Origin of the sequence: Actinospineispora eucalypti (assembly GCF_039543365.1) — a bacterium.
Classification (GTDB): Bacteria; Actinomycetota; Actinomycetes; order Mycobacteriales; family Pseudonocardiaceae; genus Pseudonocardia; species Pseudonocardia eucalypti.
In genome coordinates, this window is sequence record NZ_BAABJP010000015.1 from 57,408 (window position 1) to 167,538 (window position 110,131).

General features: G+C 71.9%; 119 protein-coding genes and 1 tRNA gene (2 of these 120 only partly in view). 56 read left to right on the forward strand and 64 right to left on the reverse strand.

The window, feature by feature from the left end; translation table 11 throughout:
- Together ABEB12_RS16325 and ABEB12_RS16330 are read left to right on the forward strand one after the other, a co-directional pair.
- Positions 1–63: the end of an Hsp20 family protein gene (locus tag ABEB12_RS16325; protein WP_185059649.1), read on the forward strand. Its footprint begins 432 nt before the window's first position; the window shows 63 of its 495 coding nt (coding positions 433–495); the start codon falls outside the window, past its left edge; its stop codon occupies positions 61–63.
- Between the two features lie 272 nt (positions 64–335).
- Entirely contained in the window at positions 336–575 is a 240-nt protein-coding gene (locus ABEB12_RS16330; RefSeq protein ID WP_185059647.1) for an excisionase family DNA-binding protein, read from the forward strand.
- 109 nt (positions 576–684) lie between these two features.
- On the opposite strand, the gene ABEB12_RS16335 is transcribed toward ABEB12_RS16330, so the two are convergent.
- Positions 685–1,167 carry a hypothetical protein gene (locus tag ABEB12_RS16335; RefSeq protein WP_185059645.1) on the reverse strand — a complete coding sequence of 161 codons (483 nt, stop codon included), beginning with the start codon at positions 1,165–1,167 and terminating at the stop codon, positions 685–687.
- Between the two features lie 325 nt (positions 1,168–1,492).
- Here ABEB12_RS16335 and ABEB12_RS16340 point away from each other — a divergent pair, with 325 nt between their 5' ends.
- The 6 genes from ABEB12_RS16340 to ABEB12_RS16365 all read left to right on the forward strand — a co-directional run bounded on the left by ABEB12_RS16340 (position 1,493) and on the right by ABEB12_RS16365 (position 6,682).
- Complete coding sequence (locus tag ABEB12_RS16340) at positions 1,493–2,005, forward strand: SRPBCC family protein (protein ID WP_185059643.1); 513 nt, start codon at positions 1,493–1,495, stop codon at positions 2,003–2,005.
- The gene (locus ABEB12_RS16345; RefSeq protein WP_185059641.1) at positions 2,005–3,042 is read left to right on the forward strand and encodes an LLM class flavin-dependent oxidoreductase; all 1,038 of its coding nucleotides are present in this window, start codon (positions 2,005–2,007) and stop codon (positions 3,040–3,042) included. Before ABEB12_RS16340 ends, ABEB12_RS16345 begins: the two co-directional genes overlap by 1 nt.
- Before the next feature lie 76 nt (positions 3,043–3,118).
- Positions 3,119–5,434: a molybdopterin-dependent oxidoreductase gene (locus tag ABEB12_RS16350; protein ID WP_185059639.1), complete on the forward strand. Its 2,316-nt coding sequence runs from the start codon at positions 3,119–3,121 to the stop codon at positions 5,432–5,434.
- 194 nt (positions 5,435–5,628) lie between these two features.
- Positions 5,629–6,075 (forward strand): MerR family transcriptional regulator, encoded by a 447-nt coding sequence (locus ABEB12_RS16355; protein WP_185059636.1) that lies wholly within the window; start codon positions 5,629–5,631, stop codon positions 6,073–6,075.
- A complete protein-coding gene (locus ABEB12_RS16360; protein WP_185059634.1) occupies positions 6,072–6,398 on the forward strand; it encodes a hypothetical protein in 327 nt (108 codons plus the stop codon). Before ABEB12_RS16355 ends, ABEB12_RS16360 begins: the two co-directional genes overlap by 4 nt.
- On the forward strand, positions 6,398–6,682 hold the full coding sequence (locus ABEB12_RS16365) for a GNAT family N-acetyltransferase (RefSeq protein WP_185059632.1): 285 nt from the start codon (positions 6,398–6,400) through the stop codon (positions 6,680–6,682). The genes ABEB12_RS16360 and ABEB12_RS16365 overlap by 1 nt, the downstream gene beginning before the upstream one ends.
- Here ABEB12_RS16365 and ABEB12_RS16370 read toward each other — a convergent pair.
- A complete protein-coding gene (locus ABEB12_RS16370; protein ID WP_185059631.1) occupies positions 6,679–7,293 on the reverse strand; it encodes a TetR/AcrR family transcriptional regulator C-terminal domain-containing protein in 615 nt (204 codons plus the stop codon). The two genes, ABEB12_RS16365 and ABEB12_RS16370, sit on opposite strands and share 4 nt — an antisense overlap.
- 70 nt (positions 7,294–7,363) lie before the next feature.
- On the opposite strand from ABEB12_RS16370, the gene ABEB12_RS16375 reads away from it, so the two are divergent.
- Positions 7,364–7,909, forward strand: coding sequence for a redoxin domain-containing protein (locus ABEB12_RS16375; protein ID WP_185059629.1), 546 nt, complete (start codon positions 7,364–7,366; stop codon positions 7,907–7,909).
- 46 nt (positions 7,910–7,955) lie between these two features.
- Here ABEB12_RS16375 and ABEB12_RS16380 read toward each other — a convergent pair whose 3' ends face one another.
- Positions 7,956–8,978 carry a nitronate monooxygenase gene (locus ABEB12_RS16380; RefSeq protein ID WP_185059627.1) on the reverse strand — a complete coding sequence of 341 codons (1,023 nt, stop codon included), beginning with the start codon at positions 8,976–8,978 and terminating at the stop codon, positions 7,956–7,958.
- Positions 8,979–9,031: 53 nt separating this feature from the next.
- Between ABEB12_RS16380 and ABEB12_RS16385 the strand changes: the two genes are divergently transcribed.
- The 3 genes from ABEB12_RS16385 to ABEB12_RS16395 are packed head-to-tail and all read left to right on the forward strand — an operon-like array spanning position 9,032 to position 11,499.
- Positions 9,032–10,222 (forward strand): Tm-1-like ATP-binding domain-containing protein, encoded by a 1,191-nt coding sequence (locus ABEB12_RS16385; protein WP_185059625.1) that lies wholly within the window; start codon positions 9,032–9,034, stop codon positions 10,220–10,222.
- The gene (locus ABEB12_RS16390) at positions 10,219–11,037 is read left to right on the forward strand and encodes a phosphoenolpyruvate hydrolase family protein (RefSeq protein WP_185059624.1); all 819 of its coding nucleotides are present in this window, start codon (positions 10,219–10,221) and stop codon (positions 11,035–11,037) included. The genes ABEB12_RS16385 and ABEB12_RS16390 overlap by 4 nt, the downstream gene beginning before the upstream one ends.
- Before the next feature lie 21 nt (positions 11,038–11,058).
- The gene (locus ABEB12_RS16395) at positions 11,059–11,499 is read left to right on the forward strand and encodes an SRPBCC family protein (RefSeq protein ID WP_185059622.1); all 441 of its coding nucleotides are present in this window, start codon (positions 11,059–11,061) and stop codon (positions 11,497–11,499) included.
- A gap of 33 nt (positions 11,500–11,532) precedes the next feature.
- Here the strand turns inward: ABEB12_RS16395 and ABEB12_RS16400 are convergent, their stop codons facing one another.
- Positions 11,533–11,958: a nuclear transport factor 2 family protein gene (locus tag ABEB12_RS16400; RefSeq protein ID WP_185059620.1), complete on the reverse strand. Its 426-nt coding sequence runs from the start codon at positions 11,956–11,958 to the stop codon at positions 11,533–11,535.
- A gap of 99 nt (positions 11,959–12,057) precedes the next feature.
- Between ABEB12_RS16400 and ABEB12_RS16405 the strand changes: the two genes are divergently transcribed.
- Entirely contained in the window at positions 12,058–12,693 is a 636-nt protein-coding gene (locus ABEB12_RS16405; protein ID WP_185059618.1) for a hypothetical protein, read from the forward strand.
- Positions 12,694–12,780: 87 nt separating this feature from the next.
- On the opposite strand, the gene ABEB12_RS16410 is transcribed toward ABEB12_RS16405, so the two are convergent.
- The 7 genes from ABEB12_RS16410 to ABEB12_RS16440 all read right to left on the reverse strand — a co-directional run bounded on the left by ABEB12_RS16410 (position 12,781) and on the right by ABEB12_RS16440 (position 20,258).
- Positions 12,781–14,109 (reverse strand): NtaA/DmoA family FMN-dependent monooxygenase, encoded by a 1,329-nt coding sequence (locus ABEB12_RS16410; protein ID WP_185059616.1) that lies wholly within the window; start codon positions 14,107–14,109, stop codon positions 12,781–12,783.
- Entirely contained in the window at positions 14,106–15,029 is a 924-nt protein-coding gene (locus ABEB12_RS16415) for an HpcH/HpaI aldolase/citrate lyase family protein (RefSeq protein ID WP_345702872.1), read from the reverse strand. The genes ABEB12_RS16410 and ABEB12_RS16415 overlap by 4 nt, the downstream gene beginning before the upstream one ends.
- A gap of 70 nt (positions 15,030–15,099) precedes the next feature.
- The gene (locus tag ABEB12_RS16420; protein ID WP_345702873.1) at positions 15,100–16,293 is read right to left on the reverse strand and encodes a CaiB/BaiF CoA transferase family protein; all 1,194 of its coding nucleotides are present in this window, start codon (positions 16,291–16,293) and stop codon (positions 15,100–15,102) included.
- On the reverse strand, positions 16,290–17,558 hold the full coding sequence (locus tag ABEB12_RS16425; RefSeq protein ID WP_185059600.1) for an MFS transporter: 1,269 nt from the start codon (positions 17,556–17,558) through the stop codon (positions 16,290–16,292). Before ABEB12_RS16425 ends, ABEB12_RS16420 begins: the two co-directional genes overlap by 4 nt.
- Positions 17,559–17,596: 38 nt before the next feature.
- Positions 17,597–18,625, reverse strand: coding sequence for a substrate-binding domain-containing protein (locus tag ABEB12_RS16430; RefSeq protein ID WP_185059599.1), 1,029 nt, complete (start codon positions 18,623–18,625; stop codon positions 17,597–17,599).
- A 209-nt stretch (positions 18,626–18,834) separates the two neighbouring features.
- On the reverse strand, positions 18,835–19,530 hold the full coding sequence (locus ABEB12_RS16435; protein ID WP_185059598.1) for a sugar transferase: 696 nt from the start codon (positions 19,528–19,530) through the stop codon (positions 18,835–18,837).
- Positions 19,531–19,589: 59 nt separating this feature from the next.
- A complete protein-coding gene (locus ABEB12_RS16440; protein ID WP_221497583.1) occupies positions 19,590–20,258 on the reverse strand; it encodes a cytidylate kinase family protein in 669 nt (222 codons plus the stop codon).
- Between the two features lie 59 nt (positions 20,259–20,317).
- On the opposite strand from ABEB12_RS16440, the gene ABEB12_RS16445 reads away from it, so the two are divergent.
- The gene (locus tag ABEB12_RS16445; protein WP_185059595.1) at positions 20,318–21,085 is read left to right on the forward strand and encodes a helix-turn-helix domain-containing protein; all 768 of its coding nucleotides are present in this window, start codon (positions 20,318–20,320) and stop codon (positions 21,083–21,085) included.
- A gap of 56 nt (positions 21,086–21,141) precedes the next feature.
- The gene (locus tag ABEB12_RS16450) at positions 21,142–21,564 is read left to right on the forward strand and encodes a thioesterase family protein (protein WP_185059593.1); all 423 of its coding nucleotides are present in this window, start codon (positions 21,142–21,144) and stop codon (positions 21,562–21,564) included.
- A 547-nt stretch (positions 21,565–22,111) separates the two neighbouring features.
- Here the strand turns inward: ABEB12_RS16450 and ABEB12_RS16455 are convergent.
- The 5 genes from ABEB12_RS16455 to ABEB12_RS16475 all read right to left on the reverse strand — a co-directional run bounded on the left by ABEB12_RS16455 (position 22,112) and on the right by ABEB12_RS16475 (position 27,650).
- Entirely contained in the window at positions 22,112–23,206 is a 1,095-nt protein-coding gene (locus tag ABEB12_RS16455) for an ATP-binding cassette domain-containing protein (protein ID WP_185059591.1), read from the reverse strand.
- Positions 23,203–24,339: an ATP-binding cassette domain-containing protein gene (locus ABEB12_RS16460; protein ID WP_185059589.1), complete on the reverse strand. Its 1,137-nt coding sequence runs from the start codon at positions 24,337–24,339 to the stop codon at positions 23,203–23,205. The genes ABEB12_RS16455 and ABEB12_RS16460 overlap by 4 nt, the downstream gene beginning before the upstream one ends.
- 2 nt (positions 24,340–24,341) lie before the next feature.
- The gene (locus tag ABEB12_RS16465; RefSeq protein ID WP_185059587.1) at positions 24,342–25,208 is read right to left on the reverse strand and encodes an ABC transporter permease subunit; all 867 of its coding nucleotides are present in this window, start codon (positions 25,206–25,208) and stop codon (positions 24,342–24,344) included.
- Positions 25,205–26,146 carry a carbohydrate ABC transporter permease gene (locus ABEB12_RS16470; RefSeq protein WP_345702874.1) on the reverse strand — a complete coding sequence of 314 codons (942 nt, stop codon included), beginning with the start codon at positions 26,144–26,146 and terminating at the stop codon, positions 25,205–25,207. The genes ABEB12_RS16465 and ABEB12_RS16470 overlap by 4 nt, the downstream gene beginning before the upstream one ends.
- Before the next feature lie 97 nt (positions 26,147–26,243).
- On the reverse strand, positions 26,244–27,650 hold the full coding sequence (locus ABEB12_RS16475) for an extracellular solute-binding protein (RefSeq protein ID WP_185059585.1): 1,407 nt from the start codon (positions 27,648–27,650) through the stop codon (positions 26,244–26,246).
- Positions 27,651–27,951: 301 nt separating this feature from the next.
- Between ABEB12_RS16475 and ABEB12_RS16480 the strand changes: the two genes are divergently transcribed.
- The 6 genes from ABEB12_RS16480 to ABEB12_RS16505 are packed head-to-tail and all read left to right on the forward strand — an operon-like array spanning position 27,952 to position 33,905.
- A complete protein-coding gene (locus ABEB12_RS16480; RefSeq protein WP_221497582.1) occupies positions 27,952–28,731 on the forward strand; it encodes a DeoR family transcriptional regulator in 780 nt (259 codons plus the stop codon).
- Between the two features lie 16 nt (positions 28,732–28,747).
- On the forward strand, positions 28,748–29,392 hold the full coding sequence (locus tag ABEB12_RS16485; RefSeq protein WP_185059583.1) for a class II aldolase/adducin family protein: 645 nt from the start codon (positions 28,748–28,750) through the stop codon (positions 29,390–29,392).
- The gene (locus ABEB12_RS16490; protein WP_185061413.1) at positions 29,389–30,873 is read left to right on the forward strand and encodes an FGGY family carbohydrate kinase; all 1,485 of its coding nucleotides are present in this window, start codon (positions 29,389–29,391) and stop codon (positions 30,871–30,873) included. The genes ABEB12_RS16485 and ABEB12_RS16490 overlap by 4 nt, the downstream gene beginning before the upstream one ends.
- A complete protein-coding gene (locus ABEB12_RS16495) occupies positions 30,873–31,646 on the forward strand; it encodes a class II aldolase/adducin family protein (protein ID WP_185059581.1) in 774 nt (257 codons plus the stop codon). Before ABEB12_RS16490 ends, ABEB12_RS16495 begins: the two co-directional genes overlap by 1 nt.
- Before the next feature lie 5 nt (positions 31,647–31,651).
- A complete protein-coding gene (locus ABEB12_RS16500; protein ID WP_221497581.1) occupies positions 31,652–33,310 on the forward strand; it encodes an FAD-dependent oxidoreductase in 1,659 nt (552 codons plus the stop codon).
- Positions 33,311–33,341: 31 nt separating this feature from the next.
- A complete protein-coding gene (locus ABEB12_RS16505; protein WP_185059576.1) occupies positions 33,342–33,905 on the forward strand; it encodes a DUF305 domain-containing protein in 564 nt (187 codons plus the stop codon).
- A 4-nt stretch (positions 33,906–33,909) separates the two neighbouring features.
- On the opposite strand, the gene ABEB12_RS16510 is transcribed toward ABEB12_RS16505, so the two are convergent.
- The gene (locus ABEB12_RS16510) at positions 33,910–35,145 is read right to left on the reverse strand and encodes a helix-turn-helix domain-containing protein (RefSeq protein WP_185059573.1); all 1,236 of its coding nucleotides are present in this window, start codon (positions 35,143–35,145) and stop codon (positions 33,910–33,912) included.
- A 97-nt stretch (positions 35,146–35,242) separates the two neighbouring features.
- Here ABEB12_RS16510 and ABEB12_RS16515 point away from each other — a divergent pair, with 97 nt between their 5' ends.
- Complete coding sequence (locus ABEB12_RS16515; RefSeq protein ID WP_185059571.1) at positions 35,243–36,442, forward strand: cytochrome P450; 1,200 nt, start codon at positions 35,243–35,245, stop codon at positions 36,440–36,442.
- Here ABEB12_RS16515 and ABEB12_RS16520 read toward each other — a convergent pair.
- Together ABEB12_RS16520 and ABEB12_RS16525 are read right to left on the reverse strand one after the other, a co-directional pair.
- A complete protein-coding gene (locus ABEB12_RS16520) occupies positions 36,423–37,226 on the reverse strand; it encodes a GNAT family N-acetyltransferase (protein ID WP_221497580.1) in 804 nt (267 codons plus the stop codon). The two genes, ABEB12_RS16515 and ABEB12_RS16520, sit on opposite strands and share 20 nt — an antisense overlap.
- A gap of 5 nt (positions 37,227–37,231) precedes the next feature.
- On the reverse strand, positions 37,232–37,771 hold the full coding sequence (locus tag ABEB12_RS16525) for a MarR family transcriptional regulator (RefSeq protein WP_185059570.1): 540 nt from the start codon (positions 37,769–37,771) through the stop codon (positions 37,232–37,234).
- 90 nt (positions 37,772–37,861) lie between these two features.
- Here ABEB12_RS16525 and ABEB12_RS16530 point away from each other — a divergent pair, with 90 nt between their 5' ends.
- On the forward strand, positions 37,862–38,596 hold the full coding sequence (locus tag ABEB12_RS16530; protein WP_185059568.1) for an SDR family oxidoreductase: 735 nt from the start codon (positions 37,862–37,864) through the stop codon (positions 38,594–38,596).
- Here ABEB12_RS16530 and ABEB12_RS16535 read toward each other — a convergent pair.
- Positions 38,593–39,375 (reverse strand): IclR family transcriptional regulator domain-containing protein, encoded by a 783-nt coding sequence (locus ABEB12_RS16535; protein WP_185059566.1) that lies wholly within the window; start codon positions 39,373–39,375, stop codon positions 38,593–38,595. The genes ABEB12_RS16530 and ABEB12_RS16535 overlap by 4 nt on opposite strands.
- Positions 39,376–39,430: 55 nt before the next feature.
- Positions 39,431–39,874 (reverse strand): carboxymuconolactone decarboxylase family protein, encoded by a 444-nt coding sequence (locus ABEB12_RS16540; protein WP_185059564.1) that lies wholly within the window; start codon positions 39,872–39,874, stop codon positions 39,431–39,433.
- 113 nt (positions 39,875–39,987) lie between these two features.
- Between ABEB12_RS16540 and ABEB12_RS16545 the strand changes: the two genes are divergently transcribed.
- Positions 39,988–40,923 (forward strand): aldo/keto reductase, encoded by a 936-nt coding sequence (locus tag ABEB12_RS16545; RefSeq protein ID WP_185059563.1) that lies wholly within the window; start codon positions 39,988–39,990, stop codon positions 40,921–40,923.
- 621 nt (positions 40,924–41,544) lie between these two features.
- A complete protein-coding gene (locus ABEB12_RS16550) occupies positions 41,545–43,200 on the forward strand; it encodes a DUF7800 domain-containing protein (RefSeq protein WP_185059562.1) in 1,656 nt (551 codons plus the stop codon).
- Here ABEB12_RS16550 and ABEB12_RS16555 read toward each other — a convergent pair.
- Positions 43,173–43,964 carry a maleylpyruvate isomerase family mycothiol-dependent enzyme gene (locus tag ABEB12_RS16555; protein WP_185059560.1) on the reverse strand — a complete coding sequence of 264 codons (792 nt, stop codon included), beginning with the start codon at positions 43,962–43,964 and terminating at the stop codon, positions 43,173–43,175. The genes ABEB12_RS16550 and ABEB12_RS16555 overlap by 28 nt on opposite strands.
- Positions 43,965–44,208: 244 nt before the next feature.
- On the opposite strand from ABEB12_RS16555, the gene ABEB12_RS16560 reads away from it, so the two are divergent.
- The gene (locus ABEB12_RS16560) at positions 44,209–44,634 is read left to right on the forward strand and encodes an SsgA family sporulation/cell division regulator (protein ID WP_185059558.1); all 426 of its coding nucleotides are present in this window, start codon (positions 44,209–44,211) and stop codon (positions 44,632–44,634) included.
- Positions 44,635–44,668: 34 nt separating this feature from the next.
- On the opposite strand, the gene ABEB12_RS16565 is transcribed toward ABEB12_RS16560, so the two are convergent.
- Together ABEB12_RS16565 and ABEB12_RS16570 are read right to left on the reverse strand one after the other, a co-directional pair.
- Entirely contained in the window at positions 44,669–46,273 is a 1,605-nt protein-coding gene (locus ABEB12_RS16565) for a long-chain-fatty-acid--CoA ligase (RefSeq protein WP_185059556.1), read from the reverse strand.
- A gap of 447 nt (positions 46,274–46,720) precedes the next feature.
- Positions 46,721–47,545 (reverse strand): alpha/beta fold hydrolase, encoded by an 825-nt coding sequence (locus ABEB12_RS16570; protein ID WP_185059554.1) that lies wholly within the window; start codon positions 47,543–47,545, stop codon positions 46,721–46,723.
- 93 nt (positions 47,546–47,638) lie between these two features.
- Between ABEB12_RS16570 and ABEB12_RS16575 the strand changes: the two genes are divergently transcribed.
- The 6 genes from ABEB12_RS16575 (at position 47,639) to ABEB12_RS16600 (ending at position 52,496) form a co-directional block, all read left to right on the forward strand.
- Positions 47,639–48,085: a nitroreductase/quinone reductase family protein gene (locus ABEB12_RS16575; RefSeq protein WP_185059552.1), complete on the forward strand. Its 447-nt coding sequence runs from the start codon at positions 47,639–47,641 to the stop codon at positions 48,083–48,085.
- Positions 48,082–48,468 (forward strand): nuclear transport factor 2 family protein, encoded by a 387-nt coding sequence (locus tag ABEB12_RS16580; protein ID WP_185059550.1) that lies wholly within the window; start codon positions 48,082–48,084, stop codon positions 48,466–48,468. The genes ABEB12_RS16575 and ABEB12_RS16580 overlap by 4 nt, the downstream gene beginning before the upstream one ends.
- Before the next feature lie 14 nt (positions 48,469–48,482).
- Positions 48,483–49,118 (forward strand): TRIC cation channel family protein, encoded by a 636-nt coding sequence (locus ABEB12_RS16585; RefSeq protein ID WP_185059548.1) that lies wholly within the window; start codon positions 48,483–48,485, stop codon positions 49,116–49,118.
- Between the two features lie 317 nt (positions 49,119–49,435).
- The gene (locus ABEB12_RS16590) at positions 49,436–50,284 is read left to right on the forward strand and encodes a transglycosylase SLT domain-containing protein (RefSeq protein ID WP_185059546.1); all 849 of its coding nucleotides are present in this window, start codon (positions 49,436–49,438) and stop codon (positions 50,282–50,284) included.
- 58 nt (positions 50,285–50,342) lie between these two features.
- The gene (locus tag ABEB12_RS16595; protein ID WP_185059544.1) at positions 50,343–51,491 is read left to right on the forward strand and encodes an acyl-CoA dehydrogenase family protein; all 1,149 of its coding nucleotides are present in this window, start codon (positions 50,343–50,345) and stop codon (positions 51,489–51,491) included.
- A 183-nt stretch (positions 51,492–51,674) separates the two neighbouring features.
- Positions 51,675–52,496, forward strand: a complete 822-nt coding sequence (locus ABEB12_RS16600; protein WP_185059542.1) for a DUF559 domain-containing protein — start codon at positions 51,675–51,677, stop codon at positions 52,494–52,496.
- Between the two features lie 53 nt (positions 52,497–52,549).
- Here the strand turns inward: ABEB12_RS16600 and ABEB12_RS16605 are convergent, their stop codons facing one another.
- From ABEB12_RS16605 to ABEB12_RS16625, 5 genes are all read right to left on the reverse strand, one after another.
- Positions 52,550–53,773 carry an FAD-dependent oxidoreductase gene (locus ABEB12_RS16605; RefSeq protein WP_185059540.1) on the reverse strand — a complete coding sequence of 408 codons (1,224 nt, stop codon included), beginning with the start codon at positions 53,771–53,773 and terminating at the stop codon, positions 52,550–52,552.
- A gap of 18 nt (positions 53,774–53,791) precedes the next feature.
- The gene (locus ABEB12_RS16610; protein WP_185059537.1) at positions 53,792–53,986 is read right to left on the reverse strand and encodes a ferredoxin; all 195 of its coding nucleotides are present in this window, start codon (positions 53,984–53,986) and stop codon (positions 53,792–53,794) included.
- A 62-nt stretch (positions 53,987–54,048) separates the two neighbouring features.
- On the reverse strand, positions 54,049–55,344 hold the full coding sequence (locus ABEB12_RS16615; protein WP_345702875.1) for a cytochrome P450: 1,296 nt from the start codon (positions 55,342–55,344) through the stop codon (positions 54,049–54,051).
- A 100-nt stretch (positions 55,345–55,444) separates the two neighbouring features.
- The gene (locus ABEB12_RS16620; RefSeq protein ID WP_345702876.1) at positions 55,445–56,869 is read right to left on the reverse strand and encodes a wax ester/triacylglycerol synthase family O-acyltransferase; all 1,425 of its coding nucleotides are present in this window, start codon (positions 56,867–56,869) and stop codon (positions 55,445–55,447) included.
- Positions 56,866–58,311: an HAD-IB family hydrolase gene (locus ABEB12_RS16625; RefSeq protein ID WP_185059534.1), complete on the reverse strand. Its 1,446-nt coding sequence runs from the start codon at positions 58,309–58,311 to the stop codon at positions 56,866–56,868. Before ABEB12_RS16625 ends, ABEB12_RS16620 begins: the two co-directional genes overlap by 4 nt.
- A 131-nt stretch (positions 58,312–58,442) precedes the next feature.
- Between ABEB12_RS16625 and ABEB12_RS16630 the strand changes: the two genes are divergently transcribed.
- Both ABEB12_RS16630 and ABEB12_RS16635 read left to right on the forward strand, forming a co-directional pair.
- The gene (locus tag ABEB12_RS16630) at positions 58,443–60,230 is read left to right on the forward strand and encodes a PEP-utilizing enzyme (RefSeq protein WP_185059532.1); all 1,788 of its coding nucleotides are present in this window, start codon (positions 58,443–58,445) and stop codon (positions 60,228–60,230) included.
- 7 nt (positions 60,231–60,237) lie between these two features.
- Positions 60,238–60,891, forward strand: coding sequence for a TetR family transcriptional regulator (locus tag ABEB12_RS16635; RefSeq protein WP_185059530.1), 654 nt, complete (start codon positions 60,238–60,240; stop codon positions 60,889–60,891).
- 343 nt (positions 60,892–61,234) lie between these two features.
- Here the strand turns inward: ABEB12_RS16635 and ABEB12_RS16640 are convergent, their stop codons facing one another.
- The 5 genes from ABEB12_RS16640 to ABEB12_RS16660 form a co-directional block, all read right to left on the reverse strand.
- Positions 61,235–62,191: an ATP-binding cassette domain-containing protein gene (locus ABEB12_RS16640; protein WP_185059528.1), complete on the reverse strand. Its 957-nt coding sequence runs from the start codon at positions 62,189–62,191 to the stop codon at positions 61,235–61,237.
- A gap of 11 nt (positions 62,192–62,202) precedes the next feature.
- The gene (locus tag ABEB12_RS16645) at positions 62,203–62,409 is read right to left on the reverse strand and encodes a hypothetical protein (RefSeq protein WP_185059526.1); all 207 of its coding nucleotides are present in this window, start codon (positions 62,407–62,409) and stop codon (positions 62,203–62,205) included.
- Between the two features lie 95 nt (positions 62,410–62,504).
- The gene (locus ABEB12_RS16650; protein WP_185059524.1) at positions 62,505–63,773 is read right to left on the reverse strand and encodes a LuxR C-terminal-related transcriptional regulator; all 1,269 of its coding nucleotides are present in this window, start codon (positions 63,771–63,773) and stop codon (positions 62,505–62,507) included.
- 177 nt (positions 63,774–63,950) lie between these two features.
- Positions 63,951–64,808, reverse strand: a complete 858-nt coding sequence (locus ABEB12_RS16655) for a polysaccharide deacetylase family protein (RefSeq protein WP_345702877.1) — start codon at positions 64,806–64,808, stop codon at positions 63,951–63,953.
- 7 nt (positions 64,809–64,815) lie between these two features.
- On the reverse strand, positions 64,816–65,364 hold the full coding sequence (locus ABEB12_RS16660; RefSeq protein ID WP_185059522.1) for a MarR family transcriptional regulator: 549 nt from the start codon (positions 65,362–65,364) through the stop codon (positions 64,816–64,818).
- 640 nt (positions 65,365–66,004) lie between these two features.
- Here ABEB12_RS16660 and ABEB12_RS16665 point away from each other — a divergent pair.
- Positions 66,005–67,297, forward strand: coding sequence for an amidohydrolase family protein (locus ABEB12_RS16665; RefSeq protein ID WP_185059520.1), 1,293 nt, complete (start codon positions 66,005–66,007; stop codon positions 67,295–67,297).
- A gap of 24 nt (positions 67,298–67,321) precedes the next feature.
- Complete coding sequence (locus tag ABEB12_RS16670) at positions 67,322–69,115, forward strand: glycosyl transferase (protein ID WP_345702878.1); 1,794 nt, start codon at positions 67,322–67,324, stop codon at positions 69,113–69,115.
- Here the strand turns inward: ABEB12_RS16670 and ABEB12_RS16675 are convergent.
- The 9 genes from ABEB12_RS16675 to ABEB12_RS16715 form a co-directional block, all read right to left on the reverse strand.
- A complete protein-coding gene (locus ABEB12_RS16675; protein WP_185059516.1) occupies positions 69,064–69,861 on the reverse strand; it encodes a phosphatase PAP2 family protein in 798 nt (265 codons plus the stop codon). The genes ABEB12_RS16670 and ABEB12_RS16675 overlap by 52 nt on opposite strands.
- A gap of 53 nt (positions 69,862–69,914) precedes the next feature.
- Positions 69,915–70,670 (reverse strand): L,D-transpeptidase family protein, encoded by a 756-nt coding sequence (locus ABEB12_RS16680; protein ID WP_345702879.1) that lies wholly within the window; start codon positions 70,668–70,670, stop codon positions 69,915–69,917.
- A complete protein-coding gene (locus ABEB12_RS16685; RefSeq protein ID WP_185059514.1) occupies positions 70,652–71,845 on the reverse strand; it encodes a right-handed parallel beta-helix repeat-containing protein in 1,194 nt (397 codons plus the stop codon). Before ABEB12_RS16685 ends, ABEB12_RS16680 begins: the two co-directional genes overlap by 19 nt.
- Before the next feature lie 13 nt (positions 71,846–71,858).
- A complete protein-coding gene (locus ABEB12_RS16690) occupies positions 71,859–73,772 on the reverse strand; it encodes a right-handed parallel beta-helix repeat-containing protein (RefSeq protein ID WP_185059511.1) in 1,914 nt (637 codons plus the stop codon).
- Between the two features lie 337 nt (positions 73,773–74,109).
- Positions 74,110–74,448, reverse strand: coding sequence for a DUF3817 domain-containing protein (locus ABEB12_RS16695; protein ID WP_185059509.1), 339 nt, complete (start codon positions 74,446–74,448; stop codon positions 74,110–74,112).
- A gap of 75 nt (positions 74,449–74,523) precedes the next feature.
- The gene (locus ABEB12_RS16700; RefSeq protein ID WP_185059507.1) at positions 74,524–75,288 is read right to left on the reverse strand and encodes an SDR family oxidoreductase; all 765 of its coding nucleotides are present in this window, start codon (positions 75,286–75,288) and stop codon (positions 74,524–74,526) included.
- Between the two features lie 464 nt (positions 75,289–75,752).
- Positions 75,753–77,075: an LLM class flavin-dependent oxidoreductase gene (locus tag ABEB12_RS16705; protein WP_185059505.1), complete on the reverse strand. Its 1,323-nt coding sequence runs from the start codon at positions 77,073–77,075 to the stop codon at positions 75,753–75,755.
- The gene (locus tag ABEB12_RS16710; protein ID WP_185059503.1) at positions 77,072–78,193 is read right to left on the reverse strand and encodes an LLM class flavin-dependent oxidoreductase; all 1,122 of its coding nucleotides are present in this window, start codon (positions 78,191–78,193) and stop codon (positions 77,072–77,074) included. Before ABEB12_RS16710 ends, ABEB12_RS16705 begins: the two co-directional genes overlap by 4 nt.
- Positions 78,190–79,392, reverse strand: a complete 1,203-nt coding sequence (locus ABEB12_RS16715; RefSeq protein WP_185059501.1) for an LLM class flavin-dependent oxidoreductase — start codon at positions 79,390–79,392, stop codon at positions 78,190–78,192. The genes ABEB12_RS16710 and ABEB12_RS16715 overlap by 4 nt, the downstream gene beginning before the upstream one ends.
- 197 nt (positions 79,393–79,589) lie before the next feature.
- Between ABEB12_RS16715 and ABEB12_RS16720 the strand changes: the two genes are divergently transcribed.
- Positions 79,590–79,787, forward strand: coding sequence for a hypothetical protein (locus ABEB12_RS16720; protein WP_185059500.1), 198 nt, complete (start codon positions 79,590–79,592; stop codon positions 79,785–79,787).
- Positions 79,788–79,803: 16 nt separating this feature from the next.
- Here the strand turns inward: ABEB12_RS16720 and ABEB12_RS16725 are convergent, their stop codons facing one another.
- Both ABEB12_RS16725 and ABEB12_RS16730 read right to left on the reverse strand, forming a co-directional pair.
- Entirely contained in the window at positions 79,804–81,315 is a 1,512-nt protein-coding gene (locus ABEB12_RS16725) for an ATP-binding protein (protein WP_221497577.1), read from the reverse strand.
- On the reverse strand, positions 81,312–82,061 hold the full coding sequence (locus ABEB12_RS16730; protein WP_185059498.1) for a response regulator: 750 nt from the start codon (positions 82,059–82,061) through the stop codon (positions 81,312–81,314). Before ABEB12_RS16730 ends, ABEB12_RS16725 begins: the two co-directional genes overlap by 4 nt.
- A gap of 102 nt (positions 82,062–82,163) precedes the next feature.
- Between ABEB12_RS16730 and ABEB12_RS16735 the strand changes: the two genes are divergently transcribed.
- Positions 82,164–82,952, forward strand: a complete 789-nt coding sequence (locus tag ABEB12_RS16735) for an MmyB family transcriptional regulator (protein WP_185059496.1) — start codon at positions 82,164–82,166, stop codon at positions 82,950–82,952.
- A 1-nt stretch (position 82,953) separates the two neighbouring features.
- Here ABEB12_RS16735 and ABEB12_RS16740 read toward each other — a convergent pair whose 3' ends face one another.
- Genes ABEB12_RS16740 through ABEB12_RS16755 form a run of 4 tightly spaced genes read right to left on the reverse strand, consistent with a single transcriptional unit; the run spans position 82,954 to position 85,304 of the window.
- Positions 82,954–83,238, reverse strand: a complete 285-nt coding sequence (locus ABEB12_RS16740) for a HigA family addiction module antitoxin (protein ID WP_185061171.1) — start codon at positions 83,236–83,238, stop codon at positions 82,954–82,956.
- Positions 83,239–83,257: 19 nt separating this feature from the next.
- Positions 83,258–83,539, reverse strand: coding sequence for a type II toxin-antitoxin system RelE/ParE family toxin (locus ABEB12_RS16745; RefSeq protein ID WP_185059495.1), 282 nt, complete (start codon positions 83,537–83,539; stop codon positions 83,258–83,260).
- A 39-nt stretch (positions 83,540–83,578) separates the two neighbouring features.
- The gene (locus ABEB12_RS16750) at positions 83,579–84,862 is read right to left on the reverse strand and encodes a competence/damage-inducible protein A (protein WP_345702880.1); all 1,284 of its coding nucleotides are present in this window, start codon (positions 84,860–84,862) and stop codon (positions 83,579–83,581) included.
- A gap of 10 nt (positions 84,863–84,872) precedes the next feature.
- Positions 84,873–85,304, reverse strand: a complete 432-nt coding sequence (locus tag ABEB12_RS16755) for a thioesterase family protein (RefSeq protein WP_185059493.1) — start codon at positions 85,302–85,304, stop codon at positions 84,873–84,875.
- Positions 85,305–85,348: 44 nt separating this feature from the next.
- Here ABEB12_RS16755 and ABEB12_RS16760 point away from each other — a divergent pair, with 44 nt between their 5' ends.
- Together ABEB12_RS16760 and ABEB12_RS16765 are read left to right on the forward strand one after the other, a co-directional pair.
- Positions 85,349–85,762: an anti-sigma factor antagonist gene (locus tag ABEB12_RS16760; protein WP_345702881.1), complete on the forward strand. Its 414-nt coding sequence runs from the start codon at positions 85,349–85,351 to the stop codon at positions 85,760–85,762.
- 24 nt (positions 85,763–85,786) lie between these two features.
- Positions 85,787–85,882 (forward strand) — tRNA-Sec (locus ABEB12_RS16765).
- Between the two features lie 5 nt (positions 85,883–85,887).
- On the opposite strand, the gene ABEB12_RS16770 is transcribed toward ABEB12_RS16765, so the two are convergent.
- The 3 genes from ABEB12_RS16770 to ABEB12_RS16780 all read right to left on the reverse strand — a co-directional run bounded on the left by ABEB12_RS16770 (position 85,888) and on the right by ABEB12_RS16780 (position 88,466).
- Entirely contained in the window at positions 85,888–87,072 is a 1,185-nt protein-coding gene (locus ABEB12_RS16770; RefSeq protein WP_185059491.1) for an LCP family glycopolymer transferase, read from the reverse strand.
- A 183-nt stretch (positions 87,073–87,255) separates the two neighbouring features.
- Complete coding sequence (locus ABEB12_RS16775; RefSeq protein ID WP_185059489.1) at positions 87,256–87,663, reverse strand: hypothetical protein; 408 nt, start codon at positions 87,661–87,663, stop codon at positions 87,256–87,258.
- Positions 87,660–88,466, reverse strand: coding sequence for an SDR family oxidoreductase (locus ABEB12_RS16780; RefSeq protein WP_345702882.1), 807 nt, complete (start codon positions 88,464–88,466; stop codon positions 87,660–87,662). The genes ABEB12_RS16775 and ABEB12_RS16780 overlap by 4 nt, the downstream gene beginning before the upstream one ends.
- Before the next feature lie 123 nt (positions 88,467–88,589).
- On the opposite strand from ABEB12_RS16780, the gene ABEB12_RS16785 reads away from it, so the two are divergent.
- Positions 88,590–89,531, forward strand: coding sequence for an alpha/beta fold hydrolase (locus ABEB12_RS16785; RefSeq protein ID WP_185059486.1), 942 nt, complete (start codon positions 88,590–88,592; stop codon positions 89,529–89,531).
- Here the strand turns inward: ABEB12_RS16785 and ABEB12_RS16790 are convergent.
- Positions 89,526–90,116, reverse strand: a complete 591-nt coding sequence (locus ABEB12_RS16790) for a TetR family transcriptional regulator (RefSeq protein ID WP_185059485.1) — start codon at positions 90,114–90,116, stop codon at positions 89,526–89,528. The genes ABEB12_RS16785 and ABEB12_RS16790 overlap by 6 nt on opposite strands.
- Positions 90,117–90,188: 72 nt before the next feature.
- On the opposite strand from ABEB12_RS16790, the gene ABEB12_RS16795 reads away from it, so the two are divergent.
- Positions 90,189–90,860, forward strand: a complete 672-nt coding sequence (locus ABEB12_RS16795; protein ID WP_185059484.1) for a TIGR00266 family protein — start codon at positions 90,189–90,191, stop codon at positions 90,858–90,860.
- Here the strand turns inward: ABEB12_RS16795 and ABEB12_RS16800 are convergent.
- The 4 genes from ABEB12_RS16800 to ABEB12_RS16815 form a co-directional block, all read right to left on the reverse strand.
- The gene (locus ABEB12_RS16800; RefSeq protein ID WP_185059483.1) at positions 90,853–91,233 is read right to left on the reverse strand and encodes a hypothetical protein; all 381 of its coding nucleotides are present in this window, start codon (positions 91,231–91,233) and stop codon (positions 90,853–90,855) included. The two genes, ABEB12_RS16795 and ABEB12_RS16800, sit on opposite strands and share 8 nt — an antisense overlap.
- Before the next feature lie 5 nt (positions 91,234–91,238).
- On the reverse strand, positions 91,239–92,177 hold the full coding sequence (locus tag ABEB12_RS16805; protein ID WP_185059482.1) for an alpha/beta fold hydrolase: 939 nt from the start codon (positions 92,175–92,177) through the stop codon (positions 91,239–91,241).
- Between the two features lie 177 nt (positions 92,178–92,354).
- A complete protein-coding gene (locus tag ABEB12_RS16810) occupies positions 92,355–92,939 on the reverse strand; it encodes a hypothetical protein (protein WP_185059481.1) in 585 nt (194 codons plus the stop codon).
- Between the two features lie 108 nt (positions 92,940–93,047).
- Positions 93,048–93,416, reverse strand: a complete 369-nt coding sequence (locus ABEB12_RS16815) for an RDD family protein (protein ID WP_185059480.1) — start codon at positions 93,414–93,416, stop codon at positions 93,048–93,050.
- Between the two features lie 73 nt (positions 93,417–93,489).
- Here ABEB12_RS16815 and ABEB12_RS16820 point away from each other — a divergent pair, with 73 nt between their 5' ends.
- Positions 93,490–94,794 (forward strand): PepSY domain-containing protein, encoded by a 1,305-nt coding sequence (locus ABEB12_RS16820; RefSeq protein WP_185059479.1) that lies wholly within the window; start codon positions 93,490–93,492, stop codon positions 94,792–94,794.
- Entirely contained in the window at positions 94,791–95,165 is a 375-nt protein-coding gene (locus ABEB12_RS16825) for a hypothetical protein (protein ID WP_185059478.1), read from the forward strand. The genes ABEB12_RS16820 and ABEB12_RS16825 overlap by 4 nt, the downstream gene beginning before the upstream one ends.
- 182 nt (positions 95,166–95,347) lie before the next feature.
- Here ABEB12_RS16825 and selD read toward each other — a convergent pair whose 3' ends face one another.
- Positions 95,348–96,382: a selenide, water dikinase SelD gene (gene selD / locus ABEB12_RS16830; protein ID WP_185059477.1), complete on the reverse strand. Its 1,035-nt coding sequence runs from the start codon at positions 96,380–96,382 to the stop codon at positions 95,348–95,350.
- Positions 96,383–96,431: 49 nt separating this feature from the next.
- Here selD and ABEB12_RS16835 point away from each other — a divergent pair, with 49 nt between their 5' ends.
- The 3 genes from ABEB12_RS16835 to ABEB12_RS42135 all read left to right on the forward strand — a co-directional run bounded on the left by ABEB12_RS16835 (position 96,432) and on the right by ABEB12_RS42135 (position 97,994).
- Positions 96,432–97,199: a putative protein N(5)-glutamine methyltransferase gene (locus ABEB12_RS16835; protein ID WP_185061168.1), complete on the forward strand. Its 768-nt coding sequence runs from the start codon at positions 96,432–96,434 to the stop codon at positions 97,197–97,199.
- Positions 97,200–97,345: 146 nt separating this feature from the next.
- Positions 97,346–97,609, forward strand: a complete 264-nt coding sequence (rpsR, locus tag ABEB12_RS16840; protein ID WP_185059476.1) for a 30S ribosomal protein S18 — start codon at positions 97,346–97,348, stop codon at positions 97,607–97,609.
- 169 nt (positions 97,610–97,778) lie between these two features.
- Positions 97,779–97,994 carry an RGCVC family protein gene (locus ABEB12_RS42135; RefSeq protein ID WP_221497575.1) on the forward strand — a complete coding sequence of 72 codons (216 nt, stop codon included), beginning with the start codon at positions 97,779–97,781 and terminating at the stop codon, positions 97,992–97,994.
- A 43-nt stretch (positions 97,995–98,037) separates the two neighbouring features.
- On the opposite strand, the gene ABEB12_RS16845 is transcribed toward ABEB12_RS42135, so the two are convergent.
- From ABEB12_RS16845 to ABEB12_RS16855, 3 genes are all read right to left on the reverse strand, one after another.
- On the reverse strand, positions 98,038–98,547 hold the full coding sequence (locus ABEB12_RS16845; RefSeq protein WP_185059475.1) for a DUF5994 family protein: 510 nt from the start codon (positions 98,545–98,547) through the stop codon (positions 98,038–98,040).
- Positions 98,548–98,759: 212 nt separating this feature from the next.
- On the reverse strand, positions 98,760–98,942 hold the full coding sequence (locus ABEB12_RS16850; protein WP_185061412.1) for a hypothetical protein: 183 nt from the start codon (positions 98,940–98,942) through the stop codon (positions 98,760–98,762).
- A 26-nt stretch (positions 98,943–98,968) separates the two neighbouring features.
- A complete protein-coding gene (locus ABEB12_RS16855) occupies positions 98,969–99,103 on the reverse strand; it encodes a hypothetical protein (RefSeq protein WP_345702883.1) in 135 nt (44 codons plus the stop codon).
- A 188-nt stretch (positions 99,104–99,291) separates the two neighbouring features.
- Between ABEB12_RS16855 and selA the strand changes: the two genes are divergently transcribed.
- The 4 genes from selA (at position 99,292) to ABEB12_RS16875 (ending at position 103,272) form a co-directional block, all read left to right on the forward strand.
- Entirely contained in the window at positions 99,292–100,617 is a 1,326-nt protein-coding gene (gene selA, locus ABEB12_RS16860) for an L-seryl-tRNA(Sec) selenium transferase (protein ID WP_185059474.1), read from the forward strand.
- Positions 100,608–102,431, forward strand: a complete 1,824-nt coding sequence (selB, locus tag ABEB12_RS16865) for a selenocysteine-specific translation elongation factor (protein ID WP_185059473.1) — start codon at positions 100,608–100,610, stop codon at positions 102,429–102,431. Before selA ends, selB begins: the two co-directional genes overlap by 10 nt.
- Before the next feature lie 53 nt (positions 102,432–102,484).
- The gene (locus ABEB12_RS16870; RefSeq protein ID WP_185059472.1) at positions 102,485–102,850 is read left to right on the forward strand and encodes an anti-sigma factor antagonist; all 366 of its coding nucleotides are present in this window, start codon (positions 102,485–102,487) and stop codon (positions 102,848–102,850) included.
- Positions 102,851–102,963: 113 nt separating this feature from the next.
- A complete protein-coding gene (locus ABEB12_RS16875; protein ID WP_185059471.1) occupies positions 102,964–103,272 on the forward strand; it encodes a WhiB family transcriptional regulator in 309 nt (102 codons plus the stop codon).
- 80 nt (positions 103,273–103,352) lie between these two features.
- Here ABEB12_RS16875 and ABEB12_RS16880 read toward each other — a convergent pair whose 3' ends face one another.
- A complete protein-coding gene (locus tag ABEB12_RS16880; RefSeq protein WP_185059470.1) occupies positions 103,353–104,006 on the reverse strand; it encodes a hypothetical protein in 654 nt (217 codons plus the stop codon).
- Positions 104,007–104,153: 147 nt separating this feature from the next.
- Between ABEB12_RS16880 and ABEB12_RS16885 the strand changes: the two genes are divergently transcribed.
- From ABEB12_RS16885 to ABEB12_RS16900, 4 genes are all read left to right on the forward strand, one after another.
- Positions 104,154–104,561, forward strand: coding sequence for an ATP-binding protein (locus ABEB12_RS16885; protein WP_345702884.1), 408 nt, complete (start codon positions 104,154–104,156; stop codon positions 104,559–104,561).
- Positions 104,562–104,635: 74 nt separating this feature from the next.
- On the forward strand, positions 104,636–105,400 hold the full coding sequence (locus tag ABEB12_RS16890) for a SigB/SigF/SigG family RNA polymerase sigma factor (protein ID WP_185061167.1): 765 nt from the start codon (positions 104,636–104,638) through the stop codon (positions 105,398–105,400).
- Positions 105,401–105,426: 26 nt separating this feature from the next.
- Positions 105,427–106,902, forward strand: coding sequence for an MFS transporter (locus ABEB12_RS16895; RefSeq protein WP_185061166.1), 1,476 nt, complete (start codon positions 105,427–105,429; stop codon positions 106,900–106,902).
- An 8-nt stretch (positions 106,903–106,910) separates the two neighbouring features.
- Positions 106,911–107,381: a hypothetical protein gene (locus ABEB12_RS16900; RefSeq protein ID WP_185059468.1), complete on the forward strand. Its 471-nt coding sequence runs from the start codon at positions 106,911–106,913 to the stop codon at positions 107,379–107,381.
- 440 nt (positions 107,382–107,821) lie between these two features.
- Here ABEB12_RS16900 and ABEB12_RS16905 read toward each other — a convergent pair whose 3' ends face one another.
- Both ABEB12_RS16905 and ABEB12_RS16910 read right to left on the reverse strand, forming a co-directional pair.
- A complete protein-coding gene (locus ABEB12_RS16905; protein ID WP_185059467.1) occupies positions 107,822–108,637 on the reverse strand; it encodes a leishmanolysin-related zinc metalloendopeptidase in 816 nt (271 codons plus the stop codon).
- Positions 108,638–108,645: 8 nt separating this feature from the next.
- Positions 108,646–109,719 carry a phosphotransferase gene (locus tag ABEB12_RS16910; protein WP_185059466.1) on the reverse strand — a complete coding sequence of 358 codons (1,074 nt, stop codon included), beginning with the start codon at positions 109,717–109,719 and terminating at the stop codon, positions 108,646–108,648.
- Between the two features lie 346 nt (positions 109,720–110,065).
- Between ABEB12_RS16910 and ABEB12_RS16915 the strand changes: the two genes are divergently transcribed.
- Positions 110,066–110,131 carry the 5' end (the start) of a DJ-1/PfpI family protein gene (locus tag ABEB12_RS16915; protein ID WP_185059465.1) on the forward strand. 921 nt of this gene lie beyond the right edge of the window, so 66 of the gene's 987 nt are visible here — the first part of the coding sequence; the start codon lies at positions 110,066–110,068; its stop codon lies off the right edge, out of view.

Genomic DNA, 110,131 nt, shown 5'->3' on the forward strand with positions numbered 1-110,131 from the left:
GTGACGTCCGGATCCCCGGAGGCCATCGAGACCCCGGCCGGCGAGGGCGACGCCAAGCAGTAACCCATTCACCCGGTTGAGGATCAAGATGAACGGGCGCCGCAGCGCGTTGTGAGCGCCCGATCACGGCCGGATCACGGAGGTCAGCCGGGAGATCGCCGCAGATGGCGGGCGGGGAACGATTTCCTGCCCGCCACAGGCGTGCACACCTCACGCTATAACGATGAGTGACCGAATCACCCGTTTGAGCAACACATCACACTCGGCACGGTGAACACACCGATTACTTTTCTCGCTTTCGTAACAATGCCGATCACGCGCGCGACCTCGTTGACATGAATCTCGGCGAAAAGACTGCCCCCGAATTTGGCACCGGCGTTGGCGCCCAGCGACCTGCCAGCGGCGCCGAGCTGCTGACCGTCGCGGAGGTGTCCAACACCCTGCGCGTGTCCAAAATGACGATCTACCGAATGGTTCATGCCGGCGAGATCCCACATGTACGCGTGGGCCGCTCGTTCCGGATCCCGGCGGACGCCGTCCGGGACATCCTGGGCAGCCGGGGCGCGGCCGGCTGATCCGCATCGGCCGGGTCGATCGACCCGAGGGCGCAGGCGGCCCCGCCGGAATCGGGGGCGACGCCGAGCACGGCCGCCGGCGCCCATCGGCCGATCGACCGGCCGAACCTCAGCGGTTCGCCACCGAGGCGGTCTGCGCGATCAGCGTGGTCACCCCGGCGCGCACCCTGGCCAGGTTGCCGACGCAGCTCGAGGCACCACTGGACGCCGACCCGGTCGGCCCGGAACCACACCCGTCCCGGTCGAACGCATCGGCCCCGGCGAGGGTCTCCGCCGCGGTCCGCTTCACCTCGGCCGCATTGGGCAGGCCGCCGGCCGAGTCGCGCACCGTGGCAACCGCCGACCGCAGCTGGGCCATGAACCGGTCACAGTCCGGGTAGACCTGCTCGGCCGGCCCGGTCTGGCAGGAGTCCTGGCTGATTAGGCCCAACTTGGTCACCGCGCCGACCAGTCCTCCGGTCACCCCCGGCTGCGCCGGCCGTGCCGCCGTCACCGGACTCGGCGGCCCACTCACCGCCGCCTCGGAGCACCCGCCCACCCCGAGCCCGAGCACAACCGCCCCACCGAGCACCGCGACCCACCGCGTCCACATCCCCCCATCATTGCCTCGCCCCACCCCGAGGCCGCCGCCAGGGGTGATCGTCATTTGTGGCGCTACAGCGTCGAAAATCGACGCTGATCCGCCAGAGTCGGCGACCACCCCCACCGCGAGCAGCCGTCATTAACCCGATGAGCCGTGCGCGGCGGCGAGCGGGGCAGCGGGTGAGCGCTTGTCGCTTCCGGCATCAAAACAGCGTTACACTTGCCGCTAGCGGCAACCGCGAATCGACATCCCCGGCCGGGAGAGGCCGCTGGACATCTGGGTCTGTTTGCGCAACTCTGGTCGGCGATCACTCAACCGAGAGGACGGGGCCGCAATGGAGTGGACCGGCGCGCGGTACGCGGACAAGCCGACGGTGCGGGTCGACACGTTCGTCGAGGCCCCACCCGAGGCCGTCTGGGAGATCGTGAGCGACCCCGGCCGGATGCCCGAGATGAGCAACGAGCTGGACGCGATCGAGTGGCTGGACGGGGCCAGCGGACCCGCGCTCGGCGCGCGGTTCCTCGGCCACAGCAGCCACCCGGCCACCGGCGGTTGGCAGGTTCCCTCGGAGATCGTGGAGTGCGAGCCCACGCGGGCGTTCTCCTGGGCGGTGGCCGACGCGGAGAACCCGTCGGCGGTGTGGCGGTTCACCCTCGAGCCGGAGGGCGACGGCACCCGGCTGCACCAGTCGGCGCAGCTCGGACCGGGCCCTTCCATGCTCACCGTGGCCATAACCCGCATGCCGGAGAAGGAACAGAAGATCGTCTTCAACCGGCTGCGCGAGTTCGAGAAGAACATGACCGCGACGCTGGCCGCGATCAAGGAGCGCGTGGAGGGCGTCGGCTGATGCGGACCGCGACCACCATCGAGGCCTCGCACGACTTCCGGGACGTCGCCACGTTCGCCGTCGAGGCGGAGAAACTCGGCCTGGACGCCTGTTTCGTGGCCGAGGCGTGGGGCTCGGACGCACCGTCGGTGCTCGGCTACCTGGCCGGCCGCACCGAACGGATGCTGCTCGGCTCCGGGATCATCCAGCTGGGCACCCGCACCCCGGTGGCCATCGCGCAGGCCGCCCTGACCCTGTCCGCGATGTCCGACGGGCGGTTCGCGCTGGGCCTCGGCGCGTCCGGCCCGCAGGTCATCGAGGGGCTGCACGGCGTCGGGTTCGCCAAGCCGCTGACCCGGATGCGGGAGACCATCGAAATCGTCCGCCAGGTGTTCGCCGGGGACAAGGTGTCGTTCAGCGGGGAGGCGTTCCACGTCCCCCGGCCCGGCGGCGAGGGCAAGCCGATGCGGGTGTCCATGGAGCCCAACCCGGACATCCCGATCTACCTGGCCACCCTCTCCCCGAAGATGCTGGAGCTGACCGGCGAGCTGGCCGACGGGTGGCTGGGCACGAGCTTCGTGCCGGAGGGCTCGGCCGCCTACTTCCGACACCTGGACGCCGGGCTGTCCCGAAACGGCCGCACCCGGGCCGCGCTCGACGTGTGCCAGGGCGCCGAGGTGGCGTTCGCCGAGGACGAGGACGCGCTGCGCACCATGGTGGCCGCGCGGAAGAAGGAGCTCGCGTTCAGCCTCGGCGGGATGGGCTCGGCCAGCACCAACTTCTACCGGGACGCCTACGGCCGGCAGGGCTGGGCCGAGGTGGCGGCGGCGGTCCACGAGCACTGGCAGGCCGGCGACCGGAACGCCGCCGTCGAGCTGATCACCGACGACATGGTGCTGGCCACCACGCTGATCGGCACCGAGCCGATGGTCCGGGAAAGGCTCGCGGTGTGGCGCGATGCCGGCGTGGACACGGTCCGGCTCTATCCGGCCGGGGACTCCGTACCGGCCAAGCTGGACACGCTCGGCCGGGCGATCGACATCGTCCGTTCGCTCTGACCGGGTTGACACCAGGGTTCATTGACGCAACCCTGTAGGCAAGCTGAGTTCTTCTGCGAAACCCTGGGGGTTGTCGGTGACCGAGTGGCACAAGACCGCGTGCAGCCTCTGCTACCTGAACTGCGGGCTGGAGGTGCAGCTGGACGGCCGCGCGATCACCCGGGTGCGGGGCGACAAGGAGAACCCCCGCTCCGCCGGTTACCTGTGCCAGAAGGCGCAGCGGCTGAACTGGCTGGGCAACCACGGCGACCGGCTGACCAGCCCGCTGCGCCGGCTCCCGGACGGCTCGCACGAGCAGATCGACTGGGACACCGCGCTGCGGGAGATCGCCATCCAGCTGCGCGCGGTGCGGGACGCGGACACGGCGGCCGGCCGGCCCGGCTCGTTCGCCTACGTGGGCGGCGGCGGCCAGGGCAACCACTCCGGCGGGGCCTACGGCACCTCGCTGATGAAGTGGATGAACTCCTCCCGATACTTCAACGCGCTGTCCCAGGAGAAGACCGGCGACTTCTGGGTGAACGGCAAGATGTTCGGCTCGCAGGCCTGCCACACCGCCGAGGACATCGAGGAGTGCGACCTGCTGCTGGTCATCGGCTGCAACCCGTGGCTGGCGCACGGCTTCACCAACGCCCGGCAGGCCCTGAACACGATCAAGAACGACCCCAACCGGAAGGTGATCGTGGTCGACCCCCGGCGCACCGAGACCGCCGACGTGGCCGAGCTGCACCTGCCCCTGCGCCCCGGCACGGACGCCTACCTGCTCGGCGCGATCCTCGCCCTGGTGCTGGAGCGGGGCGGCGCCGACCGGGAGTTCCTGGCCGCCCACTGCGACGGGTTCGAGGAGGTCGCGGAGGCGCTGCGGGCGGTCCCGGTGGACGAGTGGATCGCGCACTGCGAGCTTTCCCGCTCCGACGTGGACGCCGCCGTCGACCTGATCCTGGCCGCGAACGCGATGACCGTGCGGGTGGAGCTGGGCATCCAGCAGGGCCGGCACTCCACCCTGAACAGCTACCTGGAGAAGCTGCTGTTCCTGCTCACCGGGAACTTCGGCCGGCCGGGCACCAACGGCATGCACTCCTGGCTGCTGCCGCTGTGGAGCAACTCCAACGGGAAGCGCTCGGAGATCACCGGCTACGAGTACATCGGCGGCTTGCTGCCGGCGAACACGCTGGCCGAGGAGGTGCTCACCGACCACCCGAACCGGGTCCGCGTCGTGTGGGTGGAGTCCTCCAACCCGGCGAACACCTACGCCGACACCGCGTCGGTGGAGCGGGCGCTGCGCGAGTGCGAGCTGTCCGTGGTGGTGGACGTGGCCTACACCGAGACCGCCGCGCAGGCCGACTACGTCCTACCGGCCGCCGCGCAGCACGAGAAGTGGGAGTTCACCCTCTTCAGCCTGGAGTGGCCGACCAACTACTTCCAGGTCCGGCCACCGCTGTTCACGCCGCTGGAGGGCACCCTGGTGGAGGCGGAGATCTACACCCGGCTGCTGGACGAGCTGGGTGTGCTGCCCCCGGCGGCCGAGCTGGACTCCCTGGTCGAAACCGCCCGCGTGGACCGCGCGCAACTGATGCCGGCGGCGGCCCGCCTGATGAAGGGCGACCCCGAGCTGGCCGCGATCGCCCCGGTGCTGCTGTACCGGACGCTGGGGCCGGCGCTGCCGGGCGGAGCGGCGTCCATGGCGCCGCTGTGGGCCGGCGCCCACCGGGCGGCCGCGCAGATGCCCGAGCAGGTTCGACGCGCGCTGGGTTCCTCGGCCGACGTCCCCGCGCTGGGCGAGGAGCTGTTCGACCGCATCCTGGGCAGCACCAGCGGCACGCCGTTCAGCGTGCACACCTACGAGGAGGTCTGGTCGCTGGTGCGCCGGCCGCGGATCCAGCTGGCCGTGCCGGAGATGTTGAGCTGGCTGGGCAGGTTGGACCCGGTGGCCGAGGCGCCGGACCCCCGGTACCCGTTCTCGCTGATCGCCGGCCAGCGCCGGTCACACAACGCGAACCAGATCCTGCGCCCGCCGGCCTGGCGGCGCACCGACCCGGACGGCGCCCTGCGCGCCCGCGCCGCCGACCTGGCCTCGGTCGGGGTCGACCCGGGTGACTGGGTCGCGGTGCAGACCTCGACCGGCCGGATCGTGGCGCGCGCCGAGGCCGACGAGTCGCTGCGCCCGATGCAGGCCGCGCTGCCGCACGGCTACGGCATGTCCTACCCGGACGGCCGGGGCGGCCGGGTGATCAACGGCCCGAGGCTGAACCTGATCACCAGCGCCACCGACCGCGACCCCATCGCCGGCACGCCACACCACAAGGACATCCCCGTCCGCCTGGAACCCGCCACCCAAGCCGAACGCGAAGCCGCCGACCAAACCCACACCCGCATCCGCGAAACCCTCGCCTAACCCACCCCCCGCGAGTCGGGGATCTGGGTACGGTGAGTCGGGGATCCAGGTACGAAAGCCCGACTCACGGGACTGGGCTACGCAAAAGTACTGACGGACGTGGCCAGCAAGATCGGCCTGCAGTCCGCCACCAAGCCGCACTAGCGCTAGGGTGCCAGCACCCGACACACGACGACGCTGGCGAGGCCGCATCGGTGGACGACGAGCTGACCCTTGCCGAGGTGGCCCGGCTCACCGGGCTGACCACCAAGACGCTGCGCTCCTACGAGCGCTCCGGCCTGATCTCCGGAACCGGTGCGCCGGACAACGGCAAAAACGCCAACAACGGCAAGGGCGCCAAGTCCAAGAACGGCGCACGCCGCTACACCGAGCACGACGTGGCCCGGATTCGCCTGCTCGACCGGTTGCGCGCCACCGGCATGTCCACCAGCGAGCTGCGTGAGTACGCCGAACTGACCGGCGACGGCCAGGACGCCGAGCGGCGCCGGCACGAGGTGCTGGTCACCCACCGGGAACAGGTGCTCGCCCGGATCGCCCAGCTGCACCAGGACCTGGCGCTGATCGAGTACCAGATCCAACAGCGGCACGGAGCGAACGGCGTGCCCGGCACTCCGCGCGGCTCCTCGGTGCGCCGGCCATGACCGAACCGACCGTCCGGCGGGCCACCCCGGCCGACCACGCCGCGGTGGCCGGCATCCTGGCCCGCGCCTTCCACGACGACCCCGTCTACCGCTGGGTGATCCCGGACGACGAGGCCCGGCGGCGCCGGCTGCCCGGCCTGATGGACACGTTCCTGCGGCAGATGCTCCCGGACGGATACGTCGAGCTGGCCGGCGATCCGACGGGCGCTCCGACCGGCGCCGCGTTCTGGACCGAGCCCGGCCGGGTGGAGCCCGAGCAGTCCGCGCTGGTGGCCACGCTGCCCGGGCTGCGCGCGCGGCGCGGCACCGGTTCCCCCGCCTGATGCGGATCGGCGACGTGTTCCAGGCCGCCCGCCCCTCGACCCCGCACTGGTACCTGTTCCACCTCGGCGCCGACCCCCAGGCGCAGCGCCGGGGCGTCGGCACCGCGCTGCTGCGATCCATGCTGCCCCGCCTGGACGAGCGGGAGCTGCCGGCCTACCTGGAGTGCAAGCCGGAGCTGGTGTCGTACTACGGGCGGTTCGGGTTCGCGGAGACCGGCACCCTGCCGGTGCGCGGCCTGGAGGTGGTCATGCGCTCGATGTGGCGCGAGCCCCGGGCAGGCTAGGGCGCCTCGCCGGAGCGCAGACCGGCGATCACCACCGCCAGGCCCCGGCCGAACTCGTCCTCCGGGGTGAGCCCGGCGGCGGCACGCGCGGTCTGCGCGATCAGCGGGCAGTCGTCCATCGCCAGCGCCTCGGTGCCGGCGCCGGACAGCGCGCCGTAGTACTCCGTCTGCAACGCGCCGAGCAGGTAGCTGACCAGTGTGCGCTGCGCGATCACCCGCCGCGCCCCGGTGAACCCGCCCCGTTCCAGCGCACCGAGCGTGGCCTCGAGCCACCGGCGGGAGGCCGCCGATTCGTGCCGGCGGCGCAGCAGCAGCGGGATGACCGCCGGGTGTGCGCCGACCGCGTCCCGCACCCGGCCGACCAGCACGTGCAGCTCGGCGCACCAGGAGAGCCCGGCCGGCGGCCGGGGGTCCACCTGGGCCAGCAACCGCTCCACTACCAGGGACTCCAGCCCGTCCCGGTCGGCCACGTAGCGGTACAGCGACATGGTGCCCATGCGCAGCTCGCCGGCCACCGCGCGCATGGACAGCGCGTCCAGCCCGTCCCGGTCGATCACCGCCAGGGCGGCGGCGACGATCACCTCCGGGTTGAGCGAGCGCGGGCGGGGCATGACTTGACAGCGTACGGCCTACGCGCATACTTGGTAGGAGTACAACGTACGCCTACGCGGAGGTGCCCCCATGAAGATCCAGCCCGGCGACCAGGTGCCCGCCCGCGACCTGGTGGACATCCACGGTGAGAAGGTGGCGGTGCCGGATACCGAGCGGCTCGTCCACCTGCAGTTCCGGCGGTTCGCCGGCTGCCCGATCTGCCACCTGCACCTACGCTCGTTCGTGAACCGGAACGAGGAGGTGGCCGCCGCCGGGGTGCGCGAGGTGGTGCTGTTCCACTCCAGCGCGGAAGAACTGCGCCGGACGGCGGCCGAGCTGCCGTTCGCCGTGGTCGGCGACCCGGAGAAGGCGCTGTACCGGGAGTTCGGCGTGGAGCACGCGCCGCGCGCGCTGTTGAACCCCCGCGCGCTGCGCGCCGTGGTCGCCTCCGTCACCGAGGTGCTGCGCGGCCGGCTCCCCCGGCCGCCGGTCGCGGCCGAGGGCGGCCGGCTGGGCCTGCCCGGCGACTTCCTGGTCTCCCCGGACGGCCGGGTGCGCGCGGCCAAGTACGGCGAGCACGCCGACGACCAGTGGTCGGTGGAGGATGTGTTGGCGCTGGCGCGCCAACACTCGTGAGTGGCGAGTAGCGCTATGGCGCTACTCGCCACTCACAGGCGCGCCGCTAGGCGCGCATCCCGGCCAGGCGCTTGCCGATGATCTCCTCGGCATCCGCGACGATCTGGCGAACCACCTCGGCGCACGGGGCCACCTCGTTGATCAGCCCCTGGGCCTGGCTGGCCCACCACATGCCGCCGTCCATGTCCCCCTTCTCCAGCACCTCGGTGCGGCCACGAGCACCGGCCGCGAGCGAAGCGATGTCGTCGAAGGTCGTCCCCTCCTGACGCTCGATCTCCACGATCTGGTCGGAGACCGAGTTGCGCGCGCACCGGGCGGAGTTGCGGAACTTGCGGAACACCACGTTGGTCGCCCGCTCGTCGTTGGCCACGATCTGGTTCTTCACGTTCTCGTGGATCGGCGCCTCGGTGGTGGCCATGAACCGGGTGCCCATGTTCACCGCGTCCGCGCCCAGCGCCAGCGCACCGGCCAGCCCGCGCCCGTCCGCGATGCCGCCGCTGGCGATGATCGGGATGGACAGCCTGGCGGCGGCCGCCGGGATCAGCACCAGCCCGCCGATGTCGTCCTCACCGGGGTGGCCGGCGCACTCGAAGCCGTCGATGCTGATCGCGTCCACCCCCAGCCGCTCGGCCTTCAGCGCGTGCCGCACGGCCACCGCCTTGTGGATCACTTTCACGCCGGCGGCCCTGAACGTGGGCAGGTGCGGCTCCGGGTTCGACCCGGCCGTCTCCACGATCTTCACGCCGCCCTCGACGATGGCGTCCCGGTACTCGTCGTAGGGCACCGGCTTGATCGTGGGCAGGATGGTCAGGTTCACCGCGAACGGCTTGTCGGTCATGTCCTTGACCCGCTGGATCTCCTTGGCCAGCGCCTCCGGCGTCGGCTGGGTGAGCGCGGTCAGACAGCCCAGGGCGCCCGCGTTGGCCACGGCGGCGATCAGCTCGGCGGTCCCGACCCCGGTCATGCCCCCGCACACAATCGGGTGCTGGACGCCGAATTCCTCGGTGAAACGCGTGGTCAGCAAGGTGAGCTCCGAAGGTTCGATTGCGGTCGAATTTTGAAGGCCCATTAAAGCATCGCGGGGGTGCGGGCACCGGGTGACGCCGGTAACGTCACAGCCCTATGACGGGTTATGTCGTCGGCACGTTCGACACCAAGGGCGCGGAGCTGCGCTACGTGGCCGAGCTGCTCCGGGCGGCCGGCGTACCGGTGACCACCGTCGACCTGTCCACCCACGACCCGGAACCACGCGGCGCCGACGTCGCGGCCGACGAGGTCGCGGCCGCCCACCCGGACGGCCCCGAAGCGGTGTTCACCGGTGACCGGGGCAGCGCGGTAACGGCCATGGCGGTGGCCTTCGAGCACTGGCTGGGCGCGCGGGACGACGTCGGCGGGGTGCTCGGGCTGGGTGGCTCGGGTGGCACCGCACTGATCTCCCCGGCACTGCGCGCGCTACCGGTCGGCGTGCCGAAGTTCCTGGTCAGCACGGTCGCTGGGGGCGACGTGTCGGCGTACGTAGGGGCCAGCGACATCGCCATGCTGCACTCGGTCACCGACGTGGCCGGGCTGAACCGGATCTCCCGGCGGGTACTGGGCAACGCGGCCCACGCGCTGGCCGGCGCGCTCACCCACCGCATACCCGAGGCCGCCACCCGGCCGGCCGTGGCGCTGACCATGTTCGGGGTGACCACGCCGTGCGTCACGGCGGTGGCCAAGCAGCTGACCGGGGAGTACGACCCGCTGGTGTTCCACGCGGTGGGCACCGGCGGCCGGGCGATGGAGAAGCTGGCCGACGACGGCCAACTCCACGCGGTCCTGGACATCACCACCACGGAGATCTGCGACCTGCTGGCCGGCGGCGTGTTCAGCGCCGGGCCGGAGCGGCTGGACGCGATCGCCCGCACCGGCGTGCCCTACGTGGGCTCCTGCGGCGCACTGGACATGGTCAACTTCGGCGCCCCGGACACCGTGCCGCCTCGGTACGGGGACAGGCTGTTCTACCAGCACAACCCGCAGGTCACCCTGATGCGCACCAGCGTGGAGGAGAACCGCGCCACGGCCGAGTTCATCGCCGGCAAGCTGAACGCCTGCTCGGGCCAGGTCCGGTTCCTGCTCCCCGAGGGCGGGGTCTCGCTGCTGGACGCCGAGGGGCAGCCGTTCTGGGACCCGGAGGCCGACGCCGCCCTTTTCGACACGCTGGAGCAAATGGTGGAGCAGACCGACCGGTGCCGACTGCTCCGGGTGCCGCACAACCTGAACGACCCGGAGTTCGCCAACGCGCTGGTCGCCGCGTTCCGGGAGGTAACCACATGAGGGCCGAGCTGATGGAGCGGTTCGCCGAGATGGCCCGGCGCGGCGAGCCGATCGTGGGCGGCGGCGCCGGCACGGGCCTGTCGGCCAAGTGCGAGGAAGCCGGCGGCATCGACCTGATCGTGATCTACAACTCCGGCCGGTACCGGATGGCCGGGCGCGGCTCGCTGGCCGGCCTGCTGGCCTACGGGAACGCCAACGAGATCGTGGTGGAGATGGCCGCCGAGGTGCTCCCGGTGGTCGAGCACACCCCGGTGCTGGCCGGGGTGAACGGCACCGACCCGTTCCTGCTGCGCGACCGGTTCCTGCGCGAGCTGCGCGACCTGGGCTTCGCCGGCATCCAGAACTTCCCCACCGTGGGCCTGATCGACGGGGTGTTCCGGGCCAACCTGGAGGAGACCGGCATGGGCTACGCCCTCGAGGTCGACCTCGTCGCCGCCGCCCGGGCCCAGGACCTGCTGACCACCCCCTACGTGTTCTCCGAGGAAGACGCGGCCGCCATGGCGCGCGCCGGCGCGGACATGATCGTCTGCCACATGGGGCTGACCACCGGCGGCGCGATCGGCGCGGAGACGGCCAAGACGCTGGACGACTGCGTCGCGCTGATCGACTCGTGGTCCCGAGCCGCGCTGGAGGTAAGGGAGGACGTGCTGGTGCTCTGCCACGGCGGGCCGATCGCCGAGCCGTCGGACGCCTCGTACGTGCTAGCCCGAACGGAGCACTGTCACGGCTTCTACGGAGCGAGCAGTATGGAGCGGCTGCCAACCGAGCGGGCGCTCACCGAACAGACCCGTGCGTTCAAGAACGTCCGACCCTGAACTGAACCCGAAGGAGAACTCATGCCAAGGCCGTACGCCAGCGGTGTCGTGCCCGCGTCCGCCGACGAGGTGTGGGCGCTGGTCCGCGACTTCAACGGGCTGCCCAGCTGGCTGCCCGCGATCACCGCCAGCGAGATCGAGGGCGGCGGTTCCGGGATGGAGGTCGGCTCGGTCCGCCGGCTGAGCCTGGGCGACGCGGGCCAGGTCGCCGAGCGGCTGCTGACCCTGGACGACGACGACCGCTCCTACACCTACGAGTTCACCGACGCCGGCCCGTTCCCGGTGCGCAGCTACAAGTCCACCATCCGGATCGCGCCGATCACCTCCACCGGCCAGGCCTTCGTGGAGTGGTGGTCGCACTTCGACGCGGACGCCGAGCACGAGGCCGGCCTCATGGACACCTACAGCAACGGCGTCTACGGGGCCGGCATCGCCGCGCTGGTCAAGCACTTCGGCGGCTGATCTCCTCGAGCGACCCAGGTCGGCCCGGTTCGTTCAGACCGGGTCGACCCGGGTCCAGAAGTCGGTGAACTCGATCGTGTCGAAGAACGCGATCGCCTCCACGATCACCCCGTCACTCAGCCGCATGTACCAGGTGTAGGTGTTGCGGTAGGGCTTGCCGTCCCGGGCGGTCGCGGTGCCGTCGAACAGCGCGATCACCCAGTCGCCGTCGGCGAAGAGGTGGCGCACCTCCGGCACCAGCGGCTTCTCCATGCGCGCGCCGAACGGCTCGATGACCGTGTCCAGGAAGTCCTTGCGGCTGGTGTAGGTGCGCGACACCGGGGCGTTGCCCACGATCGTCCAGGTGGCGTCCTCGGCGAGCAGGGCGAACACCCCGCCGATGCCGGCCGCCCATTCGTCGAAGGCGCGCCGGATGAGGTCCTTGTTGGCCTGTTCCCGCTCGAGATCCCGTTCGGTCATGGCCGAAGACTATCGACAGTTGTTGTGAGCGGTAACACAGCTCTCAACTACTTCGATAGTTCTTAATGTCCGCGTTTTCGCCCGACCTCGGGGACGCCAATGACTCGCCAGCCGCGCCGCTACCAGCCGACCCGGCCGCTGCCGTACCCGCCGGTGCCGCCGGGCGCCATCCCGGGGCAGCGCCGGCCGGCCGAGTACCGGCCGGTGCCGCGCAACGGGTACGGCATCACCGCGCTGATCCTGGCGGTGGCCGGCCTGGTGTTCGGGGTGGTGCCGTTCACCGGGCCGCTGGCCCTGCTGTGCGGCGGGCTGGCCGTGCTGTTCGGGCTGCTCGGTCTCGGCCGGGCGCGGCGGGGGATCGCGTCCAACGGCACCATGTCGATCGTCGCCTCGGTGCTCGGCGGGCTGGCCGCGCTGCTCGGCGCGTGGGGCGTGGTGCTCACCCTGCAGGCGGTCAGCCAGTTCGGCCGGGACCTGGACGCGCAGCCGCGCACCACGCTGCCCGGCCGGCCGGGCCAGATCCCCGGCAACGGCCGGTTCGTGGTGGGCACCGACATCCAGCCCGGCACCTACCGCACCCGGGGGCCGGCCGAACTGCTCTGCCGCTGGGACGCCGGCGACGACTTCGGCACGATCATCACCAACGAGGGCAACCGGGGCACCACGGTGACCATCGACCCCACCGACGGCGTCTTCGAAACCACCGGCTGCCAACCCTGGACCCGCATCAACTAACCCCCACCACCCCTGATTCAGTGACTTCAGCACGGTGATTCAGTCACTTCAGCACGGTGATTCAGTGACTTCAGCACAGTGGTTCAGTCACTTCGGCAGGCCGAGGTGGTCGCGGAGGGTGTGGCCGGTGTACTCGGAGCGGAACACGCCCTGTTCGCGCAGGATCGGCACCACCATCCGCACGAACTCCTCGAACGCGCCCGGCAGGTGCGTCGCGGCCAGCACGAACCCGTCGCAGGCCTCGCCGTCGAACCATTCCCGCATCTGCCCGGCCACCCGATCCGGGGTGCCCACGAACCGCGGCCCCTGCAGCAGGGTGGCGCGGTGCGCGGCCAGGTCACGCACGGTCAGGTCGTCCCGGCCGAGGTGCCGGCGCACGCCCTCGAACAGGCCCCGGATGCCCGAGCTGGCGTCCAGCATTGCCGGGGTGACCGGGTCGTCCAGACCGTGGCGGCCGAAGTCGTAGTTGAGCACCTCGGAGAGCAGCGTCAGCGAGGCCACCGGGTGCACGTAGGCGTCCAGGAACAGGCGCTCCTTCTCCTCGGCGATGGCCTGCGTCTCACCGACCACCGCGTAGGCCATGGGCAGGATCTTCACCGTGTCCGGGTCCCGGCCGGCGGCCGCGATGCGTTTCTTCTGGTCCCGGTAATGCTGCCGGGCCACCTCGATGCCCGGGTCGCCGGTGAAGATCAGGTCCGCCCACTCGGCGGCGAACTCCCGACCCCGCCCGGACGAACCGGCCTGCAGCAGCACCGGCCGGCCCTGCGGGGTGCGCGGCACGGTCAACGGGCCGCGCACCTTGAACCACTTCCCGGCGAAGTCGATCTCGTGCACCTTCTCCGGGTCGGCGAAGATGCCCGATTCCCGGTCCATGACGAGCGCGTCCGGCTCCCAGGAGTCCCACAGTGCGGTGACCGCCTCGAGGAACTCGTGCGCCCGGTCGTACCGCTCGTCGTGGCCGAGGTGTTTCTCCAGGCCGAAGTTCTGCGCCTCCGAGTCGTTCACCGAGGTCACCACGTTCCAGGCGGCCCGGCCACCGGACAGATGGTCCAGCGTGGCGAAGGTGCGCGCCACGTGGAACGGGTCGTAGTAGGTGGTGGAGTAGGTGGCACCCACCCCGATCCGGCTGGTCGCGCCGATCACCCCGCCCAGCACGGCGGTCAGGTCCAGCTTGACCGGCCGCGCGCCGTAGCGGACCGCGTCGGCCACCGAGTTCCCGTACACCCCGGGCATGGCCAGCCGGTCGTCGAAGAAGACCAGGTCGAAGCCGCCCTCCTCCAGCGTGCGGGCGATCTTCGCGTAGTAGTCCAGGCTGAGGAACCCGAGCTCGGCGGACGGGTAGCGCCAGGAACCGGAGTACACGGTCACGTTGCCGGCCTGCATGAAGCCGACCAGCGACATCTGGCGGTTGGTCACGACGGGCTCCCTTGGGAAAGGCCGAGCAGCTCCGCCCGGCGGGTGATGTTGTCGGCCAGGCGCAGGTGGGCGGCGTCCACCAGCATCCCGTCCAGGCCGGTCGCGCCCCGGCCGGTGGCCTCGGCCTCCCGGTAGGCGGCGACCGTTTTCTGGGCCTGCGCGATCTCCTCGGGCGTGGGCGCGAAGACCTGGTTGGCCGGTTCGATCTGGCTGGGGTGGATGGCCCACTTGCCCACGTAGCCCATCGCGGCGGCCCGTTCGGCGGCGGCGCGGTAGGCCTCCGGGTCGCGGTAGTTGGGGAACGGGGCGTCGATCGCGTCGATCCCGGCGCTGCGGGCGGCCACCACGACCCGGGCGCGGGCGTAGTGCCACATGTCGCCGGGGTAGTCCACGACCGGGTCGAAGTTGGTGTCCACCCGGGCGCCCTGGGAGGCGGAGAAGTCACCGGCGCCGAAGATGACCGCCTCCAGCCGGGGGCTGGACCGGGCGATCTCGCCGACGTGCTCCAGCCCTTCCGTCTCCTCGATCAGCACCTCCAGGGCGATGCGTTTGGTCAGGCCCAGGGTCTGTTCCAGCTGGGTGAGCAGCACGTCCACCCACCAGACGTCCCTGGCCCGGCGGACCTTGGGCACGATGATCACGTCCAACGCCTCGCGCGCGTGCGTGACCACCTCGATCACGTCGCCGTGCGCCCAGCGGGTGTCCACGCCGTTCATCCGGATCGCGCGGGTGGCGCGGCCCCAGTCCAGGTTGCGCAGGCCGTCGGCGGCCTTGGCCCGGGCCGCTTCGCGCTCGGCGGGCGCGCAGGCGTCCTCCAGGTCCAGGAACACCAGGTCGGCACCGCTGGCGGCGGCCTTGGCGAACATCCAGTCGTTGCTGGCCGGGGTGGCCAGCTCGGACCGGCGGGCCCGTACGTTCAATGTGTCCTCCCTGCGGTCGGGCTTGTGAGTGATTTGTGTGGCTATAGCCACACAAATCACTCACAGGTCGTCAGATGACGCCGGCGGCGCGGAGCTGGGCTCGCCGGCCCGGGTCGAGGCCGAGCAGCTCGGCGAGAACCTCGTCGGTGTGCTCGCCGAGCGCGGGGCCGAGGTGGTTGACGGCGCCCGGGGTTTCCGACATGCGCGGCACCGGGCACTGGATCCGCATCCGGCCGAGGTCCGGGTCGGGGAAGGTCGGATAGGTGCCTCGGGCCTCCAGCTGCGGGTCTTCGAGCAGCTGGGCGGCGTCGTAGACCGGGGCGGCCGCGACCTCGGCGTCCTCGAACACCGCCATCGCCTCGTCCAGGGTCCGCCCGGCCACCCAGTCCGCCATGATCTGGTCGACCTCGGCGGCGTTGCGCAGGCGCTGCTGGGCCTCGGCGAACCGGGGGTCCTCGGTCAGCTCGGGGCGGCCGACCGCGCGCAGGGCCCGCGCGGCGATGGTCGGCGCGCTTCCCGACATGGCCAGCCAGTGGCCGTCCTTGGTCCGGTAGGTGTTGCGCGGCGCCGAGATGTCCCAGCGGTTGCCGGTGCGGGTGGGCACCGTGCCGAGCTGGTCGTAGGTGAGCACCGGCTGCTCGATCAGCCGGGCCAGCGGCTCGATCAGGTTGATGTCGATGAACTGGCCCTCGCCCCCGCGCACGTCCCGGTGGTAGAGCGCCATCAGCACCGCGTAGCTGGCGGTGAGCGCCGCGCAGCCGTCGGCCAGCATGAACGAGGGCAGCGTCGGCGGGCCGTCCGGGTGCCCGGTGAGGTGCGCGAAACCGCTCATCGCCTCGCCCAGCGTGCCGAACCCGGGCCGGTCGCTCTTCGGGCCGCCCGCGCCGAACCCGGTCACGTGCAGCATCACCAGCCTCGGGTTCACCGGTTTCAGGTGCTCGTAGTCCAGCTCCCAGCGGTGCAGGGTGGACGGGCGCAGGTTCATCACCAGCACATCCGCTTCCGCGGCAAGGCCGCGAAGGAGCTCCCGGCCGGCGGGTTCGCGCAGGTTCAGCGTGATCGACTTCTTGTTCCGGCCGACGCTCTTCCACATCAGCCCGACGCCGTCGCGCTGCGCCCCCCACTGCCGCAACGGGTCCCCGCCGTCCGGCTGCTCCACCTTGATCACCTCGGCGCCGAACTCGCCGAGGAAGGTGGCCACCAGGGGACCCGCGGCCAGCGTGGCCGCGTCGATCACCCGGATGCCGTCCAGCGGACCGGTCACGCCGGCGCTCCCACCGGCGCCTCCACCCGGGCGCGCATGCCGAACGCCCAGATCAGCCCGCCGACCAGGGCCAACCCGGCGGCGACCACCAGCGGCGCGACGAACGAGCTGGTCACGTAGGCCAGCCAGCCGGTGACGATCGGCCCAAGGATGCCGCCGACGTTGCCCAGGGCGTTCACGAAACCGGTCGCCGAGCCGGTCAGGTTGAGCTGGCGCATCACGTCCTGGGTGGCGGCCCACACCGCGCCGTTGGCGAAGATGATCCCCGAGGTGGAGATGGACAGGCAGACGATCGCGGTGACCGCCGACTCGGCATAGGCGGTGCCCACGATGGCCAACGCCGCGACCATGCCGCTGACCAGCACGATCTTCCGCGAGTTCAGCGTGGACATGCCCCGGCGCAGCGCCAGGTCGGACACCCGGCCGGCCAGGATGCCCACCGCGAACGCGCAGATCCAGGGCACCGAGGTGGCCAGCCCCGACTTGAGCACCGTCATGTGCCGGTCGGCGACCAGGTAGCCGGGCACCCAGGTGACGAACGTGTACAGGATGTACAGCAGGCAGAAGTAGCCGCCGGTGAGCGCCCAGATGTCCCGGTGCTTCACGATCGAGCGCCAGGGCGCCCGGCCCTCCTGCTGGTACGGCTCCTGGTCGGCCTCGATCAACGCCCGCTCCTGGGGGGACAGCCGTTGGTCCTCGCCGGGGTGCCGGTACCAGGCGTACCAGATGACCGCGGCCAGCAGGGACACCCCGCCGGACACGATGAAGCAGCTGCGCCAGCCGTGCTCGCTGACCAGATACGCGAGCGCCGGCGGGCCGACCGCGCTACCGAAGGCCACGCCGGAGATGAACATGCTGCTACCCATCCCGCGTTCCTTCTTGGGCAGCCAGTCGGACAGCGTGCGGATGGCCGCCGGCGCGAACGGCGCCTCACCGATCCCGAGCAGCAGCCGGGGGCCGAACATCGCGCCCAGCGAGTTCACCGCCGCGGTCAGGAAGCTGGACGCCGCCCACACGGTGAGCGCCGCGGAGTAGAGCACCCGGGTGCGGATGCGGTCCACCAGCATGCCGGCCGGCAGGTTGCACAGGGTGTAGGTCCAGGTGAAGCTGGACAGCAGCAGCCCCATCACGGCGGTGTTGGTGCCGAACTCCTTGGTCAGCACCGGCGCGGCGATCGAGAGGTTGACCCGGTCGATGTACGCGATCGCGGTGATGACCAGCACGAACGTGGCGACCAGCCAGCGCCGGTTGTTCCGGAACGGCATGCATGTCCTCCTTCGGCTTCGTTGCCTCTGCTGAGTTGCTAGGCGGGCGGCGGGCCGGTTGACCCGGCGTTCACCAGCTCGGGTTTGACCAGGTAGGGCCGGGGTTCCACCGGCTCGCCGTCCAGCCGGCGCTGGAGCAGGGCGGCGGCCTGGTCGGCCAGCTCGGCGTAGCCGACGACTACCGTGGTCAGCGGCGGGTCGCTCAGCGCGAACCAGGTCGGGTCGCCGTAGACGATCAGGGACAGCTGTTCGGGCAGGCGCAGTCCGGCGGCGCGCACCGCCCGGGCGGCCCCCTGGGACAGCGACCCGCCGCCCACCAGCAGCGCCGTCGGTTTCTCGGCGGCGCCGAGGAGCTGATTGGCGCCGGTGTAGCCGTTCTCAGCGGTCGGCTCGCTGAGGTGGGTGGCGCAGTTGCGCTCGGTCAGCCCGGCCAGCTCCAGGCCGCGGCGCAGGCCGCGCAGCCGGGCGGCCCCGTTGGACAGCTCCCGGGGTGTGCCCAGGTAGGCGATCCGGCGGTGGCCCAGCGCGGCCAGGTGCAGCACGCACTCGGTGATCACCTGCTCGTCGTCGGAGAACACACCCGGCGCGGCGATCCCGCTGGCCCGGTGCAGCTCCACCACCGGCGCGTTGCGCAGCAGCTCCTTGCTGGCCCGGGTGACGTAGGTGCTCGGCGAGACGATCAGCCCGGCGACCCGGCTGGCCAGCAGCTCGCGCAGCTGCCGGTGCTCCCGCTCGGGGTCGTTCTCCGTGATGCTCAGGATCATCTGAGTGCCGTCCCTGGACAGCAGGCGGGCGCACTCCGCCGCCACCGCCGAGTACGCCGGCGTGTCCACGTACGGGATGACGAAGCCGACGAAGGCCCGGCTGGTGTTCGCGGACAACGCTCGGGCCAGCCGGTTGGCCACGTAACCCCGCTGCTCGGCGTACTCGCGCACCCGCTGCGCCAGCTCGGGGCGCACCGCGTCGCTGCCGTTCAGCGCGCGGGACACGGTCGCCGTGGACACCCCCAGCTCCCGAGCCAGGTCGACCACGCCGACCCCGCCCCGCCGCCCCCGCGTCCCCGCCATCCTGAAAACCTTTACACTAGAAATGTAAACGTTTACACTCGCTTCAATTCCGAGTACACCACGCCACCCCCACCCGGTCAACCCTCCCCGCGAGTCGGGGATCTGGGTACGGCGAGTCGGGATCTCGGGTACGGCGAGTCGGGACTTCAGGTACGCAAAACCGCCCCGAGCCCAATGAGCGGCTCGGGGCGGTTCGAGTCGGAGAACCCCTAGCGGGCCGACTTGTCCTTGATCATCGACGGGATGGTCCGGGCCAGGATGGACAGGTCTCCGGCCAGGTTACGGGTGCGCACGTAGGTCAGGTCCAGGTGCAGCATCTCCAGCGTGCCCATGGTGGACCGGCCGGACACCTGCCACAGCCCGGTCAACCCCGGCCGCACGGAGAACCGGGGCTGGAACCGCGCCGGGAACATCAGCGCTTCCCACTCCAGGCACGGCCGCGGCCCGACCAGCGACATCTCGCCGCGCACCACGTTGATCAGCTGGGGCAGCTCGTCCAGGCTGGTCTTGCGCAGGAACGTGCCGATCGCGGTGACCCGGGGGTCGGCATCCAGCTTGTGACTGCCGTTCAGCGTGGTGTCCTCGCCCCGCAGCTCGGCGGCGATCAGCTCACGCAGCAACTCGTCGCCGGCGTCGATGCGCATGGTGCGGAACTTGTACATGGTGAAGGTGCGGCCACCGAGGCCCACCCGGCGCTGGCGGAACAGGGCAGGGCCGTCGCTGGAGAGCCTGATCAGCAAGCCGATCAGCAGCATCGGCACCGCCAGAACCAACAACCCCAACAGGGCCAGCGTCAGGTCCACGGCTCGGCGCAGCACCGCTTCCCAGCTCGCCGTCGCCGGCCCGGCGGCCAGGCCGTCGGGTATGGCGAAGGCGCCGGTGTCAGCGGCGTCGAGGGGGCGCATCGCGTTCTCCAAGTTGGTGGTCGGGGCCACTGGACCTATCGGGACCTCCGGGCACGCCGTTACCCGATCGAGGGATGTTCCGCACGGGTCATATCACAGATCAACTTCACGCAGGTCTCCGTAGACATCCTGGTGCTGTCCAGAAGCATGTCGTAGTGCCGGGGATCGGCCGGGTCGGTCCGGTAGAAGTGACGGACGTAACCCGTCCGCGCGCTGTCGTTCCGCTCCATGGCATCCCGTGCCTCCTCCTCCGAGAGGTCGAGCGTGCGCATCGCGTGGCGCACCCGCCGCTCGACGGGACCGTCCAGCCGGATGTGCCTTGCGGTCGGGTGCTCACGCAGCACCAGCGCGGCGGCCCGGCCCAGGATGACGCCGCCCCGCTCGGCGATCGTCGCCCGGATCGCGGCCTCGGTACACGCGACGAACTCGGTGTCCGGCAACAGCGCCGTCCTCGGCGGCGCGTAGCCGATCATGAAGTCGCTGGACAGCGGCGCGGCGGCGCTGAGCACCCGCTGCAGCCAGCCCTTGCACTGGTCGTCGTGCTCCAGCGCATCCTCCAGCGTGACGCCCAGATCGGTGGCCACCCGCGCCGGAATGGCGCGGTCGATGAACGGCACCCCGAGGCTTTCCGCGACGGCGGGACCGATGATCCCGCCCCCGGCGCCGTAGGCGGCAGACAACGTGACCACGTACATCGCCCGCTCCTTCCATCCGTCGATGGGGGTCAAGTGTGACACCCAGCACGCCAAGTCACGTCTTACGACCCCAATCGGGGGAAACTGGTCGCGTGGCTGTCCCGTTGCGCCCGCACGCCGCGCGCGGCCCTTCGCTGACCTCGAGCTACCGGACCTACCCGGCCTCGCCGCCGCTACGCCCGTTCGCTCGGCTCGGCTGGACCGGTGACCCGGGCTGGCCGCGCAGCCTCCGGCTGCTCCCGGACGGCTGCGTGGACCTGGTGGCCCGCGACGGCCGGATGGTGGCGGTCCTCCCGACGCCGGGGGTGCGGCGGGTCGAGCTGCGGGCCACCGACCGGCCCGTCGGGCTGCGGCTGCGCTGCGGGACGGCGGGCACGCTGCTCGGCCACGACCTCAGCCGGCTGCCGGCCGGCGGGGAGCTCGATCTCACCGAACTGTGCGGCGGGGTGTTGCGGGAGCTTCCCTCGATCGGACCGGACACCGTGCTGGCCGCCCTGGCCCGGGCCCGGCTGGCCGAAGGCGCGCTCCCCGACCCGGCGGTATTGCGCGCGGTGCGGCTGTTGCGCGCGCCGCGGGCCCGGGTGGACGCGGTGGCCGCCGAACTGGGCCTCAGCCCCCGCACGCTGCACCGCCGGGTCGCCGCGCAGGTCGGCTACGGCCCGAAGCAGCTGCAGCGGGTGTTCCGGTTCCAACGGTTCCTGACCGCGCTCCCCCGGTTGGCCGAGCGCCGGGGGAGCGCGGCGCTGGCCGAGCTGGCCGCCGAACTCGGCTACGCGGACCAGTCACACCTCGGGCGCGACTGCCGCGAGCTCACCGGGACCAGCCCGGCGCGCCTGCTGGCCGGCTGGTCGGGCCACTGACCGAAACGTCCCACACGTGTCGCCCTGCGGATGGGGCAGCCCCCTACCGGGTCGGAGTGGCTGTCACCTTTCGCGCCACCGTGGACGTTCGGCTGGACGACGTGGACGTCAACGGGCCCATCCGAGGTCCGGCGCTGCTGGCCTACGCCGACCACGCCCGCTGGGCCTGCCTGCGCGCGGCCGGGCTCTCGCCGTCCGACCTGCGAACCCGGCGGATCGGGCCGGTGAACCTGGAGACCACGGTGAGCTTCCGGCGTGAGCTGCTGCCCGGCGAGCGGGTGGAGATCACCTGCGAGTTCGAGTACGGTCCCGGCCGGACGTCCCGGGTGCACCAGGAGCTGCGCACCCCGGACGGCACGCTGATCGCCGAGGTCAGCGGCGTATCCGGACTACTCGACCCGGACCGTCGCCGGTTACTCGAGAACCCGGCCGACCACTGGCGAGCACTCGCCCCCAACCCCAAGCCCCTAGGCCTCTAACCTCCCGCCAGGAATCCCCCAAAGCACGCGAGTCGGGGATCTGGGTACGGCGAGTCGGGGCTTCAGGCACGGTGAGTCGGGGATCTGGGTACGGTGCCGGTTCCAGAGAGAGCTTGGACGGCCGCCGAGGCGGTCTCCCGCGGCCCGAGCATGGCCCGTCACGTCGCGTCGAGGTGAGGCTCGAGTCTGTCACGCACCGTGGTCGCGGGTAGGTGACGGCAGTCGTTCGCTCACCGAGACCTACATCAGCGGGCTTTGATCTTGAGGCAAGCCCCGCTGCGGTAGATCTCGGCGAACAGAAGTCGCCATGTACCCCGGAGCCCCTCCCCCCGCCGTCACTCTCCGTAGCCGCTGAGCCGGAGGCCTGGCCAACCGCGCGGGAGTGAACGCGACGGGCGCCTCCCGAGGGGCCGAAGACCGTCAAAGCCGCGCCGCCCAAGCGTTCTCTGGAACCGGCACCGTACCCAGATCCCCGACTCACCGTGCCTGAATCCCCGACTCGCCGTACCCAGATCCCCGACTCGCCGGGGAAGGGGAGGGGGAGGGGTTAGAGGCGGTGGGTGGTGGTGGCGTCGAAGAGGTGTACGCGGTCCGGGGGGGCGGTGATTTGTACCTTGTCGCCGGCGGACAGGCGCTCCGACGCGTCCACCTGGACTACCACTCGGCCGGGGAGGCCGGGCAGTTCGACGGTGGCCAGGCCGTACTCGAGCAGGTTCTCGTAGACCAGGACGGTGGCGGTCACCGAGGTCGCGGCGTCGACGGTGGTCAGGCGGCAGTCCTGCGGGCGCAGGCCAACAGTCACCTCGGTGCCGGACGACAGGTGCGCCGCCGTGGGAAGTGTGCCGGCGTCGCCCAGGCGCACCTCACCGGTGCCGCCACCCACCCCGGGCAGCAGGTTGATCGGCGGCTCACCGACGAAGTCGGCCACGAACCGGTTCGCCGGCCGGTCGAAGATCTCGTCCGGAGTGCCGAACTGCTGGATCTCGCCGGCGTCCATCACCGCGATCCGGTCGGCCAGGCTGAGCGCCTCCAACTGGTCGTGCGTGACGATGATCGTGGTGTAACCGAACTCGCGCTGCAGCACCTTCAGCTCGCGGCGCACCCGCTGTCGCTGGCCGGCGTCCAGGTGGGACAGCGGCTCGTCCAGCAACAGGACCGGAGGGTTGCGCACCAGTGCGCGGGCCAGCGCGACCCGTTGTTTCTGCCCGGAGGACAGCCCGGCCGGGCGCAGCGGCAGCAGATCGGTCATCTCCAGCCGCTCGGCGATGGCGTCCACCTTACGCAGCGCGTCGGGGTCCCGGCGGGCCTTCAACCCGTACGCCAGGTTCTCCCGCACCGACAGCGGCGGGTACAGCGCGTAGCTCTCGAAACCCACGCCCACGTTGCGCCGGCCCGGTGGCAACGACCCCACCGAACGGTCACCGATCAGGATGCGCCCGCCGGTCACCGTCTCCAGCCCGGCGATCATCCGCAGCGTGGTGGTCTTGCCGCAGCCGGACGGCCCGAGCAGCGCGACCAGCTCGCCCGGCTCGATGTCCAGGTCGATGCCCTTGACCGCCTCGAACGGATCGCGTCCCCGCGACTGGTAGATCTTGCGCAGGCTTTCGAGGCGCAGCCGCTGCGCTGCCGCGGCCGCGGTCACCGGGCACCCCCGGCCGCCACCGCGGCCCCGAGCCGGGGTGCGTCCCCGTTCGGGCCGCCGAACAGGTGCACCCGCGACCACTCCACCGCCAGCGTCACCTCATCGCCCTCCCCGACCCGCTGGTCGGAGGTCATCGCGATCAGCGTGTCACCGCCGACCGCCACGCTCAGCTCCACCGACCGGCCGAGCCGCTCGGCCAGCGTGACCTTCCCCCGCAGGGTCAGCCGGTCCGTCGGCGGCGGCCCGGAAACCACCAAGAGGTCGCGGGGCCGGATGCCCAGCCGCACGGACTCCGGGCACCCGTCCGGCACCCCCACGGTCACTCCCCCGCCGGCACTCCGAGCGTGTGCCGAAGTAACTGAATCACCGTGCTGAACGCACTGAATCAGGTGGGCGGGGAGCAGGTTCATCTCGGGTTGGCCGAACATGCGGGCCACGAAGGTGTCGGCCGGTTCGTCCCACACCTGGGACGGGGTGCCGACCTGGACCAGGCGGCCGTCGCGCAGGACACCCACCCGGTCGCCCAGGGCCAGCGCCTCCTGGTAGTCGTGCGTGACGTACAGCGTGGTGGTCCGGGCCATCTCGCCCAGCTGTTTCAGCTCGGCGCGCATCGACGCGCGCAGCTTGGCGTCCAGGTGGGACAGCGGCTCGTCCAGCAGGTACGCCTCGGCCGGCCGGACCAGCACCCGGCCCAGCGCGGTGCGCTGGCGCTGCCCGTTGGACAGCTCGCGGGGGAACCGCCCGAGCAGGTGCGAGATGCCCAGGGTCTCGGTCACCGCACGGATCCGTTCGGTCTGCTGGGCGGCGGTGTACCGGCCGGTACGCCCGGAGCGCAGCGGGGACGCCAGGTTCTGCTCCACGGTCTGCTGCGGGTACAGCGCATAGGACTCGAACGCCATGGCCACATTGCGCTGGTAGGGCTCCACGCCCGCCATCGAACGGCCGGCGATGCGCACCTCCCCGGCGACCGAGTCCACCAGCCCGGCGACGCTCTTCAACGTGGTGGTCTTGCCCGCGCCGGACGGCCCGAGCAGCACGAAGAACTCGCCGTCCGCGATGTCCAGCTCCAACTCGGACAGCGCGACCGTCTTCCCGTAGCGCGTCGTCACCCCGCGCAGTTCCACGGACCCCATCTCTACGACTTCACCGCCCCGAAGGAGAGCCCGCGCACCAGGTACCGCTGGATGGACAGGGCCACCAGCAGCGGGGGCAGGGCCGCGATGATCGCGGCCGCCGCCGTGAGGCTGTAGAACACCTGGCCACCGCCGCCGAGGAAGCGGGTCACCGCCACGGTCACCGGGGTGTGCTGGCTGCCGGTGAGGATCAGCGGGAACACGTAGTTGTTCCAGGCGAAGATGAACGCGAGCAGCGCCGACGCGGCGATACCCGGCCGCACCAGCGGCAGCGCCACCATGAGGAACGCCCGCCGCCGGGTGTAGCCGTCCAGCAGCGCGGCCTGTTCCAGTTCCGCCGGCAGGTCCTGGAAGTAGGAGCGCAGGATCCACACCACCAGCGGCATGGTGACCAGCTGCAGCACCCAGATCATGCCCACGTTGGTGTCGAACAGCCCGAGCTGGTTGTAGATCACGAACAGCGGCACGATCACCATCAGCTCCGGGGCGAACCGGAAGGACAGGATGGTGAACATGACGTCGTTGGACCCCTTGTACTGCCAGCGTCCGGCCGCGTAGGCCGCCGGCACGCCGATCACCAGGGAGACCAGTACCGCGCCCACGCAGTTGAACACGCTGGTGAGCAGCGCGTCGGCGAAGTTGACGCTGGTCAGCCGGGCGCCGTCGGCGGAGAGCACGGTGACGAAGTTGGACAGCGTGGGCGTGAACGAGAAGTAGGTGGAGATCTGCTCGGCCTCCGACTTCAGCGACAGCAGCACCAACCACACCAGCGGGAACAGCGAGAACACGAACCAGCCGAGCAGCAGCAGGTCCGCGCCCACCGAGGCCGGGGAGAACCGCCGCTGCCCCGGTTGCAACTCCCGGCTCATGCCTCCGCCCCCGCCGCCCGGCGCTGGGCCCGGCCCAGCACGCTGACCAGGTACCGCGCAGTGAGGAACACGATCGCCCACAGCAGGAACATGTAGGTGCTGCCCAGCGAGTAGTTGAAGTTGATGATCGAGTTCTGGTAGGCGCTGATCTGCAGCGTGCGGGTGGCGTCACCCGGCCCGCCCGCGGTCAGCACGAAGACGTGGTCGAAGATCTTCAGGCAGTCCATGAACCGGAAGATCACCGCCACCAGGATGTACGGCCACATCATCGGCAGCATCAGCCGGCGGAACATGTAGAACCACGACGCCCCGTCCACCGCCGACGCCTCGAACGGCTCGCGCGGCAGCGACCGGATGCCGGCCAGCACCAGCACCGCGACGAACGGCGTGAAGATCCACACGTCCACCAGCACCACGGAGAACAACGCCAGCCGGTCGGACAGCCAGTCGAACGTGGAGCCCAGCCCGAGCACGTGGTTGAGCACGCCGAACTGCGGGTTGAACATCAGCTTCCACAGCACGCCGGCGATCACTGGCGCGATCATGAGCGGCAGGATGAGCACCCGCTCGAAGATCCGTCCCACCAGCGAGGACCGGTTCAGCAGCAGCGCGATGCCGATGCCGAGCACGGTCTCCGCCACCGTGGCGGACACCGCGTACACCAGGGTGACCCGCACGCTGGACCAGAACGCCGGGTCCGACAGCACGGTGCCGAAGTTGCGCAGCCCCACGAACACCGGGTTCGGCACCACCGCCGCGTAGTTCAGGAACGCGTAGTACGCGCCCAGCGCGAACGGGTACAGGATGCCGACGATGATCAGCACCGCCGGCAGGGACAGCACGTACGGCCGCAGTCCCCGCCGCCAGGCCGGCACCGCCTTCGGCTTGGGCGGCGCCGCCCCCGGCGCGGCCTCGCGCGGCGGCGCCTCGGTCGTCACCGGGCCGCCCTTTCGCGCACCGGTCGGCGTACCTCAAATCCCGACTCACCGTGCACGAAAGCCCGACTCACCGTACCCAGATCCCCGACTCGCCGGGTCATGCGACCGCGGCGGTGGACGCTGTGGCCAGGGCGTCCAGGCGGGTCTTGGCGTCCTGGCCGGAGTAGATGTCCTGTAGGGCGACCGCCCAGTCCTCGGTGGTCTTGAAGAACTGCTTCTGCGGGGTGAACTTGATGTCCGTGGACTGGATCACCCGCTCGAAGGTCTCCTGGTAGCCGGGGAAGTTGCCCAGCGTCTGCTTGAACGCGCCGTTGAACACCGACGCCCGGGTCGGGTCGGCGAAACCGCGCTGCCCGGTCTGCACCGCCTTGGTCTGGGCCTGCTTGCCGGTGGCCCACTGGATGAACAGCCAGGCGGCCAGCTTCTTCTTGGAGGCCGCGTTCATGGCCAGCGACCAGGTCCACAGGTTGGTGCCGTAGTTGCCGTCCGGGCCGGCCGGCCCGGGGTGCCAGGCCAGGTTGCCGGCCTGCGCGGAGTTGCCCTTGATGTTCTGCGGGTAGGTGGCCGAGTCGGCGTCGTAGACCATCATCGCGGTGCCGGCGCCGAGGTCGGCGGTGCAGTTGGGGTACTCGTAGGTGGTCCACGAGGTCGGGCCGGCGGCCCGGGCCAGCTGCACCCACTTGCGGGTGAAGTCCACCGCGGCCGGGGTGTTCATCGTGGCGGTCAGCTTGCCGCCCTCGCTGGTGTAGTCCTTGCAGCCCTGCCGGGTGAACTGGGTCATGAACCCGGGGTGGATGGTGGCCCAGGAGCGGGAGCCGCGGAACGCCACGCCGTACCGGTTGTTGGCCCGGTCGGTGAGGTCGGTGGCCAGCTGGATGAAGTTGTCGAACGTCTCGGCCGGCTTGATGCCGCGCCGGTCGAACTCGGCCTTGTTGTAGCAGACCACGTTGGTCTCGAAGCCCCACGGAATGGCCCACTGGCCACCGGTGCCCAGCGGGCTGCCGGTCTGGAAGTCCCACGAGGTGGACCGGCGCAGGCCGGGGTAGATGTCCTCGAAGTCGTAGTCCGGGGAGGTGGCCGAGCTGTTGGCCAGCCACGGCTTGAGGTCCTCCATCCAGCCCGGCGGACCGTAGGTCCAGATGAAGTAGGCGCCGGTCATGAACGCGTCGTAGTTGCCGGCGCCGCTGGCCAGCTCGGTGTTCAGCCGGGTGAAGTAGTCCGCCTCGGCGACCAGGTCGGCCTTCACGGTGATGCCGGTGAGCTGGGTGAACTCGGCCAGCAGCGGCTGGAACGCCACCTGGTAGGGGTGCGGGGTCTGCAGGATGGCGATCTCCGTGCCGGCCGCCTTGCGCCAGTCGAAGCCGCCGGTGATCTGGTTGGCACCGTTCTCCTGCCGGGGGCCGCCGCCGGTGCCGACGCCACACGCCGCCAGGGCGCCCGCCGCGCCGGCGGCCGCGCCTCCGATGCCCAGTAGCCGCAGCAAGTCTCGACGGGAGTGGGTCATCGGGTCCTCCGGGTATGTGCGAATACCAGCGCCATTGCCTCGGCCGGTGCGCGTAGTGACGCGTTGTGACCCGCTTCACCGGCCGCCGGTCGGCGTCACCGTATGACGCCCGGACATCTCAGGTCAATATGTGCAACTAACATTGATACGCGTGATGTTTGCGTGGCGAAACCCGCCGAAGCCGGTAAAGATCACGTCGTCAAGTGTGAAATTAACACTTTGACTTGACGAAACTTCTCCGGCGCGATGTGATGCGAGTCGCAAGCGTGAGCGTCGGCGCCGATTCACGGGGAGGCCGCTGTTGACCAACGCGGAACGGCTGACCCCGGAACGCCGGCAGGCCCAGATCACCGAACAGGTGCTGACCTCGGGCGCGGTGTCCGCCCAGGAGCTGGCGGAGAGCTTCGGCGTCTCGGTGATGACCATCCACCGGGACCTGGACGAGCTGCAGCGGCAAGGCATCCTGCGCAAGGCGCGCGGGGTCGCCTCCGCCCAGCCCAGCGGCACCTTCGAGTCCAATGTCCAGTTCCGCTCCAAGGCCAACGTGGACGCCAAGCGGCAGATCGCGCGGTACGCCTGCCGGCACATCGAACCGGGCATGTCGGTGCTCCTGGACGACTCCACCACGGCCACCGCGATGATCCCGTACCTGGCCGGCATCGGCCCGCTCACCGTGGCCACCAACTACCTGGCCGGGCTGCGCGAGCTGGCCGGCAACCGGGAGATCGAGATCATCTCGCTGGGCGGGCACTACGACACCCACCACGACTCGTTCCTCGGCACGCTGTGCGTGGACAACATCCGGGCGCTCCGGTTCGACCTGGCGTTCGTCAGCACGTCGGCGATCCGCGAGGGCTACGCCTTCCACCAGGAGGACCGGATCGTCGCGGTGAAGCGGGAGATGGTGGAGGCGGCCAGCCGCTGCCACCTGCTGATCGACCACACCAAGCTGGACCGCCATGCCATGCACCGGCTGATGCCCATCCACCGCTTCGAGTCGATCGTGGTGGACGCCGGCGTCGGCGAGCAGAGCCTGGCCAGCCTGCGCGAGCACGACGTCCGCGTGGACGTGGCTACCTAGTTACGGGAGGAAACACTTGCTGCTCTACGACGAACGCGCCGAGCTGGTCGAGTTCTGCCTGCGCATGCAGGACGACGAACTGACCGTCGGCACCTCGGGCAACCTCAGCGTCCGGCTCGGCGACCACATCGCCATCACCCCCAGCGGGGTCGCCTACGACGACCTCACCCCGGAGGCGATCTGCGTGATCGACCTGGACGGGAACAAGGTGGAGGACGGCCTGGACCCGTCGTCCGAGGTGCCCATGCACACCTCCGTCTACCGGGCCACCGACGCCGGCGCCGTGGTGCACACGCACCCGCTGTACTGCACCGCGCTGTCGGTGACCATGGACGAGGTGCCGCCGGTGCACTACATGATCGCGCTGCTCGGCGGGCCGGTGCGGGTCGCCCCGTACGCCACCTTCGGCAGCCCGGAGCTGGCCGAGAACAGCATCGAGGCGATGCGCGACCGGTTCGGCGCGCTGCTGCGCAACCACGGTGCCACCACCTACGGCGACACCCTGGCCAAGGCGTACACCCGCAGCCTCTACCTGGAATGGGTGTGCCGGCTCTACCACCAGGCCAAGCTGATCGGCGAGCCCACCCTGCTGCCCCCGGACGAGATCACCAAGGTGGCCCAGGCGCTGAACAGCTACGGGCAGACGGTGCCCGCGCGGTGAGTGGCGCCCGGCTGGGGGTCGACGTCGGCACCTCGGTGGTGAAGGCGGCGCTGTTCGACGAGAACGGCGCGGCGGTGGCCGTGCAGGGCCGCCCGCTGGAGCTGCGGCACGGCCCGAACGGCGCCGTGGAGCAGGACCTGGAGGAGATCCTCACCGGCCTGAGCGAGGTGGTCCGGGCCGTGCTCGGCTCGGCTTCCGGGGTGCCTCCCGCGTTGGTGGCGCTGACCGGGCAGGGCGACGGCTGCTGGCTCACCGACTCGGAGTTCCGCCTGGTCCGGCCCGCATTGTCCTGGCTGGACGGGCGGGCCGCCGAGCTGCTGAACCGGTGGTCGGCCGACGGCGTGGTGGAGCGGGTGTTCCGGGCCAACGGAAGCGCGCTGTTCCCCGGCGCGCCGGCGCCCCTGCTGGCCTGGCTGGACCGCTACGAGCCGGCCGCACTGGACGCCGCCGCCACCGCCGGCTACTGCAAGGACGCGGTGTTCGGCCGGCTCACCGGGGTACGCGCGACCGACCCCAGCGACAGCTCCATGCCGTTCGGCGACGGCACCGGCACCGGCTACAGCGCCGAGGTGCTGGACGCCACCGGGCTCACCCACCGCCGCGAGCTGCTCGCCCCGATCGCTTCGCCGGTGCCGTCCGCGCCGTTGACCGGCGCGGGCGCCGCACTGCTCGGGCTGCCCGAGGGGCTGCCGGTGAGCGCCGGGCCGTTCGACTTCCCGGCCTGCGGCTTCGGCGGCGGGCTGACCGAGGTGGGCGACGCGCTGCTCATCGTGGGCACCACGCTGGGCTGCCTGGTGCGGGCGGACAGCCTGCACACCTCGGGCGAGCCGGCCGGTTTCCAGGTGGCCACCGGCGAGCCGTCCCGCTGGCTGCGCGCCATGCCGGCGATGGTCGGCACCGCCTCGCTGGACTGGCTGCTGCGCACCCTCGGGGTCGGCCTCGACGCGGTCGGCGAAGCGCTGGCCACCAGCCCGCCGGGGGCGCGCGGGGTGTCCGTGCTGCCCTACCTGGCGACGTCCGGTGAACGTGCGCCGTTCGTGGACCCGGCGGCGTCCGGGCAGATCACCGGCATGCGGCTGACCACCGACCGGCACGACCTGGTCCGCGCCATGTGCGAGGGCCTGGCCTACGCGGCCCGGCATTGTTTCGAATCCGCGCGGCGCCCGGCGGACGGGCGGCTGGTGGTGTGCGGCGGGGGTACCCGGTCGGTGGCCTGGCTGCAGGTGTTCGCGGACGTGCTGGGCGTGCCGCTGGAGCTGGCCCGCACGCCGGAGGTGGGGGCGCGCGGCGCGGTGCTGGTGGCCGCGCGGGCCCGGGGCGAGGAGCTGGACGTGCCGGCCTGGACCGCACCCGAGGCGGTGGTCGAGCCCGACCCGGCGCGCCGCACCCGCTACGACGACGGCTACCAGGACTATCTGAACCACGTGGATGCGGCCCGCCCGCTGTGGCCGCGCGGGCCGCTGGACCAGGAGGACAACTGATGGACGCCATCCGGCGCGAGCTGGTGCGGCTGTCCCGCTCGCTCGGCGACCCGGCCGCCGACCTGGCCATACTCGGCGAGGGGAACACGTCGGCCGCGCTGGGCGACGGCACCTTCCTGGTCAAGGCCAGCGGCACCTCGCTGAACACGGTCGACGAGGACGACCTGGTCCGGCTGGAGCACGCCGCCGTGCTGGACCTGATCGACGACCCCCGGCTGGCCGACCACGACGTCGCCGGCCTGTCCGCCCGGATGCGTTCCACTCTCGTCGGGTCGGTGACCGGCCGGCCGTCCATCGAAACGATGCTGCACGCGCTGAGCCTGGAGCTGCCGGGCGTCGAGGTGGTCGGGCACACCCATCCGACGGCGGTGAACACGCTGCTCTGCTCCGACCGGGCGGCCGAGCTGGTCGCCGGCAGCCTGTTCCCGGACCAGGTGGTGGTGTGCGGGGCGAACGCGCTGCTGGTGCCGTACGCCGAGCCCGGGCTGCCCCTGGCCCGCGCGGTGCGCGACGGGCTGCGCTCGCACATGGAAGCCCACGGCACCCCGCCGCGACTGGTCTACCTGGGCAACCACGGAATCGTGGCGCTGGGGGCGAGCACTGCGCAGGTTCTGGCCATTACCTCCATGTCGGTGAAGGCGGCCCGGGTGCTGGCCGGCGCGCTGGCCGTGGGCCGGCCCCGCTACCTGGACCCGGCCACCGTGCACCGGCTGACCCACCGGCCGGACGAGAAACACCGGCAGGCCCTCATCGCCGGCCGGGGCCGGCGATGAACCCGATGAACGCGCTGAACCCGGCCCAGCGGGCGGAGGCGCTGCGCGCGGCCAAGGAGTCCCGGCACGACCTGGTGGTGGTCGGCGGTGGGATCACCGGCGCCGGGGTGGCCCTGGACGGCGCCGCGCGCGGGCTTTCCGTGGTGCTGCTGGAGGCCGGCGACCTGGCCGGCGGCACCAGCTCGCGGTCCGGCAAGACCGTGCACGGCGGGCTGCGCTACCTGGAGCAGCTGAACTTCTCGCTGGTCGCCGAGGCGCTGCGGGAGCGGGACCTGTTGATCAGCCGGCTGGCCCAGCACCTGGTGGCACCGGAGCCGTTCCTCTACCCGCTGACCAGGCGCTGGGAACGGCCGTACATCGGCGCCGGGGTGGCGCTGTACGACGCGCTGGCCCTGGCCGGCCGGCGGGGCGCCAACAAAGCGGGGGTGCCCTATCACCGCCACCTCACCCGGGCCGCCGCGCTGCGCGCCGCGCCGGGGCTGAACCCCGAGCTGGTGCACGGCGGGCTGCGCTACCACGACGGCCGGATGGACGACGCCCGCCTGGCCCTGGCGGTGGCCCGCACCGCCGCCGGCCACGGCGCGCGGATCGTCAGCCACGCCCGCGTGGTCGGGCTGCACCGCTCCGGCGGACGGGTCACCGGGGTGGCCGCCGAGGACACGCTGACCGGCGAGCGGTTCTCCGTGCGCTGCTCGGTGGTGGTCAACGCGGCCGGCGTCTGGGCCGCCGACGTGGCCGCGCTGGCCGGCCCGCCCAGCTTCCGGGTGCAACCGGCCAAGGGCGTGCACCTGCTGCTCGAACCGGGCGCGTTCGACTCCACCACCGGCATCCTGGCCCGCGCCGAGGACTCGGTGATCATCCTGCGCAAGTGGTTCGGGTACTGGCTGCTCGGCACCACGGACACCGCCTACGACGGCGACCGCGCCAACCCGGCGGTCGAGTCGACCGACGTGGACTACCTGCTGCGCAACGTCAACCGTTACCTGGCCAAGCCGCTGGACCGGTCGCACGTGCTCGGCGCCTACGCCGGCCTGCGCCCGCTGCTCGCCCCGGCCTCGGACAGCGCGACGGTGACGTCCGCGCTCTCCCGCGACCACACGGTGCTGGAGGAACCGAACGGGCTGGTCACCGTGGTCGGCGGGAAGTACACCACCTACCGGCTGATGGCCGCCGACGCGGTCGACGCGGCCGGCCGTTCGCTGCGCCGCACCCTGCCGCCCTCGCCGACGGCCGAGCTGCCGCTGGTCGGCGCGGCCGGCTGGCTGGCGGTGGCCAACCGGCTGCCCCGGCTGGCCGAGGAGTTCGACGTGCCGGAGCCGGTGCTGGGCCGGATGCTGCACCGCTACGGCGACGAACTGCCGGCCGTGCTCGCCCCGATCACCGACGATCCCGCGCTGGCCACCCCGCTGCCCGGCGCGGAGGAGTACCTGCCCGTCGAACTGCGCTACGCCGCCACCCACGAGGGCGCGCAGCGGCTGGCCGACGTGCTGGACCGGCGCACCCACCTGTCCATCGAGCGCCGCGACGGCGCCCTTTCCGCCGCCCCCGCCGTTGCGTCCCTGCTCGCCCCGCTGCTCGGCTGGGACAACGCCCGCCGCGACCGCGAGCTGGACCACTACCAGTCCCGCCTGCACCTGACGGTAGACCGCTCCCGAAGCGGGTAAGCCCTAGTCGACAAGGACTAGGGAGGACGCGATGCCGCTGTTGCGGACCATGGCCGTCGGTGTCCTGCTCGCGCTCGCCTCGGCGGGCCTCACCGGCTGCGGCGGGGATGCGCCGCCACCGCCGGAGCCCAGCTCGCCGGTGCACGAAGGGCACAACCCGGCCGACGTCGACTTCGCCCGGAGCGTGGTCGCGCTGCACAGCCAGGAGATCCAGCTGGCCGACCTGGCGGGCCGCCGGGCCGAGTCCCAGCGGGTGAAGGACCTGGCCGAACGGATCGAGCCCCGCCGGCGCGGCGAGCTGGAGCGGGCGGAGGAGTTCCTGCGCGACTGGCGCGCCCCGGGCCCGGACACCGCCGCGCCGGACGCCGGTGCCGGCCAGATCCCGGGCGTGGCCACCGAGGCCCAGCTGAAGGAGCTCTCCGACGCGGACGGGCCGGCCTTCGACCAGCGGTTCACCGAGACGCTGCTGAAGCATCGCCAGGGCGCCATCGCGGTGGCGCAGACGGAGCTGCGGCACGGCATCAGCCCGGGAGCCAAGCGGATGGCCATCGAGATGCTGAACACCCAGCAGCGGGAGATCACCGAACTCCGCTGAACACTTACCCGGTAAGCACCTCGTCGCCGTAGTGCGCGGCGATCTCCAGCGCCAGCGCCAGTTCCAGCCGGTCCTGGCCCAGCGGGCGGCCGCGCAGCAGCGCCGCCGCCTCCAGCCGCTGCTGCACGGTGTTGCGGTGGAAGCGCAGCTCGCGGGCCGCCGCCCGGACGTTCTCCCCGGCGTTCAGGTAGGCGCGCACGGTGGCGCGCAGCCGTCGCTCCCGCTGCCCCGGGGCGGCCAGCCGGCCGAGCGCCCGCTCCAGGTAGCGGGCCAACTGCTCGCGGTCGTCGTCCAGCATGGCCACGGTGGCCAGCTCGGCGTGCCGGGCCACGTCCCTTCCCCCGGCGACCGCGCGGGCGCGCAACGCCTCCCGGTGGCTGGCCCGGAACCCGGCGACGCCGAACCCCGGCTGGCCCACCGAAACCCGCAGCCCCGGGCCGGGCGAAGGGGCCTGCGCGTCCGGCCAGGCCGGCCGGGTGGCACCCGGCACCCAGCCCCAGACCGCGCCGCCGTCCCCGGGCAGCACCAGCGGCTGCCCACCGACCGACCCCGCCCACTCCCGCGCGGCGGCGTCCAGGCCGGTCCAGTCGTCGTCCTCCGCCTCCCGCCAGAGCACGAAGCCGACGTGCCAGCGGTCCAGCGGGTAACCCAGCCGCCGGGACAGCTCTCCCTCATCCCTGCCCGCCACACCCTGCCGGCCCGCCACACCCTGCCGGCCCGCCGGCCCAGTCCGGAGAATGGCCAGCGCGGTCTCCCGCTGCCGCCAGGACGCCCCCCGGCCCAGCGCCTCCCGCTCGGCCGTGTGCACCTCCACGGTCAGCGCCATGCCCACGCTGACGTAGGCCAGCAGCACCTCGCCCAGCCGGGCGGTCACCGCCGCCCTGGTCGCCGGGTCCGGCACCCGCTCGACCACCCGGGCGGACCACCAGATCCACAGCAGCTCGTGGCCGCGCTGGTAGGCCCGGAGCACGGTGGCGGCCGGCATCTCCCGGCGCGCGCAGTCCCGCGCGAACGTCTCGGTGATCGGCGCCACCCGCACCCGGTCCCGGCCGACCGGCGCGGCCAGCAGCTCCTGGATCGCCACCGCGTGCTCGGCGACCACCCGCTCGGCCTGTTCCCCCAGGGCGGCCAGCTCGGGCACCTCGGCCCGCAGGTCGAACGCCGCCGCTCGAGTGAACGCGCCGAACTCGGCCGCGCAGTCCTCGGCCAGCCGGGCAAGAACCCGGTCGACGGCGTCCATCCCTGCACCATACCTGGGCACAGTGCACATACGCGCCGGCGATTTCCGGAGAAACGGCCGGTGCCCGCAGTGCCCCGTCCCGAGCATTCTGTGCCGTATGAACACCGATCTGGCCGAGATTGACCTCACCGACCCGAGCTGGTTCGCCGAAGGCCCTCCGCACGAGCTGTTCGCCCGGATGCGCGCCGAGGCGCCGGTGCGCTGGAACCCGAGCGCCGACGGCCCCGGGTTCTGGTCGCTGACCAGGGCCGCCGACCTCGCCGCGGTGAGCAAGGATGCGCACACGTTCTCCTCCCACCGGGGCGGAATCTGGCTGCGCGAGGACACCCTCGCCCCGCTGGACCTGGCCCGGAACTTGATGATCTTCAAGGACCCGCCGGAACACACCAGGTACCGGGTGATCCTGCGGTCCGCGTTCACCCCGCTCACCGTGGCCAAGCTGGAGTCCGCCGTGCGCGCCCAGGTGGTCGCACTGCTGGACGCGGCGGTGGAGCGCGGCGGCATGGACGCGGTGGAGGACCTGGCGGTGCCGGTGCCGCTGATGGTCATCGCCAGCCTGCTCGGCGTGCCGGACTCGGACATCCCGAAGCTGCGCGACTGGACCGCCCGGCTGGACGCGGGGGTGGCCGACCCGGCGAACACCGAAGGCCCGGCCGCCCTCGGCGAAATGGCGGCCTACCTGGCCGCGCTGGTGCCCGAACAGGCGGAGGACGCGGACTCGCTGGTCGCCGCGCTCCATCGCGCGGAGGTCGACGGCCAGCGGCTGACCGAGACGGAGATCGTGCTGTTCTTCGGCATCCTGGTGTTCGCCGGCAACGACACCACCCGCAATGCCACCTCCGGCGGCCTGCTCGCGCTCGCCGAGCATCCGGAGCAGTTCGCCGCGCTGACCGGGGAACGGATTCCGAACGCGGTGGAGGAGATCCTGCGCTGGACCACCCCGCTGAACTACTTCGCCCGCACCGCCACCGAGGACACCGAGGTCGGCGGGCGGCGGATCAGGGCCGGCGAGCGGCTGGTCATGTGGTACGCCTCGGCCAACCGGGACTCCGACGCCTTCCCCGACCCGATGCGGTTCGACGTCACCCGGGAACCGACCACCCAGCACGCCGCGTTCGGCGCCGGCGGCCGGCACTTCTGCCTCGGCGCCGCACTGGCCCGGCTGGAGCTGCGGGTGATCTTCGAGGAGGTGGTCCGGCGAATGGGTCCGCCCGGGCTGGCCGGCCCGGTCCGGCGAGCCAGCTCGATCTGGGTGAACGGGCTGGCCTCGCTTCCCCTCAGCTGTCCGCCGAAGTGATCCACGGGCGGTGCGCGTGCTGGTCCTCCCGGCCCGGCACGGAGAGCTTCCAGATGTCGCCGATGTGCCGCAGACCCAGCCGCGCCGCCACGCGTTGTGAGGACCGGTTGGCCCGGTCGGTGCTGTAGAACAACCGGCGCGTGGCGTCCGGGAAGGCCGCCGCCCAGCCGGCGGTCACCGCGGCCGCGAGGCCCCGGCCCCGGTGTCCCGGGTGGGTCCACACGCCGGCCTCCGCCCCGACCGGCGCGCTGACCGGGGTGTGGCAGATCGCCACCACCTCATCGCCCTCCACCGCCATCGCCCACGGCCCGTGCCGTCCGGCCAGCAGGCCCACCCACTCGCCGGGCGTCCAGCCCACCGGCCTGGCCGCCCGCACCGCGTCCGCCTCTCCCCCGTCCGAGCGCACCAGTCTTGTCTCTCCCCGGTCCGAGCGCACCGGTTTTGTCGGGCTCGGGTACTCGACGCCCGGCGGCACCAGGTAGCTCGGCCCGCTGGACACCGCGACCGGCCCGAGGCCGGCCGCGAGCAGCGCCCGCGCCCGGACCAGCACGTCCTCGGCGTTCACGGCGCCGGGTAGCAACCCGGTCAGCGCCTCGGCCAGCTTCTCCGGCAGGTGCGCGCCGATCTTCCCGAGCAGCCCTTCCGGGCCGGCCGCGACCACCAGGTGGTGCGCGTCCCCCAGCACCCGCCCGCGCGGGTCGACGTCCCACAACGTCGCCAGCTCGTCCCCCAGCACCGGGACCCGTGAGTGATTTGTATGGCTCTGGCCATACAAATCACTCACGGGGCTCACTCGACCCCCACGTGGGTGTGCCGGCCGTGTTCCAGCCGTTCGTCCAGGTCATCCAGCAGGGTCCGCAGCAACTCGGTGAGCTGGGCGCGGGGCTCGGGGTCGAGCGCGCCGATCAGCTCGGCCTCGCGGCCCAGTACCCGGTCCACCAGCCGCTCCACCAGGGCGTGCCCGTCCTCGGTGAGCGTGACGTTGACCCGCCGCGTGCCGGTCTCCCCGCGCCGGGTGACCAGGCCCTGGCTCTCCGCCCTGGCCAGCCGCTGGGAGATCGCGCCCGCGGTGACCTGGGTGCGCTCGGCGATCTCCCGGGTGGTCAGGGTGTACGGGGCGCCGGACCGGCGCAGCACGCTGAGCAGGTCCAGGGTCGCCGGGTCGGCCCCCTCGGCGGCCAGCACCCGGCGCCGGTCCTCGCCGAACAGCTTGGCCAGCCGCCAGATCCGGGTGACCACGCCGATCCCCTCCACCGGGGTGCCCGGCCGCTCGCGCAGCCAGGCCAGCGCGATGGCGTCCACCGGGTCGTCGGGCCGCGGCTCGTGCACGCTCGGTCTCCCGTCCTCGGGTTTGCGTTCCGGTCTCCGCGGAGTCTACATTTAGCACTAAACGTTTAGACCTAAACAAGGAGCTGTGGAATGTCTCGACACGTAGTGGTCACCGGCGGCGGCACCGGCATCGGGCGCGCCGTCGCCGCCCGGTTCGCCAAGGCCGGCAACCAGGTGTGGATCACCGGCCGGCGGGCCGAGCCGCTGCGCGCCGCGGCGGCCGAGCTGGGACCGGCGGTACGCCCGGCGGTGTGCGACGGCACCGACCCGGCCGCGCTGGCCGACCTGGCCGAACAGCTGCCGGCGACGCTGCACGTGCTGGTCAACAACGCCGGCGGGAACACCGACTTCGACGCCGCCGCCCAGACCGGCCTCACCCGGCTGGCCGGGCTGGCCGCCGGGTGGCGGGCCAACCTGGAGGCCAACCTGCTGAGCGCCGTGCTGACCACCGAGGCGGTCCGGCCCCGGCTGGCCGACGGCGGCGCGGTGATCAGCATCGGGTCGATCGCCGCCGACCAAGGGAACGGCTCGTACGGCCCGGCCAAGGCCGCGCTGCACTCGTGGAACGCGGGGCTGGCCGCCGAGCTCGGCCCGGCCGGGGTGACCGCCAACGTGGTCTCCCCGGGCTACATCGCGGACACCGAGTTCTTCCGCGACAAGCTGCCCTCGGACCGCCGGACCGCACTCATCGCCGCCACCCACACCGGCCGCCCCGGGCACCCGGACGACGTGGCCGGCACGGTGGTCTTCCTCGCCTCGCCGGACGCCCGGCACGTGACCGGCCAGGTCCTCGCGGTGAACGGCGGCGCCCGGACCACCCGTTAGACGGGCGCGCGGATCTCGTCCAGCTCAGTGACCAGGGCGGACGCGGCCCGGTGCAGCTCGGGCACGGCCCGGCCGACCAGTTCGTCGGTCATCCGGATGGTCGGCCCGGAGATGGACAGCGCGGCGCGGGCCGGTCCGCCGTCCAGCGCCACCGCGACGCAGCGCACGCCCAGCTCCAGCTCGCCCTCGTCGGTGGCGTACCCGGTGGATCGGACGTGCGCCAGTTCGCGCAGGTAGACGTCGGGTTTGGTGATCGTCTTCTCGGTGTGCGGGACCATGTCCACGCGGCCGAGCAGGTCGGTCACCGCCTCGTCGCCCATGTGGGCCAGCAGCGCCTTGCCCACCGCCGTGCAGTGCGGCGAGACCCGCCGGCCGACCTCGGTGAACATGCGCATCGCGTGCCTCCCGGGCACCTGCGCCACGTACACCACCTCGGCGCCGTCCAGCAGCGCCAGGTTGGCGCTCTCGCCCAGGGTCTCGACCAGCCGGGCCAGGTGCGGCTTGGCCCAGACGCCGAGCTGCTGGCTCGCGCTCTCGCCCAGCCGGACCAGGCGCGGCCCCAGGGTGTACTCGCGGGACGGCTCCTGGCGCACGTAGCCCAGCCCGACCAGCGTGCGGATCAGCCGGTGGATGGTGGGCAGCGGCAACCCGGAGACGGCGGACAGCTTGGACAGCCCGACCAGCCCGCCCGCGTCGGCCATCGACTCCAGGAGCGCGAACGCCCGCTCCACCGACTGCACGCCGCCCGCCGACCGCGTCGCCCCCGAATCATTCCGCATCTCGGAATCATAGCTTCATTTCTGAGATGCGGCCGTCACCCGACCCGGCGGGAGATCAGTTCCGGCGCTCCGGAGGGTTACGGGTGGCCACGTTCATCCGGTTCCACACGTTGATCGTGGCTATGGCCATGATCAGGTTCGCGGTCTCCTCCTCCGACCAGTGCGCGCGAACCTCGGCCCACACCTCGTCCGAGACTCCCCCGTCGGCGATCCTGGTCACCTGGTCGGTGAGGGCCAGGGCGGCCCGCTCGCGGTCGGTGAAACAGGCCGCGTCGTGCCACGCCGCCACCTGGAACAGCCGCTCGGTGGTCTCCCCCTTGGCCAGCGCGTCGTGGCTGTGCATGTCCACACAGTAGGCACAACCGTTGATCACCGAAGCGCGCAGCTTGATCAGCTCCAGCACGGTGCTGTCCACGTGCTTCACGCAGTACTTCTCCAGCCCCAGCACCACCGGGTACGCGCCGGGAGCCACTTCCACCATGTTCAGTCGCCTGGTCATTTCGTCCTCCGTCGTTTCTTGCCGGTGCAAGCAGGACGCGACGGGGTGGCCGGTTTGTGACCGCCGCGCCGCGTGCGCTCGGTCACACCCCGGGGCGTCCTACGGTGGAGGGCATGCGGATTCCGTTGACCGGCACCGACCTGACCGTGCACCCACTCTGCCTGGGCGGCAACGTCTTCGGCTGGTCCGCCGACGAAGAGGAGTCCTTCGCCGTGCTGGACGCCTACGCGGCCGCCGGCGGCAACTTCGTGGACACCGCCGACTCCTATTTCTGGCGCAAGCCGGGCAACTCGGGCGGCGAGTCGGAGGCGATCATCGGGAACTGGCTGGCGGCCCGGGGCAACCGGGACGACATCGTGCTGGCCACCAAGGTGGGCTCCTGGCCGGAGCGGCCCGGGCTCACCCGGGCCAACATCACGGCCGCCGTGGAGGACTCGCTGCGCCGGTTGCGCACCGATTACATCGACCTCTACTACGCCCACCGCGACGACCCGGACACCCCGCTGGAGGAGACGCTCACCGCGTTCGACGCGCTGGTCAAGGCGGGCAAGGTACGGCACATCGCGGCCTCCAACTACGAGCCCGACCGGTTGGCCGAGGCGATGCGCGTCTCCGCCGAGCACGGATTGGCCCGGTTCGCCGTGCTGCAGCCGCACTACAACCTGATGGAGCGCGACTACGAGCGGGACTTCGCGCCCCTGGTCGCCGAGCACGGCATGTCCTGCCTGCCCTACTACGCGCTCGCGTCCGGCTTCCTGACCGGCAAGTACGCCGCCGACACCCGGGTGGACAGCGTGCGCGCCGAAGCCGTCGCCGCCTACTTCACCGACCGCGGCCGCCGCGTGCTCACCGAGCTCACCGCCGTCGCCGACCGCCACTCCGCCCGCCCCGCGACGGTCGCCCTGGCCTGGCTGGCCGCCCAGCCCACCGTCTCCACCCCCATAGCCAGCGCCCGCACCCCCACCCAACTAACCGACCTCCTGGCCATGCCCGCCCTAACCCTCGACCCCACCGACCTAACCCGCCTAACCACCGCCTCCACCCCCTAACACCGCGAGTCGGGGATCTAGGTACGCCGAGTCGGGCTTTCAGGTACGCCGAGTCGGGGCCTCGTGCTCGGCGAGTCGGGGATCCGGGTACGGCGAGTCGGGGATTTGGGTACGGCGCCGGTTCAACCACGGCATGGACGGCGCGGCGGGGGCAGTCTGCCGCGGCTCCGGTGGGGCCTGCCGCGTTGATCCGTAACAGACAGCCGACAATCCCGCCCGCTACGGCCGGCGACGGCGGATGGGGGACTGAGACGGTCTGGACCACCTCCCCCTCGTCGAGATCTACCTGGGCGGGTTCTGGTCAAGATCAAAACCCGTTGACGTGGATCTCGACGTAGGAGGAACGCCCGGCCACGCACCCGGGGCCACGGTCCGTAACCAGGCCTGCCACACGCCGACAGGAACGCGACGGGCGATGCTCCGCGGCGGAAGACCGCCCCGCCGCGCCGTCCACGCCCTGGTTGAACCGGCGCCGTACCCAGATCGCCGACTCGCCATGCACGAGGCCCGACTCGCCGTACCTGAAAGCCCGACTCGCCGTACCCAGATCCCCGACTCGCCGTACCCAGATCCCCGACTCGCGGGAGGGGGTGGGCCGGGGGGCGGGGTTAGGGTGCGGGCGTGGGGTTGGTGTTGGGGCCGGTTTTGCGGCATGTGGGCCGGAGCAGCGCGGTGGTGTGGGTGCAGACGGATCGCGCCGGCACGGTGAGTGTGCTCGGGCGCGAGGCGCGCACCTTCGAGGTGTCGGGATTCCACTATGCGCTGGTCACCGTGGATGGGCTGGCGCCGGACAGCCGCACCGAATACCGGGTGGAGCTGGACGGCGAGCAGGTGTGGCCACCGCGCGACTACCCCTACCCCACGCCGGTGATCCGCACCAGGGGCCGCACCGGCAACCAGGTGAGGGCGCTGTTCGGGTCCTGCCGCTTCCCGAAGGCCGGCGATCCGGCACTGGACGCGAGGCTCGGCCTGGACGCGCTGGACTGCTACGCCACCCGGATGGTCAGCCGCCCGGAACCAGAGTGGCCGGACGCGCTGCTGCTGCTCGGCGACCAGGTGTACGCGGACGAGCTCACTCCCAGCGCCCGCCGGCTGCTCGCGGCGCGCCGCCGCAACCGCGCGCTCACCAAGCCGAGGCCGCCCAACGAGGTGATCAGCTTCGCCGAGTACGAGCGGCTGTACCGGTCCAGCTGGTCGGATCCGGAGATCCGGTGGCTGATGTCCACCGTGCCGACCGCGATGATCTTCGACGACCACGACATCAGGGACGACTGGAACACCTCGGCGGCCTGGCGGGCGCGGATGGCCCGCACGCCGTGGTGGCCGGACCGGATCCGCGCCGGACTGGCCTCGTACTGGGTCTACCAGCACCTGGGCAACCTCACGCCGGACGAGTTGGCCACCGACCCGACCTTCCGGTCGGTCAGCGGCGCCGGGAACGACACCTGGCCGGTCCTGGCCGATTTCGCCGAGCGCGCGGACCGCGAGGTGAACGGGGCCAAGGGCACCCGGTTCAGCTTCCGCTGGGACCTCGGCCGCGCCCGGCTGATCATGCTGGACACCCGCAACGGGCGGATCCTGGAAGGCCCGACCCGGAAGCTGGTCGGCGACGACGAGTTCGAATGGCTCACCGCACAGGCCACCGAAGACCCGGCCGGCACGGACCACCTGATCCTGGGCACCTCACTGCCCTGGCTGCTGCCGCACGTCATCCACGACCTTCAGGCGATCAACGAGCGCGCCGCCCAGCGCCCCGGCCGGCGCGGAAGAGCGGCCGAGTGGATGCGCCAGGCCGGCGACCTGGAGCACTGGGCCGCGTTCGGCCACTCGTTCCACCGGCTGGCCGAGCTGATCAGCAGGGTCGCCGGCGGCCCCGACGCGCCGGCCACGGTCACCGTGCTCTCCGGCGACGTGCACCACAGCTACGCGGCCCGCGCCGAGGTGCAGTCGAGCGCCACCGACACGGAGATCTACCAGTTGGTCTGCTCGCCGGTGCACAACCGGGTGCCGGCGGTGATCCGGCCGGCGTTCCGGCTCGGCTGGTCGAGGGCGCCGCGAGCGGTCACCGGCTGGTGGGCGCGCCGGTGCGGCGCCGGGCCGCGCGGAGTGCGCTGGACCAAGCCGATCGGCCCGCTGCACGGCAACACCATCGCCACGCTGCGCCTGGACGGCCGGGCGGCCGGTGTGATCTTCGAGCAACCCACCGGCCCGGCCACCCTCGAGACGGTGGCCGAAATGGACCTGACCGGTCAGAACGTCGCGTGCGCCACCCAGTGATCCAGCAACGCCGGGTCGCCGAACACCTGCAGCCGTGAGTCGCCGGTGCCGATCCGGCCCAGGATCACCTGCAACAGGTCCTTGGCCAGGCCGCGCACCGCCACGTCGCCCTTCTGGTGGCCGTGCTCCCAGGTGACCGCCTCCGGGCCGCGCCGGATCAGCCACTCGCCGGCCTCGCCGAGGCTCGGTGAGTCGGTGGCGTGCAGGTGCAGCGTCTCGCCGGAGCCGCGCAGCGCGGCGGCCTGCTCCGGCCGGAACGCCACCAACCCGGGCGAGGTGACCAGGCTCAGCCACTCGGAGATCGCGTCGGCCGCCACGTCGGGGGCGACCTCGTAGGGCGCGTCCAGCGCGATCGCCGCGTCAGCGCGGTGCACGGCGGTCTCGTGGCACATCCGGCGCAGCCAGAACGCGGCCCTCGGGTCGCCGCCGGAGAAGTTCCACACCGGCTCGTCGGGACCCGCCGAACGCACCGCCTCCACCACCCGGGCGGCACCCTCGCGCAGCCACCGGACCCGCTCGGCGGGGTCCTCGGGCAGCGTGGGGCGGGGCGTCCCGGAGTAGTCCGGCGGACCCTCCGCCCGGGTCTCCACCATGTGCGCGCCGTGCCGGTGCGCCTGGCCGAGGTGCTCCACCAGCTGACGCACGTCCCAGTCCGGACAGGTGGGCACCCGGCGGCTCAGGTCGGCCCCGTCCAACAGCCCAACAAGTTGCTCCGCCTGCTCCAGCAGGGCCTCGCCGTAACGCCGCACGGTCAGTTCCACCATGACCGTTACGTTACCGCCGTCACATACCGGGTTTCGCTCTCAGCGGGTGAAACGGCCGGCAAACCAGGCCTGAACAGGTAATTCATTGCCCTCGCAAGGGCTGGCGAAAGTGTTACCGCACTGCCCGTTTCAGGTGAATCCCCGGAAAAGGTGCCACATTTCGAGGGCCACCGGCGATGACATGAACGTAGGACATCACGGGCCGGTTCGGATGCCGGCTCGGGCCACCGGGGAGGGCTGAAGGATGAATGAAATCTCGGGAGCGGACCGCGTCAGCCAAGACATGTTCGCCATCCTGTACGGGCAGGAGACGCCGCTGTTGACGCGGTGGACCTTCCAGGCGGACGACCCCTTCGCCGTGATGATGTCGATCAGCCGCCCCAGCGGGCGCTGGATCGACTGGCTGATGTCCCGCGACCTGCTGATCGAGGGCCTGAACCACCCCGCCGGCATCGGCGACGTGCGGCTCACCCCGTTCCGGGACGAGGAGTTCGACGTCGTGGAGATCCGCATCGGCGACGAGGAGGGCTTCGCGGCCCTGGAGTTCGACCGCGACCTGCTGGAGCGGTTCCTGAACGCGACCTACGACATCGTGCCGTCCGGCGCCGAGTCAAGCATGATCAACATCGAGGCCGAGCTGTCGAAGGTCACCAACAGCCTGTTCGGCTGAAACTGGCTTAGCCGTCCCCCGTGGGCCGGTGGGCTCAGCCGCGAATGCGGCTCTGCTCACCGGCCCATTCCTTTTCCCGCAGCTCGAACTTCTGCACCTTGCCGGTGGACGTCTTGGGCAATGCATCGACGAAGTCAATGTCCCGGGGCGCCTTGTACCGGGCAATTTTCTCTTGCACGTGTGCAAGCAGCTCCTCGGCCGAAACGCTTCCGCCGGGTTTGAGCACCACGAACGCCTTCGGCCGCTCGCCCCACCTCTCGTCCGGCACGCCGATCACCGCCGCCTCCAGCACCGCCGAGTGGGAGACGACCGCCTGCTCCACCTCCACCGTGGAGATGTTCTCCCCGCCGGAGATGACCACGTCCTTGGCCCGGTCGCGCAGCTCCACGTAGCCGTCCGGGTGCATCACGCCGAGGTCACCGGAGTGGAACCAACCACCGGCGAAGGCCTTCGCCGTGCCTTCCTCGTCGTTGAAGTAGCCGGCCATCACGTTGTTGCCGCGCATCACGATCTCGCCCATGGTCTGGCCGTCGGCGGTCACGTCGTTCATCTCCGCGTCCACCACCCGCAGCCACTCGGCGGTCAACATGCCCACGCCCTGCCGGGCCTGTCTGCGCGCCCGCTGCTCGGTGTCCAACTCGGCCCACTCGGCCTGGAACTGGTTCACCGAGTACGGCCCGTAGGTCTCGGTGAGGCCGTAGACGTGCACGATGCGGAAACCCATCGACTCCGCCTGGGCGATCGTGGTGGGCGATGGCGGGGCGCCGGCGGTGGTCACGACCAGCGAGTAGTCCAGCTTCACCGCCTCCGCCGCGTTCATGATCGTGGTGACCACGGTGGGCGCGCCGTTCAGGTGGGTCACCCGGTGCTCGCCGATCAGCCCCCAGATGACGTCGCCGCGCACCTCGCGCAGGCAGACGTGGGTGCCGCCGATCGCGGTCACCGCCCACGGCGTGCACCAGCCGTTGCAGTGGAACATCGGCAACGTCCACAGGTAAACACTGTCCGGGCTGTGGGCGGAGTGCACGATCTCCGACAGCGAGTTCAGGTAGGCGCCCCGGTGGGTGTACATCACGCCCTTGGGCCGGCCGGTGGTGCCCGAGGTGTAGTTGATCGAGATGGTGGCCCGCTCGTCGGCCACCTCGAACGGGATCTTCTCGCCGTCGGCGCCCCGGGCGACGAACTCGGTGTACGAATCCGGCACCTCGCCGGGCGCGGCCGGGTCGCGCACGGTTATGACCTCGGTGACGGTCTGCAGCTCGGCCAGCACCGGTGCCACGGTCCTGTGCAGCACGGAGTCCACGACCAGCAGCTTCGCCCCGGAGTGGTCCAGGATGTACCGGACCTCCTCGGTGGACAGCCGGGTGTTGATGGCCACCAGCACCGCGCCGGCCAGCGGCACCGCGAAGTGCGCCACCAACATCTCCGGCAGGTTCGGCAACAGGTAGGCCACCCGGTCGCCGGGGCCGATCCCGGATGCGCGCAAGGCCCGCGCCACCCGGGCCGCCTGGTCGGCGAACTCGGCGTAGGTGACCCGCCGCTCGCCGTAGACGATCGCGGTCTTGTCTCCGAATACCTCCGCGCTGCGCCGCAGATAGGACAGCGGGGTCAGCTCGGTGGTGAACACATCGCTAGCCACGCGCCTACGTTATGGGCCCGCCGCGCCGCGCACCATGTGCGACTGGCCCAAATTGTCCGGTTGGGCGCGGAGCGGGTTCTAGAGACCGCTTGGACGGCGCCGCGTGACTCGGTCTGCCGTGGCTCGAGTGCCGCGCGTGGCGTCCGGTACCTGGCCGGTCGGCCACGGTCGGTCCGGGCCATGATCGCCGTCCGCGGCGGTCGTTCGGGGGGTGATCGCCGTTTGCGGCGGTCGTTGGGGGGTGATCGTCGTCTGTGGCGGTTTAGCCTCGATTTTCGACGCCAAACCGCCACAAACAGCGATCTCCCTCAGCACGCGACCGCCCAACCCCGGAGCACACTCAAAACGCAACCGGCGGCACTCGAGCAGCGGAAGACCAGCCCGCGCCGCGCCGTCCAAGCGTCTACAGATCTTTAAACCGCCCCGAGGCCAACGCAAGATCGACTGTCAGGCGCCGGCGGGTACCTGCTGCTCGGCCAGGAAGGGCAGCACCTCGGCCAGGAACTCCTCGGTGCGCTCCAGGCCGACGGCGTGGCTGGACCCCGGGCCGGTGAAGATCTTCAGGCGCGCGCCCGGGATCAGCTTCGCGACCGCCTCGCACTGCCAGGGCGGGGTCAGCAGGTCCTGCGCGCCACCCAGCACCAGGGTGGGCTTGTCGATCTTCGGCAGGCGGTCGGCGGTGTCGTGCGCGAGGTCGGCGTCCCACTGCTCGACCACGGTCCGGACCTGGGCCTCGGTCTGCGGGAACAGCGGCAGCATCTGCTCCATCATGGCGCCGAAGTCCGGCGAGTTGAGCAGCTCCGGGGAGAACGCCAACCCCAGAGCGGCCAGGGCGGTCTGCATGTCGCCGGTGGTCCACGGGTAGCGCAGCGCGGCCAGCCCGCAGGTCTGGAACCCGTCGACGCGCGGCCAGGTGCCCCAGAGAACCAGCGAGGCAACCCTGTCCGGGTGCGCCAGGGCGAGCTCCTGCGCCACCGCGCTGCCCAGCGACCAGCCGAGCACGTGCGCCCGGGTCACCCCGACGGCGTCCAGCACCGCTGCCGCGTCCTCGGCCATGCTGGCCATGGACAGCGCGCCGTCGCCGCGCTCCGAGTCACCGATGCCCCGGTGGTTGTAGGTGATCACGTGGTAGCGCTCGGCCAGCCCGGTGGCCAGCGCGCCCCACAGGCCGTAGTGCTGGCTGGTGCCGCAGACCAGCAGCAACGCGGGGTTCGCCGGGTCACCGCTGCGCACCACGTCGAGCCGGGCGCCGGTACTGATGTCGAGCAACATCGGGTGGACTCCTCACTGCGCTGGCGATCTCAACCAGTGCGGAGTCTGCCAGTGGTCGCCCCACACCGCCCGGAACGCCGTTATGATTCGCGCATGGACCTGCTCAAACTGGCCGATCGCTCCTGGCCGTTGCTGAGCCGGCTGGCCGCCGGACACACCACGGTGTACCGCGCCACGCAGGGCGCGGTGGGCCATCACTTCCCGTTCATGCCACCCATGCTCCTGCTGGAGCACACCGGTGCGCGCAGCGGCATCCTGCGCACCACTCCGCTGGTCTACACCACCGACGGGGACGACATCGTGCTGGTCGCGTCCAAGGGCGGCTACCCCAAGCACCCCGCCTGGTACCACAACCTGCGCGCCAACCCGGACACCGTCGTCCAGGTGGGTGCCGAGCGCCGGAGGGTTCGTGCCCGGGTGGCCGGCCCGGAGGAGCGGGGCCGGCTGTGGGAGTTGGTGCTGCGCACCTACTCCGGGTTCCAGTCCTACGCCGACCGGACCGGGCGGGAGATCCCGCTGGTCGTGCTGGAGCGGGTATGAGCGGGCTGGGTGAGAAGTTCCGCGCGGCCGTCGAGGCCGGCGACATCGGGGCGGCGGTCGACCTGTGCGCCGAGGACGTGACCTTCCTGAGCCCGGTGGTGCACAAGCCCTACCGGGGCAAGGCGCCGCTGGGCGCGATCCTGCACGCGGTGTTCAGCGTGTTCGAGAACTTCCGCTACGTGGCCGAGTACGGCGGTGACGACGGGCACGTGCTGCGGTTCACCGCCTCGGTGCGCGACGCCGAGGGCCGGGACCTCGCGCTGGAAGGCGTGGACATCGTGCACGGCACCGAAACCGAGATCACCGAGCTGACCGTGCTGGTCCGGCCCTACTCCGCCGCCACCGCGCTGCGCGCACGGATGGCCGCGCTGCTCACCGGTTAGTCCATGCTGATCGGGTGTTCATCCTCGACCTGATCGGCGTGGCGGTGTTCGCCGTGTCCGGTGCGGTGGCCGCCGCCAGAGCCCGGCTGGACGTGTTCGGCATCGTGGTGCTCGGCGTGATCACCGCGCTGGGCGGTGGCGTGATCCGGGACCTGCTGCTCGGCATCACCCCGCCCAGCACGCTGCGCCAATGGCCGTACCTGCTGGTCGCCGGGCTGGCTTCGCTGCTCGCCTGGATCCCGCCGGCCAAGGGGCGCAGCCGGGAGGTCACCCGGCGCACGGTGCTGGTCGCCGACGCGCTGGGGCTGGCGCTGTTCGTCACCACCGGCACCGCCACCGCGTTCGCGGTCGGTGCGCCCGCCGTGACCGCCTGCCTGGTCGGCGTGCTCACAGGCGTCGGCGGCGGGGTGCTGCGCGACGTGCTGCTGCGCGAGATCCCGATGGTCCTGCACCGGGACATCTACGCCCTGCCGGCCATCGCGGGCGCGCACCTGGTGGCCGCCGGGCACTGGCTGAGCTGGCCGGAACCGGTCACCCTGGCCGCCGGCGCGGTCTCCATCGCGGCGCTCCGGCTGCTGGCGATCTGGCGGGGCCGGGACGCGCCACGCCCACCGGAGAGGACTCAGCCGGACGAATTAACAGGACACTGATCCGTCCAATCCGACCGTTCGTCGCAGGAACCTGCCGCCCACCGAGGCCGCTAAGCGTTATACCCAGCCGGTCAACGGAAAAAACCGCACGACCAGCGACGACACACCGGGGCCCCAGTTGGTGTGACGGGGGACTCCTTCGTAAGCTCTCGGCACAACATCACGATCCGATCTCGCCCCTGAGCGACGGAGCCGGCTCCCCACCGGCTTCCCGGACCCCGAACCGGATGCTCAGGCGCGGACCGACGATCGCGGAAAGGCAGACAACGTACGTGGGTCGTCACCGCTCCCCAGGCGGCCGCGGCACGGTACCGGCGATGACGTCGGTACCCAGCCCGGTCGGCATGCGCCACACCGGCGCATACGCGTCGCACGACGCCGAACGCACCGTGGCCATGGCCGACGCCGTGCGGACCAGCCAGCACCGGCGGGTCCCGGCCAAGCCCCCGATCCGAGGCAACACCGTCGTCACCACGACCGCCGCGCTCGGCGCCGTGGTCACCGGCACCCTGATGGGCGCCGATCCCGGCCACTCCGCGAACACCGCCGACGCCGACGAGGCGAGCACCGCCACCGGCACCATGGCCGCCGCCAGCAAGCCGCTGCGCATCGCGCCGGCCAGCGCCGCGACCAGCGACCTGGACCCCAAGCTGGCCCGGGCGGCCGCGCACGCGCTCGCCCCGGTGGCCATCCCCGGCAACCGGGTGGCTTCGGCCGACAAGCGGGACGTCGAGGCACTGCACAAGGGCGAGCGCCTGGCCGTCGAGGCCGCCGCCGTGCACGCCGCCGCCGTCAAGGAGGCCGCCATCCTGGCCGGGGGCGGCAACCTGAACGACTGGATCAGCGTCGCGCTGAACAAGATGAACCTCAGCCAGTCCTACTCCGCCGGCCTGAAGAAGATCATCATGGCCGAGTCCCGGGGCAACCCGAAGGCGATCAACCGGTGGGACAGCAACGCGCTGGCCGGCCGCCCCTCGCAGGGCCTGATGCAGGTCATCCCGAGCACCTTCCGGGCCTACGTGCTGCCCGAGCTCAAGAACCGGCCCATCACCGACCCGGTCGCCAACATCACCGCCGGCGTTCGCTACATGATCGCCAACTACGGCCTGGACACCCTGGCCAGCGGTGGACGCAAGGCCGCCGCCGGCCACTACATCGGCTACTGAGCAGTTTTTATCGCTGATTAGGTAAAGTCGGGCTCCCACACCAGCAAAGGAGCCCACGGTGCAGCGCGACTTGTACGAGGCCGACCACGACGCGTTCCGGGAGACGGTGCGCGCCTTCCTGGACCGGGAAGTGGTACCGCACCTGGACAAGTGGGATGCGGCCGGCATCGTGGACCGGGGACTGTTCGCCACCGCCGGCAAGGCCGGCCTGCTGGGCATGGAGGTGCCCGAGCAGTACGGCGGCGGCGGGGTGGACGACTTCCGGTTCAACGCGGTGATCGGCGAGGAGGCGGCGCGGGCCGGCGCGGCCGCCGCCGGCCTCGGCATCACCCTGCACAACGACATCGCGCTGCCCTACTTCCTGCGCTACTGCACCGAGGAGCAGCGGGACCGCTGGCTGCCGGGCATCGTCAGCGGCGAGCTGATCACCGCCATCGCGATGACCGAGCCGGGCATCGGCTCCGACCTGGCCTCCATGTCCACCACCGCGCTGCGCGACGGCGACCACTACGTGGTGAACGGCGCGAAGACCTTCATCACCAACGGCATCAACGCCGACCTGGTGATCACGGCGGTGAAGACCGACCCCGCCCAGAGGCACAAGGGCATGAGCCTGCTGATCATCGAGCGGGGCATGCCCGGCTTCGAGCGCGGGCGCAACCTGGACAAGCTGGGCCAGCACGCGCAGGACACCGCCGAGCTGTCGTTCACCGACGTGGCGGTCCCGGTGACCAACCTCCTCGGCGACGAGGGCCAGGGTTTCCTCCAGCTGGTGGCCAACCTGCCCCAGGAGCGCCTGTCCATCGCGCTGTCCGCCGTCGCCGCCGCCCGGGTCGCGCTGGAGCAGACGCTGGAGTACGTGCGGGCGCGCAAGGCGTTCGGCCAGCCCATCGGCGCGTTCCAGAACAGCAAGTTCGTGCTCGCCGAGATCGCCACCGAGGTGGACATCGCGCAGCAGTACGTGGACCGGGGCATCCGCCTGCTCAACGCCGGCGAGCTGACCGCCGACGACGCCGCCAAGGCCAAGTGGTGGTGCACCGAGCTACAGGGCCGCGTGATGGACCGCTGCCTGCAACTGCACGGCGGCTACGGCTACATGACCGAGTACCCCATCGCGAGGGCCTTCGCCGACGCCCGCATCACCCGCATCTACGGCGGCACCACCGAAATCATGAAAGAAATCATCGGCAAATCCCTCGGCCTCTAGCCCACCCCGCTCGCCGAACGCACCGCCGAGACCAAGCTGAGTCCGGTTTCGATCAAGAAATGACCGGACCCAGCTTGGTCTCGGTGCGGATTTGCCGAAACGGCTCCGCTGGGCGGGCCGGTGGGGCAGGGTTGGGGAGTGTTGGAGGGGCCGTTTCGGGGTAGTGAGGCGGTTCGCGCGGGGGTGCTCACTCGGCACCAGCTGTACGGGCCGCGGTTCCAGCGGGTGTTCCCGGACATCTTTCTGCCCGCCTCCGCCCCGCTGGACCTGTTCACCCGGTCCCGCGCGGCCTACCTGCTGGTCCGCGACCAGGGCGGGGCGCTGGTCGGATACTCGGCGGCACAGCTCCTCGACGCGGACTTCGCCCCCGCGAATGCCCAGGCAGAGGTAGCGGCACCGCGCTTCATGTACCGGCCACGAGGACTGCGGACGTGTGGGGACCGCATCGAGGCGGCCGACCTGGTCCAGGCGCACAACTGCCGCGTGACGACCCCCGTGCGCACCGCATGGGACCTGGCACGCCGCGTCCCCCTGGTCGAGGCGGTCGTGGCGGTGGACGCCTTGGCGCGCCGAGCCGGGTTCGAGCCGACGGATCTGCTGGATTACCGGGCGAAACATCCGGGCGCCCGGGGCTGCCGACGGCTGGACCGCATCGTCGCCCTGGCCGACCCGAGGGCCGAGTCGCCGCCGGAGACCAGGCTGCGGGTCGGACTGGTACTGGAGGGCCTGCCCACCCCCGAAACCCAGTACGAGATTCTCGACGAGTTCGGCTTCCTGTTGGCCAAGGCGGACCTTGCCTACCCGCCCGCGAGGCTGGCCATCGAGTACGACGGCCGCATCCACCTGGAGCGCTGGCGCTGGGAAAGGGACCGGGAGCGCGACACCCGGCTGGCCGGATACGGCTGGGAAACCCTCCGCTTCGGCCACAACGACCTGCGCGCCATCCACCAGACCGCCAGCAAGGTTCGGGGTCTACTCGCGCGCCGGGCACCGAGACCAAGCTGAGTCCGGTTTCGATCAAGGAATCACCGGACTCAGCTTGCGCTCGGTGGGGGTGGTTAGACGCCGGCTAGTTCGAGGGCGGCGGACCAGGGTTTGCTTTGCATGATCAGGCGGCGGTATTTCATGATCTGGGCGGGGCGGTCGATGCTGATGCAACCGGTGATCCGGTCGCCCCGGCGGTACAGCGCGAGGAACTTCTCCTCGCCCAGTTCCTCGCTCACCACCCGGATCTCCTCCGCCTGCGGGACGCCGACGAACTGGATCCGGCTGCCGTACCAGTCCGACCAGAAGTAGGGCACGGTCGCCGAGGGCTTCGCCTCGTCCGGGGCCAGCGCGTTGCGCGCGGCCAACATGCCCTGCTCGGAGGCGTTGGTCCAGTGTTCCAGGCGCATGGACAGGTCGTCGAACAGCGGGTTGGGGAAGTGCACCAGGTCGCCGGCGGCGTACACCCCGGGCAGCCCGGTGCTCAGGGTCGCGTCGCAGATGATGCCGCCGTCCCGCTCGTGCAGCTTGACGCCGGAGTCGACCAGCCAGTCGGTGCACGGCTTCACCCCGGTACCGACCACGACCAGGTCGGCCGGCACCACGCTGCCGTCGTCCAGCGCGACCCCGGTGACCCGGCCGTCCGAACTCTCCAGGCCGGTGACCATCACCCCGCAGCGCAGGTCGGTGCCGTGGCCGCGGTGCAGGTCGGCGCACGCCCGGCCGATCTGCTCGCCCACCGAGCGGACCAGCGGCACCGGCAGCGCCTCCAGCACGGTGACCGAGACCCCGTGCTTGCGCGCGCTGGACGCCACCTCGGAGCCGATGAACCCGGCACCGACCACCACCGTCCGCGCGCCCGCGACCAGCGCCGCCCGGATGGCGTCCGCGTCGTCCCTGGTGCGCAGCGTGTGCACGCCGGCGATGCCCTCGACGCCGGGGAGGTTGCGGGCCGCCGCGCCGGTGGCGATGACCAGTGCGCCGTACGCCAACTCCTCGTCACCCAGTTTGACCACCTTGCGCCCGGCGTCCAGGCCGGTGGCCCAGGTGCCCAGCCGCAGGTCCAGGTCCAGCTCGCCGCGCAGCTCGTCCTCGGTGCGGTAGGTGGGGTCCTCCGGCTCCCCGCCGTCGGGGCCCTCGGCCTCCAGGTAGGCCTTGGACAGCGGCGGGCGGTCGTACGGCAGGTGTTCCTCCCCGCCGACCAGGGTCAGCGGGCCGGTGTGGCCGGCCTTGCGGGCCGCCTGCACCGCCCGCAACCCGGCCAGCGAGGCCCCGACCACGACAAGACGTTCGGTCACTGGAAGGTCCCGGTCCTCTCAGTCCTCAACGATGGACAACGCCTCGGTGGGACAGCCGTCGACGGCCATCTCGACCGCCTCCCGCAGGTCCGCGCCGGGCGTTTCGTTGAGTATCACCAGCGTCCCGTCGTCCTGCACCTCGAACACGTCCGGGGCCTCCGCCTCGCACATGCCCAGCCCCGTGCACCTGGTGCGATCCACGACGATGCGCATCCTGTCCACCTCACTGTGTCCCGCACGCGCCTAACTGGGCGCGTGCTCTGCCGCGTTCCGCGTCATCTCTCCGGTGTGAACCTGAAGGGTAGGCGCTTCACGCCGCGCATGAAGTTCGTACCCAGCAGGTCCGGCTCGCCGGCCTCGAAATCCGGGATCCGGGTGAGCAGTTCCTTGAACAGCGCGCGCAGAGCGCTCTTCGCCAGCCCGTTGCCGAGGCAGAAGTGCACGCCGCCGCCGCCGAAGCCGACGTGCGGGTTCGGGTCGCGGGACAGGTCGAACCGGTCCGGGTCGGCGAACACCTCGGGGTCGCGGTTGCCGGACGGGTAGAACAGCACCACCTTGTCCCCCGGCATGATCCGCTTGCCGCCCAGCTCGGTCTCCCGCACCGCGGTGCGGCGGAAGGTCATCACCGGCGAGCCGAACCGGACGAACTCCTCGACGGCGGTGCCGATCCGGTTGTCGTAGTCGGCGCGCAGCCAGTCCCGCTGGTCCGGGAAGTCGGTCATCGCCTTCACGGTGAGGCTGGAGGTGTGCTTGGTGGTGTCCGTGCCGGCCACCGACATGAGAACGAAGAACGCGCCGATCTCCGCGTCGCTCAGCTTCTGGCCGTCCACCTCGGCGTCCACCAGGTTGCTGAACAGGTCCTCGGTGCGGTTGCGCCGCCGCTCGGCCAGGATCTGGTGCGCGATGCCGTGCAGCTCCTGGCAGGCCCCGAGCATCACCTCGGCGGCCGGCCGGTTGCCCAGGCGCTCCGGGTCGGCCCAGGAGACCACGTCACCCGCCGCCTTGGTGGTCGCCGCGCGCAGCTCGGTCGGCACCCCGAACATGTCGCAGAACAGCCGCACCGGCAGCGGCTCGGCGCACCGGTCCACGAAGTCGATCTCGCCGCCGGAGTCCCGGGCGAAGCCGTCCACCACCTCGCGGGCGGCCGTCTTGATCTGCTCGTCGATCCGGGCCACCTGGCGCGGGGTGAACGCCGCGCTGATCAGCCGGCGCAGCTTGGTGTGCTTCGGCGCGTCCATGGCCAGGAAGGACTGGGACATCTCCAGCCCCTCGGGCGGCAACATGTCGAACTGCACGCCCTGGCCCGAGATGTAGGTCTTGTTGTCCCGGCTGACCTCGACGATCTCGGCGTGCCTGACCAGCGCCCAATAGCCGGGGTCGTTCGGGTCGGGGACCACCGCGTCCTCCACCGGACGCTGCCACGAGACCGGGTCCTGGGCGCGCAGCTGCGCGAACCGCTGGTCCCTTTCCTCCGACGTCTGGTTCCAGAACGCCTTGGAGGACACATCGATCGGCGAGTAGTCCGGCTTGTTCTCGGCGGTGGCCGGGTAAAAGTCAACACCTGTGGTCACTTTCGGCCTCCATTCCTCCCGTGGATGACTCAGTGTGGCGCGCCGACCACGAACCGGCATCTCCCTCGCTGGCGGAAGGCGTACCCCTATCGAGGGAGAACTACCTGGACACCGGGCTGGCGGAGCCGGGGTGGAGGGCCAGGACCTCGGCGAAGCCGTCGACCAGGCACCGGATGAACAGCTCCGGCTCGGTGAAGGAGGCGGCGTCGTAGTTGACCCCGACGCAGGCCACCTCGCCGTGCGTGACCATGGTGATCATCGCCGCGCAGCCGGGCAGCGGGGCGTACGGGTACATCCGCTCGATCTTCGCGCCGGCCAGGTAGAGGTCCTCGCGCACGCCGGGCACGTTGCTGGCCTGCAGGTCGTTGCCCTTGGTCATCGGGCCGGCGATCTGCGCGATCACCGGGCCGGGCAGCCGGGCCAGCGCCGGGGAGAACGCGCCGATGGTGTCCAGCGCCGGCTCGGCGCGCGCGGTGAGGATCACCGAGCGCACCTCCTCGATGCGCGACCTCGGGTCCTTGGTACTCACCGGGCCGGACAGCCGGGCCGAGGCGATCTTGTTGCCGCCCTCCGAGTCGCCGGCCTTGCGCACGGAGATCGGGATGGCCATCGGGATCGCGTCCACCTGGACGCCCATCGCCTCGTGGTAGAGCCGGTAACCGCCCAGCAGGGCGGCCAGGAAGGCGTCGTTGACCGAACCGTTGGCCGCCTTGCCGGCCGCCTTGAGGTCCGCGAAGGGGACGTCCAGCGCGCCGAACCGCCAGGTCATGCCGCGCTTGGCCAGCAGCGGGGAGCCCGGTGCCTCGGGCGGCCGCAACACCCGGAGCAGGGACTGGCCGTACCGGTGCGCGCCGCGCAGCGCCTTGCCCGGGTCGCGCAGGGCGCGCAGCGCCCCGTCGCCGGCGTCGCGCAGCAGGTCGGGCAACGCCTCGGCGTCGTGCCTCACCTGGTGCACCAGCGCGTCCATCGGGCTGGTCTCCTCGGCCGGCACCATCGGCGGCTGCGGCTTGTTCGGGTTGGGCTCGCGGGTGCGCGAGTGCAGCTGGGAGAACAGCTGCATGAAGCCCATGCCGTCGCTGGCCACGTGGTGCAGCTTGAGCAGGTAGGCCGCGCGGTCGCCGGGCAGGCCCTCGAACAGCACCGCCTCCCACGGCGGACGGGTCCGGTCGAACGGGGTCATCATCACCTGCGCGGCCGCTTCCAGCAGCTCCGGCCAGCCGCCGCCGCCCGGCAGCCGGGTGCGCCGCACGTGGAAACGCAGGTCGAAGTCGGGGTCCTCGGTCCATCGGGGCGCGCCGAGGCCGAGCGGCGGCTCCACCACCCGCTGGCGGAACCGGGGCACCATGCGCACCCCCCACTCGTGCGCGGCCAGGAACCGGTCCCAGTCCGGCACCGTGTCCAGCTCCTCCAGCCCGCACACCGGGGAGCGCAGCTTCCGGTCCGACTCGACCCGCCACATCATCGTCTCGAAGGCGTTCATCTCCGCCTCCGCGCCCCAGCCCAGCGGACGGTCCCTCGAGGTCACTTTTCCTCCCCCTTCGGCCAGTTGGCCAGCGTCTCCACGAACAGGCCGCGCACCGCCGCGACATGGTCCGCGAGCGTCTCCACCCGCCAATCCCGGGTGGGCACCGGCGGGAGCACGACCAGCTCGACCGTGCCGGCCCGGATGGCCTGCGCGCCGCGCCACATCACCTCGCCGGCGTTGCGGATCACGATGGGCACCATGGGCACCCCGGCCTGCATGGCGATGTGGAAGGCGCCCTTCTTGAACCGGCCCAGCCGGGGCGTCGCCGACCTGGTCCCCTCGGGCGAGATGATCAGCGAGATGCCCTCGTCCCGGACCTTGGCCACCGCCGGCTCCAGCGCCTTGACCGCCTGTGCGGTGTTGCCCCGGTCCACGAACGCCACGTCGGCGAGCTGGAACAGCTGGCCGAACCCGGGGATGTTCTTGGCCTCCTTCTTGGCCACCCCGGTGAACCCGCCGCGCAGCAGCTTCATCGCGATGATCGGGTCCAGCTTGCTCTGGTGGTTGAACACGAAGACGGCGGGCCGGTGGTCCAGGTACTCGGCGCCGCGCAGCACGTCCACCCGCACCCCGGCCAGCGCCAGGCTGAGGTCCGCGCCGAGCCCGGTGCTCACGTCCAGCATGTCCCGGCGGGAACGGCGCAGCAGCCCCACCCCGATGCCGGCGCCGACGGCGGCGGCGAACCCGCCGTAGAACCCGACCGTGCGCAGCATCTCCACCGGGCTGGGCCGGCCACCCCGGGGCACGCAGCGCAGCACCGGCCAGCCCCGCCGGCCGGCCTCGGCGGCCAGCGCCTCCTGCGGCTCCACGGCCACCGCGCTGCCCACCGTCTCCAGGAACATCACGTCCTCGTCGCCGTTGCTGTAGGCGAACGAGGTGGCCAGGTCGATGTCCTTCTCGGCGGCCAGCCGGCGCACCGCGCGCGCCTTGCCCAGCCCCCACAGCGGGGCGCCCAGCGGGCGCCCGGTGACCATGCCGTCCACCACCTCCAGCTCGGTGCACAGCACGTGGTCCGCGCCGATGTCCTCGGCCATCGGCGCCACCTGGAACCGGGTCGCGGAGGAGGCCAGCACCACGGTGTGGCCCATCGCGTGGTGGGCCTCGATCAGCTGCCACACCTCGCTGTGCAGCGCGGCGGCGATCTCGTGCTTGAACAGCTCGCGGCCCAGCGCCATCAGCTCGTCGGGGGTCTTGCCCCGCCAGGCCGCCAGCGAGAGGTCCAGCAGCTCGCCGAACTCGCGCTCGGTGCGGATGCCGCGCACGCTGGCCCAGCTGGTCTTGGCCAGCTCGGCGACGCCCATGTCCCGGTCCCGCAGGCGTTTGTTGTAGAAGGCCATCGCCGAGTAGCCGGTGATCACCGTGCCGTCGTAGTCGAAGAAGGCGGCCACCTTGGGGCCGCGGGGCGCCGCGTACACGCGGGCGACGAGCTCATCCAACGTCATGTGGCACCTCGGCAACTTTCGCGGGACTGCCAAACCTACCGGGTCGGGGCCGCGATATTTCGAAGTTCACTCGACACGCTCGGAAACAGTCAGATTTGACCGTAAAGCTGTGACCGGCCACACTGTCGGCCATGGAGTGGGAACTGGACCAGCGGGCGTCGGCCCGTTACCCGCTCTATTCGCGTGCCGTGGTCGGCGACCTCTGCCCCGACCCGGTGAGCCCGCTGACCGGGTCGGTCGGCGTCGGCGCCGAACTGGGACCCGCGTGGGCGGAGGCGTACGCGGAGGCCGGGCTGCGCCCCCTGCCCGAACAGGCGGCCGAGCCGGACCCGGTGCTGCGCTTCGGCGGCCGGATGTACCTGAACACCTCGCTGCTGCGCCTGTTCGGCACCTGCGCCGGCGGCGCGGACCCGATGGCGTTCGCCCGCCAGTACCTGGGGGAACGGCCGGACGTGCCGCGCCAGCGGGAGGAACGCCCCAGCCCGGACACCAGCACCGAGCTGCTGCGGTCGTGGACCGAGCGGGTGCTGCGCGGCCCCGGCGACTCGGAGGAGGCGCAGGAGCACGGCCGGCTGGCCCGCCGGCTCACCGAGCTGCAGACCACCCGCCCCGAGCTGGCCGGCTGCACCGACGCCGAGCTGGTGGCCCGGATCAACGGGGTGCGCGGCGAGCTGCGCACCGCGCTGCGCCGGTACGTCCGCGCCGAGCTGGCCACCTCGGTCACCGCCGACCTGCTCACCCGGGCCACCGAGGACGCCGGTTACCCGGGCATCACCGGCGCACTGGTCGCCGGCACCGCCGGCGCGATCACCGAGGGGCCGTTCGGCCAGCTGTACCAGCTGGTCCGGCTGGTCAACCGGTCGGAGAAGCTGACCGCGCTGTTCGACCAGGGCCTGCCCGCCGTGCTGGCCCAGCTGGAGTCCGCGCGCAACGGGGACGTCGGCCGGCTGCGCTCCTGGCTGGTCGCGCTGCGCACCCGCTACGGCCACCAGGGGCCGGCGGAGTGGGAGCTGTCCGCCGACACCTGCGGCACCAACCCGCTGGTCGCGCTGGCCGCGTTGGACGTGCTGCGCCCGGTGGAGCACGGGCCGGACCCGGCCGAACGGATCCGCCGGCAGGCCGAGCACAGCGGGGCGACCGCCGGCCTGGTGCGCCGGGCCCTGGACGGGTCCCCCAGGGCCACCGCCCGGTTCGATGCGGCACTGGCCTCCACCGGGGGCTGGCTGCTGGCCCGCCAGCGCATCCGGTCGGCCTGTTCCGCGCTGCACCACGAGCAGCGGCTGGCCGCCCGTGAGCTGGGCCAGCGGCACGTGCGCGGCGGGCTGCTGGACGGCGTGGAGCAGATCTTCATGCTGCTCGGCGAGGAGCTGGACGAGTTCGTCGCGGACCCGTCCCAGCTGGCCGAGCGGCTTCGCATGCGGGCCTACGACTACTACGCGCTCGGCGGTTACCAGCCCCCGTACGTCACCGTCGGCCAGCCGGCCTCGGTGGTGCACTGGCCGAACGGCAGCACCGCCCGCCCGCTCACCGGCCGCGGCGGGCTGCAGGGCACGGCGGTCAGCCCGGGCACCGGCACCGGGCCGGCGAAACTGCCCCGCACACCGACCGCACCCGGCGCGTTGCGGCCCGGGGACGTGTTGGTGCTGCCCACCGCCGGCCCGAACTGGGTACCGTTACTGCCCATCGCGGCGGCGGTCGTGGTGGACAACGGGGCGGCGCTGTCCGACGTCGCGGTGGCCTGCCGGGATCTGGGTATCCCGTGCGTCACCGCGACCGTGGAGGCGACCAGCCGGATCAGCGAGGGGGTGAGCGTGGAGGTGGACGGTTCCACCGGCATCGTGCGCCTGGTGGGCGTCGGCAGCGGCGCCACCCCGTCACGGCCGATGGGCGCCGCTCGCCCGGCGCACCGCTCGGCCTAGCTCGAAGATGGCCGCACCCGCCCAGCAGCGCCGGGCCCAACGGGGCCGCAGCCGCAGCGAACGCACCGCCGACAGCCGCCAGCTGATCCTGGACGCCACCCTGGACTGCCTCTACGAGCTGGGCTACGCCCGCACCACCACGCTCACCATCCAGGCCAGGGCCGGGGTCTCCAGGGGCCGGCTGCTGCACCACTTCCCATCGCGGGAGGGCCTGCTGGTTGCCGCCTGCTCGTACCTGTCCAGCACCTATCTGGCGGAGCTGGAGGACCGGGCGGCGGAGGCGTGGCGGAACTTCTCCGGCTCGGACGTCGAGCGGCTGGACCGCGCGGTGGATATGGCCTGGTCGACCCACCGGCAGAAGTTCTTCTGGGGGTCCATCGAGCTGTGGACCGCCGCACGCAACGACGAGCGCCTGCGCGCCGCGCTGCACCCGGCGGAGCGCCGCATCGGCACCGCCATCCAGCACCTGCTGAACACCATGTTCGGGCCGAGGTTCTCCAGCCACCCCCGCTTCCCCATGGTCTGCGAGCTGATGCTGACCAGCATGCGCGGCGTGGCACTGACCTACGCCTTCAGCCCGCACGCGCACAGCGACGACCCACATCTGCCGATGTGGCGGGAGATCACGTACCTACTCCTGGACGAGAACAGTCACGCGTGACTGCTGGCCGGCGGTTTTGGTGGGTGGCTGGGTTTAAGACGGCGTGGACGGCGCGGCTGGGTGGTCTGCCGAGGCTCGGGTGCGGCCTGTTGCGCTGGGCCGGGCTACGGCGGGCGTTCACCCACGATGTCAACCACGACATCCACATGGCGAGGGTTTGATCTTGCGTGAACCCCCATGGTGTGGATGTCGTACCGCAACCTGAAACGTATGTGGCTGGTGAGGCCGGGCGAGTGATCGCCCTCCCCCAGCGCAAACGCGACGGGCTGCACCCGAGCCGCAGCAGACCACCTAGCCGCGCCGTCCAAGCCGCTCTATGCGGCACCACCCAGCCAACCGGCACCTACACGAACACCAGCACCAGCAGGAAGACGGCGGCGAGGATCACCACGGCGGCCACCGCCAGCCCGACCTGCCGGGGGTCCACCGCGTAGCCGGCGTCGCTGTCGGTCAGCTTGCCCTTCGCGGTGGTCCCGGCGACCCGGGTCGACTCCTCGTCCAGGACCGCGCGCGCGTCGGCCAGTTTGGGCGCGCCGCTCATGTCGGAGAACTCGAAGCGCCGGTCGAAGTCGGCGGTGTCGTGGATCCCGTCCAGCACGACGGTCGGCGGACCCTGGGCCACGATCTGGCCCTTCACCAGGATGGCCAGCTTGTCGGCCAGGGTCCGGGCCACCTCCAGGTTGTGCGTGGTGACCAGCAGGGTGCAGCCGGTGCGGTCCCGCAGGGCGGCCACGGCGGCCAGCATCGCCTGGGTGTGCATGGTGTCCAGCCCGACGTCGATCTCGTCGAGCACGGTCAGCGGGGCGTCGATGACCAGCGCCCGGGCCAGCGCCAGCCGCTTGGCCGCGTGCGCCGGCAGCCGCTCCGGCAGCCAGTCGGCCACGTCCAGCAGGCGCAGCTCCTCCAGCCGGGCCAGGGCGCGCGGCCGCTGTTCCTCCTCCGGCACGCCGACCATGCGCAGGCTGTAGGTGAGGTTCTCCAGCACGCTCATCGAGCTGAACACCGAGGTGGCGTACAGCGTGCTGCCGCCGAGCATGGCGCCGACGTTGCCGCGCACCTCGCGGCGGCGCTCCGGGTCGGCGTCCCACAGGTCCTCGCCGCCGATGCGGATCTCCCCGGCGTCCGGCTCGAGCAGCCCGACCAGGTTCTTGATCAGTGTGGTCTTGCCGACCCCGGACGGACCCATCAGCACGGTCACCCGCCCGGCCGGGACGTGCAGCGCCAGCCGGTGCAGGATCGGCGTGTTGCCCAGGATCGTGGTGATGTCGTCGAACTCCACGTCCGGCGGGGTGGTCCTCATGTCTGCCATCCTCATCTCGGCGGGGCGGGTGGCGCGACCGGAGCCGCCGGCGGCGGGGGCGGCGGGGGCGAGGTCAGCGAGACCCCCGCGAGCAGCATGAACGCCAGCCCGACGACCAGGCACACCACGGATCCCCGGCGCAACGTCCGCCGCCGCCGCTCCACGATCACCTCGTCCCAGTTGGACGGGGCGCGGACGGTCCCGGCGCCGTACCGCACGCCCCACCAGCCGAGCGCGATCAGACCCAGCCCGACGATGCCGAAAAGTACGATGCCGAAAATCGTCTCGCTCCCTCGCCCGGAACGGTGCGCGCTCAGGCCTCGCGGCCCGGTCCGACGGCGCCGTTGCGCTGGTGTTCCATACCCAACCACCGGGAAACCGCTTCCGCCCGGTTCGCCGCGCCGAGCTTGCGCAGGATGTGCTTGACGTGCGACTTCACCGTGCCTTCGGAGATCACCAGGCGGCGGGCGATTCGCCCGTTGGTGTCACCGGCGGCCATCAGCCGCAGCACCTCCACCTCACGCCGGGTGAGCGTGGCCGATCCCTCGCCGGAGCCGGTGGGGAGGTCGTCGAAACCCGGGTGACGCAGCGGCGCGAAGGCTCCGGGCATCGCGGTGACCCGGCGGGGCGCCCGCACGCCCAGCTCCACCCGCTGCTGGGTGGCCGCCGCGAGCACCCCGGCAACCTGGTCGAACCCGGTGCGGATGGAGGTGAGCCGGTCCATCATCACGGTGCGGCCGAGCGCCTGGCCGACCCCCTCGGCGAAGATCGTGAGCAGCAGCCGGTCGAACTCGTCCATCTCCCGGCCCTGGTAGTAGCAGTCCGCGTGCAGGAAGCCGACCACTTCGCCCTGCGCCAGCAGGGGCACCGCCACGTAGGAGTTGGACAGCGACGCCTCGGCGATCGCCCGGTTCACCGCCGGCCGCTCCTGCACGTCCTGCACCACGATGCCGGCCTTGCGGCGGAGCATCTCGGTCTCCACCAGGCTGCGGTCCAGCACCCTCGGGTTGGCCCGGCCGACCTCCAGCACGTCGTCGGCCCACTTGGGGTCGCGCTCGATCCAGGTCCGGTCGGTGATCCAGGTGGTCTCCTCCACCCGGGACTGGATGGCCCGGTCGAAGCCGAGCACGGCCATCGCGGCCAGCGCCTGGCCGAGCAGCTCGTCGGTGGAGGTGGGCTCGCGCAGCTGGGACAGCGCCTCGGTGACCCGGCCCAGCGCGGCGTCCCGCAGCCGCAGCCGGTCCGCGTACAGCTCCTGGTCCAGGCGCTTCAGCTCGTTCAGCAGGTCCAGGTGCCGGGTGGGGCAGACCGGCGGCTGGCCGATGGCCCCGGCCTCACCGTGCAGCGCGACACTGAGCGCGGCGAACACCCGGTCCCATGCGGTGCGCACGGCCCGCTGCGCGCCCTGGTACTCGTCCACCCCGGCCGGCTCGGGCGCCTCGAACCCGGGCAGCACGTCCGCCACCGTGGTGAGCGCGGCGACCACTTCGTCATGCCGTTGAACGGGCAGCGCGGTGCCTCGCCCTACCCAGTCGATGGACCGCGCGCGTTCGAGCACCGCCGGTCCGCTGGTTGGCGCCATGTCCACTCCTCATCGAACAGACAGATCTGCCCGGGCGCGTACTCCGAACAGGGTAATAGCTTAAATCACTTTAGAATCGGCGCTCGCCGTACGGTCGTCGGACGGCGACGCTGGTGCGCCGCGCGCGGCGTGACACGCGACGGCCGGTCGGAACAACTGACGAGCGGGCCCGAGCTCTCAGCTGAACAGCCGGCCGGCGCTGACCGCGCGCAGGCCCCGGCCGCGCAGGTCAGCCAGGATGTCCGGGATCGCGCGCAGCGTGCCCTGGTGGCCCAGGTGCATGCTCACCACGCTGCCGGCCGTCGCCTTGCGCAGCTGGGCGCGCACGGTCGCCGGCCCCGGGTCGGTCCAGTCCAGCGAGTCCAGGTCGTAGGACAGCACCCTGGGGTAGCCGGCCGCGCCGGCCAGCTTCAGCTGCTCCGCCGTGGCGTGCTGCGCGGCCGACTGCCGGAAGAACGCGCCGGGGGTCCCGGTGAGCTGGTCGATCCGGTCCCGGCAACGCTCGATCTCGGCGCGCTGCTCGGCCACGCTCAGCCGGCTCATCGTACGGTGCGACCAGGTGTGGTTGCCCAGTTCGTGGCCGAGGTCGATGACCATGCGCGCGGCGTCCGGGTACTCGGCCAACCAGGTCCCGATGGCCAGCACGGTGACCTGAGCGCCGCCCTTGGACAGCGCCTCCAGGATCCGCCGGTCCAGCTCGCGGTCACCGGCCCCGTGGAAGGTCAGCGCCACCTCCGGGCGCCCGGTGTGCGCCCGGACCAGCTCGACCGCCGGCCCGCCGTTCGAAGTGCCCGGGGCCGATTCGGGTGGCGTTCCGCCCGGGGCCGAGCCTGGTCTCGCGCCGGCGCCGGGTGGCGCGCCGTCGACACCGGGCGGGTTCGTGCCGGGCTGGCTCCCGGCCGCCCCGGCGGCAGAGTCAGGCCCGGCGGACGCGCAGGCGCCCAGGCCGAGAGCCAATCCGACCGCCAGGCCGCCGCGAAACACCGCGCGCCGGGGCAGTCGCGCCGGGTGGTCACCACTCCGGGAAGGGGTCACCACCCCATCATGGCCCCGGTCGCCACGGCGGCCGGACGCCACCCGGATCCAGCGATGCGAGCACGTCGCGCAGCAGGTCGGCCAGCCGGCGCGCGGTGTCCTCGGGCAGCCGGGCGAGCAGCGCGGACTGCGCCTGGTTCACCGCGAGCACCACTTTCTCGGCCGCCGTCACGCCCGCCGGGGTGAGGCGCACCCACACGCTGCGCCGGTCCGCCGGGTCGGCCTCGCGCAGCACCAGCCCGGCGGCGGTCAGCCGGTGCAGCACGTTGGTGGTGCCGCCGGAGGAGAGCAGCAGCGAGCTGGACAGGTCGTGCGGCTTGCAGCGGTACGGCTCGCCCACCGCGCGCAGCCGGGCGAGCACCTCGTACTCGGCCTTGGTGCGGCCCAGCCGATCCAGCTCGGCCACGGTGACAACGTCGATCAGGGCGGCCAGCCGGCCGGCGCGCTTGGCCAGCTCCAGGGGCAGCCCGGCGACCTCGGGCAGCTCGTCCCGCCAGGCCGCCACGATCCCGTCCACCGCGTCGGCGCGCACGGCTCGGTCCGGACTGGCGCTCATGGCCACCGAGCCTAATCCGGAATTCGACCACCGACCGCCGAGGCCCGCCCCGGACGGCCGTTCGACCTGAGCGTCTCGACCCTGGGGTTACGGTGCGTTACGACTGGCTTGGGTTCCGCCGCCGCTCGGCCCATCGAGATGGACGTGAGTCTGACTCGATCATGATTTACACCAGACTGGCGTCCACCTCGATGAGCCGCGCCCTCGGATCAACCAGCTCCGCCGCCCACCGTCGTCACGGTGCGCGACCAACCCGGGAGGCGCGGGCGGCGGCCCAACCCGCGGCGGATGGGCATGTCGCTGGTGTGGCGCTCGCGTGTGGTACGCGAATGGCCTCGCTGGTCGCCCTCCGCCCCTGCCGGAGGGGGAGATCGTTGTCTCTGGCGGTTTGGCGTCGATTTTCGACGCTCAACCGCCACGGATGGCGATCAACCTGGGAACGTCGGCCGGGCCAGCTCGAAGGGCCCGGGCCTGACGCCGCACCAGCCTCATTCGTCCCGTCTGCATCTAATTCACGTCTCGGACCGACCCAAGCCGCGCCGTCCAAGCCATCGGTAAACCCAACCACCCAACAAGCCGTCACACCTTTCGCTTTTTGTTAAGCTTTATCAAAAGCTTTTTACCGAGAGAGGGGTCGAAGATGCTCGTAAGGAACGGCTGGCTGCTGACCATGGACCCAGACGGCACCGAGCTGCCCGCCGGCGACGTATTGATCGAGGACGGCGTGATCACCACCGTGGGACAGGACCTCGCCGCGCCAGCCGGCACGGAGGTGCTGGATGCCACCGGGATGCTGGTGCTGCCCGGGCTGGTGGACACCCACCGGCACACCTGGCAGACCCCGGTCCGACACCTCGGAGCGCAGTGGTCGCTCCCCGACTACCTGCGCGAGCTGTTGTTCGGCAGCGGGCGGCGGTTCCGCCCGGAGGACGTGTACGCCGGAACCCTGCTGGGCGCGCTCACCGCGCTGGACGCCGGGATCACCACGGTGGTCGACTGGTCGCACATCCAACTCTCCCCGGCGCACTCGGACGCCTCGGTGGCCGCGCTGCGCGACGCCGGCGTGCGCGCGGTGTTCGCGCACTGCGGGCCGATCGGCGCCGAACCGCCGGCCGAGGCCGGGCCGCACCCCGCCGACCTGCGCCGGGTGCGCACCGAGCTGCTCGCCGACGACCAGGCACTGGTCACCGCCGCCATGGGCGCCCGGGGACCCGACTTCACCGGCATCGAGACCACCGCCGCCGACTTCGGCCTGGCGCGCGAGCTGGGCATCCCGATCACCGCGCACGTGGCCAGCGGCCCGGCCGGGCCGCACCAGCGGGGCATCCGGGCCATGGCCGACGCCGGCCTGCTCGGCCCGGACCTCACCGTCGTGCACGCCACCGGGGCCAGCGCCGAGGACCTGAAGATGCTCGCCGACCACGGCTGCACCGTGTCCATCAGCCCGCAGATCGAGCTGACCATGCCCCGGCTGGGCTCGCGGGTGGTGCTGCGGGAGCTGCTCGCCGCCGGCATCCGGCCCGGGCTGAGCGTGGACTCCGAGGCGGCCGCCGCCGGCGACCTGTTCACCCAGATGCGGTTCGCCCTGGCCGCACACCGCGCGGCGACCCCGGACGGCGAGCCCCCGCTGCCCGCCGCCGACGTGCTGCGCATGGCCACGGTGGACGGCGCGCGCACCGCCGGGCTGGCCGACCGGGTCGGTTCCATCGAGCCGGGCAAGGCGGCCGACCTGGCGCTGTTGCGCACCGACTCGGTCGGGCTGGCTCCGCTTCGCGCGGCGGCGGACGCCGTGGTGCTCGCCGCGCACCCGGGCATGGTGGACACGGTGCTGGTGGCCGGCCGGGTGGTGAAGCGCGGCGGCCGGCTGTGCGCCGACACCGCCCGCGCACGAGCGCTGGCCACCGCGACCGCGGAGCATGTACTGGGCGGGTAGGGTGCGGGGCCGGACCAGGGGGATGTGAAAGCTTCGTTGCTCATCGACAACGCTCCGCCGGGGGTCAGCCGTGCCTCACCCCGGACCGCGCCGGCGCGGTCCAGGGCGTTGGACGCGATCATCATCGCCACCTACCTGCTGGTGGCGTTCGGGCTGTACCGGGACCTCTGGCTGACCCTGCCCAACGGCTACCTGACCGACAGCGGCGAGGACCAGAAACTCTTCGAGTGGTTCTTCGCGGTGCAGGCGCAGGCCGTGGCCCAGGGGCACCCGGTCCTGTTCACCGCCCTGCAGAACCACCCGGCCGGCGTGAACCTGATGGCCAACACGGCCATGCCGGGGCTGGCCGTGCCGCTGGCCCCGCTCACCCTGCTGGCCGGGCCGTCCGTCACCTGGGCCGTGGTGCTCACCGGCGGGCTGGCCGGCACCGCCGTCGCCTGGTACTGGGTGTTCTCCCGGCGCCTCACCCGGTCCCAGTGGGCCGCCGCGGTCGGCGGCGCCTGCTGTGCGTTCACCCCGCCGGTGGTCTCCCACGCCCATGCCCACCCCAACTTCACCGCCACCTTCCTGCTGCCGGTGATCGCGCTGTTCCTGCTCCGGCTGTGCGGCTCCGGGGCCCGGACGGTCCGGGACGGGCTGGTGCTCGGCGGGCTGGTCGGCTGGCAGGTGCTGGTCGGCGAGGAGCCGCTGCTCATCTTCGCCACCGGCTGCGCGGTGTGGGCGCTGGCTTTCGTGGCGCTACGGCCGCGCGCCGCGGCGGACATGGCCTCTCGCCTGGCCGCCGGGCTGGGAGTGGCCGGGGCGGTGGCCGGCATGGTCGTCGCCTACCCGCTGTGGGTGCAGTTCGCCGGGCCGGCCAGCTACCACGCGCTGGAGCACGGGCCGGCGGGCAACGACCTGGCCAACTTCGTGCAGCTGCCCAAGCAGTCCATCGGCGGGCAGCTCACCGACCCCGGCCAGGTGGTGGCCAACCCCACCGAGCAGAACGCCTTCCTCGGCTGGCCGCTGATGTTGCTGGTGGTCGCGGCGGCGGTGTGGCTGCGCCGGGAGCTGCCCGCCCGGCTGGCCGTCATCACCTTCGTCGTGCTGGCCGTGCTGTCCGCCGGCGGCACGCTGATCGTGAACGAGTACGACACCGGCATCCCCGGGCCCTGGCTGCTGCTGCAGAAGCTCCCGCTCTACGAGTCGCTGCTCGAGGCCCGGCTGGTGTTCGCCTGCCTGCCCGCGCTGGGGGTGCTGCTGGCGCTGGCCACCGACCGGGCGATGGCCGCGCCGCACGGCGGCTGGTTCACCGCCCGGCGGCTCTGGCCGCTGGGCCTGGTGGTCGCCGCGCTGCCCATCCTGCCCGTCCGGTTCATCGTCGAGGACCGCCCGGAGCCGCCCGCGCCGCTGCGCGACGGCGGTTGGCGCGAGCTGGCCCGGCCGGGCCGCACCATCGTCCCGGTACCGCTGCCGGCGGTCGGTTCGGTCGAGGCGCTGCACTGGCAGGTGCTGGCGAACCTGGAGTACGCGCTGCCCGAGGGCTACTTCGTCGGCCCGATCGGACCGGACCGCCAAGGCACCTACGGCGCCGAGCGCCGGCCCACCTCCCAGCTGCTGGAGCAGGCGGCGAAGACCGTCAACCCGGTCCCGGCCATCGGCCAGGTCGAGCGGGACCAGGCGCGGGCCGACCTGCGCTACTGGCAGGCCGACTCGGTGGTACTCCCGCCGCACCCGCGCCAGGCCGAACTGCGCGCCGTGCTGGACGCCCTGCTGGGCCGGCCCGGTCAGGACCGGGGCGACACCGTGGTCTGGGACGTCCGGGATCTCACCGGCTGACCCCGGCCGCCGCCGCGCAGCAGCACCAGCGCGGTGACCGCGACGGCCAGCCAGGCACCGCCGAGCAGCCAACCGGTGAGCACGTCGGTCAGCCAGTGCACCCCCAGGTACAGCCGGCTCACCCCGACGGCCACCACCGTCACCGCGGCGGCCGCGATCACTCCGGCCCGGGCGGCCCGGCGGCGCACGTGCAGCGCCACCACGGCGGCCAGCAGGCCGAGCACCACGGTGCTGCCCAGCGCGTGCCCGGACGGCAGCGAGTGGCTGGTCAGCTCGTCCAGCCGGTCGATCACCGGCGGGCGGTCCCGGGCGTAGAGGTGCTTGAACCCGGTCACCAGCAGTCCCCCGCCGAACGCGGTCACCGCCACCACCACGGCCCGCGGGCGGCGCCCGCGCAGCCACAGGGTGACCGCGGTGACCGTGGCGACCACGGTCATCGCCACCGTGCCGCCGAGCAGGGCGAGCGCCTTGGCCACGGCGGTCAGGGCCTCGGTGCGGTGGGCCACGAACCAGGCCAGCGTCGGCGCGTCGGCCACGTGCAGGCCGTTCTCGTCGGCCACCGCGTCCACCACGACCGCCTGGCCGAGCAGCAGGGCGGCGGCGGTCACCGAGCCGGTGCGCAGCACCGGCCGCACAGCGCTGGCCGACCATCCCTCACGGTCGGCCAGCCGCACCAGCGGCCAGGCCAGCACCACGGCGAGGAACACCGCCACCGAGGCGGTCAGGGCGAGATCGGCGAACCACACGTCAACCGAAGTTACCCAAACGAACAAAGAACAACCTGAGAAGCACGGATGAACTAGGTCGCGTCGTCGATGCCGATGGCGATCTGTGGTTTCGCCGCCGGGTCCAGCCAGCGCAGCAGGGTGACCACGGTGGTGCGCGGGGCGACCACGCAGCCGGCCGACGCGATGCCCGCGTCGACGTGCAGGAAGAAGGCCGAACCGGCGCCCGGCTTCGGCTTCCCGGTGTTGTAGCCGATCACCGCCGCGTAGTCGTAGCTGGGCCCGGCCTGGCCCAGGTTCTCCCCCGCCTTCTCGTTGAACGGGCAGGTGCCGGCGGTGCAGTGCCGGTAGGTGTTGTACGCGGAGCTGCGCGGGTCGCTCACCCACCAGTCGGCGTTGCCGACCTGCCGGTAGGGCAGCTTGCTGCCCGGGTTGGGCTGCCGGCCGAACGCCTGGGACAGCGAGAACATCCCCCGGGGCGTGCGGTTGGTGCCCTCCTTGGCCTCGCCGACGCCGTCGGTGCCGACCTTCACCCGGACCGGCCCGAGCACACCCCGCCAGGTCCCGTCCGACTCGCGCTGCCAGGCGCGCAGCTCACCGGAGCCGCTGGCCGGCGACGCCACCCGCACGGTCACCACCTGGCTGCCGGACGGCTCGGCCGGCACGCCCGGCGGCAACGCGGCGGCCTGAGCGCGGAACGCGCTAGCCGAGGGCGCGCCCAGTTCGGCGCGCGCGGGCGACACAGCCATGGCCGGCGGCGCGGGCGCCAGCAGTACCAACGCCGCGACCAGGCCGAACAACCACCGGCGGCTCACTCGTTGGTCCCGCACTTCTTGTCCTGCGCCACAGCCTGGCCAACGAACCCGCCGCCGATGAAGGTGTTCCCGGCGAACGTGTTGTGGCAGCCGGAGGTGGCCGGCTGGGTAATCACGTGGGTCTGGATCAGGTCCTTCAGTGCCGAGCTGCGCCCGCTGGTCCGGTTGTTCATCACCTGGTAGCGCACGCCCTTCACGTCGACCACCGAGTCGGCGGAGTTCTGCCCGCTGATCGCCGAGCCGTCGAACACGTTGCCCGCGATCACCCCGCCGCTGGTCTCCTCCTTGACGTCGATGTTCTCCGCCGTGGTGGACCGGAACTGGTTGTACAGCGCGCGGTTGTTGTTGGAAAGGTCGGGGCGGCCGCCGGACTTGCTGGCCCAGTTGGACTTGGCCGAGCCGAAGTAGACGCCCTCGCCGAACTGCGGCTTGGTCTTCCCGGTGTCGTGCACCAGGCTGTGCTGCACCACGTTGTCCGAGCTGAAGTTCAGGAAGTGCACCGCCTCGGAACCGGTGTTGCCCACGGTCAGGTGGGAGAGCACGGCACGGTTGGTGCGGTCGGTCATCACCGCCTTGTCCCCGCCGGAGACGGTGAACCCGACCAGCCGCGCGTAGTCAGCGCCGTCGAGGTGCATGGTGTAGCCGGACCCGCCGGTGCCGCCGTCCAGCACCGCCCGGCAGGAGCCGACCACGGTGATCGGGCTGGCCGCCGTGCCGGCCTTGGCCAGCACAAACTTGCCCGGATACCGGCCGTCGGCCAGCTCGATGGTGTCCCCGGGGCGGGCCGAGGCGAGCGCGGCGGTCAGCCCCTTGGCGTTGGCGACCGGTATCTGGCGCCCGCCGGCCTGACGCACCGCGACCGGGGCGGTGGCGCCGCCGTCGCCGGAGGTGTACGCCTTGGCCGGCCCACTCACGCAACCCGGCCGGCCCGGCGCGGCCAGCGGCCCGTCGGCCGCCGCCACCTCGGCGACCCGGTCGCCGTCCCGCTCCGGCTCGCTCATGCCCGGGATGCCCTGCACGCGGCGCTCTTCCAGGGGAAACCCGCCGGCGTCCACCCGCTGGACCACCGGGTCCGCCTGCTCCGCCAGCGGCCGGGGTTCACCCGGCCTCGGCCAGTCCGCGGCCGGCGCCAGCACGATGAGTGCGAACGCCGGCCCGGTAGCCAGCGCGGCCAGGCCGCGCGTGGTCATGCCCACCGTTGGATCACGGCGCGCCGCCGACGGCCGGCCCCTGGTAGCCCTTCTTCGAGCTGGAGTCCATGCCGACCTCGTAGCCGATGCCCGCCGCCAGCTTGTTGCCGAGCACCTTGGCCCCGGTCGAGCCGATGTCGAAGGCGAATGCCTTGTCCACCTTGCCCACGATGTTGTTGCCCTTCACCGTGACGTTCTGCACGGCCTCGATCATCAGTGCCTGGCCGGCGTGGGTGTCGCAGTAGTTGTTGCTGAACGTCCAGTTGGCCGAGGTGCCGTCGCCGCCACCGCCGTCACCGACGTCGCCCGGGCCTTCGGCCATCAGGCACATGTTGTCCACCCGCTCGCAGCGGTTGCCGTCGATCGTCACGTTCAGGCTGGACGGGCGGCCGCTGGTGAAGGTCTGCATGCAGTCGGCGTGCGCCCCGCTGCCGCCCGGGTTGATGTCGCTGATGGTGTTGTTCAGGATCTTCAGGTTGTTCCCGAAGAACCGCATGCCGTCGTAGTCGCCGCCGGTCGGCTTGCTCACCTTGTTGTTCCGGAACGTGATGTTGTTGCCGGTCAGCTCGGCGCCGGGGGCCTCGCCACCGACCGAGTTGAAGCCGGCCAGCACCACGTTGTTCGTGTCCACGGTGATGCCCTTGACGGTCGTGTTGTCCCCGACCACCTGGATCGGCGCGGCGGCGGTGCCGCCCTTCTTCACGCTCAGCCGGGTGCCGCCCATGTTGCCCACCGCGCAGATCTTCTGGCCCGGCGAGGCGGAGGCGAGGGCCGCGTTGAGCGCGGCGCCGTCGGAGACCTTCTTGGTGCAGTTGGCCAGGGTGGGCTGGGCCGAGCCGGGGGCCGGTGCCGGCTTCTTCGCCGCCTCGGCCTGCTTCTTGGCCTTCTGCCGGGCCTCCTCGGCCGCCTTGGCCGCCGCGTCCGGGGCGGGCGCCGGCGGGGCCGCCGGGGGCGGGGGCGCGGCCAGCGGCGGGTTGGTGCTCGCGTCATCCTTGAACAGGTTGGTGCGGACCAGCGCGGTGCCACCGACCACCAGCCCGACCACGGCCAGGATGACCAGCGCCAGTGTCAAGACGCCGGGCCGGCCGCCGCTGGCCACCTTGGGCATCCGGGGCAGGCTCAGCCGGGTCGACCGCTGCTTGCGGGGCAGCCGGATCTCCGTCATGCCGGACGCGGTGCGGATCAGCTGGGTGGTCGCCTCGACCTTCCCGGCGCCCACCGACCCGCCGTCGACGAACTCCGAGATGACGACCTCGGTCCGGCCCGTCGCCGGGCTGACCAGCTGGGTCTTGGCCTCGGCCTTCTCCGGCTTCTCGGGTGTCCTCGTCCGGTCGACCAGCTCGGTCTTCCGCACCAGCTCGGTCCGCGCGGGCTTTTCGGCCGTCTCCGGGTTCCCGACCGTGCCGGTCGCCCCGACCCGCTCGGTCTCCCCGGTCTTCTCGACCTTCCGGGGCGGCTTTGCCGCCTTCTCGGGCTCTGCTTTCTCGGGCTCGGCCTTCTCGGGCTTCGCGGTCTCCTGGGGCTTCCAGGCCTCGGCGGGGTCGATCGGGTCGAAGATGGACCGCGCGGAGAGCTCGGCCAGGTCGGGCGTGGCCGGCGGCTGGTCGGCCGGGGTCGCCGGGGCCGACCTTGCCGGCGCCCAGGCCGAGTCGGCGGGCGTGACCGGCAGCGGTCCCGAGTGGACCGCCGATCTCGGCGTGGGGATCAGCGGGTCCGCCTGGGGCACCGGGGCACCCTCGGGGTGCTCGGGCGCCAGGAACGAACCGCCGAGCGTCGACGCCGGCAGGTCCATCTCGTTGTCGCGCAGCAAGAACACCGAGGTGTCCCGGGGGTCGCGGCCGTCCCAGGTCGACTCGGTGCTCGGAGCGATGCGCTGTCCGAGCGACGAAGCACGTTGCTGTGGCAGGGCCGCCTCAAAATCGAGCACCGTGCTGGTGTCAACGTCGCGGCCACTTGGGGAGCGGTGCCGTGCCATCTCCTACCCTCTCCGATCTCCTGCGGATCGACGGCCGGGCTGGGCTTCCGGTTCGGGGTCCGGCGGGCGGTTCAGCGGATTGGGGAGTCCGCGCCCATTTCGTTACCCGGCCTTGATCGGTCCGAGAGGAAAGGTATCGGAAGGGTGACGACTTCCAACAGGGAGATACGCTCCGTGAGACCGCCGCGCCGATCCGCGCGGCAAACGGCAGGTGGACCGCCATTCACCCTAAGCGGCGTACCACTGATCGCGGTACACCGCGCGGCCAACGCACGACACAGGGTTACGACTACTGGAGTGATACTGGCTCGCCGGCCGTCTCACTACGGTCGGTGAGCCGCCCGGTGCGGGTCGCCCAGCGCTCGAAGACCACCGTGCCGTACGGCGGCACCCCGGCCAGCACCGCGCAAACACCCACCGGGGACGACCACGGCTCGCGCCGCCACACCACGATCGCCAGCGCCACGTAGGCCAGGAAGAGCACCCCGTGAATGGGGCCGAAGATCTTCACCCCGATCTCGTTGAACACCACCAGGTACTTGAACACCATGCCGATCAGCAGGCCGGTCCAGGAGATCGCCTCGGCGATCGCCGCGATCCGGAACCACCGCACATCCACTCGCGCCATGGCACCCACTCTGCCCGACCTCTCAGCTTCGGGGTGCTTGTCCCCCGTCACATCGACTCAGGGGCTCACATGGGCTCACATGGGCGGGGTGAACCGGCCGTCCACCGCCGTCCAGCCGCCGTCCACCGCCAGGGTTGCCCCGGTGACGAAGCTGGCCGCGTCCGACGCCAGGTAGACGACCGCGCCGGCCAGCTCGGACGGCCGCGACCAGCGGCCCAGCGCGCCCTTCTCGGCGTACGCCCGGTACCAGTCCGGGTTGGACTTGATCTGCTCGGTGAGCGGGGTCTCCACCACGCCGGGGGCGATCGCGTTCACCCGCACCCCCGACCCGCCGAACTCCGCCGACGCGGTGCGCACCAGCATCTCCAGGCCGGCCTTGGTCGCCGCGTACGCCGACTGCCCCGGTTCGACGGTGCGGCCCCTGATCGAGGAGAACGCGATGATGCTGCCGGCCTCGCGCGCCACCATCCGCGCGCCGAACGCGCGCAGCACGGTGAACGTGCCCTTCAGGTTCAGCCCGACCACCCGGTCGAACTCCTCGGGCGTGTAGTCCAGGATCCGCTTGCGCACGTTCACCGCGGCGGTCAACACCACGATGTCCAGGTCCGGGTGCTCGGCGGCGGCGCGCTCGGTGGCCTCGTGATCGGTGATGTCCAGGGTCAGCTCGGTGCCGCCCGCCGCCTTGGCCGCATCGGTGGCCCGGTCGGGATCATTGTCCGCACAGATCACCGAGGCCCCGTGCGCGGCCAGCGCCACCGCGGCCTCCCGCCCGATCCCCCCGCTCCCGATCACCAGCGCCCGCCGCCCGTCCAACCGAAAAAGGTTCCCGTAATCACCCATTCCCCCACGCTATCCCCCGCAAGTCAGCACTTCGATACCCGCAAGTCGGCACTTCACTGCCCGCGAGTCGACGCTCCCGGCACACCGAGTCGACGTTCGTGGCCAGGGTGAGGGCGCTGGTCTGAAGATTGCTTGGACGGCGCGGCCGGACGGTCTCCGGAGCTCGGGTGCGGCCCGTTGCGTTGTGCCCTGGTCTTTCCTGCCCTGGTCACGGAACGTGGACGGGCCGTGAGGGGCCAGGTCGGTCGTCTTCATCGAGTGCCGGCTCGGTCCGGTTTCCAGCGTGATCGAACCGGACTGGACCAGCACTCGGCGAGCAAGTGCGGCACGGCCTCGTTCGGAAACCGCCCGGCCGCCACACTGCGTAGCGAATGGGCCGCCGGCGCACCGATGTCGATCACTTTCGCCTCGACTGTCCGGCGGACGGGCGTGCCGCCCGCGTCGCCTGTGCCGAAAGCGTCGACTCAGTGCGCCGAGAGCGTCGACTCAGGGTGCTGGGAACGCCGACTCGCGGGAGAGCGGGGAGGCGGTGGGGTGGCGAGGTGGTCGCGGAGGGTGGGGCCGGTGTACTCGGTGCGGTAGACGCCTCGGGACTGGAGTTCGGGGATGACCTTGGCGACGAACTCGTCCAGGCCGGTGGGGGTGAGGTGGGGGACCAGGATGAAGCCGTCGGCGGCGTCCCGCTGCACGTAGTCGTCGATCTGCTCGGCCACCTCGGCGGGCGTGCCGATGAAGGACTGGCGGGCGGTGGTCTCGACGATGAGCTCGCGGATGCTCAGGTTGCCGGCCTCGGCCAGCTCCCGCCACTGTTTGGCCAGCGTGGCGGTGTCCCGCTCGTGCCGCACCCGGCCCCGGGTGATGTTCACGCCGGCCGGGTCCGGGTCGACGTCGGGCAGCGGGCCGTCCGGGTCGTAGGCCGAGAGGTCCCGGCCCCACACCTGCTCGAGGAAGGCGATCGCGGTCGGCCCGCTGACCTGCTGCCGGCGTACATGATCCGCCCGCTCGAGGGCGTCCGCCGGGGTGTCACCGAGCACGAAGGTGGCCGCCGGGAGGATCTTCAGGTCGTCCGGGCGCCGTCCGTAGCGGGGCATCCGGCCCTTCAGGTCCCGGTAGAAGGCCTGGCCGGCAGCCAGTGAGCCGTGCCGGGAGAAGATCGCGTCGGCGGTGGCCGCGCCGAACTCACGGCCCTCGTCCGAGTCCCCGGACTGCAGGAACACCGGGTAACCCTGCGGGCTGGGCGGCAGGTCCAGCCGGCCGCGCACCTGGAACTGTTCGCCGCGGTGGTCCACGTCGCCGCCGTCCCAGAACTTCTTGGTCACCTCAAGGATCTCCGCCGCGCGCTGGTAGCGCTGCTCGGGCCGGAGGAACCCGCCGCGCCGGAAGTTCTCCCCGGTGAACGCGTCCGAGCTGGTCACCAGGTTCCACGCGGCGCGCCCGCCGGACAGGTGGTCCAGCGAGGCGAACTGCTTGGCCACCTCGTAGGGCTCGTTGAAGGTGGTGTTGATGGTGCCGCCGAGACCCAGGTGGGTGGTCACCGCGGCGAGCGCGTTGAGCACGGTGAAGGTGTCCGGCCGGCCGACCACGTCGAGGTCGTGAATCTGCCCCCGATGCTCGCGCAGCCGCAGTCCCTCGGCCAGGAACAGGAAGTCGAACAGGCCGCGCTCGGCGGTGCGGGCGAAGTGCACGAAGGAGGTGAAGTCGGTCTGGCTGCCGGAGGCTGGATCGCTCCACACGGTGGTGTTGTTCACCCCGGGGAAGTGCGCGGCCAGGTGTACCTGCTTCTTCACGCCCGGACCTCCGTGAAATGGTTCGCCGGCCGGGCCAGCCCGAACCGCTGGCGCAGCGTTCGCGCCGGCGAAGCCGGCATGGGGCGGGCGCCCAGTTCGGCGCCCGACGGAAACCCAGTCGGCGAAGCCGGCATGGCGCGGGCGCCCGGCTCGGCGCCCGACGGAAACCCAGCCGCCGCTCCGGCGGGCGGGCGCAGGCCGCGGTCGGCCAGCAGCGGCACCAGCTCGTCGGCGAACACCGGCAGCTCGTCGGCCGGCGCCGCCGGCAGCAGGGTGACGCCGTCCGCCGCCCCTTCGCGCACCGCCCGTTCGATGAAGTCCGCGAGCCCGGCCGTATGGGCGCCTGAATGTTGCCTATCTCCACGCAAAGCAAGGGGGGTGGGCACGTCGAGGAGCACCGCCACCGACTCCGGGGAGCGGCCGGCCGCCGTCACCGCGTCGCGCACCCGGCGCCGGGCGGCGGCCGCTTCGGCCAGGTCGGGGGCGGTCACCCGAGCCACGTCGGCCCACCGGCCGACCACCGGCAAGGCGCTCGGCTCGTCGGCCCGCAGCACCACCAGCGGATGCGCCTGCGGCGAACGCGGCGTGATGGACGGCCCCTTCACCGAGAAGAACTCGCCGGCGAAGTCGATGTAGTGCAGTTTCTCCCGGTCGACGTACCGGCCGGTGGCGGCGTCCCGGATGACCGCGTCGTCCTCCCAGCTGTCCCACAGCCGGACCACCACCTCGACCGCCTCGGCCAGCTCCCGCCACAGCGCGTCGGCCGGAGCGGCGGACTTGCGGCCGAACAGCGCCGCCTCCGCCTCGGTACGGGTGACGTCGGGCGCCCAACCGGCCCGGCCCAGGCTGACGAAGTCCAGCGTGCCGATCGCCTTGGACAGGTGGAACGGCTCGGTGTGGGTCACGGTGGCCGTGGGCACCAGGCCGATCGCCGAGGTGGCCGGCGCGACCCGGGCGGCGATCGCCACCGCGTCCAGCTGGCCGCGCCGGAACGAGTCCGGGATCGCCACGAAGTCGAACCCGGCCCGTTCGGCGGCCCCGACCAGCGAGACCCACGACTCGGCCCGGTGTGGTTCCCGCACCACCGCCGGGTCGAGCTGCACGGCCAGGTGGGTCACGCCTTCTCCCCGATCCAGTGCTTGGCCAGCAGCTCGTGGCTGCGCACCCGGTCGGCGTGCTCGGTGGTGATCGTGGTGACCACCAGCTCGTCCGCCCCGGTCACCTCGACCAGCGCGCGCAGCTTCCCCACCACCGTCTCGGGCGAGCCGACGAACTGGGTGGCCAGCCGGTCCGCCACGCCGGCCCGTTCCTCCTCGGTCCACACCCGCGCCCTGGCCTCGGCCGGCGTCACGTAGGGCTTCGCGCCCCGGCCGGCCTTGATGTCCAGCACCCACTGGCCGTACGGCGCGGCCAGCTCGGCGGCGACGGTGTCGTCGTCCGCGACCACCACGTCGGCGGAAACCATCACGTGCGGTTCCTTCAGGTACCGCGACGGCCGGAACGCCTCCCGGTACGCGGCCACCGTCTCCAGCACGAAGGTGGGCAGGATGTGGTAGCTGGCGGCGAACGGCAGGCCGGCGGCACCGGCCGCCCGCGCGCTCTCCCCCGGCGTGGTGCCGAAGACCCAGACCTCCAGGTCGGCGCCCTGCGCGGGCAGCACCGGCAGCGGCTCACCGTCCGGCCCGGGGTAGCGGCCCTCCAGGAAGGCCAGGATGTCGGCCAGCTGCTCGCCGTAGACCGGCCCCGGCTCGTCCAGGCGGTAGTTCAGGAGATCACCGAGCAGTTGGTAGGTCGCCGGGTCGCCGGCGTAGAAGCTCGGCCGGGGCAGCGAGACGCCGTCCACCTCGCGGTCGCCCACGTCCGGGATGCCGGGCGGTGCCCCGCCGCCGGTCTCGGTCTCCCGCGTGCGCCTAACTGGGCGCCCGCTCGGCAAACGGGCCGGCGGCCCACCGCCGGCCCGTTTGTTGAGAATTTTCCGCAGGTCGAACCGGCCCAGGCCCAGGTCGATCCGGCCCGGGTGCAGCGCGGCCACCGTGCCGAACTGCTCGGCGGCGACCAGCGCGGGCAGGTTGGGCATCTGCACGGCGCCGGAGCCGACCCGGATCCGGTCCGTCGCGGCGGCGACCAGCGCGACCAGCACCCCCGGCGCCGAGGACGCCACGCCGGACGCCAGGTGGTGCTCGGCCACCCAGAACCGGTGGTAACCGCACCGCTCGGCCACCTGGGCCAGGTCGACGGTGTTGCGCAGCGCGTCGGCCGCGGTGCCGCCGGCGGGCACCGGGGACAGGTCCAGCACAGACAGCGGAGTGGCATTCACCTTCTCGAGAGTACGCCGCGCTGTGACAAACAAGCACCTTGAACGAACCGAAAGTTGACGGTATTAGTAGAGATATGACGGTGTCGAGAAGGCTCGTGAGTCGTCGGCACCTGGACTACAAGCGCACCTCCAGCGCGCTGTGTCAGCGGCCCCTCCCCAGCTCCTGACCCAGCCCGCAATCACCGGAGGAATCCGTCATGACCGATCGCCAGTTCCAGCGCCACGCCATCACCGAACACTTCCTCACCGCGCTGGAGGACGTGGTCTGGCGCTACCGCGCTCTGTCCCAGCACCCCGAACACGCCGACCTGCGCGCCGAAGTGATCACCGCCGAGGTAGCCCACCAACTCTCCATAACCCGCACCGCCCTAACCCGCGTCGCGCCCACGGGTTAAGGCGGCTGCCGCCGGGTCAGGACCCGGGGTGGTGGTGGCCGTTGGTGGGGAGGTAGACGGTGAACTCGGTGCCGCCGGGGGCGCTGCGCACCCCGATCTGGCCGGCGTGGGCGATCACCACCGCCTGCGCGATGGCCAGGCCCAGGCCGGTGCTGCCGGCGGCGCGGGAGCGGGAGCTGTCGCCCCGGGCGAAGCGGCCGAACACGTGCGGCAGCAGCCCGGGCGGGATGCCCGGGCCGTCGTCGATCACCCGCAGCCAGGCGCCGCTCGGCGCGGCGGCCAGCTCGGCGCGCACCGTGGTGCCCGGCGGGGTGTGCACGCGGGCGTTGGCCAGCAGGTTGGCCAGGACCTGGGACAGCCGGGGGGCGTCGCCGGTCACGGTGACCGCCTCATCCGGGAGGGCCAGCCGCCACCGGTGGTCGGGGCCGGCGGCGTGCGCGTCCGAGACGGCGTCCACCACCAGCTGGGACAGGTCCACCGGCTCGCGGGCCAGCGGCCGGCCGGCGTCCAGCCGGGCGAGCAGCAGCATGTCCTCCACCAGTGAGGTCATCCGCTCGGCCTGGGAGGACACCCGGCGCAGCGCGTGCGCCACGTCCTCCGGGACGTCGTCACCGGGACCGCCGCCCGCCCGCCGGGTGGTCAGCTCGGCGTAGCCCCGGATGGCGGCGAGCGGGGTGCGCAGCTCGTGGCTGGCATCGGCCAGGAACTGGCGCAGCTGGGTCTCACTGGCGTGCCGCGCCTCCAGCGCGGCCTCCACGTGCTCGAGCATCCGGTTCAGCGCGTTGCCCACCTGGCCGACCTCGGTGCGCGGGTCGGTGTCGGCCGGCGCCACCCGCTCGGCCAGCGCCACCTCGCCCCGGTCCAGGCGCAGCTCGGCGACCCGGCCGGCGGTGGCCGCCACCCGGCGCAGCGGGCGCAGCGCGCGGCGCACGATCAGCGTGCTGGCCAGCCCGGCCACCACCAGACCGACCGCCGCGACGGTGATCTCGATGCGGGCCAGGTTGGCCAGTGTGGTGTTCACCGACTCCAACGGCAGGCCGACGATCATCGTCCGGTCCGAGGACCGCTGCACCGCGTACAGCCGGTACTCGCCCAGGTCGCCGACCTGCCGGGTGTGCTGGTCGCCGTCGCTGGGCACGTCGAGCAGGTCCCGGTTGGCTTCCTCGTCGGTCACCCGGGACACCCCGTCCTCGTCGATCACCCCGGCCGGCCGCACCTCGTCGTCCTTGATCCGCGCGCCCAGCGTGCCCACCGGCAGCCCGGAGGCGCGCAGGAAGTACGGGCCGTTGCCGTCCGGCACCGAATGGTGCTCGCCGTCCGGCGGGTGGCTGTAGGCCTGCACCACCCGGTTGCCCACCCCCTGCAGCTGAAGGTCCAGCTGGTCGATCAGGTGGTCGCGCAGCAGCACCAGCGAGATCGCCCCGACCACCAGGGACATCACCGAGAACAGCGCGATCATGGCCACCAGCAACCGGGTGCGCAGCGGCAGGGCGGCCACCCGGCCGCGCCAGGAGGCCGGGCCGTTCATTCCGCCGGGCGTAGGGCGTAGCCCGCGCCACGCAGCGTGTGGATCATCGGCGGGCGGCCGGCGTCGATCTTCTTGCGCAGGTAGGAGATGTACAGCTCGACCACGTTGGACTGGCCGCCGAAGTCGTAGTTCCACACCCGGTCCAGGATCTGCGCCTTGGAGAGCACCCGGCGCGGGTTGCGCATCAGGTAGCGGAGCAGCTCGAACTCGGTGGCGGTGAGCGAGATCGAGTCGCCGCCCCGGCGCACCTCGCGGCTGTCCTCGTCCAGGCTCAGGTCACCGACCACCAGCTGCGCGTCCGCCCGCTGCGAGCCCCGGCCGGCCCGGCGCATCAGGCCGCGCAGGCGGGCCACCACCTCCTCGAGGCTGAACGGCTTGGAGACGTAGTCGTCCCCGCCGGCGGTCAGCCCGGCGATGCGGTCCTCCACGGCGTCCTTGGCGGTGAGGAACAGGACGGGCACGTCCGGCGACTCGGAGTGGATGCGGCGCAGCACCTCGAGCCCGTCGATGTCCGGCAGCATGATGTCCAGTACCACCGCGTCCGGCCGGAACTCGCGGGCCAGCTTCACCGCGGTCAGCCCGTCGCCGGCGCCCTTCACGTCCCAGCCCTCGTAGCGCAGCGCCATGGACAGCAGCTCGGTCAGCGTGGCCTCGTCGTCGACCACCAACACCCGGACCGGGCCGCCGTCCGGCCGGCGGAGCTGATCACGGGCCGCGCCGTTCGTGGCTGCGTTCATGGCGGACATGTTGCCAGTGTGATCACGCCAGTTGTGCTCGCGATGAGGGGAATCTGTGTATTTCCTGTGTGCCGAAAGTTTCTGTCAGGGTGAGTCGGTAGCGTGCTCGGCATGGTGGTGACTACGCAGCCGACGGTTGGCGACCTGTTGCGCAAGTGGCGCCAGCACCGGCGGTTGTCCCAGCTCGACCTCTCGATCCAGGCCGACATCTCCACCCGCCACCTGAGCTTCGTGGAGACCGGTCGCTCGGCGCCCAGCCGGGACATGGTGATGCACCTGGCCGAGCAGCTCGACCTGCCGCTGCGCGAGCGCAACCAGATGCTCATGGCCGCCGGGTACGCGCCGGTGTACCAGGAGCGCGCGCTGGACACGGCACCGATGGCCGTGATCAGGGACGCGGTGCGCCAGGTGCTGCTCGGCCACGAGCCGTACCCGGCCATCGCCGTGGACCGGCAGTGGAACCTGGTGGACGGCAACGCCGCGCTGCCCCTGATGCTGGCCGAGGTGGACCCGGCGCTGCTGGAGCAACCGGCGAACGCGCTGCGCATCAGCCTGCACCCGGACGGCATGGCCCCGCGCATCGCCAACCTGGGCGAATGGCGCGGCCACCTGCTCGGCCGGCTGCGCCGGCAGGTGGAACACACCGCCGACCTCGGGCTCTCCGAGCTGCTCGAGGAGCTCCTCGGCTACCCGTGCGCGGACGAGGTGCCGCTGGTCGAGCACCCCGGGCCGGGTGACGTGGTGGTCCCGCTGCGGCTGTGCCACGAGTCCGGCGAGCTGGCTTTCTTCAGCACGGTCACCACGTTCGGCACCCCGCTGGACGTCACCGTGGCCGAGCTGGCCATCGAGGCCTTCTTCCCCGCCAACCAGCACACCACCGAAATCCTGCGCACCGGCTGAGTCAGGCACTCCTGAGCGGCCGGATCTCCTCGAGCGTGGCTCCGAGGCGATCGCGCTCGACCTCGAGGTCGTACCGGCTCTGCAGGTTCAACCAGAACCTCTCCGAAGTACCGAAATAGCGGGCGAGCCGGAGTGCCGTGTCGGCACTGATGCGGCGCTTGCCGTGCACGATCTCGTTGATTCGACGAGGCGGCACCTTGATACCAACCGCCAGCTTGTGCTGGGTGATGCCCAATGGTCCGAGATACTCCTCGGCCAGAATCTCGCCGGGGTGTATGGGCTCCATCATCACGTGATCACTCCCTTCAGTGGTAGTCAACGATCTCCACCTCCTCCGGGCCTGCGCCGCTCCAGCGGAAGCAGATGCGCCATTGCTGGTTGATCCGCACGCTGTACTGCCCAGCGCGATCGCCCCGAAGCTTCTCCAGGCGATTACCCGGCGGCACCGCCAGATCGTCCAGCGTTTCGGCGGCGTCGAGAATCAACAGCTTCCGGAGAGCAACGCGTTGGATCTTCGGATCCAAGCGCCTGGAGCGCTCCCGGCGCCATATCCGCTCGGTGTCCTTGTCCCCGAACGACCTCAGCACCCAGCAAAGCATAACGCAGCGCGTTAATAACGTCCAGCGTTAGGTCGCGCTCGTGGTGAGGATGCGGCGGATGAGATGCATGGCCACGTCGGTGGAGCGTTCCCGCACGTCGTTGCGGTTGCCGGGGAGTACCCGGTCGCGCGCCTCCACCCGGCCGTCGTCGGTGGTGACGCAGAAGCAGACGTAACCGACCGGCTTGGCCTCCGTGCCACCGCCGGGGCCGGCCACGCCGGTGATGCCGACGCCGATGTCCGAGTGGAAGGTCGCGCGCGCCCCGTCGGCCATCGCCCTGGCCACCTCGGGGGACACCGCGCCGTGCGCCTCGATCAGCTCCGCCGGCACGCCGAGCAGCGCGGTCTTGGCCTCGTTGGAGTAGGCGACCACGCCGCCGACCAGGTACTCGGACGACCCGGCGCGGTCGGTCAGCCGGCCGGCGAGCATGCCACCGGTGCACGACTCCCCCAGCCCGATCCGGTGCCCGGCCAGCAGCCGTCCCACCTGCTCGTCGGTGGGCGTCCCGTCGGTGCTGACCAGGAACGACCCATGCCGGCGGGTGATCTCGGCGGCCAGTTTCTCGGCCACCGCCTCGCCCGCCCCGGACCGGTAGCGCAGGTCCACCTCCAGCTCGGACCGGCGCAGGCAGGTGGTGATCTCCAGCTCGTCCAGATCCAGCTCGGCGCCCACCTCGCGCAGCGTCTGCGCGATCTCCGACTCGGGCAGGCCGAACATCCGCAGGTGGGTGGTGTGCAGCGGCGGGGTGCGGGCGAGCAGCTCGCGCACCTCGGGCGTACCCAGCGCGGCGTCCCACATGCCGCGCACCTCGCGGGGCGGTCCGGGCAACACCAGCACCAGCGGGCCGCCCGCCAAGGAAACCACCAGCCCGGGTGCGGTGCCGACCGGGTTCAGCACCGTGGCGCCCGAGGGCACGGTGGCCTGCTTGCGGTTGGCGGCGACCAGCGCGTCGCCGGCGAACCCGTGGCGGGCCGCCCAGCCGCGCAGGATGTCCGCGATCCGCTGCTCCAGCGCCGGGTCCAGCACCATCGGCACGCCGGCGAACTCGGCGACCAGCTCCGCGGTCACGTCGTCGGCGGTGGGGCCGAGGCCGCCGGTGGTGATGATCAGATCCAGGCCCTGTCCGGCCAGGAAGCGCAGCCCGGCGGCCAGGTCGTCCCGCCGGTCGCCGACCAGCAGCTCGTCCACCAGCTCGATGCCCAGCCGGCCCAGCCGCTCGGCCAGCCATGGACCGTTCTGGTCGACGATCTGCCCGGTCAGCAGCTCGCTGCCGGTGGCAAGGATGCCGGCCCGCACGCCTGGTTCGAACACACCACAGAGCCTACGAGATACCCAGCACTTCCGGCCTGTCGAGCAGCTCGGCCAGCCGCCGGGCCGGCTCCGCGACCAGCCGCCGGGTGCCCTTGTCCAACACGCCGGCCACACAGCTGATCTCGGCGGCCACCACGCCGTCGGACAGCCGGCGCAGCTCGTGCTCGAAGCGGAACGCCTTGCCGGCGCCGAACTCGATCCGCGAGGTCACGTCCACCTCGTCGCCGATGTTGAGCTCCCGCAGGTAGCGGATCGTGGACTCGAGCACAACGGTGCCCAGGTTGCCTTCCTGGTACGCCTGGGCGGAGAACCCGGCCGCGCGTAGGTGCTCGGTCCGGGCATGCTCGCCGTACTGGTGGTAAACGGCCTGGTTCACATGACCGTTGGCGTCGATCTCGTAGCCGCGAACGACGACCCGCACGGTGAATTCCTCAGCCACCATGGCAGCATCGCACGAGCCGTAACCGGATCACTGAGGGAGCCGAAGTGCCGAGCGAGTACGTCGAGCCGAACGATCGTGCCGTCGACCACGGCCTCGACCATGCGGGTGACACCGAACCGGCGTCGGAGACGCTGACCCTCACGACCACGGAGCGGGACGGAGCGCGTGTGCTGCGCGCCTCCGGGGAGATCGACACCACGTCGGCGCCGGCGCTGCGGGGCGCCCTGCTGCCCGCACTCGCCCAGGCCGAGCTGGTGGTGCTGGACCTCACCGAGGTGAGCTTCCTCGGCTCCTCCGGGCTGGCCGTGCTGGTGGAGGCCCGGGAGCACCCGGAACCCGGCACCGACCGGCTGCGGCTGGTCTGCACCAACCGGATCGTGCTGCGCGCACTGGAGGCCACCGGGCTGCGCGAGCTGTTCCACGTGTCCCCCGACCTGAGCACCGCGCTGCGCCGGTAACCGGTCAGAGGGTAAGTTGCCGATGGAGGCGTGAGGGTGCCTGGTGGCCTCCGCGGTCTTCAAAACCGACGTGGCCGAGTAGCTCGGTCAGGCGGGTTCGATTCCCGTCCGCCTCCGCCAACCAGTCATTTCACGCACGGGATGCCTTCCGAGCGAAGGCTGCTCGCCGGCACGGCAGGCGGTGGGCCGGCGGGCTCCGCGGCGGTCCCGGGGTTGGCCGTCGGGCCGGGCGCGTCGTCCGGGTTGAACAGCGAGCGCACCACCGCGCGCACCTGGTCGGGGTCCACCATGTTCACCGCCTGGCCGTTGACCTTGGCGAAGCTCTTCACCGGCAGGGTGGTGAACCGGACCCCGCCGGCGGCCAGGTTCGAGTTGCGCACCACGAAGTCCAGCGGGTCGAAGCCGCCGTCGATCACCACGTCCCGCTTGACCACGTCGATCAGCGCGGCCAGCCGGGTCGGGTCGGCGAAGGTCCCGGTGGACTTCAGTTGGTACGCCGCCGAGGCGAGGAAGGCCTGTTGCCGGCGCGCGCGGTCCAGATCGGTGAAGTTCAGCTCGGGGTGCACGTAGTCCCGGCGCTGCCGGACGAAGGCTAGCGCCTGCGCCGCGTTCAGCCGCTGGTGGCCGCCCTTGAAGTGCGCCCCCGAGTAGCTGTCCTGGGTGGGGCCGGCCAGGCACACGGTGACCGAGCCGAGGGCCTGCGCGAGGTCGTAGAAGCCGACCAGGGTGACCTCGACGAAGTGGTCGACCGGGATGTTCAGGAAGTTGCGCACGGTGGCGATGGCCTGGCGGCGTCCGGCCTCGCGGCCCTGCCGCTCCAGCGTCGGCCGATCGGTGACGCCCTTGGCGCGCAGCTTCCGCTCGGCGTCCGCCTTGGCCAGCCCGTAGCCCTCCTTGATCTTCGCGTGGGTCTCGCCGCTCGGGCTTCCGGGCAGGCGGACGTAGTCGTCGCGCGGCACGGACACCGCCTGCGCCGGGGAGCCGTCGCCGGGCACGTGCAGCACCATCAGCACGTTCGTGTTATAGCCGCCGTCGCTGCTGTCCCCGGCGTGCAACTGGGCGAGCACATCGCGCGGCAGCGGGTTGCCGTCCTGGTCCAGCCGGCTGTCCAGCCCCATGACCAGGATGTTCATCGGCTGGCCCGGTGGCGGGGCCGAGGAGTCGCCGAGCGCGCCGGAACGGGTCAGGCCCTTGGTCAGGTCCCGGTAGGTGTGCCAGCCGTACCCGGTGACCAGCAGCACCAGCGCCGAGGCCAGCGCGGCGGCCACCCGCGCGGACCGCCGGTACGCACCGCCGCCGTAAAACGACATTTTGAATACCTCAGACAGCCCGATTCACATATCTGACAAAATGCTGATAAATCGTTCCGGAGCGCTTTCGAAAACCAATTCAGGAGCATAGCAAGGTCGAATTCAAGCTAATTGCGACGACTCGGCGCCCGGTGTGGCCGGGGTCTCAGGTTCGGCCCAGCACCTGTTCTGGCGACGCTGACGTCAGTGTCCGGACAGCCTGACGCAGGCCAACCGGAACAGACCGGCCAACAGCAGCAGCCAGGCCACCAGCCCCACGGTCTGGCTGACCGCGTCGGCCGTCGGGAAGTGCTCCAGGTGGGTGGCGTGGAAGCCGAGGTGCAGCGCGCCGAACACCAACCCGCTGGCCAGTGCGGCCAGCGTGAGCTGCCGCTGGAGGACCACCGCCGCCCACCCCAGCAGCAACGCCATGGCCAGGTTGAACGCGCCGACGTCCACCACCAGGTGCTGGTTGTACGGCCCCAGCAGCGCCACCCACGGGTGCTCGGACAGCGGGAAGTCCTCGAAGAAGGACCGCGGCGCGAGCAGCTGCCACACCCCGATGACCCCTTGCACCGCGCCGACGAAGACCAGGCCGACCCGGACGCTCATGCCCAGTCCCGGCCCGGGTCGGCCGGCCGGTAGGCCAGTTCGGCGGGTTGCGGGCGGGCCGCGAGGTACTCGGCGAAGGTCCGTCCGCCGGACCGCTGCTCCGGCGTCGTGTGATACCCCGCCCGGTATGCGGCGAACACCCCGCCGGGCAGCCGGAACCCCCGCACCCGGCGGCGGCCGCCGACCGCCCGCAGGTACTCGCCGGCCAGCTCGCACAGCGGCCGGACCTCCGGTCCGCCCAGGTCCGGCACCCGGCCGGCCGCCGGGCCGGTGGCCAGCCCGACCAGCCGGGCGGCCACGTCGGCGGTGTCGATCGACTGCATCGGCATGTCCGGCACGAACATCACCGGCGGCCGGGCCAGCACCGCGCAGGCCACCCGGACCAGGTCGTGGAACTGGGTGGCGCGCAGGATGGTGTGCGGCAGCCCGGAGCGCTCGACCAGGCGCTCGGTATCCAGCTTGTACCGGTAGTAGGGGTGGTGCACCCGGTCCACGCCGACGATCGAGATGTACACCAGGTGCGGGTCCCGCCCGGTCTCGACCAGGTTGTCGATCAGGTTGACGTCCACCGCGCGCCGCATGCCGCTGGTGCAGTGCACGACCACGTCCACGTCCCTCACGGCGGCGTCCAGGCCCCGGTTGCGGCGGTAGTCCACCGTCGCCCATTCCGGCCGCGACCGGTCCGGGGCCGGGCGGCGGCTGGCCACCCGCACCCGGTGCCCCCGGGCCAGCAGCCCACCCACCACCGCACTGCCCATGCTCCCGGTGCCGCCGGTCACCAGGATCGTTCGCTCGCTCTGCACGCGGTATTGACCGGGCAGCCCGCCGCAACGTGACATCTAACCCTTCAAAGCAACTTGACAAGTTAGAGGCGGATGGGGTTTCCTCTGTACTAACTAGTCAGATCCGAGTTAAGGGGTTAGAAAATGGTCGACGTACACCACCGCACCGCGACGGTCGACGGGCACCGGGTCTTCTTCCGCGAGGCCGGACCGGCCGACGCACCAGTGGTCCTGCTCCTGCACGGCTTCCCGACCAGCTCGCGGATGTTCCGCCGGCTGATCCCGGCACTGGCCGACCGCTACCACGTGATCGCGCCGGACCACATCGGCTTCGGGCAGTCGGACACGCCGAGCACGGCGGAGTTCACCTACACCTTCGACGCACTGGCCGACGTCACCCAGGGCCTGCTCGACCAGCTGGGCATCGAGCGGTTCGCGATGTACGTCCAGGACTACGGCGCGCCGATCGGCTGGCGACTGGCGCTGCGCCGGCCGGCCTCGGTCACGGCGGTCATCAGCCAGAACGGCAACGCGTACTCCGACGGCTTCGTCAAGTCGTTCTGGGCCGGGCTGTGGGAGTACGCGGAAGCGCCGAGCCCGGAGACCGAGGCGCCGGTGCGCGGCGCGTTCTCACTGGACGCCATCCGCTGGCAGTACCTCACCGGCGTGCCCGAGCCGAACCTGGTGGACCCGGACACCTGGGCCGCCGACCACGCCGAGATCAGCCGGCCGGGCAACGACGAGGTCCAGCTGACCCTGTTCCGCGACTACGCCACCAACCCGCCGCTCTACCCCGCCGTGCACGAGTACTTCCGGCGCAGCCAGGTGCCACTGCTGGCCATCTGGGGCCGGGGCGACGAGATCTTCGGCCCGGACGGGGCGACCGCGTTCGCCCGGGACCTGCCGGACGCCGAGGTGCACCTGCTCGACGGCGGCCACTTCCTCCTGGAGAGCGCGTTCGACACCGCGCTCGGCTACATCCGGGGTTTCCTCGGCCGGGTGCTCACCGCGCCGGCGGTGTTCCCGTCGGGCGCCGGACTGGGCGCCCGACCCAGTGCGCCAGCTTCGCCGGCGAAGGCCTCATGACCGGCCGGTCAGCCAGGCCACCAACGTGCGCAGCTCGGCGGCCTGGCTGGCCGGGTCGAAGTCGTCGGCGCTCACCGCGAGGAAGGTGGCGTCGATCAGGCTGACGATCCACCGGGCGGCCCGGGCCGGCGGGAACCGGAGTTGCCCGCCGGCGTCGGCGATCCGGGTGAGCAGGGTTTTCAAGGTGCGCAGGGTCCGGGCCTCATCCTCGGCGAGCAGGGTGGCGAACTCGACGTCCCGGTTGGCCTGCAGCAGCGCGGCGGCGGCCAGCCCGGGCAGCAGCGGGTCGGCCAGGTCGCCCACCAGGTGGTCCACCAGCCGATCCAGGCCCCGTTCCGGGACGGGGTCGGCCAGCGCGGCGGCGCAGGCGTCGGCGTTGCCGGCCAGGTCGTCGGCGAACAGCGCGTGGAAGATCTCCCGTTTGGTCGGGAAGTAGTGGAACAGCGTCCCCGAGCCGATCCCGGCCCGGCGGCAGATCGCCGCCGTGGACGTGCCATCCACCCCGCCGGCGGCGAACTCCTGGGCGGCCGCCGCCAGGATCTTGGCCCGCTTGCGCGCGTGCTGCTCGGGGTTGACGGTGCGCATCGCCGATAACCCTACATTAATAGAGTGACTGCTCGGGTAAAGTGGTTTGTGAGACGACCCGAGGAGGCACAGGTGCGCGTGGAGATTCGTCAGCGGCCGTCGTTCGCACTGGCCCGGCTGGTCCTGGGGCCGGAGGAGACCTGCCGGGTGGAGCCCGGCGCGCTGCACAGCATGAGCGACGGGGTCGAGATGACCTCCGGCCCGGGCGGCGGCACGATCAAGAGCCTGCGGCGCGCCCTGGCCGGCGAACCGCTGTTCCTGGCCACCTGCACCGCGCCCGCGCAGGGCGGCTGGGTGGACATCGCGCCCCACCTGCCCGGCGACGTGCGGATACTGGACCTGGACGGCGAGCCCGGCTGGTGCATCAACCGGGGCCGCTGGCTGGCCTCATCGGGCGGCGTCGAGCTGGACAGCCGGTGGACCGGCCTGACCTCGCTGCTCAACGGCGAGGGGTTCCTCAGCCACGCCACCGGGCAGGGGCAGGTGGTGGTCACCTGCTACGGCGCGCTGGAGGCGGTCACCCTGGCGCCCGACGAGGCGGTGACCATCAACACCGGCCACGTGGTGGCCTACCGGGACGACGTGAAGTGCTCCACCCGGGAGGTGGCGCGCGGCCTGGTCGACTCGGTGAAGACCGGCAACAACATGGTCTTCGACTTCGTCGGCCCCGGCCGGGTGCTCACCCAGACCCGCAACCCGGCCGCCCTGGCCGCCTGGGCGCGGGCCAAGAACCCGGTCAGCTGAGCCCGGGGATGCGGTAGATCCGGCCGGTGGTGTCCAGCGCCTCGACGGTCCAGTCGCCGCCGACCCCGGCCACCAGCCAGCGCAGGATCGCCCACAGGTCCCGGTCCACCTGGGCCTCGTCCAGTGGCTCCAGGCCGTCGACCAGCGCGGCGACCCGAACGCCGGCCGGGAACGGCCGGCCGGAGTAGCCGGCGAAGGTCAGCTCGTAGCAACGCCCGTCCACGTCCAGCAGGCCGGGCGGGCCGAACGGGTCTTCCCGCAGCCCGAACGCGTCCCGGAGGAAGTCGCGGAACTCCGGGTAGTGGTCGAGCTGGTGCTCGGCGAGCAGCGGGACGCGGCGGTGCCCCGCCGGGCGGCGGTCGGTGATGCGCACGTCGGTCACCTGGTGCCCCCGACGACGCGCTCGGCGGCGAACCGGGCGAGCAGCCGGCCGATCTCCGGCCCGGAGTCCTCCTGCAGGAAGTGCCGGCCGGTGACCATGTGCGGCCCCTCGGCGTGCGGCCACAGCTCCCGCCAGCGGGCCAGGAACACGTCCGGGGTGAACACATCGTCCTCCCGCCCCCAGATCAGCATCGCGGGCAGCCGCATGTCCCGGACCTTCCGCTCCAGCCATTCGAACCGCTCGCGGGTCCGGTCGGTGTCCCGCCCGAGTGGGATGGACCGGGGCCAGATCCAGGTCAGCGCCCGTTCGTCCGGATCACCCAGCACCTCCACGTGGCCCGCCATCGCCCGCTGGGCGAACGCGTCCCGGTCGACCACCGACAGGTACATGCCCCGGCCCGGCATCGCCGCCTGGCGCCCGAGCAGGTGGGGGCCGGTCAGCGGCGCGTGCATGAGCCGCCACGGCAGCACCCGGTGGTGGAACTCGGCCGACGGCGCCACCCAGGCCCAGGTGGACATGATCGCCACCGCCGCGCCGCGCTCCGGGCGGGTGGCCAGCGCGGACAGCCCGGTCGGGCCGCCCCAGTCGTGGCACACCATGGTCAGCCGGCGCAGGTCCAGCCGGTCCATCAGCGCGACCAGGTTCGCCGCGTGGTTGTCCAGCGTGTGCACGTCGTGGTCGTGCGGCTTCTCGGACAGGCCGAAGCCGATCTGGTCCGGCACCACCACCCGCAGGCCCTCCGCCAGCAGCGGTGGGACCACGTCCCGCCAGAGGAAGCCCCAGGCCGGGTTGCCGTGCAACAGCAGCACCGGCGGCGCGTCGGCCGGCCCCTCGTCGATGTAGTGCATGCGCCGGCCGTTGACGCTCATGAATCGCGACTCGTACGGATACCGCTCCCGCACTTCCTCGGGCAGCTGCGCGATCGTCCGTGCCATCCGGCCCTCCCGGCTCGACCCGGCGGCGCACAAGAAACCGGGACGCCGCACACGTTGCACCATATGCGGCACCCCAGCTTCCCGCGCGGCGCCGAGCATCGACCGGAACACCGAATCAGGCGCGGCGCCGGTCGCCGGTCGGGGCGCCGGATCAGGTGCGGTGTCCCGACCTCCGGGTCAGAAGTCGCCGAAATCTCCGAAGTCGCCGAACCCCCCGTCGTCCGCGCCGGCGTCCGCCTCCGGCTCCGGCTCGGCGGCGGCCATGTCCTCGCCACCACCGGGCTCGTCGTCGAAGAACGCGTCGGCGATCGCCGTGCCGATGAACGCGCCGGCGACGCTGGCCAGCAGCGTGCCGGCGATCATGCCGCCCATCCCCATGCCCATGCCGCCGCGCCGGCCGCCGCCCAGGGTGCGTTCCATGGTTCCGGGCTGCGCCATCTCCGCCCGGGTGGCCATCCGCGCCAGGTCTTTCGGCTCGGTGGAGGTGGCCCGCTCGGACGGCGGGACCGTCGTGCTCATCTCGTTCAGCACCTGTTGGCGCTGCTCCGGGGTGAGCTTGGCGAACGCCTCCGCGTGCGCCTGCTCGATGGTTTCCGGCGGCGCGGTCTTGAGCATGTACCGGTAACGCTCGATGGCCACCTCGTCCGGATCCCTACTGCCCGCGGTGGGAGCAGCGGGGGCGGCGGGACGCATCCCGGCGCCCTGCTGGTGCGGCGCCGCCGGTGGCGCGAGCCGCTCCTTGATCTTGTCGAACAGCCCCATCGGACCAATGACCTCCGTACGCTGAGAAAAGGTTGAGACGTACAGCGAGGCAACGATCACCGCGAGTGCACGGTTCCCGGGTCGGGAGCGCAGTGGCGGGTTCGGATGTCAGTGCGTGCGGGCCAGCACCATCGTGTGCGACCACTCGTCGTAGAGGGTCCGCCGGCCGGCGCCCAGCACGGCGCCGATGCAGTACAGCCAGCCGAGGCCGAAGGTGGCCAGCCCGAGCAGCACCGCCAAGCCCTGATAGGCCAGCGCGCGTAGGGCCATCCGGGACCGGTCGGCGGGGCGGTTCGTCCAGCTGTCCACAACGCACACACCGAGCAGCCGCTTGCCCGGGGTCTCACCGCTGGCCCAGCAGTGCCACGTCCAGGCCAGCCAGCCGAAGCCCAGCGTGCCGGCGAACAGCACCACGTCCAGCAACCATGCGCCGAGCCGGCGGCGTCGGCCGGCCGGGGGCCAGTCAACCGGGTTCATTCGCTGGGCGACTCCGTTCCGCTAAGGCTAGCCTGCTCTCTAGTTAGGCGAGACTAACTCGGACGGAGGTTGGGTGTCGAGCGAGCTGCTCACCGCCGGCGGCGACCACCCGGGGGCGCGCAACGGCCACGTGGACACCCCGGCCCGCCGCCCCAGGCGGGCCAAGGCGCGCCGCCCGCACGGGCCGGTGAACCGCTGGTGGATCCGGCTGCACCGGTGGACCGCGCTGGTCCTCGGCCTGCTGTTCCTGGTGGAGGCGACCACCGGCGCCGTTCTGCTGTACGGCAACGACCTCGCCGAGCTGGCCCACCCCGAGCGCTACCGGGCCACCCCCAGCGACAACCCGTTGCCGCCCCTGGACGCGCTGCGCATGGTCCAGGCGCGGCATCCCGGACTGGGCGCCACCGGTGTGCAGCGCTACGGGGACATCTATCTGGTGCGCGGGGCCGGCGAGGGCCGCCGGTACACCGATGCGTTCGTGGACCCCGGGTCCGGGCGGATCAACGGCATCGGCGGCGAGCTGCCGGAGTTCGTCCTCCTGATGATCAATATCCACGACTGCGGGCTGACCTGCCCCGGGTTGCCCGGCTACCAGGAGTGGATGACCGCCAAGCTGCCGCCGCTGTTCGGCAAGGAGATCTCCGCCGGGTACTACCTGCTGGGTCTGCTCGGGGTGCTGGGTGTGTTCCTCGCGGTGTCCGGGGCGATCGTGTGGTGGCCGGGGTTGCGCGCGCTGGCCGGCGGGTTCCTGGTGCGCCGGGGGCGCGGCGCGTACACCCGTGACCTGGACCTGCACCGGGTGATCGGAATCGTGGCGGTGCCGTTCCTGCTGATGTGGGGGTTCACCGGCGCGGCCTTCTTCTACGATTGGCCGGCGCGGGCCTACTTCGCCGCGCTGCCCGGATCGGCCCGGCCGGACCCCGCGCCACCGACTCCGGGGACCGGACCGCTGCTCACCTTCGAGCAGGCGCGGGACGTGGCGCTGGCCGCGCACCCGGACGCGCGGGTGGCCGGGCTCGACTCCGTACATCCGGAACAGCCCGGCGGGATGTACACGTTCCGGCTGGCCAGGGGGCACGATCCGTACGAGTACTGGAACTGGTCGGGCTCGATCTCCGTCGCGGTGGACAGCCACGGCGGCGGCATCCAGGACTACGCGCCGACCGGGCCGGACACCCCCGCCACCCAGCGGCTGTGGGACGAGGGTTTCTACTACGGGCTGCACTTCGGCACCCTGGTCGGGCCGGGGCCCCGGGTGATCTGGCTGCTGTTCGGGCTGACCCCGATACCGCTCGCGGTGACCGGGCTGACCGTGTGGCTGACCAAGCGGCGCAGCGCTCGCAACCGCCGCCGCCGGGCTCGCGCGTCGACGTTGTGACCGGGCTGCTCGGCTTCTTCGCCGCCGGCTACGCCGGGCTGCTCGGGTTGTGGGCGCTGACCGCCGCCGGGTCGGGCGCCCGGCTGGGCGTGGCCTTCCTGGCCAGCCTGGCGCTGCTCGAACTGACCCTGCTGGTCCGGGCGGGGTTCGCGGTCGCCGGGCTGGCCTCCGAGCGGGTCTACGCCGAGCCGGCGGTGCACCTGGCCTACGCGATCGCCTCCGTCACCCTGCTACCCCTGCTGGCCGCCCTGACCCGCCCCGGATCGGACCCTCGGTCCCGCCCGGGCGACCGCTGGGACGCCCTACTGGCCGCCGTGGCCTGCGCCGCCATCATCGTGATCACCCTCCGCCTAACCGCCACCACCCGCTGATTCAGTCACTTCAGCAGGCTGATTCAGTCACTTCAGCAGCGTGATTCAGTCACTTCAGCAGGGTGATTCAGCCACTTCAGCACACTGATTCAGTCACTTCAGCCGCCAGAACGCACTGAATCAACCGCCAGAACGCACTGAATCAGCCGCCAGAAGGCACTGAATCAGGGGGGAGGGGGTGGTTAGTGGAGGTTGATGCGGCCGGTGCCGGTTTGGATGCGGCCGATGATCGCGGCGGTGCCACCTAGGCGGGCCACCGCCTCGGCCGCGCGCGCGGGCTCGGCGCCGAAGAGCAGGCCACCGGAGGTCTGCGCGTCGGCCAGCAGCAGTTGGTCCAGCTCGTCGGTGTCGCCGGGGTTCACCCGGTCCGCCGCCCAGGCCAGGTTGCGGCGCGTGCCGCCGGGGACCACGCCGGAGGCGGCCAGCTCGCGGATGCCCGGCATGATCGGCACCGCCGCCACGTCCAGCGTCACGTCCACCCGGGACGCCTCGGCCATCTTGCGCAGGTGCCCGAGCAGGCCGAAGCCGGTCACGTCGGTGGCCCCGGTGGCGCCGGCGGCCAGGGCGGCGGCGGATGCGGCGGCGTTCGGGGTGATCATCGAGGTGGTGGCCCGCTCGACCACGTCGGCCGGGGCGACCCCGGCCTTCACCGCCGAGGTGGCGATGCCGGTGCCCAGGGCCTTGGTGAGCACCAGCGCCTCGCCGTCGCGCAGGCCGGCGTTGGTGAGGATCCGGTCCGGGTGCACCTCACCGACCACGGCCAGCCCGTACTTGGGTTCCGGGTCGTCCACGCTGTGCCCGCCGACCACGGCGAACCCGCACTCCCGGCCGGCGTCCGCGCCGCCGGCGAGCACCTCGGCCAGCAGCTCCGTGGACAGCTCGGTGGACGGCCAGGCCACCAGGTTCAGCGCGAACAGCGGTCGCCCGCCCATCGCGTAGACGTCGGAAACCGCGTTGGTGGCGGCGATGCGGCCCCAGGTGCGCGCGTCGTCGACCAGCGGGGTGAAGAAGTCGGTGGTGGCCACCAGTGCGCGGTCCGCGTCCAGCCGCCACACGGCGGCGTCGTCGCCGGTCTCGGTGCCCACCAACAGGTCGGGGTGGGTGTGGGGGGTGAACGAGGCGAGCACCTCGCTGAGCAGTCCGGGGGCCAGCTTGCAGGCGCACCCCCCGCCATGGCTGAACTCCGTGAGCCGCCGCGTTTCCGATGTCGCCGTCACCCCTCGAGGTTAGCCGCATAGGGTGCGCAAGGTGGGTGACCTGGTGACGATGCTGCGCGCCGCCGGCTGCGTGTTCGCCGAGGAGGAAGCGCGGCTGATCACCGAAGCCGCCGGGACGCCCGGCGAGCTCGCCGCGATGGCCCGGCGGCGGTCCGGCGGCGAACCGCTCGAGCAGGTGCTCGGCTGGGCGGAGTTCGCCGGCTTGCGGATCGCGCTGACCCCCGGGGTGTTCGTGCCCCGCCGGCGCACCGAACGACTGGTGGACCGGGCCGTCGAGGTCACCGCGGAAACCGGAGCCGTGGTGGTCGACCTGTGCTGCGGTTCGGGCGCGATCGGAGCCGCACTGACCGCCCGGCTCGGCCGGCCGGAGCTGTACGCGGTGGACATCGACCCGTCGGCGGTGGACTGCGCCCGGCACAACCTGCCGGGCGCGCGGGTCTACCTGGGCGACCTGTACGAGCCGTTGCCCGCCGGCCTGCGCGGCCGGGTGAACCTGCTGGTGGCGAACGTGCCGTACGTGCCGACCGGGGCCATCCCGCTGCTCCCCCCCGAGGCGCGGCTGCACGAGCCGCGCACCGCGCTGGACGGCGGCGCCGACGGGTTGGACGTGCTCCGGCGGGTCGCCGCCGAGGCGCCGCGCTGGCTCGCCCCCGGCGGCCACGTGCTGTTCGAGGTCGGTGAGGAACAGGTCGGCGCGGCGACGACGGCGATCGCGCTGGCCGGGCTCGCCCCGGCGGTCGCCCGCGACGCCGACTCGTCCGGCGCCGTCGTACTGGGCACCGCGCCGAACCCCGCCGCCGAAGTACCGCAAATGTGAAGCCGTCGGAAGTGAACACCAGGGCGGCGCCTAATCCCGGCCAGGCCACAGGAGCGTGTAGGGTGACATTGTCCTAATTTATGAGAGTACATCGAAGCGAAATCATTCGACATTTGGCATCTTCACCCTGATTTTCGGAGGCATCTTTGCGCAAGCGACCGGAACGTGAACCAAAGAAGAAGGTGTGCATGCTTTGTCGAGACAAAGCATGGGACATCGACTATAAAGACACGGGGTTGTTGCGAAGGTTTCTGTCCGATCGAGGCAAGATTCGCTCACGCCGGATCAGCGGTAACTGCCGCCAGCATCAGCGCGACGTCGCGGTCGCGGTGAAGAATGCGCGCGAGGTGGCGCTGTTGCCGTACTCCTCGGTCGGCCCCCAGAAGAGCGGTGGGTCTCGGCGAACCTGACACCCGCATCGAGCCCACCCGCGTTCACCCTGATGGGGCCGTTCCACAACGAGCCCCCACCGCCACCAGCGTAGGCTGACAACGTCCTGGTTGGAGGGCACCTCTCCGATCTGCCCAGCCAGGAGCTCCACGTTCCCGTCGGCCACGCCGACGGAGTGAGGCCGCCGCAATGACGACCGGCTCGAATGACAGCGCGCCCACATCCAAACCCGACGCGTGCCAGGCGTGCGACCACGACCAGGCATCCCACGACGCCACCGCGAAACGATTCTGCGAATCAACGCTCAGCCAGGCGTTGGACCGAAACTGCATCTGTCGCATTGCCGAACCCGCCAAGCATTCGCGAGCACCAATGTACGGCCGAGGCAGATTCAGCGGGGCATGACCGGGTTCTGGCGGATCCGGGTGGATCGGTCACCCGGATCCGCTCAATTGACGGCTTGATTACCCCCGGCGCTCGCGATGTCGTTGCCCGGATCAGCCGCGGAGGCCGCGACCAGTAGCTGTGTCGGGTCCTCGGCATTGTTCGCCGCCGAGGCCCGCGCCAGCGCATCGTGGCCGGCCGCCTGGGTTGCCCCCGGAGGTATCACCAGCAGGGTGATCCGATGTACGCGGCCGAGCACGTCCACCGTGTCGGCGTGCTGGTGGCGGTAGCCACCCAGCCGCAACAGCGCCCCGTCGACGCGGAACTCGCGGACGGCCGGTTCCCACGCAACCGGGTTGTAGCTGATCCGCTCGGCGCCACCCAACATGCCTCGCAACGCCTTGGCCAGCACCGGGACTTCCGCGACCAGATCGCGGGAATACGGCCACCAGGCACCGTCGACGTAACCGGTCGCCGATATTCCTCGGCCGATGTCGGGCTTGAGCGTCAACCTTAATGGCCGGAGCAGCTTCCACGCCGCGGAAATTGCCACAACTCGCGGGACCGACATCATGTCGGCACTTCCCGTCCTCAGCCGTCTCACGACCGATATCAGCGAGACCCGGAAACGATGTCGATTTGGGCACCGACACACGAAATACTTCCGGCCTCTCCGAGCCTACGCCACCGAGCCGCCTCGGACTCGCGTTCAATGTCCTGGGCGTTTGGATTCGACGGCCGCCGCCGGGTCGGCCGCGAGCGGACCCGGCGGCGGTCGCCGGGTCTTCAGGCCTTGCTACGGGTCCGGCCGGCGCGAGCGTCCAGCCCGAGCATGGCGAGCAGTTCGATGCAGTCGTCTATGCCGCTGGCCCGGGACGCGATAACCTGCGCGGCTTTGTCATTCTGGATGGCGATGTTGTACTCGTAGGCGGCCTGCGAGCGGGCGTAACGCGTGTTCTCGTGAGACACGCTCCGCGCGTTCATGGAGCGGTGCGTCATGCCGTCCCCCGGTCGCTCGACGAGCCCCGGGTCAGATCGTCGGCCTTTTTCTGTTTTTTGATCGCACGCTTTTCTTTGATCGATTTGGCGGATTTCTTGCTCAACGCCTGGCGGGGGGACTTGTCAGACATCGCGCTCCTCAACGAGACCGCCACTTCCACGCGGCTCGCACTGATCGGATTCGGCCGTCGGTGATCGACCCGGATGCTGCCGGTCCCTCCCAAGTCCGAGCGCGACATCAAAACCACTGGGGCGGTTCCGGACGGTCGCGGTGCCCACAGTACGCGCCCTCGTGCTGGACAGCTCTAGGCTCAACGAGGTGGGCGTACCCGACAACGACGTGCGCCGGCTGGTGCCGAGGACCGACGCGGTGCTGGCGGAGCCGGAGCTGGCCGAACCCCTGCACCGCCTGGGCCGGGCGCTGGTGAAGCGCGCGGTCAACGACGCCCAGCGGAGGGTGCGGGCCGGCGAGCTCGCACCGGAGCGGGTGACCGAGGCGACGCTCGACGCGCTGCCCGAGACCGCCGCGCCCAGCCTGACCAGGGTGCTCAACGCCACCGGGGTGCTGCTGCACACCAACCTGGGCCGCGCTCCGCTCTCGGCGGCGGCGGTGGCGGCGCTCCAGCTGGCCGCCGGCACCTGCGATGTCGAGCTGGACCTGGACACCGGCGCTCGCGGCCGCCGGGGCCGGGGCGCGCTGGGCGCGCTGGCCGAGGCCGTGCCCGACGCCGGCGCCGTACACGTGGTGAACAACGGCGCGGCCGCGCTCGCCCTGGTCGCCACCGCGCTGGCCGGCGGCAACACCAACAAGGAGATCGTGATCGCCCGGGGCGAGCTGGTGGAGATCGGCGACGGGTTCCGCATCCCGGAGCTGCTGGCCAGCACCGGCGCCCGGCTGCGCGAGGTGGGCGCCACCAACCGGGTCCGGCTGGCCGACTACGCCGACGCGATCGGCCCGGAAACCGCCTTCCTGCTCAAGGTGCACCCGTCCAACTTCCGGATCACCGGCTTCACCTCGTCGGTGCCGGTCGCCGAGCTGGCCACGCTGGAGCCGCCCCTGGTGGTGGACATCGGCTCCGGCCTGCTCGCGCCCGAGCCCCGGCTGCCCGCTGAACCGGACGCGGCCACCGTGCTCGGCCAGGGCGCCGACCTGGTCACCGCGTCCGGGGACAAGCTGCTCGGCGGCCCGCAGGCCGGCCTGCTGCTCGGCGGGCCGGGCGACGGCGCCGAGCTGGTGCAGAGGCTGCGCCGGCACCCCATGGCCCGCGCGCTGCGGGTGGACAAGCTGACCCTGGCCGCACTGGAAGCCACCCTCACCGGCCCCCCGACCCCGACCGCCACCGCCCTGCACACCGACCACACCACGCTCCGGTCACGAGCGGAAGCCCTGGCCGGACGACTGCGCACGGCGGGCGTCGACGCACACCCGAAGGACACCGAGGCCACCGTGGGCGGCGGAGGCGCGCCCGGGGTGACCCTGCCCAGCGCGGCCGTCGCGCTGCCCGAGCGCTACGCCGAGGCACTGCGCAAGACCCGGCCGGCGGTACTCGGCCACCTCGACGGCGGCCGGTGCCTGCTGGACCTGCGCACGGTCAGCCCGGAGGACGACGAGCGGCTTTACGAAGCGGTCAGAGCATGCACGTGATCGCCACCGCCGGGCACGTGGACCACGGCAAGTCCACCCTGGTCCGCGCGCTCACCGGGATGGAACCGGACCGCTGGGCGGAGGAACAGCGGCGGGGCATGACCATCGACCTGGGCTTCGCCTGGACGACCCTGCCGGGCGGCCAACAACTGGCGTTCGTGGACGTCCCCGGGCACGAGCGGTTCGTCAGCACCATGCTGGCCGGCATCGGGCCGGTGCCGGCGGTGATGTTCGTGGTGGCCGCCGACGAGGGCTGGATGCCGCAGTCCGGTGAACACCTGGACGCGCTGGCCGCGCTCGGCGCCACGCACGGGCTGCTCGTGGTCACCCGGTCCGATCTGATGGAACCCGAGCTGGCGCTGGCCGAGGCCCGGGAGCACCTGGCCGGCACGCCGCTGGCCGACATGCCCGGCATCGGCGTCTCCGGGGCCACCGGCGCCGGGCTGGACCAGCTGCGCGGCGCCCTCGCCGAGCTGGTCACGCGGTTGCCCGAGCCGGACCCGGATGCCGATGTCCGGCTGTGGGTGGACCGCGCGTTCACCATCCGGGGCGCCGGGACGGTGGTCACCGGCACGCTGGCCGCCGGCACCCTGCGGATGGACGACGAGCTGCGGCTGGAACCGGGTGGCCGGGCGGTCACCGTGCGCGGCCTGCAGTCCCTCGGCGAGCCGGTGGGCGAGGCGCGCGGGGTGTCCCGGGTCGCGGTGAACCTGCGCGGGCTGCCCCGGGACGCGGTGGGCCGGGGGCATGCGCTGGTCACCCCGGACCGCTGGCTGACCAGCGAGGTGATCGACGTGCGGCTCACCTCCGCGCCACCGCCCGGCGAGCTTCCGGCCGAGCTGACCCTGCACATCGGGGCGGCCTCGGTGCCGGCGCGGGTGCGCCCGCTCGGCTCCGGTGACGACACCGACACCGCGCGCCTGACCCTGCGCACCCCGCTGCCGCTGCGCATCGGCGACCGGGCGCTGCTGCGCGACCCCGGCCGGCACCGGATCGCCGCCGGGTTGACCGTGCTGGACGTGCGGCCGCCCGCCCTGCGCCGGCGCGGGGCGTCCGCCCGCCGGGCCGACGAGCTGCGGGCGGTCGGCGAGACCCCGGACCCGGTGAGCGAGCTGGCCCGGCGGGGCCTGGTGCGGCGCGGCGAGCTGCTGGCCATGGGCATCCCGCCGGCCGCCCTGGATGCGGCGGCCGCCGAGACCGCGCTGGCGGACGGCGACTGGCTGCTGCACACCGCGACCGCCGGCGAGCTGGCCACCCGGCTGCTGGCCGCCGTCGCCGAGCACGACGCGGCCGACCCGTTGGACCCCGGCGTGCCGCTCGGCGCGGCGCGACGGGCGCTGGACCTGCCGACGAACCGGCTGGTCGAGGCCCTGGTCGCGGTGGAACCGGCGGCCGGGCGGCTGGTTTCCCGGGACGGCCGGATCCGGCGGGCGGACGAGGACAGCGCCGGACTGCCCGAACCGCTGCGGGCCGCGCGGGACCAGCTGCACACCGAGCTGACGGCTAACCCGTTCGGCGCACCCGACGCGAACCGGCTGGCCGAACTGGGACTCGGCGCCAGGGAGCTGGCCACCCTGGTGCGGGCGGGCGAGCTGGCGAAGGTCGCCGACGGGGTCTACCTGCTGCCCGGCGCCGAACGGGCGGCGGTGGAGGTGCTCCGCACGCTCGGCACCGGGGAGTTCACGCTCAGCGAGGCCCGGCTGGCGCTGGACACCACCCGCCGGGTGGCCGTCCCGCTGTTGGAGCGCCTGGCCCGCCTGGGCCTCACCGAACGCACGCCGGAGGGACAACACCGGGTGCGCGCAACGCGTTGAGCCGAACGTGCCACAAGTTGTTCCGCCGCCCCGACCGGCATACCGTCGGCCTCGTGACACAGCAGTCGACGGAGAACCCGATCAGTGTCGAGCTCGACGTGCCCGCCGAGGGCATCGCGGTGTTGCGGGTCGCCGGCGAGGTCGACATGCTCACCTCCCCCACGCTGCGTCAGCGCATCGCGGAGGCGTTCGGCGGCGGTTTCCGCCGGGTGATCCTGGACCTGGACGCGGTGGACTTCATCGGCACCAGCGGCCTGGCCGCGCTGGTGGAGGCCCGTTCCGAGGCGGGGCGCCAGCAGATCGACCTGTGGCTGGCCTGCTCCGCGCACCGGATCCTGCGCCCGCTGGAGATCGCCGGGCTGCTCGAGCTGTTCCAGATCACCGACGCGGCCGGCCGGGTTCTGGGCGACCCGGCCTGAGGAAACCTACTGTGACGTAAACCTCTCCTGGTCCGGAGGTTTGACACCGCCCCGGCCGGGGAACAACCCCGGCGGGGTCGCGGCGTGCCGACCGGACGAAAAGAGGTGGATTCGTGACTGACTTCTCCCGCTTGCCGGGGCCGTCGGAGCATGAATGGCAGTGGCAGCGGTTGGGCTCCTGCCGGGGCATGGACAGCGGCACTTTCTTCCATCCCGATGGCGAGAGGAACCCGTCCCGCGCCCGGCGCACCGAGCGCGCCAAGCAGGTTTGTGCCGGGTGCCCGGTGATCGTGCCGTGCCGTGAGTTCGCCCTGCGCACCCAGGAGCCGTTCGGCGTATGGGGCGGCCTGGCCGAGTCCGAGCGACGGGCCATCATCGAACGACAGCGCGAGACCCGCCACCCCGAACCGGTGGCCAGCTAGCCAGCTCCTGGGGGCGGACGAGCCCCCGGCGGTCAATGCCGACCGTCGGGGGCTCCGTTTTCCTCAGGCCCGTTCGGGCCTCAGCCCATGCCGAAATGCTCCAGGCGCCCGCTCAGCGGGGTGACCTGGGTGGCGCACGCGTCCAGCGCCGCGCACTTGCGTGTCCATTCGGCGGTGTCCAGCTCCAGGTCGGTGGCCGAGCCGCCCGGCGTTGCCGGGTAGCGCAGCAGCGGCAGCTGGTAGACCTCGCAGATTCGTTCCGCGGCCTCCGCCAATGCCTCGCCCGACCCGCCGCCCATCGCCGGGGCCATGCAGAACACCCCGGGCTCGGGGTCGAAACCGACCAGCTCGGAAAGCCCGGCCAGCAGGTCGTCCACCCGGTCGGGGCCGATCGGCAGCGGCAGGGCCAGCCGGTGCCGGCGCACCCCGGGGACCTCGAGACGGCTCAGCGCGATCGCCGCCGACCGGTCGGCGGCCGGTGCGGCATCCGCGGCCACCAGCACGTCCACCTGGATCTTCGCCGCGGCCAGCCGCTGCAGCAGGCCGGCGGTGGCCAGCAGGAACTCGGGCAGGTGCACGGTCACCGCGACCACCTGCCGGGCGCGGCGCAACCGCGCCGGCAGCCGCATTCGGGCGGACGGCGGCGGCGTCAGCGTGTCCAGCGCGCCCGGCGGAGAGGTGTCACCCGAGGACGCTCGTCCCCAGGCGATACCGCCCGCGTCGCCCGCAGTCATGCCATCCCCCCTGCTTGTTGATACTTACTTAACTCTGCGAACGGCTTCTCATGTGCCAATTGGGACGCAATGCGACAAACGGTCTCGAAAGATCCACGAACGGTCGCCAGGCGGACCCATCCCCAACGGGGTCGTATGCTGCCGCACGTGTCTTTCCCCTCGCCCGACGGCCCAACGGTCGAGATCCGCATCTCGGCCCGGCCAGAGCTGATTCCCACCGTTCGCGCGGTCGCCTCCGACCTGGCCGGGAGGGCCGACTTCGATCTCGATGCCATCTCGGACCTGCGCATGGCCGTGGACGAGGCGTGCGCCACGCTGGTCGGGCTCACCACCGAGGACCGGGTGCTGAGCTGCCGGTTCTTCGTGGGCAAGGAACACATCGAGGTGGTCGCCAGCAGCCCGGCGGTGCCGACCGAAGGGGAGGTCAGCACGGCCAGCTTCGGTTGGCGGGTGCTGCAGACGCTGGCCGACGAGGTCAGCAGCAGCCGGGGCCTGGACGGCCAACCGGATGCGGTGGTCATCCGCCTGGTCAAGCACGCCGGCGCGGCCAAGTGAGCTCGCCCGACTCGCCCGATCCGCCCAACGGCCCGACCGATCAGCCGGACGGCGCGGCGTCCTCGGCGTCGTCCGTGTCCTCCTCGGAGTACGAGCACCTGGTCCCGCTGCTGTCCGAGTACGCCGGGCTGGACCCGGACGACCCGCGCCGGGAGAAGCTGCGCGACCAGCTGGTCACCGGTTACCTGCCGGTTGCCCAGCACATCGCCCGCCGGTTCGCGCACCGGGGCGAGCCGCTGGAGGACCTCACCCAGGTGGCCACGGTGGGGCTGATCAACGCGGTGGACCGGTTCACGCCGGAACGGGGCACCGACTTCTTCTCCTTCGCGGTGCCCACCATCAGTGGTGAGGTGCGCCGGCACTTCCGCGACCAGAGCTGGTCCATGCGGGTGCCCCGGCGGCTGAAGGACCTGCACGTCTCCATCAACGCGGCGGTCGCCGAGCTGTCCCAGCAGCTGGGCCGGGCGCCCAAGCCGAGCGAGCTGGCCCGGCGGCTGGAGCTGCCGGTGAGCGAGGTGCTGGAGGGCCTGGAGGCGGCGCAGGCCTACCGCAGCTCGTCGCTGGACGAGATGCTTTCCACCGACGAGAGCGGCACCACCCTGGGCGACCTGCTCGGCGCGGCGGACGCCGAGCTGGACCGGGTGGACTACCAGCAGGCGCTGCAGCCCCTGCTGGCCGAGCTGCCGGACCGGGAGCGCAACATCCTGATGCTGCGCTTCTTCCTGAACATGACCCAGACCCAGATCGCCGACCGGGTCGGGGTGTCCCAGATGCACGTGTCCCGGCTGCTCACCCAGACCCTGGCCAAGATGCGCGAACGCCTGGAGACCAACCCGTGAACCAACCGGCCGGCGGGACGCTGCGGATGGGCCAGGCCGGCGGGCGCTGGGTGCTCACGGCGGCCATCGGGGGCTCCGGGCTGGCCATGCTGGACGCCACCGTGGTGAACGTGGCCCTGGACCGGATGGGCCGCGACCTCGGCGCGGACTTCGCCGCGCTGCAGTGGATCGTCAACGGCTACTCGCTGTCCCTGGCCGCCCTGATCCTGCTGGGCGGCGCGCTGGGCGACCGGTTCGGCCGGCGCCGGGTGTTCGTCATCGGGGTGGTCTGGTTCGCCGCCGCCTCCGCGCTGTGCGGGCTGGCGCCGGACGCACCGCTGCTGATCGCCGGGCGGGTGCTGCAGGGCATCGGCGGGGCGCTGCTCACCCCGGGCAGCCTGGCGCTGATCGCCGCATCCTTCTGCCCGGAGGACCGCTCGCGGGCGATCGGCGCGTGGTCCGGGCTGGGCGGTCTGGCCGGCGCGGTCGGGCCGTTCGTCGGCGGCGCGCTGGTGGCCTGGGACTGGCGGGCGGTGTTCTGGGTGAACGTGCCGGTGGCCGCCGCCATCGTGGTGATCGCGCTGCGGCACGTGCCGGAGTCGCACGACCCGGACGCCACCGGCGGTATCGACGTGCCCGGGGCGGTGCTCGGCGTGCTCGGCCTGGGCGGGGTCACCTACGCACTCACCGAGGCCGGATCCGGCCTGCGCCCGTCGGTGCTGGTCTCCGGGGTGGTCGGGGTGCTGGCGCTGGCCGGGTTCCTGGTCGTGGAGGCGCGCTCGCCGCACCCGCTGGTGCCGCTGTCGATGTTCCGGAACCGTTCGTTCAGCGTTTCCAACGCGGCCACGCTACTCATCTACGGCGCGCTGGGCGTGTTCTTCTTCCTGCTGGTGCTGCAGCTGCAGACGGTGTCCGGGTTCTCCCCCACGGTGGCCGGCACGGCGATGCTGCCGGTCACCGCGCTGATGCTGCTGCTCTCCGCGCGGGCCGGCGGGCTGGCCGACCGGTTCGGCGCGCGGCCGTTCATGACGATCGGGCCGCTGCTCGCCGCCGGCGGGTTCCTGCTGGCCACCCGGATCGGGCCGGGCTCGGGTGATCTGACCGGCTACCTGACCGAGGTGCTGCCGGCCACCGTGCTGCTCGGGCTGGGCCTGGCCGCCACGGTGGCGCCGCTCACCGCGACCGTGCTGGCCTCCGCCGACGCCCACCACGCGGGCGCCGCGTCCGGGGTGAACAACGCGGTGGCCCGGTCCGCCGGGCTGCTCGCGGTCGCGGTCATCCCCGGGCTGGTCGGCCTGATGGGGGCGGACTACACCGACCCGGTCGCCTTCGACGCCGGTTTCACCGGCGCCATGCTGATCGGCGCGGGGCTGCTGGTCGCGGCCTCGCTGATGGCCCTGTTGCTGACCCGCCCCGCACCCGCACCCGAGCCGACGCCCACGCCGACCGCCGCGCCGAAGCTCAGACTGGCGGAGTGCGCCCACTGCGGGGTGGCCGCCCCGCAGTTGCACCCGAGGGAATGATTACCGCCATGACCCCGTTGCGCGTCACCGCGCTCACCATGGTCAACAAGCCGGCCGCCGAGGTGCACACCGCGCTGCTCGACTACGAGCAGGTGCGTCCGGCACTGCTCACCGAGGAGTTCACCGACTACCAGGTGCACGGGACCGAGGTGGGCTGGACGCTGCTCGTGGACGAGCGCCGCCCGAAGTTCCTCTACCGGATGTTCGGCGCACACAAGCGGCCCACCTGGGCCTGCCGCGCCCACGTCGAGGCCGGGGAGCTGAGCGTGGTGGAACGCGACACCGAGCGCCCCCTGGTCACCACCTGGACCGTCACCCCGAACGGCGAGACGCGCTGTGTGGTGCAGGTCCAGCTGGACTGGGAAGGCCCGGACGGCACCCGCGCCCGCCTGCGCGAGAAACTGGCCCTGCGCAAGACCTACGAAACCCTGCTCAGCAACCTGCACGAACACTTCGAACCCAAACGCCCCCGCAAGTAGCGCCGCTCCCCGCCTCGCCTCACCCCGAGCCGACCCGGCGGTCGTCGCAACGCCGTTTGGTTATGGGTGCAAGTAGTTGGTTGACGGCTTGGGCCTTGGTTACGGACCGTGGTCGGCCGGCTCGGTCGTCTTCATCGAGCGCTGGCACAGTCCGGTCTCCTCCGTGATCGAAGCGGACTCGGCCAGCGCTCGACGGGCAAGGATGGCGCGGATTCGCTCGACAGCCACCCCGGCCATCACGGTGCGTAGCGAAAGAGCCGCCGATCACCGTCCGTAGCGGCCGAAACGCAACAGGCCGCACCCAAACCTCGCCAGACCCCAAGCCGCGCCGTCCAAGACGATCTTTAAACCGACACCGCGCCCTACCTGACGCCGCACAGCCCACACCTGGTGCGGCGTCACGGTTACCCAGGGAACGGCGCGGAGACGGTGCGGTGGGTTTATGCCGTGAGCACCCGGGGGGCGGGGCGGCGGGTGCGGAGGCGGGCGTGCAGCTCCAGGGCGCGCTCGGCCGACTCGGGGGCCGGGGCGAGCGTGTAGGGCTCAGCGGCGGCCAGGTCCACCTGGTAGCCGAGGTCGCCCATGCCGGCCACGGTGAGCGCCGAAAGCGGGTTGCCCGGGGTGGCGATGTAGCCGGTCATCAGCTCCAGGCCGAACGTGGACTCCCGCCAGTGGCCGTCCCGGGTGCCCTGGCCGCCGGTGTTCTCCACCGGCACCGAGGCGGCCTTCCGGTCCCCGGAGAGCTCCCGGTAGGCGGCGACCGCGCCGGCCCCGCTGAACGCCGGATTGTCGCCGCCGGCACCGGTGATCAACCGCTTGCGGGTCCAGATGGTGCCGAAGCCGAGGACGTGCCCCATCTCGTGGGTGATCACGTCGTGCAGCGTGCCGACGCGTTCCATCTCGGCCAGGTCGTCCGAGTCGAACTCCATCGTGCCGGCCGCCGGCAGGTACGCCGCCGCACCGGCCGAGGCGGGGCGCAGCTGGGTCGGCCCGGCCTGCCCGAGCACGCCCGCCGGGCCGTCGATCGAGCTGCCGCTGGCGTCGATGCGCACGTCGTCGACCTCTTCACCGTCCACCACGGCGGTCGGCAGGTCGCCCACGATGACCTTGGCCCAGCGGTCGGCCGCCGCGGTGAACGCCTCCTGCTGGCGGTCCGTGAGGCCGCCGTGGAAGCGCACCTCGATGGCGAACGGCGAGTCGGTCGCGGCCAGTTCCCGCGCCCTGGCCCGGTCCGCCACCGCCCGGTAGACCTGCATGTTTCCCCTTATGGCAGCTCGTCCAGCAACGCGTCGGCGACCCGCGCGAGAGCGGGCACGATACCGCTCAGCTCGGCGTTGTGCTCGTTGCGGCTGTCGCCGGCCAGTGCCCGGTTGGCCAGCTGCTGGTAGACGGTGGCGGTCTTCCATTTGGCGAAGGCCAGGTACCAGGTGACGCCGCCGACGTCGGTGCCGGTGCGTTCGGCGTAGCGAGCGGCCACCTCGTCACGGCTGGGCAGCTCGAGCTCCGGCGGGTAGCGCACCGCGCCCTGCAGCTCCGGCGGGTCGCTGGCGTCCGGCACGTAGTTGAGCAGCGTGCCGAGGTCCACCAGCGGGTCGCCCAGGGTGGCCATGTCCCAGTCGAAGACCGACTTCACCCGGTCCGGGTCGCCGAGGTCGTACTGACAGTTATCGATCTTGAGGTCGTTGTGCACGATGCCGTCCGACTGGGTGGCCGGCAGCGTCGCGGCCAGCCGCTCACCGACCTGGGCCATCGCCTCGGCGGCCGTGCCGCCCTCGGGGGCGGACAGCTCCCATCGGCGCGCCCACCCGGAGACCTGCCGGGCGACGAAGCCCTCCGGCCGGCCGAGGTCGCCGAGGTCACACTCGTCCGGGTCCACCAGGTGCAGGTCGGCCATCGCGTCGACCACCCCGAACATCAGCCGCCGGCCCAGGTCGGGCTGGCCGCGCAGCTCGTCGGGGAGCACGTCCCGGATCACCGCGCCGTCCCGGTACTCCATGACGAAGCAGTCCGCGCCGGCGATGGAGTGGTCGTCGGTGAACGCGTACGCCCTCGGCGCGCGGTCGTAGGACCGCCACAGCCGGGACAGCACCTTGAACTCCCGGCCCATGTCGTGCGCGCCCGGCGCGATCTTCCCGAACGGCGGCCGGCGCAGCACCAGCCGGGTGCCGCCGATCTCGATCAGGTAGGTCAGGTTGGCCCGGCCGTGCGGGAACTGCAGCACGTTCAGCGGGCCGGACAGTTCCGGCACCTCGCCACGCAGCCAACGCCCGATGGTCGCCCAGTCCAGCTCGTCGCCCTTGCGCACGGCCGACGCCGCGGCCGGTCGATCACTCGCCATGCCGAGACGTTATCCGCGAACGCCCCACCCCGCGACCCGTCCCCCTCACCCCCTCCCACCTGATTCAGTCCCTTCAGCACGGTGATTCAGTCACTTCAGCAGGGTGGTTCAGTCACTTTGTGCACTCCGGGTGCGCTCCGGGCGGCCCAGGCGGCTGGCCAGCATTACTGAAGTGACCGAACCACCGTGCTGAAACCACTGAACCACCGTGCTGAATCCACTGAACCACCGTGCTGAAGCCACCGAACCACCGTGCTGAAGTGACTGAATCAGGTGGAGGGGGGATGGCAGGAAAGGTGGGGGTTGTGGCGTTGTGGACGCGGGCGGGTGGGGGCAGGGTTGAGGGGTGCGGGTGCTCGCGGTGTTGTTCGACGGGGTGCAGAGCCTGGACGTGACCGGGCCGCTGGAGGTG

Bases quoted from the DNA above. Each gene is read 5' to 3' on its own strand.
- ABEB12_RS16395 (WP_185059622.1), top strand. From the start codon at position 11,059: ATGCCAAGGCCGTACGCCAGCGGTGTCGTGCCCGCGTCCGCCGACGAG.
- ABEB12_RS16360 (WP_185059634.1), top strand. From the start codon at position 6,072: ATGACCGAACCGACCGTCCGGCGGGCCACCCCGGCCGACCACGCCGCG.
- selB (WP_185059473.1), top strand. From the start codon at position 100,608: ATGCACGTGATCGCCACCGCCGGGCACGTGGACCACGGCAAGTCCACC.
- ABEB12_RS16505 (WP_185059576.1), top strand. From the start codon at position 33,342: ATGCCGCTGTTGCGGACCATGGCCGTCGGTGTCCTGCTCGCGCTCGCC.
- ABEB12_RS16810 (WP_185059481.1), bottom strand. From the start codon at position 92,939: ATGGGGCTGTTCGACAAGATCAAGGAGCGGCTCGCGCCACCGGCGGCG.
- ABEB12_RS16845 (WP_185059475.1), bottom strand. From the start codon at position 98,547: ATGATGTCGGTCCCGCGAGTTGTGGCAATTTCCGCGGCGTGGAAGCTG.
- ABEB12_RS16560 (WP_185059558.1), top strand. From the start codon at position 44,209: ATGAATGAAATCTCGGGAGCGGACCGCGTCAGCCAAGACATGTTCGCC.
- ABEB12_RS16640 (WP_185059528.1), bottom strand. From the start codon at position 62,191: ATGAGGACCACCCCGCCGGACGTGGAGTTCGACGACATCACCACGATC.
- ABEB12_RS16775 (WP_185059489.1), bottom strand. From the start codon at position 87,663: ATGAGCGTCCGGGTCGGCCTGGTCTTCGTCGGCGCGGTGCAAGGGGTC.
- ABEB12_RS42135 (WP_221497575.1), top strand. From the start codon at position 97,779: ATGACGACCGGCTCGAATGACAGCGCGCCCACATCCAAACCCGACGCG.
- ABEB12_RS16665 (WP_185059520.1), top strand. From the start codon at position 66,005: ATGCTCGTAAGGAACGGCTGGCTGCTGACCATGGACCCAGACGGCACC.
- ABEB12_RS16815 (WP_185059480.1), bottom strand. From the start codon at position 93,416: ATGAACCCGGTTGACTGGCCCCCGGCCGGCCGACGCCGCCGGCTCGGC.
- ABEB12_RS16535 (WP_185059566.1), bottom strand. From the start codon at position 39,375: ATGCGGAATGATTCGGGGGCGACGCGGTCGGCGGGCGGCGTGCAGTCG.
- ABEB12_RS16370 (WP_185059631.1), bottom strand. From the start codon at position 7,293: ATGCCCCGCCCGCGCTCGCTCAACCCGGAGGTGATCGTCGCCGCCGCC.
- ABEB12_RS16400 (WP_185059620.1), bottom strand. From the start codon at position 11,958: ATGACCGAACGGGATCTCGAGCGGGAACAGGCCAACAAGGACCTCATC.
- ABEB12_RS16435 (WP_185059598.1), bottom strand. From the start codon at position 19,530: ATGCGCCCCCTCGACGCCGCTGACACCGGCGCCTTCGCCATACCCGAC.
- ABEB12_RS16790 (WP_185059485.1), bottom strand. From the start codon at position 90,116: ATGCGCACCGTCAACCCCGAGCAGCACGCGCGCAAGCGGGCCAAGATC.
- ABEB12_RS16905 (WP_185059467.1), bottom strand. From the start codon at position 108,637: ATGCAGGTCTACCGGGCGGTGGCGGACCGGGCCAGGGCGCGGGAACTG.
- ABEB12_RS16330 (WP_185059647.1), top strand. From the start codon at position 336: ATGAATCTCGGCGAAAAGACTGCCCCCGAATTTGGCACCGGCGTTGGC.
- ABEB12_RS16900 (WP_185059468.1), top strand. From the start codon at position 106,911: ATGACCCCGTTGCGCGTCACCGCGCTCACCATGGTCAACAAGCCGGCC.
- ABEB12_RS16530 (WP_185059568.1), top strand. From the start codon at position 37,862: ATGTCTCGACACGTAGTGGTCACCGGCGGCGGCACCGGCATCGGGCGC.
- ABEB12_RS16590 (WP_185059546.1), top strand. From the start codon at position 49,436: ATGACGTCGGTACCCAGCCCGGTCGGCATGCGCCACACCGGCGCATAC.
- ABEB12_RS16385 (WP_185059625.1), top strand. From the start codon at position 9,032: ATGACGGGTTATGTCGTCGGCACGTTCGACACCAAGGGCGCGGAGCTG.
- ABEB12_RS16475 (WP_185059585.1), bottom strand. From the start codon at position 27,650: ATGACCCACTCCCGTCGAGACTTGCTGCGGCTACTGGGCATCGGAGGC.
- ABEB12_RS16895 (WP_185061166.1), top strand. From the start codon at position 105,427: ATGGGCCAGGCCGGCGGGCGCTGGGTGCTCACGGCGGCCATCGGGGGC.
- ABEB12_RS16785 (WP_185059486.1), top strand. From the start codon at position 88,590: ATGGTCGACGTACACCACCGCACCGCGACGGTCGACGGGCACCGGGTC.
- ABEB12_RS16365 (WP_185059632.1), top strand. From the start codon at position 6,398: ATGCGGATCGGCGACGTGTTCCAGGCCGCCCGCCCCTCGACCCCGCAC.
- ABEB12_RS16805 (WP_185059482.1), bottom strand. From the start codon at position 92,177: ATGGCACGGACGATCGCGCAGCTGCCCGAGGAAGTGCGGGAGCGGTAT.
- ABEB12_RS16340 (WP_185059643.1), top strand. From the start codon at position 1,493: ATGGAGTGGACCGGCGCGCGGTACGCGGACAAGCCGACGGTGCGGGTC.
- ABEB12_RS16500 (WP_221497581.1), top strand. From the start codon at position 31,652: ATGAACGCGCTGAACCCGGCCCAGCGGGCGGAGGCGCTGCGCGCGGCC.
- ABEB12_RS16880 (WP_185059470.1), bottom strand. From the start codon at position 104,006: ATGACTGCGGGCGACGCGGGCGGTATCGCCTGGGGACGAGCGTCCTCG.
- ABEB12_RS16740 (WP_185061171.1), bottom strand. From the start codon at position 83,238: ATGGAGCCCATACACCCCGGCGAGATTCTGGCCGAGGAGTATCTCGGA.
- ABEB12_RS16730 (WP_185059498.1), bottom strand. From the start codon at position 82,061: ATGTCCGCCATGAACGCAGCCACGAACGGCGCGGCCCGTGATCAGCTC.
- ABEB12_RS16695 (WP_185059509.1), bottom strand. From the start codon at position 74,448: ATGGCGCGAGTGGATGTGCGGTGGTTCCGGATCGCGGCGATCGCCGAG.
- ABEB12_RS16540 (WP_185059564.1), bottom strand. From the start codon at position 39,874: ATGACCAGGCGACTGAACATGGTGGAAGTGGCTCCCGGCGCGTACCCG.
- ABEB12_RS16650 (WP_185059524.1), bottom strand. From the start codon at position 63,773: ATGGCGCCAACCAGCGGACCGGCGGTGCTCGAACGCGCGCGGTCCATC.
- ABEB12_RS16545 (WP_185059563.1), top strand. From the start codon at position 39,988: ATGCGGATTCCGTTGACCGGCACCGACCTGACCGTGCACCCACTCTGC.
- ABEB12_RS16495 (WP_185059581.1), top strand. From the start codon at position 30,873: ATGGACGCCATCCGGCGCGAGCTGGTGCGGCTGTCCCGCTCGCTCGGC.
- ABEB12_RS16465 (WP_185059587.1), bottom strand. From the start codon at position 25,208: ATGAGCCGGGAGTTGCAACCGGGGCAGCGGCGGTTCTCCCCGGCCTCG.
- ABEB12_RS16460 (WP_185059589.1), bottom strand. From the start codon at position 24,339: ATGGGGTCCGTGGAACTGCGCGGGGTGACGACGCGCTACGGGAAGACG.
- ABEB12_RS16610 (WP_185059537.1), bottom strand. From the start codon at position 53,986: ATGCGCATCGTCGTGGATCGCACCAGGTGCACGGGGCTGGGCATGTGC.
- ABEB12_RS16835 (WP_185061168.1), top strand. From the start codon at position 96,432: ATGCTGCGCGCCGCCGGCTGCGTGTTCGCCGAGGAGGAAGCGCGGCTG.
- ABEB12_RS16725 (WP_221497577.1), bottom strand. From the start codon at position 81,315: ATGAACGGCCCGGCCTCCTGGCGCGGCCGGGTGGCCGCCCTGCCGCTG.
- ABEB12_RS16375 (WP_185059629.1), top strand. From the start codon at position 7,364: ATGAAGATCCAGCCCGGCGACCAGGTGCCCGCCCGCGACCTGGTGGAC.
- ABEB12_RS16345 (WP_185059641.1), top strand. From the start codon at position 2,005: ATGCGGACCGCGACCACCATCGAGGCCTCGCACGACTTCCGGGACGTC.
- ABEB12_RS16700 (WP_185059507.1), bottom strand. From the start codon at position 75,288: ATGGGTGATTACGGGAACCTTTTTCGGTTGGACGGGCGGCGGGCGCTG.
- ABEB12_RS16430 (WP_185059599.1), bottom strand. From the start codon at position 18,625: ATGGCGGGGACGCGGGGGCGGCGGGGCGGGGTCGGCGTGGTCGACCTG.
- ABEB12_RS16910 (WP_185059466.1), bottom strand. From the start codon at position 109,719: ATGGCGAGTGATCGACCGGCCGCGGCGTCGGCCGTGCGCAAGGGCGAC.
- ABEB12_RS16555 (WP_185059560.1), bottom strand. From the start codon at position 43,964: ATGGTGGAACTGACCGTGCGGCGTTACGGCGAGGCCCTGCTGGAGCAG.
- ABEB12_RS16720 (WP_185059500.1), top strand. From the start codon at position 79,590: ATGACCGATCGCCAGTTCCAGCGCCACGCCATCACCGAACACTTCCTC.
- ABEB12_RS16510 (WP_185059573.1), bottom strand. From the start codon at position 35,145: ATGGACGCCGTCGACCGGGTTCTTGCCCGGCTGGCCGAGGACTGCGCG.
- ABEB12_RS16425 (WP_185059600.1), bottom strand. From the start codon at position 17,558: ATGCCGTTCCGGAACAACCGGCGCTGGCTGGTCGCCACGTTCGTGCTG.
- ABEB12_RS16855 (WP_345702883.1), bottom strand. From the start codon at position 99,103: ATGTCTGACAAGTCCCCCCGCCAGGCGTTGAGCAAGAAATCCGCCAAA.
- ABEB12_RS16390 (WP_185059624.1), top strand. From the start codon at position 10,219: ATGAGGGCCGAGCTGATGGAGCGGTTCGCCGAGATGGCCCGGCGCGGC.
- ABEB12_RS16755 (WP_185059493.1), bottom strand. From the start codon at position 85,304: ATGGTGGCTGAGGAATTCACCGTGCGGGTCGTCGTTCGCGGCTACGAG.
- ABEB12_RS16635 (WP_185059530.1), top strand. From the start codon at position 60,238: ATGGCCGCACCCGCCCAGCAGCGCCGGGCCCAACGGGGCCGCAGCCGC.
- ABEB12_RS16685 (WP_185059514.1), bottom strand. From the start codon at position 71,845: ATGACCACGCGCGGCCTGGCCGCGCTGGCTACCGGGCCGGCGTTCGCA.
- ABEB12_RS16380 (WP_185059627.1), bottom strand. From the start codon at position 8,978: ATGGGCCTTCAAAATTCGACCGCAATCGAACCTTCGGAGCTCACCTTG.
- ABEB12_RS16570 (WP_185059554.1), bottom strand. From the start codon at position 47,545: ATGTTGCTCGACATCAGTACCGGCGCCCGGCTCGACGTGGTGCGCAGC.
- ABEB12_RS16735 (WP_185059496.1), top strand. From the start codon at position 82,164: ATGGTGGTGACTACGCAGCCGACGGTTGGCGACCTGTTGCGCAAGTGG.
- ABEB12_RS16630 (WP_185059532.1), top strand. From the start codon at position 58,443: ATGGAGTGGGAACTGGACCAGCGGGCGTCGGCCCGTTACCCGCTCTAT.
- ABEB12_RS16405 (WP_185059618.1), top strand. From the start codon at position 12,058: ATGACTCGCCAGCCGCGCCGCTACCAGCCGACCCGGCCGCTGCCGTAC.
- ABEB12_RS16575 (WP_185059552.1), top strand. From the start codon at position 47,639: ATGGACCTGCTCAAACTGGCCGATCGCTCCTGGCCGTTGCTGAGCCGG.
- ABEB12_RS16625 (WP_185059534.1), bottom strand. From the start codon at position 58,311: ATGACGTTGGATGAGCTCGTCGCCCGCGTGTACGCGGCGCCCCGCGGC.
- ABEB12_RS16770 (WP_185059491.1), bottom strand. From the start codon at position 87,072: ATGTCGTTTTACGGCGGCGGTGCGTACCGGCGGTCCGCGCGGGTGGCC.
- ABEB12_RS16335 (WP_185059645.1), bottom strand. From the start codon at position 1,167: ATGTGGACGCGGTGGGTCGCGGTGCTCGGTGGGGCGGTTGTGCTCGGG.
- ABEB12_RS16660 (WP_185059522.1), bottom strand. From the start codon at position 65,364: ATGAGCGCCAGTCCGGACCGAGCCGTGCGCGCCGACGCGGTGGACGGG.
- ABEB12_RS16515 (WP_185059571.1), top strand. From the start codon at position 35,243: ATGAACACCGATCTGGCCGAGATTGACCTCACCGACCCGAGCTGGTTC.
- ABEB12_RS16580 (WP_185059550.1), top strand. From the start codon at position 48,082: ATGAGCGGGCTGGGTGAGAAGTTCCGCGCGGCCGTCGAGGCCGGCGAC.